This is a genomic window from Methylobacter sp. BBA5.1 (genome assembly GCF_000746145.1).
Classification (GTDB): Bacteria; Pseudomonadota; Gammaproteobacteria; order Methylococcales; family Methylomonadaceae; genus Methylobacter; species Methylobacter marinus.
The window spans coordinates 172,895-261,026 of the sequence record NZ_JQKS01000001.1 but is presented as its reverse complement, the minus strand read 5'-3'; the positions used below and the strand labels follow the sequence as shown (position 1 = coordinate 261,026).

Here is an 88,132-nt window from a genome sequence, read left to right as displayed (position 1 = left end):
ACGGTATTTAGTCGATGTCATCCATCCGCACGCCAAGCGGATTACCTTGGTCATGGATAACTTGAACACGCACACCGGGGCTTCGCTTTATAAGGCCTTTGAACCACAAGAGGCGCGGCGAATTTTGGATAAACTGGAAATCCATTACACGCCCAAGCACGGCAGTTGGCTTAATATGGCGGAAATCGAGTTGAGCATCTTATCAAGACAATGTTTGGATCGGCGCATTCCGAATCAAGAGGTCTTGAAAAACGAAGTCGCTGCCTGGCAAGACAAACGAAATTCGATTTCAAAACCCATGGAATGGCAATTTACCAATCAAGATGCTCGGGTAAAATTGAAAAAATTTTATCCGACAATACAACAATGACTAAGTACTAGGCTTCCAGCTAATTTAAGTCTGAATCATTAAGGATAAAGTTCAAGGACTAGTCAAAAGCAGCAGGTTTGATTTTATTTACTATGACTGGTGTTTAATTGTGTAACTGATGTTACGCGGCCAGCTGAAGTTAGATCGATTCAATTTACACGCAGCATCAGTCAATAACTCATCTTCGCCATGCCCCCTGAATAAGGGCCAGGCTGCATCAGCCCCGCGCTTTCAAGCGTCAAACTCCCGGTTGTTTGCTCAATGCCGGCAAGGTTTTGTTTTTTATGGATTACCTGCTACGCTTGTTGATTCAGTCATGTCATTTACAGAGCTCACTTTTGCCGGCCATGGATCGTTATCAAATCAAGGAATGCATACACGATAGAGGCTGGTACCGGCTCTATCGGGCTGTGTGCCGGCGGCACTGCCATGAAGTGGTGCTTAAATATCTGGCCGACAGCCATCCTGGGCCGGCCATGCTGGCCTGTTTCCGTTCGGAATATCAAATCTTGCGGCACTTGGCCCTGCCGACCGTGATCAATGCCCTGGCCCTGGAGGACCACGGCCGGCAGCTGATACTGGTGCGCGAATATTTTCCGGGACAATCCTTAAGGGAGTACGCGGGCGGGCAGGCATTGCCGATGGATGCCGTTTACCGCTTGATGGCGGCGCTCGCCGAAACGCTGGACGCGATCCATCGGCGCGGCATCGTCCACGGCAATCTCAATCCCGACAATCTGTTGCTCGATCCGGAGCAGATGCAGCTAAAGCTGATCGGCTTCAGCTGCGCGAAATTCATCGACCAGCTCGATGAGGAAACGAATCCGTCCGCGCTGCCGGTGCGATGCATCGATTATCTGGCGCCGGAACAAAGCGGACGCATGAACCGGCGCGTCGACGGCCGCGCCGACATTTATGCGCTGGGGATCATCCTGTTTGAATTGTTGACCGGTCGAACGCCGTTTGCATCGGACGATTCCATCGGCCTGATTCATCGCCACATTGCGCAAAGCATCCCCGACCCCCGCCAGTTCCGCCCGCAACTGCCGGAAAGCCTGGCGCGGGTCGTCATCACCATGCTGGCCAAGGATCCCAATGACCGTTATGCGACGGCGGCGGAGTTATTGGCGGATATTGCCGGCTGCCGGCAGGCGATGCTCGCCGGCGGGGCTGTCGACTCCGACCGGCCGGCGATCTTGAGGATTTCCGATCGTTTGTACGGGCGCGACGCCGAGCTTGCGCAATTGGCTGAAGCATTTGCCGGTTCGCGGCGCGGCCAGGCCGTGTTGTGCCTGGTCGCCGGCCGATCCGGCGTTGGCAAAACGCGGCTGTTCGAGGCCTTCGGCCGGCAGGTGCTGCCGACCGACAGCTATGTTGTCGCCGCCAAATGCGATCAATACCAAGCCAATCCCCCGGCGCGGATTTTTCCCGCGGCCTTCCGGGGATTGCTCCAGCAATTGCTGGGCGAGAACGAGGAAACGCTGGCTGACTGGCGGCGGCGACTGGTTGACGGATTAGGCGGGGAAGCCCAACCCGTCGTCGAACTGGTCCCGGAACTGGAACTGCTGCTGGGGCCGCAGCCGGTCCTGCCGGAGCTGCCGGCCGGCGAGGCCAATACCCGGCTGAAGCGGCTGTGGGTGCGGTTCGTGCAGACGTTTTGCCGGCCTGACCGGCCATTATGCCTGTTCCTGGACGATGTGCAGTGGGCCGAGCCGGCCTTGTTTGAGTGGCTGGAGCCCATGCTGTTCGACATCAGGCATTTGCTGCTGATAACGGCTTACAGGGACAATGAGGTAACGCCGGATGGCGCACTGGTGGCCCTGGCGGATAAATTGCGCAACAACGGCCGTCCGGTCGAGACTGTCGAGCTGGCGGAGCTGCCGGCCCCGGCGTTGGCGGAGATGATCGCCGATTCCATCCCGCTCGGCGAAGGCTCGGCCGCTGAACTCTGCAACGCGATATACGCCAAGACCCAGGGCAACCCGTTCTTTTTCGTCCAGTATCTGCGCGAGTTGCAGCAGGATGGCGTCTTGACCTGCCAGGCCGGGTCCGGCAGCTGGCGCTACGATAGCGACAGGATCAGCGCCATCGGCATCAGCGACAATGTCGCCGAATTCATGTTGATGCGTTTCGCTTCGCTGGACGAGTCGGTGCGTGAGCTGCTGAAAATAGCCGCCAGCATCGGCAGCGACTTTGACGCCGGGTTGATCGACGCCGTGTTCGGCGGACAAACCTCTCCGCGGGAGAATCTGGAGGCCGCCGAGGCATTGGGGTTGCTGGTGAAACTGCCCGGCGGCGGCAAAACAGGCAAGGAACGTTATGTTTTCTCGCACGATCGCGTGCAACAGGCTGCCCATTCATTGTTGGCCGGGCATGAGTTGTTGGCCAACCGGTTGAAATTAGGCCGCTATTGGGCCGGCAAGGCTTTAATCGGCCATGACCGGGAATTGCTGTTTCGGGCGGTCGAGCATCTCAATGCCGCGCAGGCGTTGATTGTCGAAAGCAAAGAGAGGCGCCGCCTGGGCGTCGGTAACTTCAAGCTGGGCCTGTGGACCAAGCGTCGAGGCGCGTTCGAGCAGGCGCTGCCCTTTCTGCGGCATGCCTCGGCGATACTGGCCGAGAATCCGCTGGGCTTCGGCGGTCTCGCGGCCGTGATGCGCCATCGCGCCGAATGCGAGCATCTTTGCGGTCATCATCAAACGGCCTTGCAGCTTTTCGGGCAGGCCGTCGAGTTGGCCCGGTCAGACCTGGAAAAGGCGCGCGTCTTTGAACTGATGATCCAGTTTCATGCGGATCTGGCGCAGTTCGACCAGGCCTATCAGGTCAGCCGGCAGGCGGCGGCCTTATTCGGTATCGATCTGCCGGCACGCTTCAATCGCCTGGCCTTTTTGGCCGACTTCCTGCGCCTGAAGTACCGCTTGCGGGCGTTCACTGTTGATGATTTGCTCGCGCTGCCGGCCGTGCACGACGCCAGAATGGACATCGCCATCCGCTTGCTGTCGGCCACTTTAAAGGTGGCCTATCAGTTGCAGCCGGAATTATGCGCGGCGATATCGGTGAAACAGGTCGGTCGCTGCCTGCAACACGGCAATAATGCCGAGGCGGTGATCGGCTACATGGTGTTCGGCGTGATTTTCCTCGGCGGCGTGCTGGGCAATCATCAGGCCGGCTACGACTACGGGCGTTTGTCGCTGGGCCTGTTGGACCGCTACGCCAATCAACGGCAAAAAGCCGAAGTCCATTTCGTCTACGGCTATTTCGCCCATTCCTGGACGCATCCGGCGGCGGATACCGAAACCTACTGGCGCGTCGCGCTCGAATCGGGATTGGAAAGCGGCGACTGGTTCCATAGCGGCTGCGCCTGTTGCGGACTGGCGCAAAGCCAGTTCATGCGCGGGGTGCCGCTGGATACGCTGTGCCATGACATTGACGGCATGCTGGCGACGCTGAAACGCATCGACAGCCGCGAGCATGCGGGCGTGCTCCGGGGCATACGCCAGGCGGTCCGGAACCTGCGCGGCCATACCGATGCGCCGGATTCGTTCGGCGATGCCGGTTTCGACGAAGCCGCGTTTGTCGAGTCCTTGGCCGAGTACGGCTCTCGGCATTTCGCGCATTATTATTTCGTCAATAAAATGCAGTGCCTGTATTTGTGGGGCGAATACGACCGCGCCCTCGAACTGAGTCGGATCTCCGCCGGTTATCTGAAGGATTCGGCGGGCATGCTGCATGCGGTCGAACATCATTTCTATACGGCATTGATCCTGGCCAGGCTGTATCCGGGCAAATCGCGCGACAGTCGCCGCAAAACCTTGCGGACTGTTCGCCGCACCGAAAAAAACCTGCGGCGCTGGGCGCGGCGCTGCCCGCAAAATTTCCTCAGCCGCTGGCATTTGCTCGGCGGCGAGATTCATCGCCTGCGGCAGCGTCCGGCCCTGGCGGTGGTGGCGTATCAGCAGGCCGCCATCGATGCGGAAGCGAACGGGCAATTGCATCTGGAAGCCCTGGCCAATGAACTGGCCGCCGGGGTATATGCGGAGTTGGGCCAGGACAGGCTGGCGCGCTTTCATTTTGAAGAGGCCGGGTATTGTTACCGGCGCTGGGGCGCGAGCGGTTATTTGCAGCGCTTCAATTCCGTCCACGGCCAGGCCCGGTCTTCGTCTCATGCCGCGCCGGCCCGGCAAGGCACCGCCCATGTTCTGGATACCGTGACATTGATCAAGGCCGCCGAAACCATTGCCGCGGAGCGGCGCATGCCGCTTTTGCTGCAAACCCTGATGCATATCGTGATCGAAAACGCCGGCGCCCAGCGCGGCGTTTTGCTGTTGCAGGAAGAGGGCGGGCTGATGGTCCAGGCCGAAGCGGAGATTGATGTGCGGGACGTGACGGTGCTGCAGCGGCTGCCACTGTCGGCTGCCGCCAGCCTGCCGCATAGCGTGATCAATTTCGTGGCGCGCAGCCGGGAAACCGTGGTGCTGGAAAATGCCGGGCAGAGCACCGTTTATGGTCGTGATCCGGCTATCGTCGAGCGCCGGGCACGCTCGCTGCTGTGCGCGCCGCTGCTGATGCGCGGCGAACTGCGAGGCGTGCTGTATCTGGAAAACAATGCCGCCGATGCGGTGTTTACCGGCGAGCGCGTGTTTCTGTTACAGCACTTGAGCGGCCAGATCGCCATTTCCATCGACAATGCGCAAGGCTACCAACTGCTGGAAGACAAGGTTGCGGAACGCACCGCGCATATCGAAACCCAGAAAGCGGCTCTGGAGGACACAAATCGCGAACTGCAGGCGCGTAATGCCACGATTTCGGCGCTTAACCAATGCTTGCAAAGCGAAAACCAGGAGCGCCGGTTGGCGGAACGGGAATTGCAGAAAGCCAATGAGGAGTTGCAGCGCCTGGCGACGGTGGACGGCCTGACCCAAATCGCCAATCGCCGCCGTTTCGACGCCTGCCTGGAAAGCGAATGTCTGCGTTTGCAGCGCGATAAAACGCCGCTGGCGCTGATTTTGTGCGATATCGACTATTTCAAGGTGTTTAACGACCGCTACGGGCATCAGGCCGGCGACGCGTGCTTGCAACGCGTCGCGCAGGCGATTGCCGACGCGTTGCGGCGTCCCGCCGATCTGGCGGCCCGTTACGGCGGCGAGGAGTTCGCGGTGATCCTGCCGCAGACCGATGCGCAGGGCGCGATCCAGATTGCCGATTCAATCCGCCAGGCGGTGACCGGTTTGCGCATCCCGCACCAAGGCTCGCAGGTGGCCGAATGCGTGACCGTCAGCATCGGTATCGCCAGCGCAATGCCCGCGTATCAAATTTCTCCGTCAGCGTTGATCAAGGCCGCCGATGATGCGCTTTACCAAGTCAAGAAAAGCGGCCGCAACGGCATCGTTCAGATAGCGCTCGCCTGACAGGCCGCGCGCTGCTTTCATGCGCAATGGCCAAATCATGACGCTTAACCTGCTATTTTCCCGATTGTTGCTAAGCTTAGGAACGTGAATGTTATAACGCTCGCGACCGACTTGTCTTTCCGGCCATCCTCAGCAATGGCGGGTTTTATTTCATTCTCGTTCCTTATCACCGGCAGATGCTAAGGATTTGGCTAAAAATGACTTCCTGAAACTGGAATCCTGCATAGGATGTGCCGGTCCAAAGCGGGCGCTCCAGGCGGCGCAGTGAAGCGCATCGTTCGCGAGCGATGCGCCTCCTGTCGTCGGCACATCCTATGTTTAAACAGGGAAATTATTTACGACCAAATTTTAAGTGCCTGCCGTCGTTCATTACATGCAATTATCGGGAGTTCAGCGATGCAGTTCAGAAACAACAGGCCATTGATCGTATTTTCGGCAGGATTGGCGTTACTGCTGGGGGCGGGAGCCGCCCAGGCCCTGCAGCAAAAAACGGCGGCAATGGTGGACCCGTTTGCGGTCAATAACGGTCAGATTCCGTCCAGGGTCGAATACGAGGGGCCGCTTTGGCGGTTCAATCACGCCTATCCGCAAACGCCGCCGAATGCCGAGCAGCCGTGGCAAAAAGTTTTGAATGGCAAGCCGCTGACCAAGGATAACGCCCATGCCTATATCGAGGCGCTGAAAGAAGCCGTCACCCGGGACATGCGGGTGATGGTGACGCGGCCAAAGGAATGGAACGCCACGACGCATGAATGGTACAGCATGCCGTGGGCCGGCGCTGCCGTGGATAAAACCGGCTGGGAGGGCAGGGAAGCGATTTACGGTACTTATACCGGGCAGATCCTGCCGGCTTCGACGTATGCAGAGTCCGGGCTGAAAGTCGATATCCGCAATTACGCCACCATTTATTACAACGATGTTGCCGCTTACACGCTGCACCGCGTCTGGCAAAAATGCCGGTCGGGGCAGGGACGTTGCGTGCCGACGCTGCACAACAATGCCGCGCAATTCGATGAAGGCTCGCTGGTGGTCAAATCCGCCGGCGTCAATGCTTCCGGCGAACAATGGCCGGTGATGCAGGGGGCGGCGAAGTGGCAAATCTATCGTCCGCCGTTCAACCTTGACGGCACCGTTCCCAACGAACCGCCGGTAGTGAGCGATATTTATGTCGGCATTTTCGACATCATCGTCAAGGATAGCGTCGCCGCGCCGGAAACCGGCTGGGTGTTTACCACACTGGTTTATGACAAGGACGCGCCGGGCAAGGATGCCTGGGATAAAATGGTGCCGCTCGGCGCGATGTGGGGCAATGATCCTGAGGTTAATTCCGCGCGGAATCCCGGGCAGCCATTGCTGGAAACCTATATCAATCCCGCGGCGCCGGCTTATGCCAAAGTCACCCTGGGGTATGGCGGCCGCATGTCGGGGCCGTTCGACATCGCCGTTAAAACCAATGTCAAAGTCGATGGCATGATCGTCGCCAAACTGCCCAGTTCCTCCTGCTTGAGCTGTCACGGAACCGCCAGTTTCCTTCCCGGATCATTTCTGCCGCTGACCTTCTTTTATCCGGTGAAAATGCCGGTGATCGAGGGCCAGCCCTGGAACATGTACACGCCCGGCTCGGACGAGTGGAACGAATGGTTCAAGAATCGGCCGGGGACCGTGCCGCAAAGCCAGAAGCCGGGCGCGGTGGCGCTGGATTACAGTACCTTCATGGAAGCAGTGCTGATGAACTATGCCGCCGTCGAATCCGAGAAAAAACCTCAGATGCTGAAAAGTATGGGAGAGGATTTCTGGGCGACCTGGCGTAACTGGCAGAAAGCGAGAAGGCATTGATACGATGACGGATGTTACGCGCGGGGTGGCGTAACATCCGTTCCATGGATATCTACGGCTTTTCCTCGAATGCGTCCGCCGTGGCCGGGTCGGGCTTATGGGGCCGATGCGTGAGGTTGGGGCAGAAGCGCCGTTTTTTGCCTTCAAACTCCCGGCTACAGTCGGTCAGCCGGTGCTGATAACATAAAACACAGCGGTTCAGCCGGCGCTGGTATCGGCAATAAGCCCACATGACCAGATGGTCAAGGCGGTCGAATTCGGCTTTATTGCCTATGGCAAGCACATATTGCTTGACGTGTAACACGGCATAAAGGCGCCGCGCTTGGTTTATCAGCGTGTCGTTATCCATGTTTAATCACTTCTCCAGTCGGGTTCGTCAAGTTGTCGCCAGCGCCCATCGGTTTCCACGCAAGCCGTTTCAGGCAGACGGATAAATGTCCTGCGTGAACAGGGTGTCGCCTTCGATGTCTTTCAAGGCGACTGTCATCACCCGGCTGTCGCCGTCGATATCGACCTGGCCGAAGAACTGGAGTCCCGACAAGGGCGACTGGTTGGGGCTGGGCGAGGCTTTTTGAAAGATCAGTTGCGGCCCGAACGTATCGTCAAGCGGATGCGGACAGAAACTGCCGGCATTCAGCGGGCCGGAAACAAACTCCCAAAACGGTTCGAAGTTTTTGAACCGGGCTTTGCCGGGATCGTAATAATGCGCGGCGCAATAGTGGACGTCGGCGGTAAACCAGACCGTATTGGCAATGCCTTCCTGTTTGATGAAGGCCAGCAACTCCGCGATTTCAAACTCGCGCCCCAAAACGGGTCCGTCACCATTGGCGAAGTTTTCAAACTGGTGCCGGTTTTGTTCATCGAGGCCGTCCGGCAACTGTAAGCCGATCGGCATGTCCGCGGCAATCACTTTCCATACGGCCGTCGAATTTTTCAGCCCGGCTTTCAGCCAGTCCAATTGCTCGCGGCCCAGATAGGCGGTATCGGCGCCGGGTTGCGTCTGGCGGTTATAGTTATTGGGTCCGCGATAGGAGCGCATATCCAGCACAAACAGTTCCAGCAGCGGGCCATACGGCAGTTTGCGGTAGATCCGCTGGCTTTGGCTTGCCGAATAGTAGCGAATGGGCGCATATTCCAGGGCCGCGACGGTGCCTTGCGTCTTGAGTTCGGCGATATTCTTTTCGACATAGCGGGCATCGCCCTGCAAGTTTTTCGAGGGCGACCAGTTGTTGGTGATCTCGTGATCGTCCCATAGCCAGACGCATGGGACTTCGGCATTAAAACGGCGCAGGTTATGGTCCAGCAGGTTGTATTTGTAACGGCCGCGAAACTCATCCAGCGTCTCGGCGACCTTGGTGACTTCCGGAATGACGATGTTGCGCCAGACGTCACCGGTCTCATGGACGGGCTGGGATTCCGAAATAGGGCAGTCGGCATAAATGCTGTCGCCGCAATGGATAAAAAAATCGGGGTCGGTCAGGCGCATGGTTTCATAGATTCTCATGCCGCCGATGTCGGGGTTGATGCCCCAGCCCTGGCCGCAGGTATCGCCGGACCACAGGAAGCGGATGCTTTTCATATGCGCCGGGGCGGTACGAAAATAACCGTGGCCGGCCTGGCTCAATGCCCGGTGATTATTGCTGTCATGAAACATGACCTGAACGAAGACATCCTGTCCGGCAGGCAGTCCGGTTAAATCGATGCGGGCGGTATAGTCGTTATGTACGGTGGCCAAGGGGCCTTGTATCAGCTTTGCATCGTTAAAGTCGGGGTTAAAACTGTAGCCGACAAGCATCCGGCCGGGGCGGTCGGCCCGGCTCCAGACGATCGCCCGGTCCGACAGCACGTCTCCAAATTGAACGCCGTGCGTCAATTGGGGTTGGACGGACAATGACGTCGGATTCAAGGCGGCGGCAATATTGCTTAATCCGGTGCATGAAGGGGCAACGCCGGCGCCCACGGCAAGACCTGCGTTTTTGATGAAGTTACGGCGGGATTTTTGATAGTCATTCAACATAACACAAGCTCTGAATTTGAAAATCAGGCTGTATTATTCAAGCGGGTTATGACAGGGTAATGACGGTTGAAAATAAAACCGGGACGTGGTGTGGTGTTTCGGGTCGAATGAATTCGCTCTCACAGAGAGCCGCAAAGGCCTCGGCATCAACCGATATTACCTGGGAATGCGCTCTGGAATAGCAGGTAGAAACGGTAATAAGGATTTGGCCGTCAATAATGTCCCTGTTTACATAGGATGCGCCGACGACAGGAGGCGCATCATTCGCGAGCGATGCGCTTCACTGCGCCGCCTGGAGCGCCCGCTTTGGACCGGCACACCCTACAAGATTCCAGTTTCAGGAAGTCATTTTTAGCCAAATTCTAACCTGCAGGTGCGGATTTCCTCGTCAAAGCACAATTGGCAGAGTAGTAGGCCAAGTCTACCCATAGGTCATAAAAGCGCGAGCATAACCCGATGCACCATCGGTATCAATCTTGCCGCAAAATGTCTTTCACCGCGCGCATGGCGGCATGGGTTGCGCCGTTGGAGTGGGTGTCCTCGGTGAAATCACCGGCAAAATAAATGCGGCCCTGGGGCTGTCTTAACGAATCGGAAAGGCTGTCGTAGCGCGAGCGGCCCACAGGCCAGGACGCGATGGCGCGGGGATGATAGCGGTAAAAGGTCATTTGCCTGAACGCTTGCCGGAAACCGGGCCACTGTTTCTCGAAGGCGTCCAGCAAGGTAGCCTGAATATCTTCCGGGCTGCTGAGCCGGGAATTGAACCGTTCGGCATAAGCGCCGGTGACCAGTAGGTTCAATAGCGCATCGTTGCCGTTTTCAAAGTTGCCTTCATAAATCACGCCCAGGGGGCCATCGGAAAGGATAGGCAGAACGCTCTCGCCGTCATGCGTCCAGAACCGGCTGGCCTGGCGGTCTACCCGCACATGGGCGGTAAAGTAGGCGCCGCCTGCCTGCGTTTGTATCGCCTGTTGCCGTTCCGCGGACAGCGACGGGCTGAACTGGATATCGTTGAGCCTGAATAAGGGCACCGCGACAATGACGTGACGGGCGCGGTAAACATATTGCTGAAAGCTGCCCTGGTCGGTCGCGGTGACTTCGACGCCGGAGTCGGTCGATCTGATGTGGGTAACGAGCTGATTAAGCCGTATAGTGTCCTTGCCGATAAAGTCGGCGATCGCTTCCGCGGCGCGCTGGTTGCCGCCTATGACGTGATAAGGCGCCTGTCCTTGCCCTGAAAAGATATGCCATTCGGCGATGCCGTCGAGCGCGCTGATTTGATCCCATGAGGTGGCATACTCGGGTTCGGTTTCGATGCGGACAAATTCCAGGGCCTTGGGGGACAGCCCGCTGGTGGCTTGCATCCAGTCGGCGAAAGATATGTCCTTGAGCGCCAGGATTTCATCGGGCAGAGGCCGGCTGTCGAGCTGCTTATAGAGCGAGGCCATTTTCCGGTCCCAGTGTTGGTAGGCGGCCATTTCCCCGGCGCCAATCACCGATTCAAGGAATGCCAGGTTGGAATCGTGCAGGAAAGGATACAGTTTGCCATGATAGTAAAAGCTTGAAAAACTGGTGTAGAAAGTCTCCAGCGGAATATTGAGCTCGCGCATGATGTCAACGGCCGGGTTGCTTTCCCAGAATTCCTCCAGCCCTATCTCCGCATGGGCATTGTCGGCGTATGTGGCGGTGCGGATGCGGCCGCCGATATGCGGACTCATCTCGAGTATGACAGCGGATTTGCCGGCTTTTTTCAGATAATAGGCCGAACTCAAGCCGGACAGGCCGGCCCCCACGATCAGCACGTCGGCGCTATTGTCCCCGGCCAGCGCCCAGCCGGGCCGGAAACCGAGCGTGAGAATCAAAACAGCTAATAATGTAAAGCGGTATACGCGGGAGGGGAATTTAACCATCATTTGCATCGCCATTTGGGTTGGAATTAAAAACAGTCTGTAATTATGCACTCAAATGACTGAATGTGTGACACAGCGGCTGCAAGACCGATTGAATAGTTGGCTTAAATGTGGCTGCCTGATTCGGGCGCCAAAAGACTTGTCAGGGACGGGGAAAATTCAATTTCGCGGGGGCGCGCTATTCAGGTTGTCACATTCGAGTCATATTGTTGTCATATGCTCGAGGTTTATCGAATGACAAGGTAAAGGTCAACAACCGGGCAAGACATGAACTATTCCACGACCGTGCACGCTAAGAATTTCAACTTCCGCAATCTGCGGACCTTGATGGCCAAGGCCTCGCCCCGGCGGGCGGCCGACGAACTGGCCGGCCTGGCCGCGGATTCCGATCTCGAGCGGGCGGTCGCCCAGCGGCTATTGGCCGAAGTGCCGCTAAAGACTTTTATTGAGGAGCCGCTGATCGCGCCGGAACACGACGAGGTTTCCCGGCTGATCCTGGACCGGCATGATGATGAGGCCTTTGCTCCCGTCGCGTCCTTGAGCGTCGGGGCATTTCGCGATTGGCTGCTGGCGGACCGTGGCAATTTGTCGGCGCTGGCGGCCGGGCTGACGCCGGAGATGGTCGCTGCGGTCAGCAAGATTATGCGCAATCAGGACCTGATCGCCGTGGCGCGCCGCTGCCGGGTGGTCACCCGCTTCCGCGACACGATCGGCCTGCCCGGGCGCCTTGCCACGCGCCTGCAGCCGAATCATCCCACGGACGATCCGCGCGGCATCGCCGCCAGCATCCTGGACGGCTTGCTCTACGGCAGCGGCGACGCCGTTATCGGCATCAACCCCGCGACCGATCATCTCGACAATGTCCATACGCTGCTGAACCTGCTCGACGAGATCATCAGCCGTCATGAAATCCCGACACAGTCCTGTGTGCTGTCCCATGTCACCACCAGCATGGAACTGATGCGGCGCGGTGCGCCGGTCGACCTGGTGTTCCAATCCATCGCCGGCACCGAAGCGGCCAATCGCGGTTTCGGCATCGATCTGGCTCTGTTGCGGGAAGCCCGGGCCATGGCCGAGTCGCTGGGGCGCGGCGGCCGCCATCTGATGTATTTCGAAACCGGCCAGGGCAGCGCGTTGTCCGCGAACGCTCATCACGGCGTCGATGCCCAGACTTGCGAAGCGCGGGCCTACGCCGTCGCCCGGGAATTTTCGCCGCTGCTGGTCAACACCGTCGTCGGCTTTATCGGCCCCGAGTATCTGTACGACGGCAAGCAGATCATTCGCGCCGGCCTGGAGGATCATTTCTGCGGCAAGCTGCTGGGGCTGCCGATGGGTTGCGATATTTGTTACACGAATCACGCCGAGGCGGACCAGAACGACATGGACAACCTGCTGACCCTGCTCGGCGTTGCCGGATGCAGTTACATCATGGGCGTTCCGGGCGCCGACGATATTATGCTGGCCTATCAGAGCACCTCGTTCCACGATGCCCTGTATCTGCGGCAAGTGCTGGGCCTGAGGCCCGCGCCGGAGTTCGAGGACTGGCTGGAGAGGATGGGCATTTTCGATGGCCGGAACCGCCTGGCGGATGGGCAGGCTGCCACGCCATTGTTGAGTCATTTCCCGGTGCTTTCGGAGGAGCCGACATGAATGATTCCTGGCACACGCTGCGTCGGTATACGCAGGCCAGGATCGCCCAGGGCCGGTCCGGCTGCGGCCTGCCGACCTCGTCCTTGCTCGATTTCCAGCTCGCCCATGCGGCGGCCCGGGATGCGGTGCGCCAGCCCTGGGCGATCGACCGCTGCGTGCGGGCGGTCGAAGCGCTGGGGCTGGAAGCGCTGAGCCTGGCGACGCCGGTCGCCGATCGGGTGCAGTATCTGCAACGGCCCGATCAGGGGCGCCGCCTTGACGAGGCGAGCCGGGAGCGGCTCGAGACCCGCAGTCGCGAGGCGATCGATGTGGCGCTGGTCATCAGTAACGGTCTGTCGTCGACCGCGGTCGACCGCCACGGCCCGGCGCTGCTGAACACGATCGTCGAGGCGTATCGGCGCAACGGTCTGCGGCTCGGTCCGGTCTGCCTGGTGCCCAACGGCCGGGTGGCGCTGGCGGATGAGATCGGCGCATTGCTTGGCGCGCGCCTGGCCGTGATCATCGTCGGCGAGCGCCCCGGACTCAGCGCCGCCGACAGCCTGGGCATCTATTTGACCTACGCACCCCGGATCGGCAATACCGATGCCGAACGCAACTGCATCTCCAATATTCATCCGCCCGAAGGCCTGTCCTGCCAAGATGCAGCGGCGAAACTGGCTCATCTGAGCCAGGAAGCCCTGCGGCGTGGTCTTTCCGGCGTAGGGCTCAAGGATGACATGCCGAAATGGCTGCCTGATTCAACATTCACCTGAGAGCCGGTCTCCCGGCTTCTGGCCGATGGTTTAAGATTCGAGCCCCTGACTTTTGCCGATTGATGAGCGGTGATTTTTCGTCGTGATGTTCAACTATAGCCGTGCCGCTTTCAATGAAGTTACTGGTATTTGTCTGCGGAAATCCTTCGATATTCCTGGTTTCGGCATGATTTTGCGTTTTTAAAAAATTGTAAGTAATCGCTTCCGGGTTCGACTGATGCATTAGAAAAGCGATTTGTCTCTCTATAGCGGTGCAGGGGCACGGTCTTAGGATTTAGCTAAAAATGACTTCCTGAAATTAGAACATAGGATGGGTTGAGCAAAACCAGGCGCTCCAGGCGGCGCAGTGAAGCGCATTGCTCGCGAACGATACCCTAAAGGGCACAAGTGCGCCTCCTGTCGTCGGCACATCCTATGCTTAAATTAGGGAAATGATTGACGACCAAATCCTTAGTGGCAGTTTTTTAGTAGCGCACTGGCTGAATCCAGTCCGTTTAGTATGCAAAATTAGCGGAACGCAAGTACCGGCTCAGGTCAATCAAAAAATGAACGAATGCGATATAGCGGTATGAAGGCGTCAATTGAATGGTTTCGCATCAATACTTTGGATTAGGAAGTGGATTTGGTTTTTCAACGAATATTTTTGTTATGGTGATCATTGAATCATTCATTGATAAAGATGTCTTTGATCTTAAAAATTGATCGTAAAAGTTATGTTGTTAACAACCGTTGCCTTCATGAAAAAAAGCGATGGCTGTGATTTTCGCTGGAAAAGTCGCCGTTGAGTACAGGTTATTGTGCTTAAATTATTAATTAATAAGCATTTTTACATGGATCATAATTATGAAAAAAGTCATGTCTTCTTTGCGTTCATCCGGGGTTACTGGTGCTGGACTAGGTTTTCGGCGAGAGTTCTTGAGTGATCTTGAAAACGAGGTTTCGCCTGTCATTGACTTTTTTGAGGTATCACTGGAAAACTGGATGGATGTCGATGGCAGGCTTGGTATGATTTTTCGGGATTTCACCGAACGGTATACTTTTGTAGCGCATGGTCTTTCGCTGTCTTTGGGCGGTTCGGCTCCGCTGGATGTCGATTTTTTGCGCCGGATGAAAAATTTTCTAGACCAACATCAGTTTGCGTTTTATACGGAACATCTGAGCTTTTGCAGTGATGAAGGTCATTTGTACGATCTTTATTCTATTCCCTTTACCGAAGAGTCCGTGCAATACGTGGCTAACCGGATTCGCTTGGCACAGGACATTCTCGAGCGGCCTATTGCGATTGAAAATGCGGCATATTATGTTAAGCCCCCGTTAGCGGATATGAATGAATTAACCTTCATCAACGCGGTTTTGGAGGAGGCCGACTGCGTTTTTCATCTGGATGTCAATAACGTTTATGTTAACAGCATCAATCATGGCTATGATCCCTACCTGTTTTTGCAAGGCTTGCCCGGCGCACGTATCGTTTATGGCCATATTGCCGGGCACGAAACAGATAGTTCCGGCGCTCTTGTTGATACGCATGGGCAAAAAGTGATCGATCCGGTTTGGAAACTATTGGCTCTGGCTTATGAGTCTTTTGGCGTATTTCCTACCTTATTGGAAAGAGACCTCAATATTCCGCCGCTTGCCGAATTATTGACCGAGGTTGAACAAATCGCCGCGCTACAGGATTTTTATAACAGGGACTTAATAGGCGGTTTGTTAAAAACTGATAACGGAGGATATGCGGCCGAACTTAAACTCCGGTTTCAAGCCTCGCAATGACGTTTTCAATACGTCCGCGCCGCTGGCCCCATTCCCTTGTCAAACGGCTTGTCGGCATGATACATGACGCGGCATGCCCGGTTACTCCGCAACTGATTCATCAACCGCTTGGCCGTCTGGTTAATAAATGCCAACCAGCGGATTGTCTTGCCTGGTTAAGCTGAGGCGCTTCGACGCGGCGACCACGCGAGCATAAAAAATGAATAAACCGAGCGGTATTCAGGCTTTAGGCGTTGAGCTAAGGTTCAGGCTGTTTTTGCAAGGTTGCCAACTTTGCTTGAATACGGTTGCGGACAGCATCCGGCATTAAAATATCCTGACAATGCCTATCGATGGCGCCTCGGCATTTGCCTTTACTCCTTATCAATCCAATGAGTTTCCAGTCAGGTTAATCCGTCTTGAACCGCCAGGTCCGGGTAACGTTTGATGCGAATGTTGATTCCTTGGCCAGCCTTTGCTCGGCAGCTAATAAATAGCGATCGGGCTCATGATAGTATAAGGCGTTTGTGCGTCCTTTATTTACGCAATCCATTCTGACTGACATTGATTCTTTAAGCTTGAGAATGTTCGGTTTAATCAGGTTGTAAGCAGTGTCAGTCAATGGTGCCGTATAAAGACCAATAATATTTTCTACATATTTTTGTAAGATTTTAATGATTGATGCGACCAATTAAACTGGATTAGCAAATTTTTATTAATGTTATCTTAAGTTCGTCCCAGGTCGATAAATATGCATGCTGATAATGATAGTATCACCCAAAAACAAGCTAAAACGGTCATGCTGGTTGATGATCAGACATTGTATAGGGAAGCCTTGGCCAGCCTGATCATCACATGCCCTCATCTGGATGTAATCTCTCAAGTTGGATTTAATGAACAAACCTTGGAGACAGCCCGCGATTTGAAACCTGATATCATTTTAGTGGATCCTTGTTACAACCACGAAGATAACATTCCATTCATTCATCGGTTAGTGTCAGGGTGTAAAGAGAGCCATATTTTGTTGATTTCATCGCCTTGCCGCAGCAATGTTTATTTTGATTTTATTCGGGCCGGTGTATCAGGCATTGTATTAAAAACCCAGAGCGCCGGAATTTTGCTCAAGGCAATAGATAGAGTTTTATCCAATGAGTTATGGTTTGATCGAACCTTATTAACTTCCGCCCTGCAAGAAATTGAAAAATCGAATCAGATTGCAGAGTTGCAAGAAAATGGCCTGGCTTGTTTATCGAAACGTGAACGGGAAATCGTTAACCTGGTTGTAAATGGGCTTAATACATTATCGATCGCGAAAACCCTGCATATCAGTGAAAAAACGGTTCGCAATCATATTTACTCGGTCTATGGAAAGCTTGAAGTCAGGGATCGACTGGAGTTGGCCCTTTTTGCAACCCGCAACGGAATCTCTCCGGCATCCTCTCAATAAATAGTTTTATTAAGGGCATGATGTTTGCGCTCTATCGATAATGCATCGCTTGATTCCTGCTATCGATTTCTCTGCTGAATCCTCCTCAATCTCGACTTTTGCTTGCCTGAATAAAACTCAAGTTGTTCTCCAAATCTTCAACTGGCGTTTGAAAAATAGGTGAATAGCACTCAGTACATTAGGTTATCTATCATGAAAATAATGGGTAATCTATCCTAAAAAAAATGAGCCAAATCCCTCAAGACAACGGCTAAACCAAAATGTTAGATTGCTAGTGACCGGAATCAGCTTCACGTTCCGGTCTTAAAAAATCAACAAGAAAAAGCGCTTTTCGGGAATTTGAAAAGCAAATAATTTTATTGAAAAGATTGTGGGGGGAATGTTTATGGCAACAAGACGCGATGTTTTAAAGTTTGGAGCGGCCGGCGCCGGTTATAGTCTTCTGGCGCCTAAAATGAGTAAGGCTGATCTGGTATTTCCCGACGGGTTTATCCCGAGTATCGTGGAAGCGCCCAGTCCACCGGTAAGGCCATTTGTCGTACCGTTGAATGTGATGCCGATAGCCAAAAGCGTGAGTAAGAATTTTTTATCGACCGCGGCGGGTGGCGGAATGGCGCCCGATCCCCAACGTCATCAACGGTATCATGAATTTGAGCCGAAGCAGTTTTACGTCAATTATCTCGAAGAATTCCTGTGGCAGTACCACACGGATTTTCCTTACAATCTGGGATCCTGGTCCTGGGGCTTCCGCGAGCCGGGTATGTCGAAAGGCATAACTCCCGGCATGACCTTTCATTGTAAGTATGGCGATCCGGTATTCGTGCGGCGCATCAATAATTTACCGACGGTAGGCGCGGGAAATGTGCGCTTTGCCCTGCCCAGTCCAACGATACATTTGCATAACGCCCATACGGCGTCGGAAAGCGACGGGATACCGCAGGATTACGTCAACCCCGGCGAATTTTGGGATCACCAATACTGCAATTTCCCGGCAGGTTTCGACAAGCGTGAAACCCTGTCTACCTTGTGGTACCACGATCATCGCCTGGATTTTACCGCTCCTAACGTGTATGCGGGTTTGAACGGTTTTTATCTGCTTTTCGATGAAAAGGACGCCAACGATGAGACAAAAAAGGGCACCTTCCGCTTGCCCAGCGGCAAATACGATGTGCCGCTGATTCTGCATGATGTCCAGTTCGATCAGAACGGGCAGGCCGTCTGGGACTTTTTCAATCCCGAGCCGACCGGTAATGACCTGCCCAGCGCGCTGTATACCACGCACGGCATGATAGGCGACCGCTTTACCGTCAACCGGATCATTCAGCCCTATTTCACCGTCGAGGCGCGGAAATACCGTTTCCGTGTTCTGAACGGCGGCCCGTCCAGATTGTATGACCTGTATCTGCAAAAAGAAGGCGGCCCGGACAAGGGGGAGCAATTCTTTGTGATTTCAACGGACGGCAACCTGCTTCCCCAACCGATAGAAACCGACAAAATCAGGCTCGGCGTTGCGGAGCGGCACGACATCATCATCGATTTCTCCAAATACAATCCCGGCGACTCTATCTATTTGGTCAATCGCATGGAAATACGCGAGGATGGCGCGGGTTGGACCGGAAGACAGCTGGACCAGGGCGATCAAATCATGCGTTTCGATGTCGTCGCGGCCACCGGCCCCGATCCCAGCCGCATACCCGACCACATGCGCACGCTTCCGCCCATCAAGATGGGTACAGTCAGAAGGGAACGCCTGTTCGTTTTCGATTACGACAACGGTTTGTGGACGATCAACGGCAAATTGATGGACCCTAACAGACCCGACGCCTTGATCGAACAGGACAGCGCCGAGATCTGGACATTCAGAAATGCCGGAAATACCTGGATGCATCCTATTCACAGCCACTTCGAAGAGTTCCAGATACTGGAAATAAACGGAAAACCGGTGGATCGCAATGATGTTCGGCATGCCAGAAAAGACGTGGTCATGCTGGGACCTAACGAGGAAGTGAAATTTTACTCGCGCTGGCGGGATTTTCTCGGCAAACACGTCATGCACTGCCACAACGTCGTGCATGAAGATCATGCGATGATGATCCGGTGGGACATTGTACCTCCGGGTGAGGGCGATTAACTATGCCTGTTGTAACTCACAGAATTTGACTCGCACGAGGTATTTATGAATAACAAAAAAGACCAGAAAGTTTCAGCCCATCCGATTTCCAAAATGGAACTCAGAGACCTGCTAGTAAAAGCCCTGTTGCCGCCTCCGACCCAGGGCAGGGGCGGTAATCAGTTTCCTGATGTGGGAGTGACTTCGCACACCGGCAAGGCTTACCGTTTTTACAGTGATTTAATACGCGACAAGGTTGTATTGGTGCAATTCATGTCCATCGACAGCCAAAAGCATTTTCCATCGCTCGAACATATTTCTCAGATAGCCCAGCGCTTGGGGGACAAACTGGGCAATGAGGTGAGCCTGTATTCGATTACCACCGATCCTGAAAAAGATACCGTGGAGAGGCTTGCCGCCTATGCCGGGGAACATGGTATACCGGCGGGATGGCATCTGCTTCGTCCCTCGGAAGATGATTCCAAAACAATCAGCGGCCGGTTTGCCAGGCACCTATCCAGACACCATCACCATGAGGGCATTAATATGCGCATGGTTCACTATGGAAACGGCAGCGTGGGCTTATGGGGCGCTTTTGCCACTGACGCGGACCCGGATATGGCGGTAACGCGCCTGGGCTGGCTGCAAAACGGCAGCCCGGCAGGCAGTGGGATTAAGCGCGCCGGGCCCGTGGACCTGACCCGGCTCAAAAAAGACAAACACAGCAACCGCGATGTTTAAATCATCTTCGTCTTATCAATCCGCGATTCCAGAAGTACTTTAAGGAACGGAGTTCAACTATGTCAGAACAAAAATTCAGTTACAGCCGTCTGCTGTTAGCCATGACGATTTCCTTAGGCAGTGTTGCCGCGGCGAGCGCCGCGGACTGTCTCATGCCTCAACCGATGCCTCCCGAAGCTCAGGAATCGTTAACGGTAACCGACGGCGTGAAAACAACCACCATTATCACTCCGGAAAATACTATTTTCCCGAGTCAGGACCCTTTCGCCGAGCCGCCGGGAAGCAATCATCTGCCCACCGTCTACAAGAACGTTTGCGATAGCAACGGCGTCGAAGTGCCCAATACCCTGCCGTCCACGCCGGAGCATCCCTATAACCTGCATCCCGATCCTGTCGTTTCCGAAATCGATAAAACCTCGCCTACGGACGACTTGGCCATGGCTTTCAAGAAGATTAAGGACTCGAATGGGTCAAATGCCGCTGCCGTGCAGAAGGCTATCGATGTGCTGGAGGGCAATCCGATTCCGGGCCGGAATTATAGCGGCATGCCGATGCTGCATTACAACGGCCCTGATAAAGTAAAGCATGTTCAGCCCATCTTTGAAAATGGCGTCAAAGTTGGCGGTATTGTCGAGATTCATCAAATCTGGTTCGACAGCCATATCGAATCCGACACTAACATGATCGATCCCAGCGATGTGTTGGATGTGCCCTGGACCATACACTATAAAATCGATACGCTGAACCGCGGACATGAGGATTTCGCGCCGATGGTGATGTATTTCGACGACCCCGCACTGAGTCCGCCGGGGATGCCGCCGATGCCCAATGTCTTGATGGACCAGACATTTTTTCCGATGGAGGACGGCACCCGGACCGAGTATGAAATAAAGATGGCGCCGGGCAAATATTATAATTTGAGCTATCACTGGGGCTGGCGCAGGCATCCGCCAAGGGTTCAGGTTGCCGAAAACGCCCGAAAAATGTTAGCAGGCAAGACATTGGTGCAATGGGAAACCTCTGTTTTCGGCGAACATCCGACGGCGAGCGAAGCGGACAAATTGGCGGCGATCGCTAAAATAGGCGATCTTGCGCCCGCCAAGCGCATGTGGAACACCTTGCGGTCAATTAAATCGAATGGCAGTGCTTCCTCAGAGGATGTCGCGGCGCTCAACCGTGCATTCTATCAGTGGCAGGACCGGAATAAACTGCCGGATGGCGTAACAGTCGATCCGGATAGCGACTGGACGCTGCTATTCGTCAACAATACTATCTATGGCCAAATGAAAGGTATTACCGATGACAGCGCTGTCATCTATCCCGATTGGAAACTCAGAGGCAAAACAGTAAAAATCAAATTGCTGAACGGGGACCATTTCGACCATGCCTACTTCAATGTCGATTTCGGCGGCAGGCGCGGTTGGGAAAATACCTTCCAGTCCACCGAAGCCATCGGAGGGGCTGGACAATGGTTCACTTTCGGACGCGCTCACTGGTGGGTTAATGCCGGCATGCCCACATCAGGCAAGCCGAGCCTGATAATAACGCCGCCCGCAATGGGTTCAGGCGACAACACTGTCGTCGGCGAGCATAATCTGGTCATGCAAATGAATTTCGAACCTTCGCGGCGTATACGCTGGTATCAATTCGACCCTTTGCATCACGATATTGCGGTGTGGTCGATTCATTAACCGTATGATTTAAAGCTATAACATAACCGTTGGAAATCGGCGGCGCTCTTGTATTGAACAAGGCGCCGCTTATCTGTTTTTATAGGGGGGATAATGCATTTACGATATCAATGGTTTCTTGGAATTGTCTTTTTATGGCTTTATGGGGAAAGCGCATTAGCCGGCGATATCATGCAGGGCTGGATGCTATCCGATCCCAAGCCCATGGCCAGCGAGAACCCGACTCGACAATCCAGCGAAGAGCATGCAAAACCTTCGGTTAAAAACTATACGCGTAGCGAGGCCAGATACGACATACCTGACTTGCAAATGGTTGATAAGGAAGGCAGCGCTGTCGACCTTCACCAATTGATCGATTACGGCGGGCCGGTCATGGTACAGTTCATCTTTGCAACCTGTTCCACCATTTGTCCGGTGCTAAGCGCTTCTTTCGCCAGCGCCCAGCCCGAACTGGACGCATTGGCCGGCGATGAATACCGCCTGATTTCCATATCGATCGATCCCGAACAGGATACGCCCGAGAGACTGTTCGAATACGCCAAACGCTTTAAAGCCGGAAAAAACTGGCATTTTCTGACCGGCAGCCGTGACGATGTCTCCAAGATATTGAAAGCCTTCGAAGCCTCTTATACCGGAAATAATAAAATGTACCACAAGTCGCTTACTTTCATGCGCTCCGGGCCCGGTGCCAACTGGATACGAATCGAGGGGCTCCTGGGCAGGAACGATATGGTCATGGAATATAAAAGCCTGATCGGGTTACCCGGCCCGTCTAAGGAACGGGAATTATAAAATTCACGTTCCTAAAGATTAATGGCCAGTTGTTTTTCGGCATTATTTCTCTATTCAGCAATAACTAAATTAATGGACGCCAGATTGACATCATCCTCGCTCATAAAAAAGGGCTTAAAACTTTTTTTTGTAATTTTATTGCCGCTCGGTGGCTTATGGATTGCGCACCATTATTTTAATGTCTTCCGATTCGATAATTCAGCGATCGGTGAACGGATTTATAATCAAGGCATCGACTCTTCCGGCAAGCCGCTGCAAGGCCAAACCGAGGGCGACATTGAATTTAAAGATGCCCATTTCAATTGTGCTCAATGCCATCGGCGCAGCGGTTACGGTTCCAGTGAAGGCGGCAACTATGTTTTGCCGGTAACCGGCGCCAGCCTTTTCAATCCCCGCCGTTTCGATCGTGCCGATCTGTTCAAAAAATTATTCAAGGAAAGCCAGTCCAAACTCTTTTGGGCAAGAATGCGTTCTTCTTACCAGCGGCCGGCCTATACGGATGAATCCTTAGCGCTTGCCATACGCGAGGGCATCGATCCTTCAGGAAGAAAATTAAGTTCCTTGATGCCGCGTTATAAAATCAACGATCACGATATGGCGGGCTTGACGGCCTATTTAAAGAATCTTTCTTCGCACAACGATCCCGGCGTGGACGAAAACACGATTTATTTCGCGACTGTGGTCAGTCAAAACGCCAATGCCGACAATAAGAATGCGATGCTATCGACCATCGAAAAATTCGTGGAATGGTTGAATCTGGAAACCAAAGGCAATCTGGATCATCCCAATTTTTCGCCGAGTTATCGTTCCGATTTCGCCAAGGCCTTCCGCATCTGGAATCATGAGGTTTGGGAGCTTTCCGATAACCCCGCGGAATGGCCGAAAGAATTGGCGGCGCACTATCAGAAAAAACCGGTATTTGCCTTAATCGGCGGCATGGCGGAAGGCAACTGGGCGCCGATACACGAGTTTTGCGAAAAAAACAGCGTGCCTTGCCTGTTTCCGTTAACCCAGTTACCGCCGGTTGAACAACCGGGCCATTATTCCATTTATTTCAATCAAGGGCTTTTATTGGAAGCCAAAGCGATCGCCAAGTATCTGCTGAAAGAAAAAAAACCGGATCCGGCAGCGCCTATTGCCGTGTTTCATGCGGACGATGTGGAAGGAAGCAAACCGGCGCGGGTTTTTATCCAAACGCTTAGTGCCGACAAGGCGCTCGCCGTTGAAAGCATTCCTGTAAAGGATATGGAAAGTTTTCGGCTTGAATGGACAAAATATATGGAGAGCCACCCCCGGATCGGCAAGATTGTCGTTTGGCCCGGCAAACTGGGAAGCGCGATTTTAAGCGAACTGGCAGCCCGGGCTCAGACGATAGAGCAAATTTTTCTGCCGTCGGAACTCTTGCAGGCAGATTTGACCAGCGTTTCAAAAGAGCTTGCGCCAAAACTCTATTTCAGCTATCCCTATGAACTGCCCACCGCCTATCATCCACGCGCATTCAGAGTCAGAGCGTGGATGAATACCCGAAGACTGCCAATTTCCAATGCCAGAGTTCAATTCAACACCTACTACGCATTAAATTTATTGCAGTATGGGCTCGAACATGTTGTCGATCATTTTTCGCGCGATTATCTGCTTGAATACATTGAACATGAAGCGGAAAACGCGCTAAATCCCGGCACATTTCCGAGATTAAGTCTTGGCCCCGAGCAACGGTTCGCTTCCAAAGGCGCTTACCTGGTGCAATTGGATGCTTCGGGAATGCAGCCGGTTAAACCTGTCAGCTCCTGGATCGTTCCATAGCAATCAAATGCTCCGAGAGCGCTTCTTGCATTACGCGATCAAAGTCATATTTTTGACGTCTTTAACGTTAAAAAAGGTGTCAAGCCGCCGCATAAATTCAGGGCAAAGGCGAAGACATATCGCTCAATTTTCTCGTCTTAATTTTTTCGTTCTGTAAGCAAATATCTTATTGATCGACTAACAGGCATCATTCATTGTTATGCAAAGGAATCCACGCTTGATTATTCAATTAGAGAGAGCCGGCCGGTTACAGACATCAGTATTAATAAAGCCGTCATTCGAACGGGCAGGGAGCGCATCTTGAAAGCATCAAGAATTGTGTTGCTCTTGGTCATCGCGGCTTTGATGGCGGCTTTTTTCATCTTCGATCTCGGGCAATACCTGACTTTGGAAGCCTTGAAATCGCGGCAGGCGGCCATTGAATCCTACCGCAGTGCCCATCCCGGTTTATCTGTCGTGATTTATGCCTTGCTCTATATCGCCGTTACCGGCCTGTCGCTGCCCGGTGCCACGGTATTGACCCTGGCGGGTGGGGCCGTTTTCGGTTTACTATGGGGCACGGTGATCGTGTCCTTTGCCTCGAGCATCGGCGCGACGCTGGCTTTTCTGGCCGCGCGGTTTTTGTTCCGGGATGCTGTTAAATCGCGTTTTGGCACCCGTCTGCAAGCGATCGATGAGGGCATTAGCCGCGACGGTCCTTTTTATCTGTTTACCCTGCGCCTGGTGCCGCTTTTCCCGTTCTTCATGATCAATCTGGCGATGGGGTTGACGGCGCTTCGTGCCTGGACATTCTACTGGGTTAGCCAGGTCGGCATGCTGGCCGGGACGCTCGTCTACGTCAATGCCGGTACCCAGTTGGCGAAAATCGAATCGCTGTCCGGTATATTGTCGCCAACCTTGCTGGGCTCATTCGCGTTATTGGGACTGTTTCCGTTGCTGGCCAAAAAAATCGTCGAAACCGTTAAAGCGCTTAAGGTTTACCGTCAATGGCATAAACCCGAACGTTTCGATAATAACCTTATCGTGATCGGTGCCGGTTCCGGCGGACTGGTGACAGCTTATATCGCGGCGGCCGTGAAAGCCAAAGTCACGCTGATCGAAAAGCATAAAATGGGCGGCGATTGCCTGAATACCGGTTGCGTGCCGTCGAAGGCGCTGATCCGTTCGGCCAAATGGCTGTCTCATCTGAAGCGCTCCGAAGAATTCGGCATCAAACAGGCCAGCGCGGAATTCGATTTCGCCGACATCATGGAACGGGTGCAGTCGGTCATTAAAACCGTCGAACCGCACGATTCGATCGAGCGTTACACGGAACTGGGTGTTAATGTCATCGAGGGCGAAGCCAAAATCATGTCGCCCTGGGAAGTCCGGATCAAAACCGCCGATGGCCTTCAAGTCCTGAGCACGCGATCGATTGTCATTGCCGCGGGCGCGCGCCCGTTTGTGCCGCCCATCCCCGGTATTGACACTATCGGCTATGTGACGTCGGATACCATCTGGCATTTGCGGACATTGCCGCAACGCCTGCTGATACTCGGCGGAGGTCCGATCGGCAGCGAACTGACCCAAAGCTTTGCCCGTTTCGGCAGCCAGGTCACCGTGGTCGAAATGGCGCCGCGCCTGCTGATGCGTGAAGACCCCGAAGTATCCGAAGCGGTCATGGCGCGTTTCAAACGGGAAGGCGTCGATTTACGCCTGGAACACACCGCGAGGGAATTTATTGTCGAAAACGGCGAAAAAATCCTGATCGCCGAGTACCAGGGTAAGCCGGTCAAAATTCCGTTCGACCAGGTGTTGGTCGCGATCGGCCGGGCAGCCAATATTAATGGCTACGGCGTCGAAGAATTGGGTATTACCTTGTCGCCTCGGAAAACCATCGCCACCAATGGCTTTCAGGCAACTAATTATCCGAATATCTACGCCGTCGGCGATGTGGCGGGACCTTACCAGTTCACCCATACGGCCGCGCATCAGGCCTGGTATGCCGCCGTCAACGCCTTGTTCGGCCAATTCAAAAAGTTCCGTACCGATTATTCGGTGATTCCCTGGTCGACCTTTACCGAACCTGAAGTGGCTCGGGTTGGCTTGAACGAACAAGATGCCAGAGAACAGGGCATTCCTTATGAGGTCGTGACTTACGGCATCGACGATCTCGACCGAGCCATTGCCGACGGCGAGGCGGACGGCTTTGTCAAAATCCTGACCCGGCCCGGCAAGGACAAGATTCTCGGCGTTACCATCGTCGGCGAACATGCGGGCGACCTGATCGCCGAGTTCGTCCTGGCGATGAAACATGGTATCGGACTGAACAAAATGTTGGGCACGATCCATATTTATCCGACCTTGGCCGAAGCCAACAAATACGCGGCAGGTGCCTGGAAACGCGCGCATGCGCCGCAAGGCGTGCTGCGCTTGCTGGAACGCTTACACGCGTGGCGGCGCGGGTAACTCAACCGGGAGGTATTGATATGACACTGTTATTGCTGATGATGGCTGTAGGTTTCCTCAGTTTCGCCAATGGCGCCAACGATAACTTTAAAGGCGTCGCGTCCTTGTACGGCAGCGGCGCGGCCACTTACCGCGTGGCTTTGTTCTGGGCCACGTTGACCACTCTGGCGGGTTCACTTTGTGCCTTGTATTTAGCACAAACGCTATTGATTAAGTTTTCCGGCAAAGGCCTGGTCATGGATAACCTGATCCAGTCGATTCCTTTCATTACCGCGGTGGCCGCGGGCGCCGGATTGACTGTGATTCTGGCGACTCGCGTCGGCTTTCCCGTATCCACGACGCATGCCTTGCTCGGGGCCATGGTCGGCAGCGGTTTGCTGGCATCATGGGGTGAAATGAATCTCACCGCGTTGCAGCATGATTTCGTGCTGCCGTTGCTGTTAAGCCCATTGGTTGCTGTAGTGCTGGCGATGTTTGTCTATCTGGCGTTAAAGCAGGTCCGGCAACGGTTGGGTATAGGCGAGCCGCTCTGTTTATGCGTGGAAAATGAAGCAGCTTTAAACAATGGCGTGGGAGCCATGACCATGGCGCAAAATCCGTCGATTAATCTCAGCATCGACACCGAAGCGGCCTGCGCCGACCGTTATTCGGGCAAGGTGCTGGGCATCAATGCGCAAAGCGTGGTGGATAAACTGCATTTTTTGACTGCGGGTTCCGTCTGTTTTGCCCGCGGCCTTAATGACACGCCCAAAATCGCGGCATTGTTATTGCTGGCGCCCTCGCTAAGCATGCACTGGGTCATCATTTTGGTCGCCGCTATGATGGCTTTAGGCGGTGTCATCAATGCGAGGCGCGTCGCCGAGACCATGAGCCACAAAATCACCGAAATCAGTCACGGGCAAGGTCTGGCCGCCAATTTGACGACCGCCTTGCTGGTGATTTTTGCCAGCCAATTCGGCATGCCCGTTTCCACCACGCATGTGTCGGTGGGCTCGCTGTTCGGTATCGGTCTGACCAACGGCAAGGCGCATCATCGAATGTTTGTATCCATTATATTGTCCTGGCTGTTGACCTTGCCCTGTGCCGCTTTGTGCGCCGCCGCTGTTTACGGCATGACCGGCGCGTTTGGCTGATCTATGAGCGGTCGGTTAATGGCGCGGAATGAGAAGTGCAATTATCCGCATGAGAATTGCTGTGGATAATTATTTAATTGTTTTGCCTTATACTTGGCATTCAATTTTCAACATTGTCTTCATTAGGAATGGATCAAATAATTTTAATAACAACGGGGTTAGTAAGATGACGCATAAATTGTCAACCCCTGATCAATGGTTGGATTTGCATGGGGATATTCTCTATCGCTATGCCTTTGCCCGGGTTCGTGTTCCCGAGATTGCTGAGGATTTGGTGCAGGAAACGCTGCTCGGTGCTCTAAAAGCCAATGCCGGCTACGCCGGAGAAGCATCCGAGCGGACCTGGCTGATCGGCATCCTGAAGCATAAGATAATCGACCATTTTCGAAAAGCCTCCAGGGAAAAGACGCAGGGATTTGCGGATCAATTTTCAGAGGATGCTAACAACGATTATTTTGACCGGCAAGGCGGTTGGCAAATCGATTTATCTTCCTGGTCCAAACCGGATGTCTCGTTGGAGCAGGAGCAATTCATCGACATTTTGCAGCACTGCATCGACCGGTTGCCGACCAAAATGGCTCAATTGTTTATGCTGCGTGAACTGGATGGCATGGCGAGCGAGGATATCTGCAAAATGATGTCCATTTCGACACTCAACAATTTTTGGGTGATTTTGTCGAGAGCGCGGCTTCAATTACGCCATTGTCTTGATCTGAAGTGGTTCAATTAAATAGAGGCTAATGAAATGCTAACCTGTAAAGAAGCCAGTTTCCTGGCTTCAAAAAAACTGGATGGTAAACTCGCTTGGCGTGAGCATTTAGGGCTTTACTTGCATATTTCGCTTTGCAGCCTGTGCCGACGTTATCTTCAGGATGTTAAAAAGCTGCGTTCAATCATGCGGGCAGCCGGAAAATACGATCAACTGCTATTGCCTGAATCGGTCAGGCTTTCCGCACAATCCCGAGAGCGCATTCAACAGGCTTTAAGAAACGTGTTGCAGAAAATGGAGCAATAATACTTACAGTTTTTGCGCTTTTTTATCATGATATTTAGAGTTAGCCGGGCCAGTGTAAAAAATATTTGCCCACGCTTGTAAGTAATCTTGCGTTTAAACGACTCAAAAAAACATGCGATACCCTGTGCCATTTACGGGTTATTGCAGAAATAACCCGATTTATATCCGGAGCCCATATGACCGATGCCGCCATCAGTGAATCTGTTCAAAATTATTACGGGGAGGTGCTTAAATCCAGTCAGGATTTGAAAACCAGCGCCTGTTGCACCGTCGACGCCATGCCCACGCATTTGCGTTCCTATCTCTCCGACCTGCATCCGGAAGTGGTTTCACGCTTTTACGGCTGCGGTTCGCCGCTGCCCCCGGCGCTTGAAGGCCGTACCGTATTGGACCTGGGATGCGGTTCAGGGCGCGATTGTTACTTGTTGTCCCGGTTGGTAGGCGAAACCGGTCGGGTGATCGGTGTCGATATGACACAAGCGCAGCTCGACGTTGCCAGGCGCCATTGCGACTGGCATGCCGAGCGTTATGGTTACGCGCGTTCCAATGTCGAATTCCTTCAGGGCCAGATCGAGGACCTCGCATCGATCGGCATTGCCGACAATGCCATCGATGTTGTCGTGTCGAACTGCGTTATCAATCTGTCGCCGGATAAAAAACAGGTGTTGGCGGAAATTTTCCGCGTGCTCAAACCCGGCGGCGAACTTTACTTTTCCGATGTCTATGCCGACCGGCGCATTCCGGCTGCGCTCAAACTGGACCCGGTTCTGCTGGGCGAATGCCTGGGCGGCGCTCTGTACTGGGAGGATTTTCGTCGCATCATGCAGGATCTGGGCTGTCCCGATGTCCGTATCGTCAAGGACAACCCGATCGCGCTCGACGATCCGGAAGTCTCGGCAAAAATCGGCATGGTCAATTTTCGTTCGATCACGGTCAGGGCTTTTAAAATGCCGTTGGAAGATCGTTGCGAGGACTTTGGGCAGGTCGCGGTCTATAAAGGCACTTTGCCTGAACAACCCCATTTTTTCGATCTGGATGACCATCATCATTTCGAAACCGGCCGGCCCTTGCGCGTCTGCGGCAATACCGCCGACATGCTCGGTGCCAGTCGCTATGCCGGGCACTTCGACATATGGGGCGATAAATCCACGCATTTCGGCCTGTTCGATTGCGCGCCGCCCAATAAAAGCCTGTCCGTCGAGTCTGGAGCAGCCTGTTGCTGAAGCCCGCGCACGCCCATGGTAGAACCGGTACGGACGGAGCGGTTCAACGGTGTCAACAAAGCCGGAAAAGAGGCTTTAAGTCATCAGGGATAGATTAAATTCTCGGTGGCGAAGCCCATCGATTGCGCCTGGTCGAGCAAGGATTGCAGGATGTCCGGGGCGAGGGTAGGTTCGCGCGCGAGGATCCACAAATAATCAAAACTGTTACCGGCAATCATGGCATAGCCGTAGTTGGCTTTGTCCAGGGCAATGATGTTGTAGCCGCCGTAGAACGGGCCGAAAAACGAGACTTTCAAGCGCCCGACATCCGTCGATTCGATAAAGTAGGCTTTGCCCTCGGCCGATTGGCGCTGCCCCGTGTCGGCGTTGTAACCGCTGTTCAGCACCCGCAACCCGCCATCGTCCCTGAGGCTGTATTCGGCCGTGACGTCGGTGAGACCGCGTTCAAAACTGTGGTCGAGGCGGGCAATTTCGTGCCATTTGCCGAGGTATCGGTTGACTTCGAAACCGGTGACGGGTTTGACGCCATGCGGCAGGCCGGTGCAACCGGAAATCAGGATCAGAAACAGCAATAGTAAATAAGGCATGGTTTAAGCTCCGGGTTTTTGAAGACTCTGAAACAGCGCTTTTGTCTGCCGGCTGCGCAGAGTGTGATCGATGATCGGCGCCGGGTAGTCGCCAGGCTGAGGTTGTCGGTGCCAGTCATGAATGACGGCGGCCGGGAAGGGCCGCAGTTCGGGCAGCCACTGCTTGATGTAAAGGCAGTCGGCATCGAATTTTCGCTGTTGCAGCCAGGGATTGAATAGGCGGAAATACGGTTGCGCATCGCAGCCGGTGGAGGCCGCCCATTGCCAGTTGCCGTTATTGATGCTTGGGTCGTAATCAAGCAGGTGCCGGGCAAAATAGCGCTCGCCCCATCGCCAGTCGACGAGCAGGTCCTTGGCCAGGAACGAGGCGGTCAGCATGCGCACGCGCGTGTGCATCCAGCCGGTTGCGTTCAACTGCCGCATGCCGGCGTCGATAATCGGAAAGCCGGTGCGTCCGCAGGTCCAGGCCTGAAAGTCATCGGGATTATTGCGCCAGGGCAGCGCGTCGTATTGCCGGTGGAAAGCCTGGCCGAAAACATGCGGAAAATGGAAGGCAATATGGGTAAAAAAGTCGCGCCAGTACAGTTGTCTGAGTAATGGGTGCTCCTCGCCCAAAGTTTCCATGATGCCGTAATAAGCCTCCCTGATCGAACAACAGCCGAATTTGAGGTAAGCCGATAAGCCGGTCGTGGCCGCCAGGGCCGGAAAGTCGCGCCGCCCGGCATAGTCGCGGTGTTGATCCATGTCGTCCAATAGCGCCAGGGCGGCTTGGCGTCCGCCGCGTTGCGCATTATGGTGCGGTTTTTTAAGCGTCTGGGCCCAATCGGCATTGCTGTCGATGGCGGTCGAGTTCGCCAGCCGTCCCGGACTCAAGGCGCGAGGCAAGGCGACGGGGAATTGTCGGGCCCGTTTATAAAACGGCGTGAATATCCGGTAGGGCTCTTGATTGTCTTTGCAGACCTGTTCCGGTTCGGTTAATAACAGATCGCTGGCGCTGTAAAAGTCAAGTTCAAGCTGTCGGCAACATTGCTGCAGTTGGGCGTCGCGCTGCAGGCTGAACGGGGTGTAATCGCGATTGACAAACACGGCCTCGATCGACTCCGCGATTTGCAGCCGGCTGATCACGTTTTCAGGCCGGTCATGGAAATAATACAAGGTGCCGGCCTGTTCGGCGATTTGCTCTTGCAAGTCGTCCAGCGCCTGCAGCATGAATTGCAAGGCCGGCTGGCTCTGGTACGGATGCGGTTCGATTTGCCGCGGATCGAAAACAAACGCCGGTATGACCCGTTCGGACTGCGCCAATGCAGCGCTCAGGCCGGTGTTATCGAACAGGCGTAAATCGCGGCGAAAAATGAACAGGGCTTTTTGATATCGTGCCATCTGGAGTCTACAGGTTTTTCAGGATACCAAGGTAGACAGTTTTCAGCTGCATTTCGTGAACTGCCGGAGAAAAATTGTTTTTTACCGGTGAAAATGCCTGTGAATGGATGAGCCACAGGCACGCTGGCATTCAGCCGGACCGGCTATGGACAGGGAGGATAGCTTCATGGCGCGGAACGCGCGTTGACGGGGGCCGGGTCCAGGCGGAGGCAGGCGCCTGGCCGTCCAGGCGTTTACCCGCGCCCGGACGGCCATTGAGGCGTGTTTAGCTTTCTACATAGCGGTCGAAAACCATTTGCAGCATATTCAATTCGCCTTGCTCCGGTTTGCACCAACCTTGAAATTGAAGGTCCTGCAATATTTGTTTGCCCTGCTCATCGTTCTCCATGTCTTGCAGGATAGGGCCTAAAACATCGCCTTCGGCCTGCAGGTAAGGGGCGATGCTGAATAAATGAAAGGTAAAGTTGGTGTCGCTGGCATCCAGTTGCCGTACGTTTTTGCGGCTTAGCGATGACAGGTTCTCGTAGGTTTTTTTCAGTACAAACAAAAGATCGGCCTGTTTCCTGATCAGCATTTGCAGCGCCTTGATTTCGTTGCCGGAAAAATGATAGTTGAATTTTGCCGAATCAACACCGCTTTCATCGCATAAAAACCGGCCCAACAGATAAACGAAACTGGCTTCCGTGGCGGTGACGACATTGGCGGCTTTCATATCGGACAAGGTCCGTTTATCGTCGGAACGGCTGAGTATGACGACTTCATCCGCCTCGGCGATCGGCCGCATCAACGGAATAAAGCCTTTTTTCATCATGGCGCAGGCTTCGAAGGGCTTGCTGAACAAGATATCAGGCGTAATATTTTTAACATCCTGGGCTTGTTCAAAATGGATGACTTTTTGCATGCGCCGTTGCAGATAGGTATTCAATAAATACCAGCCGCTCAATTGGCTGCCGGTCTGCAGACTGGCGACAAAATTCAGTTTTGATTTGTTTGCCGGCGTTTCGCTGTCGGCATCGGCCTTGTGAATATGCGCGGGCGGCGCCGGATCAATCATTTTGGTGCCGGAGGTCTCCTGACCTGTGGCACCTTCGACAAAGCGTCCCAGGCCGGTGATTTTAAACAGCATGCTGACCATTCGGTTGAGATTCTGCACTTGTACGCGCGTGCCGTTATTTTCCCATTCCTCGAAAAGCTTCAGTAATAACGACAAGCCCATGGAATTGACACGTTCAATATTGCTGAAGTCGAGCATGACAGAGGCGTCGGCAGGTATTTCGACGAACACGCTGAAGGCGGGCGTGGCATGCGCGTCGATGGAGCCCGCGCAATCAAAGCGGTATTGGTTGTCGTTCTTGGAAGTCTGTTTGATTGTTAGTGAAGATGAAATTGTCATTATTAGACTCCTACCTTGTTTTCAGCATCGTATTTGCTGTGGTATAGAAACTGAAATCCGGAACTGGTATCCATGTTAACCGGACTGCTCAGATCCCATAATGTGGTGACTTGTGTTTTTTGTTGTGGAAAGATGCGCACTTGAAAATAATCCGACAAACGCCACAGCATATACAGCCCGGCGCCGCCTATGCCGGCTTCAACGCCTGAATCCATGGCATGGGAGATGCTTTTCAGGAATACGGCGGGCGTCAGTGTGCCCCAGTTATCGGTCACCATCAGGCCGATATGTTTATCGGTCAGGACGACATCGATGCGCACTTCTTCATGTTCCGAGAGTTCGCGCGATACGCCTTTTTGATAATAGGGCACGCCTTTGCCGTCGCGTGGCGCCGCATACAGGCTGTTTTCAATCATCTCATCCATGGCCACGACCAGGCTTTCCAGGTGCTCTTCCTGAAGTATTTGCTGGTCGGCCAGCCAGGCCTGTATTTCCTCCATGATAAACAGCTTGTCTTCAGTATGCGTTAATTGAAAATGTTTTTTTAGTGGGGAGGTAGGCAACAAGGTATACAAGTCATCGTTAACCGAATAGTGATGCTGATTCAGCAATTTTTCCCAGCCTATATCCACGCAGATCTTGTTATGGCGCGGCAGGACGCGGCAAATGCCATCCTGGCTGAATCGGGACAGAAGGTCGGCATATTCCTGCTCGGCAAAAAACACCACAAATTCACGGGAAATGCGCGGGATGGGATGATCGCCGCGACGATAGAAGGTATCGGAGAGACGGATGATGTCGCTGGCTTCTTCCGACGAACTGGCTACCGGCATAATGCGGTCACTATGGCTGATCAGCATGATGGTGATGTCGTCGGTAAAGGCTTGTCCGACGCAATGCTGGTTCAATGCTCCCATCAGGCGGCTGCGTAAAACTTCCGGTTCGGCATCGCCGCACTGGTTAAGAATGTGCTCCAGCCTGTCGTATCCGAAGGCCTCGCCATCCGGCGATTCCTCTTCCACCAGACCGTCGGTAAACATGAAAATCCGGTCGCCCACTTCCATCTGCAATTCAAGGGAAGGCGTGAAATAATCGGAATCGATGCTTTTGCCCAGCGGCAGGCCCGACGCTTCCAGTATTTCCCAGCGTTGCTGCTGGTGCCGCCAGAGATAAGGCAATACATGCCCGGCATTGGCAAAAATCAGTTTGCCGGTAATAGCGTCGAGCGTGACACAGGCCATTGTCATCAATAATGATTGATGCGCCGTGGCCAGCATGGTTTCGTTTAACGATTGCAGAATTTCAGCCGGGTTGCTGACTCCCGTGTGTATCAGGGGATAAACACCGGCCTTCGCGGCACTCACCATGGTGCCGGCCGCAACCCCGTGGCCGCTGACATCACCGACCAGCAACACAGTCTTGTGTCCGTCGACGACATAATAGTCATAATAATCACCGCCTACTTCACTGGATGTCAGCAGGTTGGCTTCTCCCAGGATACCGGGCAATTGGATGGTGGGGCTTGGCAAAATGGAGCGTTGCAATGTCGCCGCAAGGTCGACTTCGCCTTTTAAACGGGCGCTCATCTGTTCCAGTTCGGCGTGTGTCTGATACAGCTGGAGTTCTGCCTGTTTACGCTCGGTAATATCCAGTCCCGTGGCCAGGAACATGATCGGCCGGCGGGATCTTGAGTCATGAACGACCGTCGCATGCCAAACAACATTGATGGTCTCGCCGCTACGAATCATCATCTGCGTTTCAACTTCATCCGCGAATTCGATGGAACCGTCCATCATGCCGTCAAACAGCTGCCTCAAAACCGCTTGTTCATGCTCTGGAATGAACTGCCCGAAGAAGTCCTTGCCCTTGATTTCCTCTTCTTCCCAGCCAACGCTTTGTTCAGCATGATGGTTGAACAAGGTTACTTTGCCTGCCGGATCAAGGCCGATAATCAGCGCTTCCGCCGTGTTGATCACGTTGTCGGCGAAGTTCTTTTCTTCCTGAATTTTAAACGTGGTTTCCTGCAGTTTTACAATCAGAGGCCTGAGTAATACGGAGCCCACCAGCGCCAGGGTACCTAATGCGATAATAAAGATGATGTTTTGCAGACTCATCGTGTTACGCAGTTTGTGTTCGCCCAGCTTTTGATAGGCCGTGGTTGCTTTTTCAATGCCGTCCAGTACGCGTGGCGACAATTCGTTGTGCAGTCTGAACAGGGTCGCCTGATTCAGTGGTTCTTTCCTGGTCGAGGCATTGACTATGGCTTTTGAAGCTTCGAGATAATTGTTAATCCGGCGGCTCAGTTCGATGGGTTCTTCAAAAAATATTGAATTCAGTTCCGCCGGTAATTCGCCTTTTTCACGCACCAGTTTGGCGCCCCTGCGCACAAAACGGTCGCCATTTTGCAACGTGGCAAGATTGTCTCTGAGTAGAACCTGATCATTGATAATCTGGCTGCGGATAGCGTTAATCTTGCCGGGATCGGTGACGTGGTTGAGTTGCAGGGTTAAAAAGTTGATGTCGCTGACTAAATGGTTTTGATCGCTGCTCAGCCTGACCAAAGCGATATTCCCTTCCTGTTCTAATAAATCCGTGGTCAGAATGAAGTAGGTCAAACAGTTAACTAGCGCCAGAACCGACAAAACGGTGATGTACTGGCTCAGCAAATAAGTGATTATTCGTCGAAAAGTTTGTTGCATAAGGGTTCCTCATTTTTTTTATTATTATTTCTTTATTTGTTTTTTTTGATGATTTCTAATTAATCCAGATAATGAGTGCCCGACCTCAAAAGACGAGGCAGGTAAATATCCCGGCACACTGGTTTTAACTGGCTATATGCATGTCTCGAGTAAAGGCGACATTCACAAGCCGGTATTTGGCAATAAATATAAGTTATTAATATCATTATATTTATTTTAAAAACATCTGGTTTTCATGCCGATTTGGAGAGGCATCCGGAAACGGCAAATTTGGATTCAAATTATTAAAAAACAATGTATGCGTGGACCCTTCAATACCACGGAGGCGTTTAAACGCTCATATCCAGACGCTTCCGCACTGATAAAAATCAGACTGTTTCCGGTCTTTAACACAGCGAATATGGATACTCGCCAAAAAATTCAGCTAAATTGGCATGGGATGCCAGTGATGACAAACCGATAGCGGCTAACTGCTTACCGATAGCATTTAATGCTTAGGGCAGTTTTACGAGCCTGTATCGTGTAAAAATGTAACCCTGCATGTCCTGGCGCTAGAGCGATTACCATGCAACGCGAATACACAACTCAGACTTCACCCCTCTGCCGGCAATATTGCCGAGCAAAGCAAGGACTTATGTCTGCGTACCCGATGGGGTCAGTCGGTTCGAAAAGCCTTTGAATCAAGTGCTGTTATCTGGCCATGCGGGAATTCCGGTTCCACTAGGCGCTCTGGCATTCTAGAGCCAAAGTTGGCGGTCTGATCCAGCTTGATGAAGACTTTTAAAAATTGTCGGAGTTTATCTCTCTTTTTATTTGAGGCTAATTTGTGAACAAAACCCTTCTTGTCGAAATGGTTGTGTTTTATTTCACTACTTTAAAGCGTTAGGCAAGCACTTCTGTATTTATCCGCATGCAGGTGGAAGCTTCTTATCAGCGCTTTTTCCGTGTATGGATTGGCTTCGCCTTAACTTTTTGACAGCCCTGTCGGCCCTTAAGCCCGGGACTTAAGACGCATGGATTTAACGGGCTGCGTTTCATGTTGTTGAAACAGAGCATAAACCCAAATGAAGATATTTTCTAAAATGGTTGTTGAGAAATGTGAACCGCATCACAAATTAAGAGTGGGCTCAGTCATTAATCCGGGTCGGAAACAGCGGCTGAACAGGCGAGGGAGGAACGGGGCAAACCCGTTTAATGGCAGGTTATTTTCTGGTAGTTCGGTCGGCGGAATAGGTGCTTGTTATTAACCTTACTTATTATAATGTTTTTATTGCGGTAAGTGTAGTAATAAATTTCTTGGCTTACACGATGCATACCTCGGTCTATGACGGATAATGTTGCTTGTCAATAATGACTGATAATGCTTAAAGATTCCTTAAATTTTTAAAACGCTTCGGTGTGGCTTTTAAATGGCGCGCAAACAATTCAGTCAATACCGTTACTCATAATCCTCTAAAGGCGGGCAGGTGCAGACTAGATGCCGGTCGCCATAAACGTTATCGATGCGTCCCACCGGCGGCCAGTATTTGTCGTCGTGTTGGTGGCCGGCCGGGAAGAAGGCCTGCTGTTTGGAATAAGGCCGCGTCCATTCCTCCAGCAACAAGCGATGGGTATGCGGAGCATTGCGCAGAATATTGTTTTCGGCGTCGGCCGTGCCGTCCTCGATGGCTTTGATTTCCTGACGGATCGTAATCAGCGCATCGCAAAAGCGGTCGATTTCGGCTTTATTCTCGCTCTCGGTCGGTTCGATCATCAGGGTTTCGGGCACCGGAAACGAGACGGTCGGCGCATGAAAGCCAAAATCGATCAGGCGCTTGGCGATATCATCGACGGTAATATGGCACGATTTCTTGAAAGCACGGCAGTCAATGATGCACTCATGCGCGACCCAGCCGTTTTTGCCGGTATACAGGATGGGGTAATAAGGTGTCAGGCGCCTGGCCATGTAATTGGCATTCAAAATGGCCGTCAACGTCGCCCGTTTCAGACCGGCCGCGCCCATCATGGCGATATAGGCCCAGGAAATGGTCAGGATGCTGGCCGATCCCCATGGCGCCGCCGATACTGTGCCGATCGTGCCGTGTTTGCCTTTGGCCGGATTGACGCCCTTGACCACCGGATGCTCGGGCAGGAAAGGCGCCAGGTGCGCGCGCACGCCGATCGGGCCGACGCCGGGACCGCCGCCGCCATGCGGAATGCTGAAGGTCTTGTGCAGATTGAGATGGGCGACATCGGCGCCGATTTTGCCGGGCCGGCTTAAACCCACCAGGGCATTGAAATTGGCGCCGTCCAGATAGACTTGACCACCATGCTGGTGGACCAGATCGCAGATAGCGCGGAACGATTGCTCATAGACGCCGTGCGTGGACGGATAAGTAACCATCAATGCGGCCAGCTTATCGGGATGCTCGGCGATTTTTGCCTGTAGATCGTCCAGACTGATATTGCCGTTTTCATCGCAGGCCACGACCTCGACTTTAAGCCCGGCCATGGTGGCGCTGGCGGGATTCGTGCCGTGCGCGGAAGCCGGTATCAGGCAGATGTTGCGCTGGCTTTCGCCGGTAATCTCATGGTATTTGCGGATGACCAGCAGGCCTGTGTATTCGCCCTGGGAGCCGGCATTCGGTTGCAGCGAAATCGCGTCGAAGCCGGTCAGATCGCAGAGCATATCCTCCAGTTCTGCGAACATCTGCTGATAACCGTGGGTTTGATACAGCGGCGCGAACGGGTGCAGGCTGTTGAATTCGTGATAGGAAATGGTCTGCATCGCGGTGGCCGCATTCAGCTTCATCGTGCAGGAGCCTAGCGGGATCATCGAACGATCCAGGGCGATGTCGCGGCGTGCCAATTTGCGCATGTAGCGCATCATTTCGGTTTCCGAATGATAGCGGTTGAACACAGGATGCTCGAGAATGGCGTCGGTGCGTAACAAGGTTTCGGGAATGCATTCGGTTATGGCCGCATCGAGCGCATTGATGTCGGGCAACGTGGAAACAGGCGATGCAAAAACCTGCCAGAGCGCTCTTAAATCATTGCGCGTGGTGGTTTCATCCAGCGCAATGCCGACATGGTCGGGATCGACGATGCGTATGTTGATATTGGCTTCGGCGGCATGCGCGGCGATGCGTTTGGCCCGATTCGGCGTATGCACCAGCAGCGTGTCGAAATAGCATTCGCTGATGACGTGGTGGCCGAGTTGCCTGATGCCGGCCGCCAGAATCTCCGCATAGCGGTGCACGCGTCCGGCGATCAGGCGCAGGCCGTCAGCGCCGTGGTAGATCGCATAAAAGCCTGCGATAACGGCCAGCAGCACCTGCGACGTACAGATGTTGCTGGTGGCTTTATCGCGGCGGATATGCTGTTCGCGCGTTTGCAGGGCCATGCGCAGCGCCGTCTGGCCGTGGCTGTCTTTGGATACGCCGATGATGCGGCCCGGCACGGAACGCTTATAGTCGTCCCGGGTGGCAAAAAACGCGGCATGCGGCCCGCCGTAACCCATCGGTACGCCAAAGCGCTGCGAATTGCCGACCACGATATCGGCGCCGAAGGCAGAAGGCGGCTTCAGCAGCACCAGGCTCAGTAGATCCGCCGCGACCGTGACCAGCGCCGATTTGCTGTGGGCGATCGAGGCCGCTTCGCCGAGATCATGGATTTCCCCATGCGAGCCCGGATATTGCACGATCAGCGCGAAGAAGTCGTGACTCGCCAGACCATGATGCGGGTCGCCGACGATAACGTCATAACCCAGGGAACGAGCACGGGTCTGAATGACGGCGATGGTCTGCGGATGGCAGTCCTGATCGACGAACACGCTGTTGGCCGCGCTTTTCGACAGGCGCCGGGACATGGTCATGGCTTCGGCCGCGGCGGTGGCTTCATCGAGCAGCGAAGCGTTGGCCAGTTCCATGCCGGTCAAATCGATCACCATTTGCTGAAAATTCAACAAGGCTTCCAAGCGACCCTGGCTGACTTCGGACTGATAGGGCGTATAGGCGGTGTACCAGCCGGGATTTTCCAGTACGTTGCGTTTGATCACGGCCGGCATGATGGTGCCGTAATAGCCCATGCCGATCATGGAAGTGCAGACCTTGTTGCGCGCGCGCATTCTACGCAGGTATTTGAGCACGGCGCGCTCGCTGATCGTTTCCGTCAGTTTCAGCGGTTCGTCGTTGAGAATATCGTCCGGAATGGCTTGCTCGATGATGTCATCCAGTTCGCTCAAGCCGAGTTCGGCGAGCATGTCCTGAATTTGCTGTTGATCGGGGCCGATATGGCGGTGGATGAAATTACCGCGCATTTCCAGTTTGTCCAGGCTAAGACGAGGTGAGGGCATGGTTTTATCTCTTGTAGCGATGAGGGATAAAAGGCAATTCTGTAAGCGTGACCGGAACCTGATGATCACGGACCCGTGCGTATAGTATGCTGCCGGCATCCGGCGCCGGATTGTGCAGCATCGCCATGGCGATCGGCCGGCCGAGGCTGGGGGAAAAACCGCCGCTGGTGACATGGCCGATGGCATCGCCGGTTTCATTGGTAATAATGCAGCCTTCGCGCACCGGTATTTTGCTTTCGACCAGTAGGCCGACACGGCTCTTTTCCGTGCCCTGGCGTAGTTGCGCCAGAATTCTGCCGGCACCTGGAAACGTGGTGTGGCCTTTTTTAACCAGCCAGCGCAAACCGGCTTCCACGGGCGTGATCGTTTCATCAAGCTCATGCCCGTACAGGCAAAGTCCTGCTTCTAGTCGTAAGCTGTCGCGTGCGCCGAGGCCGACGGCTTCCACCGTCTCTTGAGCTAGCAGCAAGCGGGCCAGACGTTCTGCCTGCTCGCTGGCCACCGAAATTTCAAAACCGTCTTCGCCGGTATAGCCGCTGCGGCTGATCGTACATTTGACATCATGGATTTCGGCTTCACAGGCGTGCATGAACGATAAGCCGGCCGCCGTCGTGGAAAATTTCTGTATGACTGCTATTGCGGCAGGTCCTTGCAGGGCAAACAGTGCCTGATCGTTCAACTCCTTAAAATGACAGCGGTCAGTTAAATGAACTTTAAAATGTTCAAAATCTTTGTCTTTACAGGCTGCATTGACAATGACCATGAGCCAGGAAGTTAGACGTGTTGCGACAATGTCGTCAATAATGCCGCCATTGTCGTTGGTCAAAACGGTATAGCGTTGCTGATAGGGGGCAAGCCCGGTGATGTCGCTGGGTGTCAGTTTTTCCAGTTCGCTGGCGGCTGAATCCCCCAGAATCAGATATTGGCCCATGTGGGAGATGTCGAAAAAACCGGCATAATTGCGGCAGTGCCGGTGTTCATGCAGGGTGCCTTTGCGGTAATGCACCGGCATTTGGTAGCCGGCAAATGGCACCATTCTGGCGCCCAGTTCAAGATGAAGATTGTAAAGCGGCGTTTGATTTAACGTGGTCACAATTATGTCTCCGCGTGTCGGCAATAACCTTAGTGTAACGCCGGGGGCAGGTGAAACCAAGATAATCAGCTAAACTTATAATTCCATGATGTCGATTCAGAGTTTTACGATTACAATAGCTCTAACCCATCAATTTGAGTTGACTCATAAATATATTGCCTTCTTCCGAGGCTTGGCTAAGGACGAGTTGATTCGCCTATGCATGTGTCAAATCGCCTGAGCATGATTAGAACAGTTCGCTACCTTATGGCAGCGAAAAAATAAACAATAATACGCAATCGTAATATACCTATGACCAACAAATCTGTACCTCCTGATCCGGCAAATGCAAATAATCCGCCGCGAGTCGAGCGCCGTAGGCAATTTCGTCGTGCTTCCGATTACCAGGCCGAACATTTTCAGAATATCTTCTCTTCGTTCGAAACTTTCGGCCGCCATGTCGTGTTGTTAGATAGTCAGGCGCGGGTGCTGTACCACTCGAAAAAAGTTGACGAGCTTCTTGAAGACGATGCGGTACCTCTGCGGCTAGAACCGAAATTCACTTTGCTAGACTCGCATAATGCGAATCAATTCAAGGCATTTCTCAAAGGGTTGGCGGAATCAGTTCCCGGCACTGTCAATTCCTCCCAGTCAGACAATCTTCGGCGGACCAGAAGTTGTATTCTGCTGTTGGAACGCAGCGACAGTTCGCCGTTGTTATTGAGTTGTTTTCCGATGCAGCCATCGCCAGTTGATGAAGACGGACTGAAGATCATGGCGATATTATGCGATCCCGGTTGTTATTCCGAGGAACAATGGCGGGCATTTCAGGATTTGTTCAGTTTGACGGCCGCTGAATTAAGGTTATGCCTGGCCTTGGCTGACGGTTTATCGCTGGCTGAATACAGTCAAAAATACGATGTCACCGACAATACCGCTCGCAGTCAGTTGAAAAAAGTTTTCGAGAAAACCAATACCCGCAGGCAAGGGGATTTAATGCGTTTGATATTTTTGCTGACAAGACTGTAAAAAGGATGGTTTTTACGGTTTGCCGCTTATTTTATAACTCCTGCAACTGACGGGTCTTTCCGTCCCTCTTCGGCGTTGCCTACAGGGATGTGGGTAAAGGGTGTGAGCACGACCGCATGAACAGAAATATTGTCTCGATTGCGGGGTATATTTCTTTCCCGTTTTTAACGCTAATAAAATAACCATTTTTTTCACTATCTGCTAATATTTTTCCAGGATCTGCCAATAATAAAACTAAAAACAAAATAGTTAACCGGCGGACTTTTAGGTGTTGTTTAATTGGGGGTTTTGTGAAAAAAACTTTGCGTTCCGTTCTGCTATGTTTAACCCTGCTCGGGGCTAATGCGGCGAGTGCTGCGTCGTTCAAATTCAGTTTCGATGGCAATTTTGAAAACCATAACGATATTGCAAGGATAAATTTCTCGCTCGTTAATGAAGCATATAACGTAAAGCTATGGACTGATTCGTTTCAGGATGGGGCTAACTTTGATCCAATAACAGCGTTATGGAACCAAGCTACGGGCGAGTTGATTGATGAGAATGATGACAATCCTGCAATTGCCCGGGATCAAACCAGATACGATTCAGGATTGGCGTTTTTCTCTCTTCCTGCGGGTGATTATTTTTTTACTGTCGCGGCATTCAGCAATTGGGCGCAAGGGGACAATATTTCAGCTGGTTTCCTGTTTGATGGAGAAACGCCAATTGCGTTAGCTGACTGGGACCAGCCAGCGAACTTTCAGAATATGGGAGCATTTTGGCGGGTTAATTTAACCTATGATGATAAAGTTGTTATCAGCGGAGTTCCTGTGCCAGCGGCTGTCTGGCTGTTTGGCTCGGGATTAATGGTATTGATGGGTTTCAATCGCAAACGCGCGCAGGCGTTAGCGGCATCGGTTTAACCTGTTATCTTCCCGCGCAAAACCGCCTTTCGGATAAGCCAGAAGGCGGTTTTTTATTGCCTTTTTTGTGGTCAGCCGGTGTAACTGACATAGGCCCTGTAGCCCGCAAGCACAGCCAGTATCAGAAAAATGGCACCACTGATTTTGTGCAGCAGCACTAATGGGATTTTTTGCAGAATGGTACGGCCGGCCAGAATGCCCAAGGCCGATGTAGAGGCCAGGGCGATGGTGGAACCCAGCCATACGGCAATCGGAGAAGCGGTGCTGCTTAAGGCGACAACGGCCAGTTGCGTTTTGTCGCCGAATTCAGCGAAGGTGATCAACAGGAACGTGGTGAAAAAAATGCTGTGACCGCTTTTTTCCTTGATTTCTTCATCGTCATCATCTTCGTCCACGCGCAGTGCATGGATGCCAAAGGCGGCAAACAGGAAGGCGACAGAAGCAGCGACGATATATTCAGGCAACCACTTGGCGATGGCTATACCGAAAACCACGGCCAGTGTGTTCAAAAAAGCGAAGGCGCCAATGGCGCCGAACAGAACCGGCATGGCTCTATGTCTTGATGCCAGGGTCATGCAGACCAGTTGGCTTTTGTCGCCGATTTCGGCCGCCACGATCAAGGCAAAGCTGGCAGTGGCTGTTGCCGAGATTTCAGCGAAATTGCTGGAAGCCAGTAAAGACAAAAAGTGCTGTAAATAGTTTTGAAGAAGGTTTTGCAGATTGTCCAATTTTTGTCTCTGTGGATAGCATAAAGGCGACCGGCGGATCGCCTTTATAGTTTATGGTGGATATGGAGTAGTTATTAGCCGAGTAAATTATCCAGCACCATCATGATGATGAAGCCGATCATTAAGGCAAAAGTCGCATAGCGTGAGCGGCCATTAGAATGCGTTTCCGGAATGATTTCCTCGCTGATGACAAACAGCATGGCGCCGGCGGCAAATCCCATGGCAATTGGCAATACCGGTTCAAACAGGGTGACCATGGTGATACCCAGCAGGCCGCCGACCGGCTCTACCAGGCCGGTGACTGTTGCGATGCCGATGGCTTTCCAACGGTTATAACCGAGGCCTACCAGCGGCAAGGCAACGGCCAGGCCTTCAGGAATATTTTGCAGGGCAATGGCGACAGCCAGAATCACGCCGTTTTTGATTTCCCCTGAACCAAAGCTGACGCCGACCGACATGCCTTCAGGAAAATTGTGAATTGTTATGGCGATAATAAACAGCCAGATTTTATTTAATGACGTCAGTTGCGCATCGGCAATGGTATCAAAATGAACATGAGGCAATTGACGGTCGGCATAATGCAGAAATAGCCCGCCGACCAGCATGCCGATGGATACAACGTAGATGCCGTTGCCGGGCCAGATCAAGTTGCCATAGTCCATGCCGGGAACCAGCAGGGAAAAGGCCGTTGCCGCGAGCATCACGCCGGCCGCCGCGCCAAGCATGGTATTGAACAGATTGGTTGAAATATTTTTGAAAAACAGGGCGGGAAGGGCGCCAAGGCCAGTTGCCAGACCAGCCAGAATGCTGGCGAAAAAGCCGATGACTACGATTTTGTCGAAAGCTAAATACAAAGCGCCGAATATAACTAACTGGGATAACAAAAACAGCCCGGCGATAATACCCCAGCGCTTTAATGGCGGCATGGCCTGCAGCTTTTGATAATTTTCGCTGGATTTTATACGAGCTATTTGATGTTCAAGAGAGCGTTGCAATTTTGTGACAGTATTAATAGTGATTGTCATAAGCTTTGCCTAGGGTAACTGGTCGGAATAATTGTAGTTATTGTGTTTGGCATTATATCTAAATACCTTAAGGTTGTGTGGTTGTTAAAAATCAATGGTTAATCCTACGGCTCGAGGTTAATTTTTATTAGCCGTTATTGACCTATTCATGCAACGATGTAGAGGCGTTATGAAGGCAATAAATTGATGCCTATAGATACTACGGCAAATCTTCACATAACGCATTGACTTAGGAATATTTCCTTTTTTTCAAGCCCCCCCTATAACTTATCCATTGGTTTGACTATCATTTCGCGCTCAACTAATTTGGGGGTGGAATGAAAAAAATTATTTACGGAGCGGTGGGGCTGTTTAGCTTGTCCTCACTGACTGCTGTTATGGCGGAAGAGCAACCGAAAATCAAGCTTGAAACCGTTGATGTAATAGGCGTTACGCCATTGCCGGGCAGTGGCGTCGATGCCGATAAGATACCGGCCAATATCCAGACAGTGACATCCGAGCAATTGGAAAAGGCGCAGAGTCTGTCACTGAATGAATACATCAGCCGCTATCTGGGCAGTGTGCATATCAATGAAGCGCAGAACAATCCGCTGCAGCCTGATGTTTATTACCGCGGCTTTGTTGCCTCACCTTTGCTGGGCTTGCCGCAAGGCTTGTCGACTTATTTGAACGGAGTCCGGTTTAATGAGCCTTTCGGCGATACGGTTAACTGGGACCTGATTCCTAAAGGTGCAATCGATACGATGACACTGGTGCCGGGTTCCAATCCAATATATGGTTTGAACACGCTGGGCGGCGCCATAGCGGTCAAAACCAAAACCGGCTTTACCGCGCCCGGCCATCAACTGGAAATCTATGGCGGGTCATGGGACCGGCATTCGGAAGAGTTAACCAGCGGCGGCAACAACGGTACCTGGGGCTATTTCCTCGACGTGCACAATTTCGGCGAACAAGGCTGGCGTGATTTCTCTCCCACGCGCGCCAAGCAGGTGCTGGGTACATTAAGCTGGCAGAATGATCGGGGAGAACTGGATCTGACGCTGTCCGCCAACGATAACGACATGAAGGGTAACGGCGCGGCGCCGGAGCAGTTGCTGGAGCAAGGCAGAAAAGCCGTGTTCACGCATCCCGATCAAACCATCACTCGCCTGTTTTTTTCCGAACTGGCCGGTAGCTATGATGTGACCGATGAAATCGAAGTGAGCGGCAACGCCTATTTTCGGCAGAACCGGATCAAAACCTTTAACGGCGATGACAGTGATTTTGATGGCTGTGAAGATGACAGCGGTTTTCTGTGCGATGAATCAGGCGAATTTCCGGTTATCGACATCAACGGCAACCTGGTGACCGAAGATGACAGCGTTGAAGGCGCCACCAACAATACCAGCGCCACCAATATGCGCAGCCGTGGCGGTACTCTGCAGTCGATGTTCAAGCATGATTGGTTTAATCATGAAAACAATTTGATTGTCGGCGCCAGCTATGATTACGCCGATGTGCATTTCAATTCCGACACGGAACTGGCGCGTCTGACCGATGACCGCGGTACGGTGGGCAGCGGTATTCTGGTTAAGGATGCCCGGGTGCGCTTGAACACCACTACCGAGACTTATGGCTTTTATCTGAGTGATACCTTCTCGGTAACTGACGATCTGGCCGTTACCCTGGCCGGACGTTATAATCATGTCGGCATCACTATGGCCAACCAGTTCATCGACGGCGAAGACAAATTGAGCGGCAAGCATAGCTTCGAGCGCTTTAATCCTTCAGCCGGCTTTACTTATCAGATTCTCGACAACGTCGGCATGTACGGCAGTTACAGTGAGTCTTCACGGGCACCGACGCCGATGGAATTAAGCTGCGCCGATGAGGACGATCCTTGCCGTCTGCCGAATGCGTTTGTAGCCGACCCTCCACTGGATCAGGTTGTCGCTAAAACCTGGGAAGGCGGTTTTCGTGGTAATTTCGATCAGTTTCTGGAAAGAGGCGATATGAAATGGAATCTGGGTTATTTCCATACCGTCAACCATGACGATATCATCTTTAACCGTGGCGGCGACAGTATCAGCGAGGGGTTCTTCAGCAATGTCGGACAAACGCGTCGTTACGGCATAGAAGCCGGCACTATGCTTAACTATGCGCAATTATTCAGTAATATTGATGACTGGCATTTTGCGACCAACTACACTTATCTGAATGCACGCTTTATGGACGGTTTCACTATTCAAAACCCGCTGGATAATGACGAGGCGGCTCAAGTGAAGCGCGGCAATCGGATTCCGGGCATGCCCGAGCATATCTTCAAAGCGTCGCTCGGAGTGGATTTATGGAAGCGCCTGTCGTTGGGTATCGATGGTCTGTATAGCGGCGATCAGTTCTTTAGAGGCGACGAGGCGAATACCACTGCCAAGTTGGCCGGCTACTGGCTGTTCAATGCCAAGGCGGAGTATAGGGTCAACAAACACCTGGCTTTGTTCGGCAGGGTCGACAATATTTTCGATAAGGACTATGCCTCTTTCGGTGTCTATGGGGAGGCTGACGAAGTATTGGGTGATGCTTTCGATAGCGGCCGCTTCGTCTCGCCTGGCGCACCAAGAGCCGGATGGATTGGCGTGCGTTTGAGCATATAAGGTTCCAGATTGAGCAGGGATGCTCGGAACTTATGGCAAGGATTTTTGTATAAGTTACAGGCAATAAAAAGCCCGCATGAAGCGGGCATATTTGAGCTTTATTATTTTTATTATCTTGTTGCGCGTGGCACAACTTTACTCAAGCAGAATTACTCATTTTATTATTGTTATCAATAGCCTGAAAGGCTAATCCTCCTCTTGGCCGGTGATTAAACCGGGCTCACTCCGTTAAGCTGGTGACGATTCTATATCAAAAAAAATAGTAGTGTCTATCAAAAATAATGATTTTTGCGGATAAATAGTATCGCCTCGAAAATACTTAATGAATACAGGAGGTTATACTATTTTAGAGATTGCTGATAGAGAAAATCACTGGCAAAGAGTGCTTTTTATTAAGCAGCCGTTAAGGATGTCTATGTTCGACCTTTATCGGCATGTCTCATTGAGTATTTCACTGGCGACGGGCTTCCTCTTCCTCGTTCATAAAAAAATTCAGCCGCTCGTTAAGAATAGAGGACAGATAAAAATTGAGTCCTTTTGATTTTTGGGCCAATTTGATATGCAGGATGGCGTCCCTCGTTTGTCCTGTCGTATAGTAATATTCCGCGAGGTATCGGTGTGACTCGGCCGGTTGATCCAAATCGCTATAGATTTGCGCCAGGAGTTGCAAATACATCGGTTTTTGCTGGGTTTTAGGCGTTAACGCCAGCAGGTTTTTCCGGGCCGACTCGGCTTTGCCGGCTTTCAACAGGGACGTTATATACTCAAGTTTGATGGCGTCGTTATTGGGGAATCGCTGAACCGCCTTTTGATAGAGGTCGAGTGCTTCGGGGTATTGCTTCGCCTCAAGCAGCGTGCGGGCCAGTGCCGCCGCGTATTGGGGCTGATTGGGGTGGTCATGGATCAGTTGTTGAAAAATGGCTTCAGCTTCATTGAATTTCTGCGCATGAAGCTGGGCTAAACCCATGCCATAACGGGCAACGGTACGTTGCTCTTCGGTACCTTGCGTTAGGCGCGATTGAAAATATTTGCCGGCAGCGGCAATATCGGTTGCTGTTATTACGCGCAGTTTGGCTTTGGTGAGCTGATAGCCGAGCGAATCCGGATATTGTTTATACGGATAAGTTTCCGCGCGGCCTCGGGTATCGGAGATACGCGAAGTGGTCACCGGGTGGGTTCTTAAAAATTCCGGAACATCATGGCCATAATAACGGCTTGACTGTTGTAAGCGCTCGAAGAACGTGGGCATGCTGCGAGGATCATAGTGCGAACTGGCCAGTGTCTGCATGCCGACCCGATCGGCTTCCGCCTCGTTTTCGCGGGTAAAATCAATTTGAAACTGAACGCTGCCGGCTTGAATGGCCATGAGCGCGGCTTGCCCGAGAGCCGGTGATTGCGTGCCTAATAAAATGGCGGCCAGTGTCGCGGCGGCGGTAGGAATCGATAAACGGCTGGCGGCCTCAAAGGCGCGGTATAGGTGGCGCTGGGTGACGTGAGCAACCTCATGCGCCATGACCGAGGCCAGTTCGCTTTCGGCTTCAGTCGTTAAAATAAGTCCGGAATTCACGCCGATGTAGCCCCCGGGACCGGCAAATGCGTTGATCTGATTTTCCATGACCACAAAGAAATGGAAAGGATAGCCCGGGGTATCGCTATTGGTGGCGAGCCGTTGGCCGATGGACTGAATATACTGCTGTATTTCAGGATCCTGGCTGATAGTGATCTGGCTGTGCAGACTTCTGAAAAAGGCCGCGCCGAGTTCTTGTTCCTGTGCCGGGGTAATCAGCGTGCCGGAAGAATCGCCCATGTCAGGCAGTTCAATTTTATCAATCTCAACAGCTTGCTGGGCTGCGGGAAACAGGGCAAGGCCCAAGGCTAGCGTTAAAGCAGATGGTTTAAATTTCATGGCGATGAGACTGAGTAAGGCAGGATTGGTTCCGGTAACAATGAAATGACGGCTTGTCAGCCAGCGATTGGTATTTTATAAGATTATAATAGGCGTGGGTTACCGCTATCAACAGCACTCTCTGATAGAACTCAGGACCTATTTGTTCCATGTTTAACCATTTCTTTAATCATGAAATTCGCCATTCAAATCAATAACAGCCCTTATCAGTCAAATACAGGTCATACGGCTTACCAATTTATCAAGGCCGTGCTGGCGCAAGGACACGAAGTATTTCGGGTGTTTTTTTACCAGGACGGTATTTATCACGCTTTTAAATATGCCACGCCACCCGATGACGAGCTTCAGTTTACGGCGCAGTGGAGCGAGCTGGCGCGGCAGTACCAACTGGATTTGGTCGTTTGTATCTCTGCCGCGCAACGGCGCGGATTATTATGTGCCGATGAGGCCAAAAGGCAGGGCAAGATGGATAACGATCTGGCCGAGGGCTTCCGCATTTCAGGATTGGGGCAGCTGGTTGAAGCCACGCTGGAAGCTGATCGCTTTATTGTCTTTGGTTGAGAAAAATGAAGAAATATTTGTTCGTATTGCGCAAGCCGGCGCACAGCGGCGCTCAGGTTCAGGAAATGCTGGATATTATCCTGACGACGGCGGCATTCGATCAGCAGGTCGGTATACTGCTACTCGATGATGGTGTTTTTCAGTTAAAAAACGGCCAGCAGCCCGATATCGCCGGCATGAAGGATATCGCGGCTATCTTTAAAGCGCTGGAGATCTATGAGGTGCATGATGTTTATACGGAAGTCGAATCTCTGCGGGAGAGAGGATTAAAACCAAAGGATTTGTGCTTGCCGGTTCGGGAGTTTTACAGAAAGGATATAGCCAGTTTGATGAAACGGTATGATGTTGTATTTTCGGGCTAGGCAATCAATCGAACACGGAGCGGGGTAGTGATCCCGCTCCGCGCTGTTAAGGGTTGATCGATCAGGCTAGCTTTTTGTATTTCAACCGGTGAGGGTTGTCGGCATCGCTTCCCAGGCGGCGATGGCGGTCGGCTTCGTAATCTTCATAGTTGCCTTCAAACCAGACCACATTACTGTCACCTTCAAATGCCAGCATGTGCGTGGCGATTCTGTCCAGGAACCAGCGGTCATGCGAGATAACCACGGCGCAGCCGGGGAAGGCGAGCAGGGCTTCTTCCAATGCGCGCAGGGTTTCAACATCGAGGTCGTTGGTCGGTTCGTCGAGTAGCAGCACGTTGCCGCCGGTTTTCAGCAGCTTGGCCAAATGCACGCGGTTGCGTTCGCCGCCGGACAGATCGCCGATGCGTTTTTGCTGATCGGCGCCTTTAAAGTTAAAGCGCCCGACATAAGAGCGCGAAGGAGTTTCATATTTGCCGACCGTGATCATGTCCAGTCCATCGGAAATTTCTTCAAAGACGGTTTTGTTCGGGTCCATGTCGTCGCGTAATTGGTCAACATAAGCCAGTTCCACGGTTTGGCCCATGGTCAGAGAGCCGGAGTCGGCTTGCTCCAGGCCTGCCATCATGCGAAACAGCGTGGTTTTACCGGCGCCGTTAGGTCCGATAATGCCGACGATGCCGCCCGGCGGCAGTCTGAAGTTCAAGTTGTTGAACAGCAATCGATCGCCGAAGCCTTTGCTGATGTTGTCGGCCTCGATTACGACATCACCCAGGCGCGGACCGGGCGGAATGTAAATTTCCTGGGTCTCATTGCGTTTCTGCACCTCTTGCGATGACAGTTCCTCGAAGCGTGCCAGACGGGCCTTGCTTTTGGCATGACGGCCTTTAGGGTTCGAGCGTACCCATTCAAGCTCGGCTTTCATGGCTTTTTGGCGGGAGGATTCCTGCTTTTCTTCCTGTTCCAGTCGCCGGCCTTTTTGTTCCAGCCAGCTGGAGTAATTGCCTTCCCATGGGATTCCCGAGCCTCTGTCCAGTTCCAGAATCCAGCCTGCGACATTATCTAGAAAATAACGGTCATGCGTCACCGCGACAACGGTGCCGGGATAGTCATGCAGAAAGCGTTCCAGCCAGGCGACCGATTCGGCGTCCAGATGGTTGGTCGGTTCATCCAGCAGCAGCATGTCAGGATTAGATAGCAGCAGCCGGCATAAAGCGACACGCCGTCTTTCTCCGCCGGATAATTTTGTCACATCCGCATCCCAGTCCGGCAAGCGTAGGGCATCGGCGGCGATTTCCAGTTTTCTGTCCAGTTCCCAAGCGCCTGCAGTCTCAATTTTTTCCTGCAGATCGGCCTGTTCCGCCAGTAAGGCATCGAAATCGGCATCGGGATCTGCAAAGGCATTGCTGACTTCGTTAAAACGATCCAGAATCGCTTTGATTTCGGCAACGGCTTCTTCAACATTGCCGCGTACGGTTTTATCAGGATCCAGTTGTGGTTCTTGCGGCAGATAGCCGATATTGATGCCTTTTTGCGGAATCGCCTCGCCTTCGATTTCCTTGTCGATACCCGCCATGATTCTCAGCAGCGTTGATTTACCGGAACCGTTTAAACCCAGCACGCCGATCTTCGCGCCGGGAAAGAAGGATAAGGAGATATCCTTGAGTATGTATTTTTTGGGCGGGACAATTTTGCCTACCCGATTCATTGAGTATATGTATTGCGCCATATTTTTGCGTATCAGTTGTAAATTGATAAAGGGTAACCTGATGCGGCCTATTATTCCATTTTATTTATGAATTTTTAACCGTTGCCAAATGCCGAATTAAACTTTCTTCCCCAGACTTCATCACGCGTGCATGGTTCCATTCAAAAATCGGCGCGGCTACTGCCGCAAGCCGGTTCATCCAGGGTTTGCAGGTTTGCACCTGCCATTTAAACTCGACTCTGGTCTGGCGGGTAACAGAATCCGAATATAATTGGCAGCGGCCACAACCTTGTAAATCTCCGCTTACGTTTACAGTGATAAGACGGAGAGGCTGTATTTCGGTAACACGTAAATTTACTAACAAGCTGTATGGCAGGCTGGTACGCCAGCAATACTGTCTGACATTATTGAGGCCGGTTGCATCCCCCGGTTCTATTTCTTCAACGGATGCCACGTATTTCCACCAGGACGGCCAGTTCTCGGTATCGATCAGGCGCGACCAGACCGCTTCAACGGAAGCGGGAATCAGCCAGGTTGTGTTTAAGGAAAACTCGGGCATGGCAAAGGCTCTGTAACTGGATATTGATATAGTATGATTTTTCAGTGATAACACAAATAGCCGCACGGTTTGGAAAAGCCGGTAATCGGAATGCGATTCGATCAGTTTGGATCAGCGATAACATAATATGGTAACGCTAAAAGATAAAGACGTGGCAGCCTTGCCGGGGCAAAAATGCCGGCTATGGCTTTGAAATATGCGGAGTACCCGTTAATAAACCTAAGTGATCTTTGGGGTTGTTGACGGATGACCGGTAGATTTTACCGAGAAAGGGGTTGCATTATTGCTATTCACTAAACTAAAGCCCAAAAGTCAGGCGACTCTTGGGCCGATTTAGATTTGTTACGCTGGGGTTACATTTTCAGCTTGCGGGCCTTTTTGGCCTTGGGTTACCTGCATGGTAACTTTTTGGCCTTCGCGCAAGGTTTTGCGGCCGGTGCCGTTAATTGCACTGTGATGAACAAAAACATCTTTGCCACCTTCTTGTTCAATAAATCCAAACCCTTTTTCATCATTGAACCACTTAACGGTACCTACGACTTGCTCTGACATATTACACTCTTAACTTAAAAAAATCGCCAATTTCAGTTGGCGTTATAAATCCCAGCCTTAACAATAAAGCCGGCTCAAACTTTTTACCGCAGCCAATAGTAGCACTAAAAATACTGGCAGAGCAAAACATAAAAAATTAATATTTTGATCAAATTGAAGACCGCTGTTATCCGGGCTGAAAAGCGGGATGCAGAAAAAATCCGGACCAGTAAAAAATGCGCATAAAAGCTGACTACAGTATAGATAAATTAGTATTTTTAGCAATGTATTTAATGCTCGAGGCATATATTTTTCAATATCAAATTTGCATTAAATAGCCTTCATGCGACTTTAAAACCAAGCGATGAATTAGCCGTATTTACAATTTTTAAAAATTAATAATCAACTTTCTAACTAAAAAGCTCGATTAAAGCCAAATCAGCTGTTAAGTATCTAACAGTTTTTCTATGTCTCTGTTCCCATCTCTTGTCATGGATGCTATAAACAAATTCGACTGATTTAAGGGCCGTTCGGGCTTGGTCGGCCGGATGAAAATATATCGCATCTGAATCATTTTCATGCGGATCCCGGTATGTTCGAACAGCTGAAGCTGATCTGCTGAAGGGCTTGGCTGAAGGAGATGTTAAGGGGTGGTGTTGTGATGGTTAACCATATTATTAGCCAGCCACATGATATACAATCTTGTCGGGGTTTATTATCTGTTTGTGCGAGTCAATCGCTAATAATATCGGGGCAATTGAAAAATGATTCCTATAAAAAAAATAACCACTTCCGCAGTCTGTGTTGCACGGACTGCAAAGCCCAAATATTTCTTTCTGTTTTTGTTTTTTACCGTGCTGATCGGTTGCCAGGCCGGTCCCGGCAGTGACCTTAACAGTTCGAAGGCAACAGAAGGCTTTTCGCCTAAGGACACCGACAAGCTTTTCATTGTCGATTGCTTGTTGCCGGGGCAGGTTCGCAAGCTCGGCACGCAGATGACCTACATTTCCAGCCGGCGCCCCATCAGAACGACAGCCGGCGAATGCGAAATTCGCGGCGGCGAATATGTGGCTTATGACCGCGCCAATTTCGCCTCGGCGTTGAAAGTGTGGTTGCCGCAGGCGCAACAGGGCGATGCCGAAGCTCAGGTGACGCTGGGGGAAATCTATGAAAAAGGCCTGGGCGGCGCGGCCGATCCTGCTATGGCGGCGCAATGGTATTTAAAAGCGGCCGAGCAAGGCAATTCCAGGGCTCAGGTTAACCTCGGCTATCTTTATGAGAAAGGCCTGGGCGTAAAGAAAGACATTCCGACCGCGTTGAACTGGTACCGCAAAGCCTCAGGACTGGAGAACTCGGACTTGCAGTTTGCATCGGTGACTGAAGCTGCCGTGGCCGACACTTATAAAGGACAATTGGAAGAATTACGCCAGGAATCGCAAAGTTATGCGCAAGAGGCCAAAAGCCTGCGCAAGCAGTTGGATGAGACCCGGCGGCAGTTGTCCGGGCAGCAGCGAAAATTGTCCGACCTTCGCAGACAACTCAACAACACGCGAAATAAACTGGAGCAGGAACGCGGAAAATCCAATCGCAATGATGCCCTGATCCGGTCGCTGGAAAAGGATTTACAAGAAAAACTATCCAGCGTGAGCGATCAGCAAACCAAAGTTTCCCAACTTGAAACAAAGCTCAGCACGGAACAGCAGCAGGCCAAGGCTGGGAAGAATGGCACCGTTTCGGCCCCCGATTCCGGGCATCAACAACAGGTGGCGCAATCCAGACAAAAACTGGAGCAGTTGCAAGAGCAGCTGAAATCGCTGGAAGCGGAATACTACAATACATCCGTCCGCATCAAAATGGATATGAATGCCATTGAAAACAAAACGCCGCAAACAGGCTCCACGCAGGAAAAACTTGCCTTCGAAAAATTACGTGGCAAACTCAAACAGGACAAAGGCGAATTGCTGGCTCAGGGGTTGCAAATCAAGGAACTGAAAAAGACGATCGGACAAGAGCGGCAGACCCTCGCAAGTCTTGAAAAGGCGCCGGACGAGATGTTAGCGAAAAACGGCCCGGTCATCGACATCATCGATCCGCCGATGACGCTGACCCGCGGCATCCCGAGCTATCAGCTTAGATCCATCGACCGTAGCAAAAAAATTGTCGGCAAAATCGCTGTTGCCGATAGCCTGGAAACGCTGCGCATCAATGACCAGGTAACACCGGTCGACGCCGACGGCATATTCCGTTCCGATATCGCTATTGACAATGCCTTGACGCCGGTCAAGATCGTGGCGGTCGATAAACAGGGTAAACGCAGCATCGTGACGTTCAACTTGCTGGCTAAAAGCCAGGCCGTGGCCGCCGATGAACAAGCCTTGCCGGTCAAGGCCAGTTCCAAAACTTATCCGTCCGTCGACTTTGGCCGGTTTTATGCGCTGATTATCGGCAATAATGATTATTCGCAGCTGCCGACGCTTAAAACATCAATTAATGACGCGAAAGCGGTCGACGACATGTTGCGGACGCGTTACGGCTATAAAACCACGCTATTGATTAATGCCAGCCGGCATCAGATCATGACAGCTTTCAATGATCTGAGAAAAGTGCTGACCGAAAAGGATAATCTGCTGATTTATTATGCCGGTCACGGTGAGATCGATAAGAGCGATCAAAGCGCCTACTGGCTGCCAGCCGATGCGGAAACGGACAATAGCGCCAACTGGCTGTCCAGTCATAATATCACCCGGTATTTGAGCATTCTTTCGGCCAAGCATATTCTGGTCATCGCTGATTCATGTTATTCCGGTGCCATGACCGAAACCTCGATCGTGCGCCTGCCCGATGAAATGGCTGAGGAGAAACGCGAGAAATGGCTGAAATTCATGAATAATCGAAAAGCCAGAACCGTCATGACCTCAGGGGGCGTCAAGCCGGTACTGGACTCGGGCAGCGACGGCCATTCGGTATTTGCCAATGCCTTTCTTAAGGCGCTGGGAAGCAATAACGGCTTGCTCGAGGACTATGAGCTGTACAGAATCGTCTCCGCTAAAGTCAAGCAGTCCGCATCACAGATCGGTTTTCAGCAAAGTCCGCAGTATTCCGCCATGCAGCATGCCGGGCACGAGGGCAGTCCGTTCTTTTTCGTGCCGCGCAGCTAAAAAGGATAGATTGTTTTATTTGATTTAGAGATATGTAACCATGAATCCAGATGATTTAGCCGATGACGCGACGCAAATCGCGCCGGCAAGAACGATGCGTCGGCCATCCGATGCGTTAGACACATTAAGGCATGCGCCCGAGCAAAATGATGATGCGACGGTTCTGGCCCAGCCGGCAAAAAAGCCGGTTCCGGCCGATGACGCCACTGTCCTGGCCACGGCCACTTTCAGAGAGACAAACAGGGAGGAAAAGTCCGAAGCCTTGACAGTAGGCGCGGTACTGAACAAGCGCTTCGTGCTCAAGGAGGTTCTCGGCAGCGGCGGCATGGGTACCGTGTTCAGGGCGACCGATCTGCGTCGTCAGGAAGCGCAGGACCAGCAGACCGATGTTGCGTTGAAAGTGTTGAACGAGGAATTCAGGGATGACCCCGAACTGTTCATTGCACTCCAGCGTGAAACGAAGAAATCGCAGATGCTGGCCCATCCGAATATTGTCAACGTTTACGATTTCGATCGCGACGGCCGCAATATTTTTATGGTCATGGAAATTCTGGAAGGAAAGTCGCTTTCTCAATATATACGCGAGATCGCCCCTCAGGGCGGCATTCCGTTCACCAAGGCCTGGCCTATCATTAAAGGACTGGCCTTGGCGTTGGGTTATGCGCATAAAAAGAACATCATCCATTCGGATTTCAAGCCCGGCAATATCTTCATCACCGACAGCGGCGAGGTCAAGGTGCTGGATTTCGGCATCGCCTGTGCAGCGGTAAGATCGGACCGGCAAGGCCATGACGAGACGGTTTTCAATGCCCGCGACTTGGGGGCGCTGACGCCGGCTTATGCCAGCCTGGAAATGTTTGAAAACCGCGCGCCCGATCCGCGCGATGATATTTACGCGCTGGCTTGCGTCAGCTATGAACTGCTGGCCGGTAAACACCCTTTCGGAAAACTGTCCGCCCAGAAGGCGATGGAAGTCAATCTGCAGCCGCCGGCGATTCCGGGGCTGAAACGCCGGCAGTGGAACGCCCTAACGCATGCCCTGGCGCTGAAAAGAGAGCAGAGAACCGTTTCCATCACGCAATTCTTTGATGAGATAGAGCCCAAATCGCCCTGGCCGCGTATCCTTGGGGCGGCATCGATTGTGGCGTTGATTGCGGCGGCCGGCGGTTATGTCTATGTTTATCAGAATCTGGATACCTTGCCGGAAGTGGTTGAACTGACACCGGAGCAGCAGCTCCAGGTCAAGGATCTGCTCGAACTGGCGGAAATCCATTTTGAAGTCGGTTACATTACCGCGCCTTCAGGCAGCAATGCCTTATGGGCGTATCGCCAAGCGCTGTCCATCGATCCTTATAATAAAGAAGCCAAGCAGGGACTGGAGAAGATTGCGAACTTGATCGAAGAACAGGCGAACGAATTATTCGATCAGCAAAAGTTCGATGAAAGTTTGGCAAAAATTGAAGAGGGGCTGGAGGCATTGCCTAAAAAACAAGGCCTGCTGGCATTGAAAGAGCAGATATTGCAGATGAAGCGATAACAATAAGGCTAAAGTTTGAGCATGATAAACCTTAGGGGCGACCGGTCGGGCCGCCCCTTGTGCTTTCCTAAAAAGGAATCCTGACCCCTAATTCCAACAGATGATAGGAAAGGTCGGATTGCCCTACGCGGGTTTCATAGCGGAAAAAGGCCGACCGGCCTTCAGGCAGGGTTGCCGCAATTGAAGCGCCGAGGTTGAAGTAATCGCGGTCGGGGCTGTCGGTCAGGGTCGTGAAATAACCCGTGCCGGCCGGCGCGCTGACAAACTGGGACTGGATGGCGCGCGCACTGTCTTCAAATTGATGCACCCATTCGAAGCGGGCGCCCGGCGCGAGAATGCCCCAGGGCATGCTGATCGACTGGCTGAACTGGCTGCCCAGCGTCGTCGTCAACGATGAAATCGATTGGTCCGCCACACTCAGGGCAAATCCCGCGCCGCCCTGTTCGTTATATTGATCGATCGTGGTTTCGATATATTCGCCGCGAATATAAGGGCTGATAAAGAAATTAGCTATATAGATATCCTTGCCGAAGCCCACGCTGCCACCGTACTGGTCGCCCTGCGGGTTGCTGGTCGCCGAACTGATCATGCCGGGATAAATGATGCGCCGGTCCATTTCGTAATCATGAATGGCATAACTCATGACCCAGTCGACATAAAAATCCTTGGGCAGAAAATAACTGCCATAGACGGCGAAGTCGCCGGATTGCGTGGTCATGTCGCCGCCATTGTTATCAAAATCCGTATTCGTATGACCGTAACCGGCCGCCATGCCCATGATCAATGCGTCGGTAAACCGATAATCGACCCCCAGCGTAATGCCTTTGGTTTCAAGTTCAAACCCCTTTTCGCGCCCGGTCTTGTTTTTATCGCCGACTTTGATCTGGCCTTTCAGAAAGAAACCTAGCGGGCTATCCCTGAACGGCTCGTCGCCGGCCGCGCCGCCCAATGCATTGTTGAAGGCATGCTGCGCCAATTTGCCTAGCGCCACGTTTTCGCCGTCGACATCCATGGAGAAGCCGAGCACGGAGATGCCGCTGCCATTTTGCCTGTTTCGCAGTTCAACGATGCGGCCATGAATAACCTGTAGCTGTTGCGACCCGAAATCGACGGCAGCCGATCCCTGGGAGGCTATTTGCTCGGGAGCGATGGCATCGAGAATTTGCCGTATTTCATCATTGCTCAGCCCGGACAGATACAGTTCGTCGCAACGCTGCCTGAATTCGCCGGTTGCCGCGGCGCATGACTGGTCCAATGCCGCGGCGATCGACCGTTGGTTGGGCGTGAGGTTGTCGAGCGCGCTCAGCTGCGGCGTGGTATTGGTTATCGTGACATTGATCGTGTCAATGGCGCCGAGCGCGGCGCCTGTCGGGTTGGACAGGCTGATCGAAAACAATTCGTCCTGTTCGGTCGTGTCGCTATCGGCGGCGGTATCGATCGTGATTGTTTTCGGACTGGCATCGCCATCATTCCATACCAGCGTGCCCGATTTCCCGGTATAGTCGCTGCCGGCAAGGGCAGAGCGGTCCGTGGTGGCGTAATCAACACGCACCTCGCCGTCGACGCCGCCTGATCTTTCCACCGTTACCGTGATCGCATTGCCTTCGGTTACCGTATCCTGCGCTACGTTGAATGCTACGGTGCCCGGCGCCGTTTCATCCATTATCGTAACGGTTGAACTGCTGGTGCCTAATGTCAGGGCATTGGTGGGATTGCTTAAATCAATGCTAAAGCTCTCGTTCGGCTCGGTTATGGAATCGGCGCTGATTGGAATGTCGATGGTTTTTGTGCCGGATTCGCCGTCGGCCCAGCTCAGGGTGCCGGAGACGGCATCGAAATCCTGGCCGGCAACCGCCGTGCCGTTATGAGTGTTATAGTCGACAGTGACGCTACCGCTCGAACCATTTGAGCGCGTGGCCGAGACGGTGACATGCCCGGATTTCTCATTGACGCTGTAGGTCGCACTGTCGAGATTGACGACACCGGCATTGTCGTCATCGAGGATCGTCACGGTCGTGCTGCTGGTGCCTAGACTGAGGCCAGTGCTGGGATTGCTGAGATTCAAGGTAAATGTCTCGTCCGGTTCTTTGGTTGAATCGGATGTTATAGGGATCACGATGGTCTTTGTGCCGGATTCACCGTCCTCCCAGTTCAGGGTGCCGGATACGGCGTCAAAATCCTGACCGGCAACCGCCGTGCCATCCGTTGTGGAGAAATCAACGGAGATGGCCGAATCGGCGCCATCCGAGCGCGTGGCGGAAATAGTGATGCTGCCGCCGCTTTCACTGACACTGTACGAAGCGCTGTCCAGGCTTACCGTGCCGGCTGTGTCATTATCGGTGATGTTGACGGTGGCTGTCGCATTACTAGTGATGAGCTCCTCGCCACAGCTTAGACTTTGGAGGCTCAATTGAATGTCTTTGGAATTTTCTGGCTGGGAATCATCGTTAATACTAATGTCTACAGTCGTTGAGTAGGTGGTTTGAACCTCATTGAAGTTAAAGTCGGTTTGAACAGAAAACCCGCCATCCAATGTATAATCGCTACCTTCAATTGCCGATCCGCTAGTAGGCGTGACGGTACCTGAAAAATTACAGCCACCATAATCGTTCGGTTCCTGAGTGACGGTAATGCCCAACTGTCTTGTCCCCGCAGCCTCATCGAAAGTATAGGGATCCTGGGCAAATGCCAGCGTCCAAGCCTCCACGGACAGCGGCGTCAGCGCCATCATACTCCAGGCGGCCAATATTAATGGCTTGGAACCATACAAACGTAGCGGTTGATAGACAGCATTTTTCGAGTCCGGTTTCTCAGGATAAACGGACGGGTGCTTAGGGTATGCCAAGGGCAATTGCATAATAAGGGGAGCTCCTCTATAACAGGCGGAACGTCATCCGCCGACAGCGTTATTTTTTTATTCATCGCTGACGAATATAATGAATCTTAGCAGAATACTGACAGCTGAGCATGACTTATATATGATGCCGGCAATTGCAAAAATCCCATTGATAAATTTTCGTTAACGAAGATTGGCTGTCTGCAAAGGATCATTGCCTGGATCTTTCTCACGGTTGGAAAAAATAAAAGAATGTCACTAAAAACAAGCTCTTTTTCGCCGCCATTGTTGTTCCGGGCTGTCAGGACATGAGCAAAATTCTCTATGCCTGGGAATTGGGCGCGGGGTACGGCCATATCGGAGCTTTTCTTTCCGTGGCAAAACAATTCCAGGAACGCGGGCATGAGGTCATTTTTGTCCTGAAGGATCTTGCGCATGCCCATACGCTGCTCGGTAAGTACGATTTTTCCTATGTTCAGGCCCCCATGCGCTGGCCGGGGGGCGCCGCCGTGCCGCCGGCGATAAACTATGCCGGTATCTTGCGCAACACGGGTTTTCATGAGCCGGCAGGGCTTTTGGCCAGAACGCAAGCCTGGAAAACGTTGATAGCGTGTCTGAAACCGGACATTTTGCTGTTTGACCACGCACCGACGGCGCTGCTGGCTGCCCGCGGCCTGGCGATTCCGCGTGCCTTGTTCGGCACCGGCTTTTATTCGCCGCCCCGGCTCAGCCCGATGCCCACGATGCAGCCCTGGCTGCACGTGCCGGAACAAGAACTGGTCAACAGTGAAGCGCTGATCGTAACGATGATAAATTCGGTGATGGAGCAGGTCGGTGGGCGGAGGCTGACGGTTCTGGCGGATTTGTTCGAAGTCGAGGAGAATTTTCTCTGTACCTTGCCGGAACTTGATCATTATCAGGGGCGCAAGCAAGGCGGATATTGGGGGCCGTTCTTTACTGGGTCGGAAGGCATTGAGCCGGTATGGCCTGGCGTGGGTGATAAACGCCTGTTTGCCTATCTGAACAGGGACTATGCAGGCCTGGAGCCGTTGCTGCGGCAATTGCGGACTTCGTCCTGGTCGGTGCTGGCCCATATACCGGGTACGACCCCAGCGTTTATACAAAAAAACAGCAGCGCCAATCTGCATATCTCGGCGCAACCGGTGAACATGCGGCAAGCGGCGTCACAATGCGAAACGGTTATTTGTCATGCCGGCGCCGGCATTGTCGCGGCCATGCTGCTGGCCGGCAGGCCGTTGCTGATGTTGCCGATGCATCTGGAACAAGCGTTGACGGCAAGAAATGTGGCCTCGCTCGGCGCCGGCGTGTGTATTCCGGCCGAGACGAAAAAGCCGAATTATCGTTCAGCGGTTATGGAAATTTTATCGAACGGCAAATATACGAAAACGGCGGAAAAATTCGCCGGTAAATATGCGGGGCTGGTTCCCGAGACCCAGGCGCTTCGTATTGTCGAACGCTGCGAGGCGCTGATAATGGGTACGAGGCTGTGAAAGTATTCAATTTAAAGAATTTAACCACGAAGGACACGAACGCCTCCAAGGATGGAGGCGGTAGAATTGCGTCTGGAACAGCAATCGAGAGCACGAAGTTTTAAACTTTTGATTAACCTAATTTTTTCTTCGTGTCCTTCGTGATCTTCGTGGTGAATAAGGCTTTTTATGACGTTTTTCACTAATTCTTTCACACTCTCGTACCCAGGCTATCGGGCAATGCTGACGCTGGTTTTGTCGAGATTGACAGTGAACACTTCATTCTGGTCGGCCTTCATTTCGATAAAGGCTTTCCATTGCGCCTGATCGAGATCGCGGAAGGCCGCAAGCACGGCTATATAACGAGCGCCGGGTTGTCGCTCCTGTTTGTCGCTGATTTTTTGTCCGGGCCTGATTTCCAGTTCTTCGCGGTATTTGATATCCTTGCCAACCTGAGCCTGATCATTTTCATATAAAGCGAAAAAATCGCTATTATTAAAGGCAGCAATGCTTTCAAACTGATAAATGCGCACGACCAGCGGTGATGCTCGGCCTTCAATATCCGGATTCAGCTCGTTAGTGGCGGCAAGATTAAGCTCAACCATGAAGGGCTCCGGCGTTGCCGTACTCGAGACATCTTCCTGGAATAAACTGCATCCGCTTAGAATGAGTAGACAACAAATAACCAGACAGGGCAGCGAACCGCTGCGTATAAAACTGTTAATGCCAAGCACGATTTAGCCTCGAGTTCATCAATGAACGGTCAGGGTGAAGTCCGCTTCTGATCACAAATTAGATGAATTTGTAATGCTTAGGAACGGAAAAACAAGGGATTTTGAATGCGTTCGATTCTAGCGTTAAAGCAGCCAGCCTGCAAGGTTTTGCTGGCGGACCTCCTGGTCGAGGCCCCTGCGTTCAGGGTTTTTTTCCGGTATCGATGGCGGATAATTTGATTTAAGGCGGCTTGGAAAAATTATAATAATCACGGTTCAGGTTGTATATTAGCTTTCCCGGAAGGTTTTTGATTATCTACGGTTAGAGTTTGTTAAACGGATAAGCATCATAAATTCAGGAGTAGGGTAGGTATGTCGTTATCGCTAAAAATAATATCATTCAAAGGGCAGCCCTTCGGCGCCGGTACGGAGGTTGTTTTCGACAGCAACGGGGGAACGATCGGGCGTGCCGACGAAAATACATTGGCGCTGCCGGATCCTGAAAAGTTTGTGTCCAGGCGACATGCGTCCATCCTGTTTGAGAATGGTCAATATCTGTTCAAGGACTCCAGTTTAAGCGGCACCTATATCGACAATCAGGAATCGCCGCTCAATAACGCGACCCAGGTGCTGGCCGACGGCATGCGCCTGAGGATAGGCGAATATGAAATTCTGGTTTCCATGACGCAGGAACAGCAAGCGGACGACTTGGCTTTCGAGCCGGACGTATTCGCTTCGTCGTTTACGGACTCGCCTGTCGCCGAAAATCCATCCTACGAGCCCGCCCCTTTCGCACCGGTAGACGATATTTTTAACGCTACATCCCAAGACGATCCGCATCTGGACGCGTTTCTTGGCAACACGGCCGACACGCCTTTCCCGATATCCGATAACCTGTTGCAGCCGGACCCTGATGACCAGGGGCAACCGAAATTCGACAGCCTGATGCAGGCTAATATAGCGACAATCCATGACAGCTATATTCCGCCCGCCCCGTTCGCGGCTCCGCAAAGCGCTAATGAAATCCCCGACGACTTTAATTTCGAGGAATTATTTAATTCCGAGCCAGGTGCGCCAGCCGATGAGCACAGCTGGTTTCAAGGGTTTGAGCCGGAAACAGCCGAGCAATTGCCGCCGGAGACAGCGGAAATCGAACCCGTGTCCGAGGATCTGCTCGGCAAGATGCTGGAGCCGGAAGTGCCGGTGTCCGGGGCCCCGGTCCCGGACCGGGATTTTACTCAGGACAGGCCGGCAGTTCCTGAGCAGGCCCCGGTTATGCAAACCTCGGCAGCCGTTCAGCCCGCTGGCTCGGATGAGTTGTTCAAGGTATTTTTGCAGGGCGCCGGAGTAGAGAAAAAAGACTTGCTGGAGCAGGCGGCGCCGGAAACCATGCGCCGGATCGGCTTGATGTTCAGAAAACTGGTCGAGGGTACCGTGGCGGTGCTCAGGAGCCGCGCGGAATTCAAAAGCCAGTTCCGCGTCAGTATGACGACCATAAGGACAACCAATAACAATCCGCTTAAATTCGCCGTGACCACCGAGGATGCCTTAACGCATCTGGTTAAAAACGGGCAGGGCGGATTCAAGGATTCGGTCGAGGCGATCGATGAGGGCATCAACGATATCATGAGCCATCAGATGGCCATGCAGGCCGGCATCCAGGCGTCCCTGGCGCAAATTTTAAGACAGTTCGATCCGAAACTGATCGAAAAACAGTTTGAGGAAGGGCTGGTTTTGCAAAAAAAATCAAAATGTTGGGATAAATATACTAGTCTTTATCCACGGGTGGTCGAACAGGCGATGGAAGATTTTTTCGGTGATGCCTTTGCCGAAGCCTATGAAAAACAAATGAAGCAGTTGAGCAATCTACGGACGGAAAAATAAAAATAACAATATTCCAAATTCAGGGTTTTTGGATATGATATTTGCAGTATAAGTGCGGGGGGCACGAAAAATAATGTCAGAGAATAACAGAGTAATCTGGTCGCAGGGGATGTTCTTGCGCCCGCAACATTTTCAGCAGCATGACCGCTATATCGAAGCCTTGGTGCGGGGGCGGTGCGGTGTGGGCCGGGTCTATGACTGGGGCATTGCCCGACTGAAAATCGACCAGCGGCAATTGGCGATGGGCAAGTTTGCGCTGGCCGAATGCAGCGGCATTTTTCCGGACGGCACGCCTTTTAACCTGCCGGCCGATGACGAATTGCCCCAGCCTATCGACATACCGGTCGATGTGCAAAACAGCATTATCTATCTGTCCCTGCCGGCGCGCCTTGAAGGATCCATCGAAGTCGACAGCGCTGAAAAGCCCAATAATCTGGCGCGCTATCACGCCGTGGAAACGGAAGTCAGGGATCACAATACCAACAGCAACGAAGTTTCCGAGGTCATGATTGGCCGGTTGCATACCAGCCTGATGCTGGAAAAACAGGAACGTGCCGGCCATATCTGCATAGGCGTGGCCCGGGTCATCGAATCGCGCGCCGACAAGAACGTGATTCTCGACGAAGAATTTATCCCTCCCAGCCTTGATTGCCTTGCCAATCCGAAAATCATCGGCTTTATTAAGGAGATCTGCGGTTTGCTGCATACCCGGGGCGAGGCGCTGGCCGGCAGGGCGTCGGAAGCGGGGCGCGGAGGCGTTTCGGAAATTTCCGATTTTTTATTGCTGCAGGTCATCAACCGGCTGGAACCGCTTTTCGAGCACCTGCAGCATCTGCCCGGCATGCATCCGGAGGATTTCTACCGCATTGCGCTGCAAGTGGCCGGCGAGCTGTCGACTTTCTCCAAACCCAAAAAGCGTCCCGTCAGTCTGCCTGTTTACAAGCACGACAACCTGCAACTCACCTTCAGCTATGTCATCGAGGAAATACGCGACTGCCTGAGCCTGGTGCTGGAGCAAAACGCCATACCGATCCCGCTGACGCCGCCAAAATACGGCACACGCGCGGCGAAAATACCCGATTACAATTTACTGAAAGACGCCTTCTTCGTATTGGCCGTGAACGCACAGGTGCCAGTTGAATTGTTGCGCAGCCAGTTTCCGACTCAGGTTAAAATCGGCCCGGTCGAACAAATTCAGCAACTGGTCAGGTCGGCGCTGCCCGGCATCACCGTGCATCCGTTACCGGTCGCGCCCCGGCAGATTCCCTATCATGCGGGCTTTTCCTATTTTGAATTGAACAAGCAGAGCGAGTTTTGGCAGCAAATGCGCAAGTCCGGCGGCTTTGCCATCCATATAGCCGGCGAATTTCCGGGTCTTGAACTTGAATTTTGGGCAATTAAAAACGGGTAACACAGCGTGAATAATGGTGATCCTTTCGGCAACTTTCTAGACGACGACAAAACTGTTCTGAAACCTTCGCCGGGTCTGCGACGAAAACCCGCTTCGGAGCCCCCGCATCCGGAACAGACGGCACCGGCCTTTGGCCCCGGTGCTGCCGAGGTACTGACCCAGCGGATCAATCTGCAATCGGGCGACAATCCGCTGGTCGGCAGCGCCATGGCGCTATTGTCGCTGGTGACGCAGCTGCGTAACTCCGCATCGCATGCCGACATACCGGGGCTTAGAAATAAGCTGATCAGCGAGGTAAGAAACTTCGAGACCCAGGCCCTGCAGGCTGGCTGCCAGCCTGAGCACGTGCAGGCCGCGCGTTATGCGCTGTGCTCGCTGCTGGACGAATCGATACTCAATACGCCGTGGGGCTGCAATAGTCTCTGGACCACACAGAACCTGCTGGTCACCTTTCATAAGGAATCCTGGGGCGGCGAGAAGTTTTTTCAGATACTGAAGAATTTGATCGCGCAACCCGGCACTTACCTGCATTTGCTGGAGTTGTTTTATTTTTGCCTGAGTCTGGGTTTCGAGGGCAAGTACCGGGTGCTGGAGCACGGCTCGACACGGCTTGAAGAAGTGCGCGAAAACCTGTACCTGGTTATTCGCCGGCAAAGAGGCGACTTTGAAAAGGAATTGTCCGCGCACTGGCGCGGTATTACCGACAAGCGCAATGTGCTGGCCAAATATGTGCCTTTGTGGGTTGTGGCCTCGCTGACCGGCTTAATCCTGATGCTGGTATTCCTGGGGTTTCTGTATGCTGTCAATCAGGCTTCCAATCCGTTGCTGAGCCAGTTGTATAAGATTAAGGACGATCTCGAAGCCAGGGTGGCCGTCAACAAACCCCGGCCGCAAGCACAGCCGGAAGTCGTGCCGGTCAGAAATATTATCGACGATATCAGCGCGTTTCTGGCGCCTGAAATTCAGCAGAATAAAGTCACTGTAGACTCGGTTAACGGCAAAACCGTAATCAGAATCATGGCCAAGAGCTTTTTTGCCTCCGGCAGCGACCAGGTTCAGACCATGTATTATCCGTTGCTGGAAAAAATTGCCCAGGCGCTGGCTACCGTCACCGATCCTATCACCGTGGTCGGGCATACCGATAATGTGCCCATTTTCACGGCCCGCTTTCCTTCCAATTGGGATTTGTCCAGTGCCAGAGCCCAGACCGTGGCGGCGTTTTTAAACAGCCGGGCCCGGTTTAGCCATCCGATTGCCTCGGAAGGGCGCGCGGATACGCAAAGTTTGGTTCCTAACGACAGTCCGGAGCACCGGGCCATGAATCGGCGTATAGAAATCAATTTTTAAGAATTTTAAGGTCAATCGTGAAAAAAATTATCGATTTCTTCAAGAAAAAATGGGTGATACAGCTCATTGGCATTATCGCGCTGAGTCTGGTGTTATGGTTTTTCGGTCCATTGATCGCGATAGGCGGCAAGGTTCCGTTTGAATCCGAGGTGTCGCGGTTAATCGCCATTCTGGTTATCGTGGTGCTGTGGGGCGCCAATAACCTGCGTATTCAGGTCAAAGCCAACCGCGCCAACACGCAGATGGTCAATGAACTGGTGGAGACAAAAGGAGCCGATCCGTTGCTGGTCGATCATGAGTCGGCCGAAGAAATCGGCGTGCTCGGGCAAAACTTCGATGCCGCCTTGCAAACCCTGAAGCAGACCAAAAACAAGTCGTCGCAAGGCAGGCAGTATCTCTATGAGCTGCCCTGGTACATCATTATCGGTCCGCCGGGTTCCGGCAAAACCACGGCCTTGATCAATTCCGGCCTGGAGTTTCCATTGTCGGACCGCTTCGGTAAAAGCGCCATCCAGGGGGTCGGCGGCACGCGCAACTGCGACTGGTGGTTTACCGATCAGGCGGTATTGCTCGATACGGCCGGCCGTTATACCACCCAGGACAGTCATGAATCCGTCGACAAAGCGGCCTGGCTGGGCTTTTTGGATCTGTTGAAAAAACACCGGCCGCGCCGGCCCGTCAACGGCGTGCTGGTCGCGATGAGTCTGTCCGATCTGCTTCGCCAGACCGAGGAAGAGCGCACGCTGCATGCACAGGCTATCCGGCAGCGCATCCAGGAATTGAATGAGCAACTCGGCATTCGCATCCCGATCTATATGCTGTTCACTAAAACGGACCTGATCGCGGGCTTCACCGATTTTTTCGCCGATTTCGGCCATGACGAGCGCACCCAGGTGTGGGGCGTCACCTTTCCGGAAGAGAATGAACAACAGCCGGCCGATGTTATCGCCCGTGTGGGGCAGGACTATGACGAGCTGTTGGCGCGATTGAATGACCGCATGCAGAAGCGCTTGCAGGAAGAGCGGGATCTTCAGCGCCGCAATCTGATTTTTGGTTTTCCGCAGCGCATGTCGTTGCTGAAGGAGCCGATGACCAGCTTCCTGCAGCAATGCTTCGGCGTTAACCGCTATCAGGCGCCTGCCTTGCTGCGCGGCGTTTATTTCACCAGCGGCACGCAGGAAGGTACGCCGATTGACCGGCTGATGGGCATACTGGCCAGTACTTTCAAGCTCGACCGTTTTTCGGCGCCGGTGTTCAGCGGCAAGGGCAAAAGCTATTTTCTGACGCGTCTGCTTAAGGAAGTGATCTTTGGCGAGGCGGAAATCGTCGGTTTGAACCAGCGCGTGGAACAGCGCCGCACGCTGATGCAAAGATTGGCATACGGAGCGGCCATGGCACTGACGATCGGCATGGCTGCCTTATGGTCGACCAGTTTCACGCGCAATCAATTGGCGATTGCCGACGTGCAGGATAAAAACGGACAGTACGAAAAAATAGTTGCCGATACGCCCGAATGGAAAAGCGATTTCGCCGCCTTGTTAAAACAGATGGATGCGCTTTACGCCGTGCGGGACGTTTTTCCGGAAGACGCGCCCTGGTCCATGCAGTTCGGGCTTTACCAGGGCGACAAAGTCAGGCCCCTGGTCGAAAGCGCCTACGGCAAGCAATTGGCGAACCGTTTTCTGCCGCTCATCAAAGCCAGGCTGGAACAGCGCCTGGTCGGCGAGGAATCCAGGAATCCGGAGATTTTATATGAACTGCTGCGTGTGTATTTGATGCTCGGCAATCGGGATAAAATGGACGCCCGGATTTTCCGGCCCTGGATCGCGCTGGACTGGGAAAACAACTATCCGCAGGCTGTGCAGGAAGGGTTGCTGGTGCATCTGGACAATCTGTTGAAGTTGCCGCCGGAAGCCCAGCAGCTGGACGATCAGCTGATTGCCGACACCCGGCGGATATTGACGCAAATACCGGTGGCGCAACAGGTTTACATGCGTATCAAGCGCGAGGCCCTGCAGCGCCATGACTATGATTTCAAACTGATCGATGCCTTGGGTTTGGGCGGAAGCCGTGTGTTCTCGGCCGTCAACGGCACGCTGGAAGAACAGCTGATCCCCGGCTTTTTTACTTACGACGGCTTTTATCAGGTTTTTTTGAAGGAAAGCAAGGATCTGGCCAAGCAGACGGTCGAGCAGCGGTGGGTGCTGGGCGAGGATAACATGGCCGGCGTACAGGATTCAGCTGAACTGGAAGCCAAGCTGCGCAGTTATTATTTCATCGAATTCATCAAGCGCTGGGATGACTTGCTGAACAATCTGAAGATCAGGTCAACGGCCAACCTGCAGCAATCCATCGAAGTGCTGGAGGTGGTTTCCGGCAGCGATTCGCCCTTGCGCAAACTGTTGCAGGCGCTGGATCAGCAGACGACGCTGACGCGTGTTTCGGCCGAAGCGGGCGCCCTGGATAAATTGAAGCAGGGCGTCGAGGCGGCCGGCGGCGATGCGCGCATGCAAAAACTGTTGAATACGGCCAAAGTGGCCGGCGTCACGACCGAGGCCGCGGGCGATTCAGGAAAGGAAGTCGAGCGTCATTTCGAAAGGCTGACCGCTCAAATCAGGAATATCGGCGGCGCCGTCGCTATCGATCAGATTATTGCCGATCTGGGTCAGCTCTATGGATACATGGCCGATCTGGGCAGTACTTCCGATGCCTCGGCAGCGGTCAATCTGGCGATGCAGCGCAGTTCGGGCGGCAACGATATCATTGCCCAGATTCAACTGCACTCGGCACGCTTGCCGGATCCTTTGCAGGATTGGGTCAGAACGCTGGCTTCGGGTAACTGGGGCATTATTCTGGGAGGAGCCAAGAGTCAATTGAATCGCAGCCTGAAAAGCGAAGTGACCACGATCTGCAAAAGCGCGCTGGAAGGCCGCTATCCATTGTCAAAAGCCAGTCGCACCGATATTACCCTGCAGGATTTCGGCAGATTTTTTGCGCCGAACGGGGTTTTGGACCAGTTTTTCAATACCCATCTGAAGCCGTTTGTCGATACCAGCGGTGTGCGCTGGAGGTTGATTGCCCAGGACAATCAATCGATCGGCATATCGCAGGGCGTTTTGAGCCAGTTCCAAAATGCGGCTAAAATACGCGACGTGTTTTTTCAGGGGGGCGGCCAGTTGCCGGCTATCTCGTTTGAACTTAAGCCGTTGCTGCTTGATTCGAATGCCTCGCGTTTCTGGCTCGACATGGGCGGACAGCAGATCAGCTACCGCCATGGCCCGGCGCGGGCCACGCAGTTCCAATGGCCGGGCACGGGCGGCGGACTGGTCCGGTACGGTTTCGAGCGGCTGGACGGCAGGCAGGTCAGCCGTTCGGAAGAGGGCGCCTGGGCTTTGTTCCGGGTACTGGACAAAGCTGACATACAAAAATCCACTCAGGATAGCTATGCCGTGACTTTCGACATCGAGGGGCTGAAGGCGAAATACGAGTTAAGAGCCAACAGCGTATTCAATCCGTTTGCATTCGATGCATTGAAAAATTTTCGCTGCATAGCCGGGATTTGATTATGGAAAACCTGTCCGCTCCGGGGTTTTATGGAAAATTACCGGTACTTGGTGATTTTGTTTCCCGTCGCCTTACGCGCGAGTTTATCCAGCCGTGGGATAAATGGCTGCAAAGTGCCATCGCCGTGAGTCAGCAGCATCTTGGTCAGCACTGGTTGAAGGCCTATCTCTCCAGTCCGGTCTGGCGTTTCGCATTGAGCCCGGGATTATGCGGCAATACCGGCTGGATCGGCGTGCTGATGCCCAGCGTTGACCGGGTCGGGCGTTATTTCCCGTTGACCGTTGCATTGCCTGCGCCGACTGGCGCCAATTTGTCCGATCTGTTCATGGCCAATAACGATTGGTACGGGGCCGTCGAGTCAGTCGCGCTGACGGCGTTGGAGGAAAATCTCGACCTGAACGATTTCGATGGTTTGCTCAACAGTATGCCTTTAGTGGTGAAACCGGATATGCGAACCGTCGACAGAACGTTGCAGCGCAATACCGATTCGGAGAAAAAGGCCCTATGTATCGGCATTGATCATACCGGCCCTGCTGAAGAGGCGCTGGCGGATTTCAAAACCGATCTGCTCGATGTTTTTACCTCCGGCTACAGTTTGTGGGCGACACTCGGCTGCGAGCACATCAAGCCGTTTCTGTTTGGCTGCGATGGTCTGCCGCCGGTAAATGCGTTCGTCGGCCTGCTGTCCGGCGATATGTCGTCCCGCGGCTGGCAGCTTGACACGACCACCTTGTCAAGCAGCGCCGAAGACGCTGACCCGGACAAGACGCTGCCGCCCCGGCGCAGCACCGGCCACACGAATAGCGGAAGTGCCGGTTTAATATATGGCGGACCGGGACTCAAATGGCGGTCTTGTGCCGGAACCGATGTCGGGCTGCGCCGAAAATGCAATGAAGATGCGATACTGGATCGCCCCCAGGCCGGCATATGGGCGGTAGCGGACGGCATGGGCGGTCATCAGGCCGGCGATGTGGCGAGCCGGATGATTGTCGAGGCCCTGGGCAATCTGGAATATTCAGACGATCTGGATGCCTCGATAAAAACAGCCGACACCTGCCTGAAGCAAGTCAATGAAGATCTGCGTGATCTGGCGGAAAGCCAGTTTAACAAACAAATCATCGGCAGTACGGTTGTGGCGCTGATAGCGGGCGTTAAGCATTTTGCCTGTCTGTGGGCCGGCGATAGCCGCCTTTACCGGCTTAGGAGCCGGCAGCTGGCACAGCTGACCGTGGACCACTGTGCCGAGGAATATCCTGTTAATGGACTGATACCTGCAGATAGACCGCTGAAACAGTCCAATATCATTACCCGCGCTATCGGCGCTGACGATGATTTGGTGCTGGACTGCGAGATCGTTGAAGTGCTGCCGGGCGATATTTACCTGCTTAGCAGCGACGGATTGGATAAAGAGGTCGGCTTTCACGAAATTGAGTCTATACTTAATGACTCTACCTGTGAGTCCGGTGTAAAGGCCTTGATTGATCTGACGCTGGAACGTGGCGCCCGCGATAACGTCTCGGTGGTGGTCGTGGAAATTATATAGACGCTAAGAACTATAGGGTTTTAGCATCTTTGATGATGTGATAGAGTTTGCATCAATAATAAAAAAATAAAAAAAATCAGGGGGAGCCATTGGCTGTCGATTTAGAAAGTTATTTGGAAGCGATAGATCCGGAAAACGTCTGCGGCGATGATCTGGAATACGATGCCGATTTTATTGCGCTTGAGCAGGCGATTAAGGGCAAGCCGGAGCAACAGGTCGGGGATACCATTCAGGATGCGGAACCGCCCAACTGGCGTGAAATAAGAAAAAGCGCGGAACAGCTATTGACCCGTACCCGGGACCTGCGGGTACTGATCAGTTTGCTGCGGGCCCTGATCGCAACCGAAGGCTTCGCAGGCTTTAACGACGGCATATCCCTGATCAAGGCGCTGGTCGAACAGCGCTGGGACAGTATTTACCCTCAACTCGATCCGGACGATGACAACGACCCGACCGAACGGGTCAATATTCTGATGTCCTTGTGCGACCATGAGACCATTCTGCGTCCGCTTCAGCAAACGCCACTCATTGAATCAAAAGGCCTGGGCCGGTTCAATCTGCGCGATGTTTCTATTGCCACGGGAAAAATAACCGTGGCCAACAACGACAGCGGCATCAGCTCATCGACAATAGACGCCGCCGTTCAGGACAGCGATCCGGAAAACCTTCAGCATACATTCGAGGCAATCAGCGCCGGCCTTGACAGCCTTAATGGCCTGGAGCGCTTTGTCACCGAGCAGGTCGGCATCAATGACGCGCCTAACTTTGGCGACTTGAGAAATCTGCTAAAGGAAAGCAGAGCGCTGTTGACGGACTGGCTGGCAACACGAGGCGGCGTAGAAACGGTCGTTACCGACGAGGCTGAAAGCGCCAATGACGACGATGCCGGCAAAGCCGTGCCTGTTGCCGCTGAAAAAAAATCAGCGCCGGGCGCCATCAACGATACACGCGATGTACTTAACGCACTGAACCTGGTCTGCGAGTACTACAAGAAAAATGAACCGTCCAGTCCGGTGCCTATTTTCATAGAGCGCGGTATGAGGCTGGTTGGCAAAAGCTTTATGGAAGCACTAAAGGATATCGCGCCTGACGGCCTGGATCAGGCCAATGTCATCAGGGGCATTCGTGATGAAGATGAATACTGAAATCAAGTAAGGTTTGGCAATTTAAACGTTAAATTTAAGGGGCATTATTAAATGGCACAAAGTAGTCAAAAGTTTATCGCACGCAATCGTGCGCCAAGAGTCCAGATCGAATACGACGTCGAATTATACGGAGCGGAAAAGAAAATTCAGTTGCCGTTTGTGATGGGCGTGCTAGCCGATCTATCAGGAAATCCCGCCGAGCCTCTGGCTCCGGTCGCCGAGCGCAAGCTGCTGGAAATCGACGTCGACAATTTCGATGAACGCTTGAAATCCATGAAGCCGAGAGTGGCATTCAATGTGCCGAATACCATTACGGGCGAAGGCAATCTGAACGTGGATATCACTTTTCAGAGCATGGACGATTTTTCTCCCGCAGCTGTAGCCAGAAAAGTGGAGGGACTCAATAAACTGCTGGATGCCAGAACGCAACTGGCCAATCTGGTGACCTATATGGACGGCAAGGGCGGCGCGGAAGAATTGATCGCCAAAGCCATCAACGATCCCGCCTTGTTGCAATCGCTGGTCGCGGCGCCTAAGCCGGATGCCGAACCTGCATCAGAAAACCAGGACGCAGGAGAATAAGCCATGACTGAAGTAGCAAGCGCACCAGAAGCTCAGGCGGGAACGCAGGTACAGGAAACCAGCGATTTTTCATCCTTGCTGAACAAGGAGTTCAAGCCCAAGTCGGACCGCGCCAAGGCAGAGGTTGAGAACGCGGTTCAGACCCTGGCCGAATACGTCTTGAAAGATGCGTCCATCGTTTCGGAAGACGCCATCAATTCGATAGAAGCCATCATCGCGCAAATCGACAAAAAGCTGACCGAACAGGTTAACCTGATCCTGCACCATGAAGATTTTCAGAAGCTGGAAGGTTCATGGCGCGGCCTGCATTATATGGTTAACAATACCGAAACCGATGAGCAGCTGAAAATCAGGGTCATGAACATCACGAAAAAGGAGCTGGGCAAGACGCTGAAGAAATTCAAAGGCACGGCCTGGGACCAAAGTCCGCTGTTCAAGAAGCTTTATGAAGAAGAATACGGCCAGTTCGGCGGCGAACCGTTCGGCTGCCTGATGGGCGATTATTACTTTGACCATTCGCCGCAGGATGTCGAATTGTTGTCCCAGATAGCACAGATTTCCGCCGCTTCGCATGCGCCGTTCATTGCCGGTGTCTCGCCTTCGACGCTGCAGATGGATTCATGGGGCGAACTGGCCAATCCGCGCGACCTGACGAAAATATTCTCGACGCCCGATTATGCGGCGTGGCGCTCATTGCGCGAATCGGACGATTCCAAGTACATCGGCCTGGCCATGCCGCGTTTCCTGTCCCGTCTGCCGTACGGGTCCAAAACCGACCCGGTCGATGAGTTCGATTTCGAAGAAGATACCGAGTCGGCCAACAGCAGCAATTACGCCTGGTCGAATGCCGCCTATGCCATGGCGACCAATATCAACCGGTCGTTCAAGCTGTACGGCTGGTGCTCCAGAATCCGCGGCATTGAATCGGGCGGCGCGGTGGAAAATCTGCCCGTGCATTCTTTCCCGACCGATGACGGCGGCGTGGACATGAAATGCCCAACCGAAATCGCTATCAGCGACCGCCGCGAAGCGGAACTGGCCAAATCGGGCTTTATGCCGCTGGTGCATAAAAAGAACTCCGACTTCGCCGCATTCATCGGTGCGCAATCTTTGAATAAGCCGGCTGAATATGATGATCCGGATGCCACGGCGAATGCCAACCTTGCGGCCCGCCTGCCTTATCTGTTCGCGACCTGCCGTTTTGCGCATTACCTGAAATGCATTGTGCGGGATAAGGTCGGCTCTTTCAAGGAAAGAGAAGATATGGAGCGCTGGCTTAATGACTGGATCTTGAAATATGTGGATGGCGATCCGGCAAACTCCAGCGAAACAACTAAAGCGCAAAAGCCGCTGGCGGCCGCCGAGGTTGTTGTCGAGGAGATAGAGGGAAATCCCGGGTATTACTCGTCCAAGTTTTTTCTTCGCCCGCACTATCAGTTGGAAGGTCTGACAGTGTCGTTGCGATTGGTTTCCAAACTGCCCTCCGCGAAAGGCGGATAGTATTTTGGTGCTTACGAGTCATGGAGCCTAGCACTTATTAAGGACGACGCTTCTGGCTTTTTTTTGATGTCTTAAAGTAAATAAAAGGAGAGACAAATGGCTGTAGATATGTTTATTAAAATCGGCGATATCAAAGGTGAATCGCGCGACAAAACTCATAAGGATGAGATTGACGTTTTGGCCTGGAGCTGGGGGATGTCGCAATCGGGCACCACACATACAGGCGGAGGCGGAGGCGCGGGCAAAGTCAGCGTACAGGATATATCGTTTACCAAATATGTTGATAAATCCTCCTCGCCTTTAATGATGGCTTGCTGCAACGGCAAGCATTATCCGGAAGCGACGCTGGTTGTTCGTAAAGCCGGAGAAACGCCTTTGGAATATATCGTTATTAAATTGAAGGAAGTGCTTGTTACTTCCGTCAGCACTGGCGGCAGCGGCGGCGAGGACCGATTGACAGAAAACGTCACGCTGAACTTCGCTCAGTTCGAATACGCCTATCAGCCGCAAAAAGCGGACGGTTCGAAAGACGGCGGTGCAATCGAAACGAAATGGAATATCGCCGAAAACGTTAAAATCTAAAGCGATGGAATGCGAAGAAGGTGCAATGCCTTCTTCGCGTCTTTCATGGCTCAAATAATAAAAATCCAAAGCGTTTTTTTAAAAGCAGAGCAAATTTATGAAGCTTGCGGAACAGCATTTACAGGAAGGCCAGCTTCAGGAAGCGCTGGTTGAACTCCAGAACCAGGTTCGTAAAGATCCTGCCAATCCTAAACTCAGAACATTTCTATTCCAACTTTTGGTTATTCTCGGCGAATGGGATCGCGCACTGACGCAGTTGACTGTGGCGGGCGATCTTGATGCCGCGAATCTTCCCATGGTACAGACCTATAGAGAGGCGATTCGTTGCGAGGTCTTGCGCAAGGATATCTTCGCCGGCCGTAAAACGCCGGTGGTTTTTGGCGAGCCCGCGCAGTGGATCGCACTATTGCAGGAAGCGCTCAAGCTGATCGCGGATAATCGTTTCGCTGAAGCGCGAAATCTGCGCGATCAGGCTTTCGAACTGGCTCCCGCTACACCCGGAACAATCGACGGCACGGCCTTTAACTGGATCGCGGACGCCGATACCCGACTAGGCCCTATGCTGGAAACGGTGGTCAACGGCCGTTACTACTGGGTTCCCTTTAACCAGATTCGCGAGATTCACATTGAGGCACCTGCCGATCTGCGTGATTTTGCCTGGATGCCGGCGCATTTTATCTGGGCCAACGGCGGCGAAGCCTTCGGCTTGATTCCCACGCGTTATCCGGGCTCGGAAACCGCCGATGACTCGGCAATACGCCTGGCACGCAAGACTCAATGGCAGGAACAGGCGGAAGAGACTTTCATCGGCCTGGGTCAGCGCCTGCTGAGCACGGATGAAAACGACTATGCGGTGATGGATATTCGCGAAATCAAGTTCAATGCCGATTGATGCCGGTTTGAGTCATTGAGAAAAATAGCGTGAAAAAATTTTCCGAAGCATACGAAAAAGCGCTGCATGTGATAACGGCACAAAAGTTTGCCGACGATTGGCAGGGGTTTCTGCAAAATCAGGCTCGGGTCAAGGAATTGCTTAAGCCGGACGGCCCGGATTCAACACAGGCGGACGGTCTGGATAAAATACGCAAGAAAATCAATGACGCCAGCCATCACACCCTGGTGGCATTCTTTGTCGGCGGCGGAGGCGAAAAATTTGTCGAGGCGAGCAAAAATACGGCCTCGGCGGGAAAGCTGGAGGACCGGGCGGCGACATTGAAGATGCTGTATCATTTTTATCTGGCCAAGCAAAGAGGCGCGCAGGATGTGTGGGTGTATTCGCCACCCAAGGCGTTTGCACAGTGGATCTATGACGAGATCAAACCGCCTGAAAAAACCATGGTTGCCCGGTTGGGCAAGGCTAAGGAAGTCTACTCGGCGGGCGAAAGGAAAATCATGGGCGAGGCGCTGCTGTTGGCATTGAACTGGTCTTTGAACGTGGTCGCCAAGTTGGGCGATGCGAAAGACGATAGCAAAAAAATCATTCGCAAATGGTTCGCGGATGAAAACACGACCGATCAGCAAATTAATGAAGCCACTGAGAAACTGAAAACCGGCTTCCAGAAAATAGCCAACGTTGCCAATTCCAATAAGCTGATTTTCTCGGATGAACCGCTAGACCGCAACAAGGGCGGCTGGAAGGATTGGGCTTTTGTCTATAAAACCGAACCGCTGGAAGTCATTTACCTGCAAGGCGCTTTCTTGAAATCGGGCAACAGCGGCAAGCTATGGATGTGCGCATTGACCATCATTCATGAATTATCGCATCGCGCGGTCAACACCCGGGACCATCGTTACGATAGCGATGGCTTGAAGCCTTCGATGGGCGGGCTGCCGTATAGTAAAGCCCTGGAAAACGCCGACACCTGGGCTTACTTTGCCACTGATCTGGCTGGCAAACTATCGAATTCCGATTCCGGCAGGGTTCTGGCCTGACCGGTGTCTCACTTTTATGGGTAACGAGGGCGCGATGGAAAAAAAAAGGAAGGGACCGGAGCCTGTCAAACCGGTCAGCCATAACGGTGTGCGTTATGAAGCCGTGCATTGGGGAAAAGCCAGGGGGCTGGAACAGAACGGCGGCTATATTGCCGCCTACGACGACAACAGCGGCCAGGAGTTGTGGTTGTTGAAAGTGTACGACGTACCTTATGACGATGACATGGAAGACGACAAGCAGGATGTCTTTATCACCGATATGCGGCTCGGCTGGTTCAGGAAGCAGCGTTTATCGGTTAAAAACGAACGCAATCAGAAATATTATGTTGATCTGACCGATAAAAGCGTCAGTCCGGCCTGATGGGGAGAGTCGGTATGTTCAGATATTTGGCGCTAGGCGGTTTATTGCTGTTACTGCTCAATGACAGCGCCGTGCTGGCCGGGGAAATATCGAAAAAACGTGCAGGGCCTGCCGCTGCCGCGCCGGTCACCATCGGGCAGGTGCGTTATGAAGCGGTACCCTGGGGCAGAATACGCGAGCTTGATCAAAACGGTGGTTACATCGCCGCGATTGACGAAAACAGCGGCCAGGAGTTGTGGGTATTGAAGATTTACGATGTGCGGTATGACGGCGATATGGAAGATGACAAGCAGGACCTGTTTATTACGCGCATCGAGTCCAAAGACAACCGCACCCTGCTGATTGAAAACGAGAATGGCGAACGCTTCATCGTCGATTTACCGACACGCACCGTTAAGCCGGAATGACCGCCGCATTTGCACGGGACGACAAATAAAAACCATGGCCGAACTTACCCAGAAAGAACGTTTACAGCCCTCGCTCCTTGACCGGTTAACCGACGATGCGCCCGATAAAACGCAGGAATCGCGCGACCAGCGCGTCCTGTCGCTGAGCCGCCTGCGGCAGGGGGTATTGCGGGACATGGGCTGGCTGCTGAATACCGGTAGTCTCGATGCGGTCGAGGATTTTGCCGGCTTGCCTCTGGTCGCGGGCTCGGTAATCAATTACGGCATTCCGGATCTGGCCGGCACGACGTTATCGGGCGCCGATGTGCTGGAAATTGAGCGCCGCGTCCGTCAGGCCATTTGGGATTTTGAACCGCGCATCCTGCGCGATTCGGTCAAGGTCACGGTAACCGCGTCGGAAGACCAGATGAATCATAACGCCATGTCCTTCGACATAGAAGGCGACCTTTGGGCGCAACCCCTGCCGTTGCGACTCTACCTTAGAACAGAACTCGATCTTGAGACGGGCAACATGGAAATTATGGATAGAGGCGGCTAGTTATGGACCCTCGATTACTGAAATACTATCACCGCGAACTGCAGCACATCCGTGAAATGGGCGGCGAGTTTGCGCGTGAATTCCCTAAAATTGCCGGCAGACTGGGCCTGGACGAATTCGAATGCGCGGACCCTTACGTCGAACGTCTGCTGGAAGGGTTCGCTTTCATGGCGGCGCGCGTCCAGCTCAAGGTCGATGCGGAGTTTCCCCGTTTCACCCAGCATTTGCTGGACATAGTCTATCCGCATTATCTGGCGCCCACGCCCTCCATGACGGTCGTGCAGTTTCAGCCGGATTTGTCGGAAGGGGCGCTCAATGAAGGCTTTCCGATTCCCAGGAACACTTCTTTGCGCAGCCAGATCGGCAAGGGCGAGCAGACCGCTTGCGAATACCGTACCGCGCACGATTTGACTCTGTGGCCCCTGGAACTGGTGGAAGCCGAGTATCTGGCCGGCGCCGGTGCCGTCGCCAATATCGGCGCACCCAGCCTGCCCGGGCTGAAAGCCGGCATTCGGTTGCGCCTGAGAACGACGGCGGGACTGAAATTCAACCAGATCGCACTGGATCATCTGCCGCTTTACCTGCGCGGCGTGGGTGAATTGCCCATGCGGATTTACGAGCAGATGCTGGCCAATGCCATTGGCGTGGTGGTGCAGCCCACGCAACGGCCGGTCGCCTGGCAACAAGTGATCAGGCACGCCGGTGTCCGGCCCTTGGGCTTTGAAGACAATCAGGCGCTGTTGCCGTATGTCTCGCGTTCCTTCCAGGGCTACCGGTTATTGCAGGAATATTTTGCCTTTCCCGAGCGTTTCATGTTCGTCGAATTGACGCAGTTGCAGGAGGCGGTTCGGCAATGCCCCGACAGCGAGCTGGATATCATCATCCTGCTCAACCGCAGCAACCCTCAGTTGATCAATTCGATTGATGCCTCACGCTTTGCCTTGTTCTGCTCGCCGGCCATCAATGTCTTTCCCAAACGAACCGACCGAATCCATTTGACCAACCAGAACGCCGAATACCATGTCGTTCCCGACCGGACCCGGCCATTGGATTACGAGGTTTATCAAGTGACCGAAGTCACGGGCTATGGCAGCACGGCCGATGACAAGCAGGAATTTTTGCCCTTTTATCAGGCCAGCGCCGATGCCAGTCACAAGCGTAAACGGGCTTACTATACCCTGATCCGGTCGCCGCGCGTCGTTTCGTCCAAGCAGCGACAATACGGGCCGCGCTCCAGCTACACCGGCAATGAAATATATATTTCCCTGGTGGATGCCAATGAGGCGCCGTTTAAAAGCGATCTGAGGCAGCTCGGTCTTGCCACGCTGTGCACGAATCGCGACTTGCCGCTGCAATTGCCGATTGGCGTCGGAACGACCGATTTTACCATTCAGACCGGCGCGCCGGTTCAGTCGATACGCTGCCTGTCAGGTCCGACCCGGCCGCGTCCGTCCAACGCCCATAAGGATACGGCATGGAAACTGATCAGCCATCTGTCGCTGAACTATCTGACGATCGTCGATAACAACGACAAAGAAGGCGCCATGGCGTTCCGGAATCTGCTGTCATTATATGGCGAAAACAGCGATGCGGGTTTTCGCAAGCAAATAGAAGGGGTGTTGTCGATTCAATCCAAATCCATCGTCCGGCGCATCAATACCAAGGGGCCGATCGTGTTCGGGCGCGGCCTGGAAGTATCGGTCAATGTCGATGAAGCCGCCTTTGAAGGCAGCGGTGTGTTTTTGCTGGGGACGGTGCTGGAGCGGTTTTTTGCGCAATATGTGTCTATTAATTCATTTACGGAAATGGTGTTGAAAACCAGTGACCGGGGCGAGGTAATGCGATGGCCGACGAGAATCGGGCAGCGTCATCTGATCTAGAAGCATCGCTAGGCAGGGAGCCGTATAAATACGGCTTTTTCCAGTTGCTGCGCCTTATGGAATGCGCCTACAAGGATAAACCGCGGCTGGGCCGTTCGGCCAGGCCCGCCGATGATCCGGTCAGGCTGGGGCAGGAAGTTTCGCTGACCTTCGAGTCCTCCACGCTCAGCGCGTACACGCCGGGCAAGGACGGGCGTCCGCCGCGCCTGACGGGGCGCTTTTTGGGCCTGTTCGGCACCAACGGACCGTTGCCCCTGCACCTGACCGAATACGTTCGCGAAAGAATTTATCATTACCGCGACCATACCTTGGCGCGTTTTGCCGACATATTCCATCATCGCATGATGTGCCTGTTCTATCGCGCCTGGGCCGATACCGAGCCGGCCGTCAGTTTCGACCGGCCCGAGTCTGACCGGTTTTCCGGCTATGTCGGCTCGCTGGCGGGCCTGGGCCTGGAATCCCTGCGTGAGCGTGATGCCATGCCCGACCTGGCCAAGTTCTACTATGCCGGTTATTTGTCCAGTCAGGCCAAGAATGCCGAAGGGCTGCGGGCGCTGCTGGCGGACTATTTCAGATTGCCCGTCACCATCGAGGAATTTGTCGGCGAATGGCTGGATATTCAGGATTCCGATCTGACGCGGCTGGGCGAGACGCCGCGCACGGGCGAGCTGGGCGTATCGGCGATTCTGGGTTCACGGGTCTGGGCGTGCCAGCATAAATTCCGCATCCGCTTCGGCCCGCTGAGCTTGCCGGAATACCAGAGTCTGTTGCCGACCGGTAACCGTATCGGGCAACTGATCGCGGTAGTCCGCAATTACATAGGCGATGAACTGGTCTGGGATGTCAATCTGGTCCTGAAAAAAGAACAAGTGCCCGGCACCTGTCTGGATGGGCAGACAGGCCTGGGCTGGACCAGTTGGCTGGGCGACCGGCACGAGAATACGGACGCTGACGATTTGATGCTGAATCCTTTATAAAACAGCCGAACGCAGCGCAAAGCACAATAAAAAACAAAATTTACTAGGGGGGAAAAATGACCGACATCAGTCGTGTGGCACTGTTCGGGAAGCTGAACAGCGTATGTTACAAAGCGATAGAAGGCGCAACGGTATTTTGCAAGATGCGCGGCAATCCTTATGTGGAGCTGGTGCATTGGCTGCATCAGATTCTGCAGCTGCAGGATTCCGATCTGCATAAGATCATCCGCCAGTTCAATCTCGACCCATCCCGGCTGGCCAAGGACTTCACCGATGCGCTCGACCGGCTGCCCCGAGGCTCCACGTCCATTTCCGACCTGTCCTCGCACGTCGAGGAAGCGGTCGAGCGCGGCTGGGTTTTCGGCACGCTGATGTTCGGCGAATCGCAAGTCCGCTCGGGCCATCTGGTCGTCGGCATCCTGAAAACCAAGGGCCTGACGCATGCCCTGCAAAGCATCTCCAGGGAATTCGACAAGATCAAGCCCGATACCCTGACCGAGCGTTTCGCTGAAATCGTCAGCGGTTCGCCGGAAGAAGGCCTGCACGCCAGCGACGGCTTTCAGGTCGGCGGCGGCGCCGTGCCGGGCGAAGCCAGCGGCGCCATGTCGCCGGCGCAGATGGGCAAGCAGGAAGCGCTGAAGCAGTTTACCGTCGACCTGACCGAGCAGGCGCGGCAGGGCAAAATGGACCCGATCGTCGGGCGTGACGAGGAAATCCGCCAGGTTATCGACATCCTGATGCGCCGACGCCAGAACAACCCGATCCTGACCGGCGAGGCCGGTGTCGGCAAGACGGCCGTGGTCGAAGGCTTCGCCCAGAAAATCGTCGCCGGCGACGTACCGCCGTCCTTGCGCGATGTATCGCTGCGCACGCTTGATGTCGGTTTGCTGCAGGCCGGCGCCAGCATGAAGGGCGAGTTCGAAAACCGCCTGCGCCAGGTCATAGAAGAAGTTCAGTCATCGGAAAAGCCGATCATCCTGTTCATCGATGAAGCCCATACGCTGGTCGGCGCCGGCGGCGCGGCCGGCACCGGCGACGCGGCCAACCTGCTGAAACCGGCTCTGGCGCGCGGCACCTTGCGCACGGTGGCGGCGACGACCTGGGCCGAATACAAGAAACATATCGAAAAGGACCCGGCCTTGACGCGCCGGTTCCAAGTTGTGCAGGTCCACGAGCCCAGCGAGGAAAAAGCCATTCTGATGATGCGCGGCGTGGCGTCGGTCATGGAAAAACACCATCAGGTGCAGGTGCTCGACGAGGCGCTGGAAGCGGCGGTCAGGTTGTCGCATCGCTACATTCCGGCCCGCCAGTTGCCCGATAAATCGGTCAGCCTGCTCGATACGGCTTCGGCTCGCGTCGCGATCAGCCAGCATGCCGTGCCGGCCGAGGTGGACGATTGCCGCAAACGCATCGCCGCGCTGGAAACCGAGCTGGCCATTATCGGCCGCGAAAAAGCGGTCGGGGTCGATATCAAGGACCGCGAAAAACTCGCGGCCGAAAAACTCGGCATGGAAAAAGGCCGTTTGAGCAAACTGGAAGCGCGCTGGAATGCCGAGCGCGAGCTGGTCAAGAGCATACTCGATATCCGCAGTCAGCTGCGCGATCAGACCGGCAAGGTGGAAGGCACGGACAGTCCGCTGGAAAAAGCCGCCGACCGGATCGCCGAAACCGAAACCGCCCCGGCAACGGCCGATGTGCCGCGCGCGCAGCTGCTGGAGGAACTAACAGCCTTGCAGGCCAAGCTGCATGAACTGCAAGGCGAGACGCCGCTGATTCTGCCCAGCGTCGATGCGCAAGCCGTCGCGTCCGTGGTCGGCGACTGGACCGGCATCCCGGTCGGCCGCATGGTCAAGAACGAAATCGAAACCATCCTGAACCTGGCCGATAACCTCGAACAGCGCATCATCGGTCAACGCCATGCGCTGGACATGATCGCCAGGCGCATCCAGACCTCGCGCGCCGGCCTCGACAATCCCAACAAGCCCATAGGCGTGTTCATGCTGGCCGGCACTTCCGGCGTCGGCAAGACCGAAACGGCGCTGGCCCTGGCCGAAGCGTTGTACGGCGGCGAGCAGAACGTCATCACCATCAACATGAGCGAATACCAGGAAGCGCATACCGTCTCGACCCTGAAAGGCGCGCCTCCGGGTTATGTCGGCTACGGCGAAGGCGGCGTCCTGACCGAAGCGGTCCGGCGCCGTCCCTACAGCGTCGTGCTGCTGGACGAAGTGGAAAAAGCCCATCCCGACGTGCACGAGATCTTCTTCCAGGTCTTCGACAAGGGCTGGATGGAAGACGGCGAGGGCCGGGTCATCGATTTCAAGAATACTTTGATTCTGCTGACCACGAACGCGGGCACGGACATGATCATGAACCTGTGCAAGGACCCTGATTTGATGCCCGAGCCCGAAGGCATCGCCAAAGCCCTGCGCGAACCCTTGCTGAAAGTGTTCCCGCCGGCCTTGCTCGGACGCGTCGTCGTCATTCCTTATTATCCGCTCAGCGACGAGATGATCGCGGCGATTGCCCGGTTGCAACTGGGCCGTATCGGAAAGCGCATCGCCGAAAGCCATAAAGTGCCGTTTACTTATGATGACGAGGTGGTCAAGCTCATCGCCGAACGCTGCACGGAACTGGAAAGCGGCGGCCGCATGATCGACGCGATTCTGACCAATACCGTGTTGCCGAAAATCAGCCAGGAATTTCTGCATCGGATGATGGAAGGCAAGCCGATCGAGCGCGTGCATGTCAGCGTGCAGGACGGGGAGTTTGGCTATGGGTTTGAGTGAAACCGGGGTTAGTGGATGGAAAATGTTCTCCTGCCAGACCTGTTATGTCAGGGGCATGGAATTTTCCAGACGCTTTCAGGCTTCGTCCTATTTACGGCATAAATGAATCCGGCAGGCATAAAACATGAAAATTTTTACTGAAGCATATAAAAAAGCGAAAGATGTCATTGAAAAGAAGGAGTTTACAGGCCCGGAATGGCAAAAATTTTTAAAAGAGGACGCGAAAATCAAATGCTTGTTTGGATCGGACGGGTTTAGCTCCGCCCATTTCAAAACGCCCGATAAGATAAGAAAAAAAATAAAATCCGAGACAACCAATGCCTTGATCAGATTTGTCATTGGCGGCAAAAAAAGCGGTGACGTTGTTTATGAGGCGGCCAACAACACGAATGATCTTGCCGGATTGAATGACAGAGCTGCCGCCTTGAAATTCGTCAAGCATTTATATCGAGCTCAAAAACGGGGTGGGCAGGATGTCTGGATTTATTCGCCTCCGAAACAACACGCAGGATGGATTTTTGATGAGATCACGGGAGGCAAGGAATCGGTTATAGCCAAGCTAAGCATGGAAGAGGAACTGTTTTCGGAAACCGACATGAAGAATATGTGTTCAGCGCTTTCCCTGGCCTTGAAGATATGCGAAGACAGCAAAATAAAGCTCGCGGATAAAAATGACAACACAAAAAAAATCATCCGGCGCTGGTTTATGGATCAGGATTGCGGGGAAACAGAACTCAACGGCGCCATCGCGAAATTGAGTGACGGCTTCAAAAAGATAACCGACTGCTGTAACTCAAACACGCTGGTTTTTACCGATTATCCTGATTGGCGTACCCGCAGAAACACGCTTATGGGCGGCGCGATACCAGGCGGCGAGGGAGGCGGATTTCCGATTATTTATATAGAAGGGGCATTTACCGAACTGGCCAACCGGAGTGGAAATCTTTGGACCTGCGCCCGAACCATTATCCATGAGTTTTCTCATCACGAGATCAAAACCAAGGATCATAAGTACAGGCATCAAGGATTAAAGCCGGACAAAGCGAAATTGCCTTATGCAAAAGCCATCGATAATGCCGATAGTTGGGCCTGTTTTGCCGTGGATCTGGCCGGCTACATGCCGGAGTCCGACCGAAACAGTTTTCTTAAATAACTGATGTTACGCAGTCAGTTGAATCTGGATCGGTTTAGTGCAACCGGCGATCCGGCCGATTCAACGCACCCGAGGGCGAGTGACTTACTTTTAACGCCAGCACAGGATGAAATTACCCGTGCATAACATCAGTTAAGTGATTTACATGGAAATTTTTTTGTTTTTTTATCGACATTTTTTAGTGCGCGCTCTGTTTGCGGCAGTAACGCTTTTTATTTTCCTGTACGGGCAGGTGAAATATTCGTACGCGCAACCCGATGTGGAAACAAGCCTGAATAATTCAGAAGAGGTTAAGGTTATGATGCAAGCTGATAGACTTCCACCCGCGGAAGTAGCGCCTGTTGTAATAGACGACACGCGCTACGAAGTTGTCCATTGGGGGAAAGAACGGGGGTTGGAGCAAAATGGCGGCTATATCGCTGCAATTGACGTTGCCAGCGGACAGGAGCGTTGGCTGTTAAAAATCTACGATGTCCAATACGATCCCGTGATGGAAGAGGATGTACAGGATATTTTCATTAAATCCATGAGCAAGTCTTTTTTCGGCAAAAAGCTGAAAATCGTTGATGAGCTTGGCCGAAAGTATATTGTGGATATCACCGATCGATCGATAAAACCGGAGTGACAGGCTGGCGCGAGCCGCGGCGGACAGTGCTCCCGCCGCCTGCCAGGATGCGGGGTCATGATTTTTTGCTGTTCGCCCAGCGTCGGTATGATCGCTGCGCTTGCCCGACTGCTGCCGAGCCGGATCGGAAGACAAGCCGGTCGAGCACCTGCCTCGGCGTGCGGGATGAGGGGGGTGGACATGAGTTTGAATGGGGTTGGAGGATAAACCCGATGAAAACGTGAGGCATTCCATGTTCATGGTTAAGAAACGTGAATGATATGCCGCTCGCAACCCTTGTCTTTCCGTCCTACGGCACTGCGCAAACAGAGACATAGCCTGCCAGGCACCTGTCAGCACGCCAGGAGCATGAACGGAAATCCTGCCACAATCGCGGGTCTTGTTTCATTCCCGTTCCTGAGGATGTGCTGGTGCAGGGCCTGACTGTTTATGCTTTTTGACCTTATTTTTTTCTAATTTTGTATGGAGTATTGTTATGCCGAACAGCCCAATTCTCGATGGCCTTGATAGACCGGATTCTCCGAACCATTGGACTCGAACCGATTGGAAAATCCAGGACGCGCGGGCAGCCGGATTATTCCCGCCTCCCGCCCCGGTCAATCCGACCAACGGTAACCTCGCGTATGACTTCACATGGCATCACAACATTCCATGGAAAACGCTCAGAGATTCTTTCAAGGT

Annotated in this window: 62 protein-coding genes (1 of these 62 only partly in view); 45 read left to right on the top strand and 17 right to left on the bottom strand. The window is 53.1% G+C overall.

Annotated features, from left to right (window positions below; all coding sequences use genetic code 11):
• The 3 genes from EK22_RS01075 to EK22_RS01065 form a co-directional block, all read left to right on the top strand.
• A partial coding sequence (locus EK22_RS01075) for a transposase (RefSeq protein WP_036247126.1) occupies positions 1-370 on the top strand: 370 nt, incomplete at its 5' end.
• A gap of 284 nt (positions 371-654) precedes the next feature.
• Complete coding sequence (locus EK22_RS01070; RefSeq protein WP_152564972.1) at positions 655-5,778, top strand: diguanylate cyclase domain-containing protein; 5,124 nt, start codon at positions 655-657, stop codon at positions 5,776-5,778.
• A 396-nt stretch (positions 5,779-6,174) separates the two neighbouring features.
• Complete coding sequence (locus EK22_RS01065; protein ID WP_036247122.1) at positions 6,175-7,614, top strand: hypothetical protein; 1,440 nt, start codon at positions 6,175-6,177, stop codon at positions 7,612-7,614.
• Positions 7,615-7,666: 52 nt separating this feature from the next.
• On the opposite strand, the gene EK22_RS01060 is transcribed toward EK22_RS01065, so the two are convergent.
• The 3 genes from EK22_RS01060 to EK22_RS01050 form a co-directional block, all read right to left on the bottom strand.
• A complete protein-coding gene (locus EK22_RS01060) occupies positions 7,667-7,963 on the bottom strand; it encodes a hypothetical protein (RefSeq protein WP_020157212.1) in 297 nt (98 codons plus the stop codon).
• Between the two features lie 69 nt (positions 7,964-8,032).
• Positions 8,033-9,631, bottom strand: coding sequence for an alkaline phosphatase D family protein (locus EK22_RS01055; protein WP_036247120.1), 1,599 nt, complete (start codon positions 9,629-9,631; stop codon positions 8,033-8,035).
• 470 nt (positions 9,632-10,101) lie between these two features.
• The gene (locus tag EK22_RS01050) at positions 10,102-11,544 is read right to left on the bottom strand and encodes a flavin monoamine oxidase family protein (RefSeq protein WP_020157209.1); all 1,443 of its coding nucleotides are present in this window, start codon (positions 11,542-11,544) and stop codon (positions 10,102-10,104) included.
• 264 nt (positions 11,545-11,808) lie between these two features.
• On the opposite strand from EK22_RS01050, the gene EK22_RS01045 reads away from it, so the two are divergent.
• The 14 genes from EK22_RS01045 to EK22_RS00970 all read left to right on the top strand — a co-directional run bounded on the left by EK22_RS01045 (position 11,809) and on the right by EK22_RS00970 (position 30,095).
• Complete coding sequence (locus tag EK22_RS01045; RefSeq protein ID WP_036247118.1) at positions 11,809-13,191, top strand: ethanolamine ammonia-lyase subunit EutB; 1,383 nt, start codon at positions 11,809-11,811, stop codon at positions 13,189-13,191.
• Positions 13,188-13,943 carry an ethanolamine ammonia-lyase subunit EutC gene (eutC, locus tag EK22_RS01040; RefSeq protein WP_020157207.1) on the top strand — a complete coding sequence of 252 codons (756 nt, stop codon included), beginning with the start codon at positions 13,188-13,190 and terminating at the stop codon, positions 13,941-13,943. Before EK22_RS01045 ends, eutC begins: the two co-directional genes overlap by 4 nt.
• Before the next feature lie 843 nt (positions 13,944-14,786).
• A complete protein-coding gene (locus EK22_RS01030) occupies positions 14,787-15,713 on the top strand; it encodes an HvfB family MNIO-type RiPP peptide maturase (protein WP_232216302.1) in 927 nt (308 codons plus the stop codon).
• 730 nt (positions 15,714-16,443) lie between these two features.
• Positions 16,444-17,139, top strand: a complete 696-nt coding sequence (locus EK22_RS01020; protein WP_036247114.1) for a response regulator transcription factor — start codon at positions 16,444-16,446, stop codon at positions 17,137-17,139.
• Positions 17,140-17,524: 385 nt separating this feature from the next.
• Complete coding sequence (locus EK22_RS01015) at positions 17,525-19,270, top strand: multicopper oxidase family protein (RefSeq protein ID WP_235209191.1); 1,746 nt, start codon at positions 17,525-17,527, stop codon at positions 19,268-19,270.
• A gap of 45 nt (positions 19,271-19,315) precedes the next feature.
• Positions 19,316-19,990 (top strand): SCO family protein, encoded by a 675-nt coding sequence (locus tag EK22_RS22965; protein ID WP_051961576.1) that lies wholly within the window; start codon positions 19,316-19,318, stop codon positions 19,988-19,990.
• Between the two features lie 59 nt (positions 19,991-20,049).
• Positions 20,050-21,681, top strand: a complete 1,632-nt coding sequence (locus EK22_RS01005) for a hypothetical protein (protein WP_036247110.1) — start codon at positions 20,050-20,052, stop codon at positions 21,679-21,681.
• A 93-nt stretch (positions 21,682-21,774) separates the two neighbouring features.
• Positions 21,775-22,473 (top strand): SCO family protein, encoded by a 699-nt coding sequence (locus tag EK22_RS01000; protein WP_036247108.1) that lies wholly within the window; start codon positions 21,775-21,777, stop codon positions 22,471-22,473.
• A gap of 138 nt (positions 22,474-22,611) precedes the next feature.
• A complete protein-coding gene (locus EK22_RS00995) occupies positions 22,612-24,276 on the top strand; it encodes a type 1 periplasmic-binding domain-containing protein (protein WP_235209190.1) in 1,665 nt (554 codons plus the stop codon).
• Positions 24,277-24,576: 300 nt separating this feature from the next.
• Positions 24,577-26,724: an FAD-dependent oxidoreductase gene (locus EK22_RS00990; RefSeq protein ID WP_036247104.1), complete on the top strand. Its 2,148-nt coding sequence runs from the start codon at positions 24,577-24,579 to the stop codon at positions 26,722-26,724.
• Between the two features lie 20 nt (positions 26,725-26,744).
• Entirely contained in the window at positions 26,745-27,857 is a 1,113-nt protein-coding gene (locus EK22_RS00985; RefSeq protein WP_020157198.1) for an inorganic phosphate transporter, read from the top strand.
• A 166-nt stretch (positions 27,858-28,023) separates the two neighbouring features.
• Complete coding sequence (locus EK22_RS00980; protein WP_020157197.1) at positions 28,024-28,587, top strand: sigma-70 family RNA polymerase sigma factor; 564 nt, start codon at positions 28,024-28,026, stop codon at positions 28,585-28,587.
• A gap of 15 nt (positions 28,588-28,602) precedes the next feature.
• Positions 28,603-28,872: an anti-sigma factor family protein gene (locus EK22_RS24830; RefSeq protein WP_020157196.1), complete on the top strand. Its 270-nt coding sequence runs from the start codon at positions 28,603-28,605 to the stop codon at positions 28,870-28,872.
• A gap of 176 nt (positions 28,873-29,048) precedes the next feature.
• Positions 29,049-30,095 (top strand): methyltransferase domain-containing protein, encoded by a 1,047-nt coding sequence (locus EK22_RS00970; protein ID WP_036247103.1) that lies wholly within the window; start codon positions 29,049-29,051, stop codon positions 30,093-30,095.
• An 83-nt stretch (positions 30,096-30,178) separates the two neighbouring features.
• On the opposite strand, the gene EK22_RS00965 is transcribed toward EK22_RS00970, so the two are convergent.
• The 6 genes from EK22_RS00965 to gcvT form a co-directional block, all read right to left on the bottom strand.
• Entirely contained in the window at positions 30,179-30,682 is a 504-nt protein-coding gene (locus EK22_RS00965) for a lipocalin family protein (protein WP_020157194.1), read from the bottom strand.
• A gap of 3 nt (positions 30,683-30,685) precedes the next feature.
• On the bottom strand, positions 30,686-32,062 hold the full coding sequence (locus EK22_RS00960) for a cryptochrome/photolyase family protein (RefSeq protein ID WP_020157193.1): 1,377 nt from the start codon (positions 32,060-32,062) through the stop codon (positions 30,686-30,688).
• 265 nt (positions 32,063-32,327) lie between these two features.
• On the bottom strand, positions 32,328-33,455 hold the full coding sequence (locus EK22_RS00955; RefSeq protein ID WP_020157192.1) for a PhnD/SsuA/transferrin family substrate-binding protein: 1,128 nt from the start codon (positions 33,453-33,455) through the stop codon (positions 32,328-32,330).
• 2 nt (positions 33,456-33,457) lie between these two features.
• The gene (locus tag EK22_RS00950) at positions 33,458-36,154 is read right to left on the bottom strand and encodes a SpoIIE family protein phosphatase (protein WP_036247100.1); all 2,697 of its coding nucleotides are present in this window, start codon (positions 36,152-36,154) and stop codon (positions 33,458-33,460) included.
• Between the two features lie 1,438 nt (positions 36,155-37,592).
• Positions 37,593-40,487 (bottom strand): aminomethyl-transferring glycine dehydrogenase, encoded by a 2,895-nt coding sequence (gcvP, locus tag EK22_RS00945; protein ID WP_036247098.1) that lies wholly within the window; start codon positions 40,485-40,487, stop codon positions 37,593-37,595.
• Between the two features lie 4 nt (positions 40,488-40,491).
• Positions 40,492-41,580, bottom strand: a complete 1,089-nt coding sequence (gcvT, locus tag EK22_RS00940; protein WP_036247096.1) for a glycine cleavage system aminomethyltransferase GcvT — start codon at positions 41,578-41,580, stop codon at positions 40,492-40,494.
• Between the two features lie 291 nt (positions 41,581-41,871).
• On the opposite strand from gcvT, the gene EK22_RS00935 reads away from it, so the two are divergent.
• Positions 41,872-42,588: a helix-turn-helix transcriptional regulator gene (locus tag EK22_RS00935; protein ID WP_020157188.1), complete on the top strand. Its 717-nt coding sequence runs from the start codon at positions 41,872-41,874 to the stop codon at positions 42,586-42,588.
• A 290-nt stretch (positions 42,589-42,878) separates the two neighbouring features.
• Positions 42,879-43,490, top strand: a complete 612-nt coding sequence (locus EK22_RS00930) for a DVUA0089 family protein (protein WP_020157187.1) — start codon at positions 42,879-42,881, stop codon at positions 43,488-43,490.
• 71 nt (positions 43,491-43,561) lie between these two features.
• Here EK22_RS00930 and EK22_RS00925 read toward each other — a convergent pair whose 3' ends face one another.
• Entirely contained in the window at positions 43,562-44,209 is a 648-nt protein-coding gene (locus EK22_RS00925; protein ID WP_369798170.1) for a TMEM165/GDT1 family protein, read from the bottom strand.
• A gap of 83 nt (positions 44,210-44,292) precedes the next feature.
• Positions 44,293-45,243, bottom strand: a complete 951-nt coding sequence (locus EK22_RS00920) for a ZIP family metal transporter (RefSeq protein ID WP_036247094.1) — start codon at positions 45,241-45,243, stop codon at positions 44,293-44,295.
• Positions 45,244-45,560: 317 nt separating this feature from the next.
• Here EK22_RS00920 and EK22_RS00915 point away from each other — a divergent pair, with 317 nt between their 5' ends.
• Entirely contained in the window at positions 45,561-47,873 is a 2,313-nt protein-coding gene (locus tag EK22_RS00915) for a TonB-dependent receptor (RefSeq protein ID WP_036247092.1), read from the top strand.
• 451 nt (positions 47,874-48,324) lie between these two features.
• Here EK22_RS00915 and EK22_RS00910 read toward each other — a convergent pair whose 3' ends face one another.
• Positions 48,325-49,779 (bottom strand): beta-barrel assembly-enhancing protease, encoded by a 1,455-nt coding sequence (locus tag EK22_RS00910; protein WP_020157182.1) that lies wholly within the window; start codon positions 49,777-49,779, stop codon positions 48,325-48,327.
• Positions 49,780-49,950: 171 nt separating this feature from the next.
• Between EK22_RS00910 and tusD the strand changes: the two genes are divergently transcribed.
• Together tusD and tusC are read left to right on the top strand one after the other, a co-directional pair.
• Complete coding sequence (gene tusD / locus EK22_RS00905) at positions 49,951-50,340, top strand: sulfurtransferase complex subunit TusD (RefSeq protein WP_020157181.1); 390 nt, start codon at positions 49,951-49,953, stop codon at positions 50,338-50,340.
• A 5-nt stretch (positions 50,341-50,345) separates the two neighbouring features.
• The gene (tusC, locus tag EK22_RS00900) at positions 50,346-50,702 is read left to right on the top strand and encodes a sulfurtransferase complex subunit TusC (protein WP_020157180.1); all 357 of its coding nucleotides are present in this window, start codon (positions 50,346-50,348) and stop codon (positions 50,700-50,702) included.
• Between the two features lie 61 nt (positions 50,703-50,763).
• On the opposite strand, the gene ettA is transcribed toward tusC, so the two are convergent.
• The 3 genes from ettA to EK22_RS00885 form a co-directional block, all read right to left on the bottom strand.
• Positions 50,764-52,428, bottom strand: coding sequence for an energy-dependent translational throttle protein EttA (gene ettA, locus EK22_RS00895; protein WP_027146932.1), 1,665 nt, complete (start codon positions 52,426-52,428; stop codon positions 50,764-50,766).
• Between the two features lie 64 nt (positions 52,429-52,492).
• Positions 52,493-52,966: an SRPBCC family protein gene (locus tag EK22_RS00890; RefSeq protein ID WP_036247088.1), complete on the bottom strand. Its 474-nt coding sequence runs from the start codon at positions 52,964-52,966 to the stop codon at positions 52,493-52,495.
• A 342-nt stretch (positions 52,967-53,308) separates the two neighbouring features.
• Positions 53,309-53,518 (bottom strand): cold-shock protein, encoded by a 210-nt coding sequence (locus EK22_RS00885; RefSeq protein WP_020157177.1) that lies wholly within the window; start codon positions 53,516-53,518, stop codon positions 53,309-53,311.
• Positions 53,519-54,261: 743 nt separating this feature from the next.
• On the opposite strand from EK22_RS00885, the gene EK22_RS00880 reads away from it, so the two are divergent.
• Together EK22_RS00880 and EK22_RS00875 are read left to right on the top strand one after the other, a co-directional pair.
• Positions 54,262-56,655, top strand: a complete 2,394-nt coding sequence (locus EK22_RS00880; RefSeq protein ID WP_036247086.1) for a caspase family protein — start codon at positions 54,262-54,264, stop codon at positions 56,653-56,655.
• 40 nt (positions 56,656-56,695) lie between these two features.
• Positions 56,696-58,192, top strand: coding sequence for a serine/threonine-protein kinase (locus EK22_RS00875; RefSeq protein WP_036247084.1), 1,497 nt, complete (start codon positions 56,696-56,698; stop codon positions 58,190-58,192).
• A 67-nt stretch (positions 58,193-58,259) separates the two neighbouring features.
• Here EK22_RS00875 and EK22_RS00870 read toward each other — a convergent pair whose 3' ends face one another.
• Positions 58,260-61,049 (bottom strand): autotransporter family protein, encoded by a 2,790-nt coding sequence (locus tag EK22_RS00870; RefSeq protein ID WP_081917711.1) that lies wholly within the window; start codon positions 61,047-61,049, stop codon positions 58,260-58,262.
• Positions 61,050-61,336: 287 nt separating this feature from the next.
• On the opposite strand from EK22_RS00870, the gene EK22_RS00865 reads away from it, so the two are divergent.
• Entirely contained in the window at positions 61,337-62,539 is a 1,203-nt protein-coding gene (locus tag EK22_RS00865; RefSeq protein ID WP_036247080.1) for a glycosyltransferase, read from the top strand.
• A 209-nt stretch (positions 62,540-62,748) separates the two neighbouring features.
• Here EK22_RS00865 and tssJ read toward each other — a convergent pair whose 3' ends face one another.
• On the bottom strand, positions 62,749-63,252 hold the full coding sequence (gene tssJ, locus EK22_RS00860) for a type VI secretion system lipoprotein TssJ (RefSeq protein ID WP_161786365.1): 504 nt from the start codon (positions 63,250-63,252) through the stop codon (positions 62,749-62,751).
• Positions 63,253-63,603: 351 nt separating this feature from the next.
• Here tssJ and tagH point away from each other — a divergent pair, with 351 nt between their 5' ends.
• From tagH to EK22_RS00755, 20 genes are all read left to right on the top strand, one after another.
• Positions 63,604-65,115 carry a type VI secretion system-associated FHA domain protein TagH gene (gene tagH / locus EK22_RS00855; protein ID WP_036247077.1) on the top strand — a complete coding sequence of 504 codons (1,512 nt, stop codon included), beginning with the start codon at positions 63,604-63,606 and terminating at the stop codon, positions 65,113-65,115.
• A gap of 73 nt (positions 65,116-65,188) precedes the next feature.
• Positions 65,189-66,526, top strand: a complete 1,338-nt coding sequence (gene tssK, locus EK22_RS00850) for a type VI secretion system baseplate subunit TssK (RefSeq protein WP_027146930.1) — start codon at positions 65,189-65,191, stop codon at positions 66,524-66,526.
• Positions 66,527-66,532: 6 nt separating this feature from the next.
• Positions 66,533-67,873 (top strand): type IVB secretion system protein IcmH/DotU, encoded by a 1,341-nt coding sequence (gene icmH / locus EK22_RS00845; protein ID WP_036247075.1) that lies wholly within the window; start codon positions 66,533-66,535, stop codon positions 67,871-67,873.
• A 17-nt stretch (positions 67,874-67,890) separates the two neighbouring features.
• Positions 67,891-71,436: a type VI secretion system membrane subunit TssM gene (gene tssM, locus EK22_RS00840; RefSeq protein ID WP_036247073.1), complete on the top strand. Its 3,546-nt coding sequence runs from the start codon at positions 67,891-67,893 to the stop codon at positions 71,434-71,436.
• A gap of 2 nt (positions 71,437-71,438) precedes the next feature.
• Positions 71,439-72,980: a type VI secretion system-associated protein TagF gene (gene tagF / locus EK22_RS23435; protein WP_081917709.1), complete on the top strand. Its 1,542-nt coding sequence runs from the start codon at positions 71,439-71,441 to the stop codon at positions 72,978-72,980.
• Between the two features lie 89 nt (positions 72,981-73,069).
• Entirely contained in the window at positions 73,070-74,125 is a 1,056-nt protein-coding gene (gene tssA / locus EK22_RS00825; protein WP_036247072.1) for a type VI secretion system protein TssA, read from the top strand.
• Positions 74,126-74,176: 51 nt separating this feature from the next.
• Positions 74,177-74,707: a type VI secretion system contractile sheath small subunit gene (gene tssB, locus EK22_RS00820; protein ID WP_020157165.1), complete on the top strand. Its 531-nt coding sequence runs from the start codon at positions 74,177-74,179 to the stop codon at positions 74,705-74,707.
• 3 nt (positions 74,708-74,710) lie between these two features.
• Positions 74,711-76,207 carry a type VI secretion system contractile sheath large subunit gene (gene tssC / locus EK22_RS00815; RefSeq protein ID WP_020157164.1) on the top strand — a complete coding sequence of 499 codons (1,497 nt, stop codon included), beginning with the start codon at positions 74,711-74,713 and terminating at the stop codon, positions 76,205-76,207.
• Between the two features lie 96 nt (positions 76,208-76,303).
• On the top strand, positions 76,304-76,789 hold the full coding sequence (locus EK22_RS00810; RefSeq protein WP_020157163.1) for an Hcp family type VI secretion system effector: 486 nt from the start codon (positions 76,304-76,306) through the stop codon (positions 76,787-76,789).
• Positions 76,790-76,886: 97 nt separating this feature from the next.
• Positions 76,887-77,681 (top strand): type VI secretion system accessory protein TagJ, encoded by a 795-nt coding sequence (locus tag EK22_RS00805; protein WP_020157162.1) that lies wholly within the window; start codon positions 76,887-76,889, stop codon positions 77,679-77,681.
• Between the two features lie 29 nt (positions 77,682-77,710).
• The gene (locus EK22_RS00800; RefSeq protein ID WP_036247071.1) at positions 77,711-78,721 is read left to right on the top strand and encodes a M35 family metallo-endopeptidase; all 1,011 of its coding nucleotides are present in this window, start codon (positions 77,711-77,713) and stop codon (positions 78,719-78,721) included.
• A 34-nt stretch (positions 78,722-78,755) separates the two neighbouring features.
• On the top strand, positions 78,756-79,082 hold the full coding sequence (locus EK22_RS00795; protein ID WP_152564971.1) for a hypothetical protein: 327 nt from the start codon (positions 78,756-78,758) through the stop codon (positions 79,080-79,082).
• A gap of 14 nt (positions 79,083-79,096) precedes the next feature.
• Positions 79,097-79,489 carry a hypothetical protein gene (locus EK22_RS00790; protein WP_036247070.1) on the top strand — a complete coding sequence of 131 codons (393 nt, stop codon included), beginning with the start codon at positions 79,097-79,099 and terminating at the stop codon, positions 79,487-79,489.
• Positions 79,490-79,523: 34 nt separating this feature from the next.
• The gene (gene tssE, locus EK22_RS00785) at positions 79,524-80,027 is read left to right on the top strand and encodes a type VI secretion system baseplate subunit TssE (RefSeq protein ID WP_020157158.1); all 504 of its coding nucleotides are present in this window, start codon (positions 79,524-79,526) and stop codon (positions 80,025-80,027) included.
• A gap of 2 nt (positions 80,028-80,029) precedes the next feature.
• Entirely contained in the window at positions 80,030-81,907 is a 1,878-nt protein-coding gene (tssF, locus tag EK22_RS00780) for a type VI secretion system baseplate subunit TssF (protein ID WP_036247069.1), read from the top strand.
• Positions 81,871-82,884 carry a type VI secretion system baseplate subunit TssG gene (gene tssG, locus EK22_RS00775; protein ID WP_027146928.1) on the top strand — a complete coding sequence of 338 codons (1,014 nt, stop codon included), beginning with the start codon at positions 81,871-81,873 and terminating at the stop codon, positions 82,882-82,884. Before tssF ends, tssG begins: the two co-directional genes overlap by 37 nt.
• A 56-nt stretch (positions 82,885-82,940) precedes the next feature.
• Positions 82,941-85,673 carry a type VI secretion system ATPase TssH gene (gene tssH, locus EK22_RS00770; protein ID WP_036247068.1) on the top strand — a complete coding sequence of 911 codons (2,733 nt, stop codon included), beginning with the start codon at positions 82,941-82,943 and terminating at the stop codon, positions 85,671-85,673.
• A gap of 124 nt (positions 85,674-85,797) precedes the next feature.
• Positions 85,798-86,826, top strand: a complete 1,029-nt coding sequence (locus tag EK22_RS00765) for a M35 family metallo-endopeptidase (protein ID WP_036247066.1) — start codon at positions 85,798-85,800, stop codon at positions 86,824-86,826.
• A 145-nt stretch (positions 86,827-86,971) separates the two neighbouring features.
• The gene (locus tag EK22_RS00760; RefSeq protein ID WP_235209189.1) at positions 86,972-87,451 is read left to right on the top strand and encodes a hypothetical protein; all 480 of its coding nucleotides are present in this window, start codon (positions 86,972-86,974) and stop codon (positions 87,449-87,451) included.
• Positions 87,452-87,926: 475 nt separating this feature from the next.
• A protein-coding gene (locus EK22_RS00755) for a hypothetical protein (RefSeq protein ID WP_020157152.1) crosses the window boundary here: on the top strand, positions 87,927-88,132 show its start. The gene runs 646 nt beyond the window's last position; only the first 206 of its 852 coding nucleotides appear in the window; its start codon is at positions 87,927-87,929; the stop codon falls past the right edge of the window.

Excerpts from the sequence above, each read along its gene's own strand:
- EK22_RS01005 (WP_036247110.1), top strand. The coding sequence starts at position 20,050 with ATGTCAGAACAAAAATTCAGTTACAGCCGTCTGCTGTTAGCCATGACG.
- EK22_RS01000 (WP_036247108.1), top strand. The coding sequence starts at position 21,775 with ATGCATTTACGATATCAATGGTTTCTTGGAATTGTCTTTTTATGGCTT.
- EK22_RS00885 (WP_020157177.1), bottom strand. The coding sequence starts at position 53,518 with ATGTCAGAGCAAGTCGTAGGTACCGTTAAGTGGTTCAATGATGAAAAA.
- EK22_RS01020 (WP_036247114.1), top strand. The coding sequence starts at position 16,444 with ATGCATGCTGATAATGATAGTATCACCCAAAAACAAGCTAAAACGGTC.
- EK22_RS24830 (WP_020157196.1), top strand. The coding sequence starts at position 28,603 with ATGCTAACCTGTAAAGAAGCCAGTTTCCTGGCTTCAAAAAAACTGGAT.
- EK22_RS00920 (WP_036247094.1), bottom strand. The coding sequence starts at position 45,243 with ATGACAATCACTATTAATACTGTCACAAAATTGCAACGCTCTCTTGAA.
- tssC (WP_020157164.1), top strand. The coding sequence starts at position 74,711 with ATGACTGAAGTAGCAAGCGCACCAGAAGCTCAGGCGGGAACGCAGGTA.
- tagH (WP_036247077.1), top strand. The coding sequence starts at position 63,604 with ATGTCGTTATCGCTAAAAATAATATCATTCAAAGGGCAGCCCTTCGGC.
- EK22_RS01065 (WP_036247122.1), top strand. The coding sequence starts at position 6,175 with ATGCAGTTCAGAAACAACAGGCCATTGATCGTATTTTCGGCAGGATTG.
- tssE (WP_020157158.1), top strand. The coding sequence starts at position 79,524 with ATGGCCGAACTTACCCAGAAAGAACGTTTACAGCCCTCGCTCCTTGAC.
- ettA (WP_027146932.1), bottom strand. The coding sequence starts at position 52,428 with ATGGCGCAATACATATACTCAATGAATCGGGTAGGCAAAATTGTCCCG.
- tagF (WP_081917709.1), top strand. The coding sequence starts at position 71,439 with ATGGAAAACCTGTCCGCTCCGGGGTTTTATGGAAAATTACCGGTACTT.
- tusD (WP_020157181.1), top strand. The coding sequence starts at position 49,951 with ATGAAATTCGCCATTCAAATCAATAACAGCCCTTATCAGTCAAATACA.
- EK22_RS00985 (WP_020157198.1), top strand. The coding sequence starts at position 26,745 with ATGACACTGTTATTGCTGATGATGGCTGTAGGTTTCCTCAGTTTCGCC.
- EK22_RS01050 (WP_020157209.1), bottom strand. The coding sequence starts at position 11,544 with ATGATGGTTAAATTCCCCTCCCGCGTATACCGCTTTACATTATTAGCT.
- EK22_RS22965 (WP_051961576.1), top strand. The coding sequence starts at position 19,316 with ATGAATAACAAAAAAGACCAGAAAGTTTCAGCCCATCCGATTTCCAAA.
- EK22_RS00935 (WP_020157188.1), top strand. The coding sequence starts at position 41,872 with ATGACCAACAAATCTGTACCTCCTGATCCGGCAAATGCAAATAATCCG.
- EK22_RS00890 (WP_036247088.1), bottom strand. The coding sequence starts at position 52,966 with ATGCCCGAGTTTTCCTTAAACACAACCTGGCTGATTCCCGCTTCCGTT.
- EK22_RS00870 (WP_081917711.1), bottom strand. The coding sequence starts at position 61,049 with ATGCAATTGCCCTTGGCATACCCTAAGCACCCGTCCGTTTATCCTGAG.
- EK22_RS01015 (WP_235209191.1), top strand. The coding sequence starts at position 17,525 with ATGGCAACAAGACGCGATGTTTTAAAGTTTGGAGCGGCCGGCGCCGGT.
- tssF (WP_036247069.1), top strand. The coding sequence starts at position 80,030 with ATGGACCCTCGATTACTGAAATACTATCACCGCGAACTGCAGCACATC.
- EK22_RS00950 (WP_036247100.1), bottom strand. The coding sequence starts at position 36,154 with ATGCAACAAACTTTTCGACGAATAATCACTTATTTGCTGAGCCAGTAC.
- EK22_RS00875 (WP_036247084.1), top strand. The coding sequence starts at position 56,696 with ATGAATCCAGATGATTTAGCCGATGACGCGACGCAAATCGCGCCGGCA.
- eutC (WP_020157207.1), top strand. The coding sequence starts at position 13,188 with ATGAATGATTCCTGGCACACGCTGCGTCGGTATACGCAGGCCAGGATC.
- tssG (WP_027146928.1), top strand. The coding sequence starts at position 81,871 with ATGGCCGACGAGAATCGGGCAGCGTCATCTGATCTAGAAGCATCGCTA.
- EK22_RS00810 (WP_020157163.1), top strand. The coding sequence starts at position 76,304 with ATGGCTGTAGATATGTTTATTAAAATCGGCGATATCAAAGGTGAATCG.
- EK22_RS01055 (WP_036247120.1), bottom strand. The coding sequence starts at position 9,631 with ATGTTGAATGACTATCAAAAATCCCGCCGTAACTTCATCAAAAACGCA.
- EK22_RS00970 (WP_036247103.1), top strand. The coding sequence starts at position 29,049 with ATGACCGATGCCGCCATCAGTGAATCTGTTCAAAATTATTACGGGGAG.
- EK22_RS01045 (WP_036247118.1), top strand. The coding sequence starts at position 11,809 with ATGAACTATTCCACGACCGTGCACGCTAAGAATTTCAACTTCCGCAAT.
- EK22_RS00795 (WP_152564971.1), top strand. The coding sequence starts at position 78,756 with ATGGAAAAAAAAAGGAAGGGACCGGAGCCTGTCAAACCGGTCAGCCAT.
- EK22_RS00805 (WP_020157162.1), top strand. The coding sequence starts at position 76,887 with ATGAAGCTTGCGGAACAGCATTTACAGGAAGGCCAGCTTCAGGAAGCG.
- EK22_RS01030 (WP_232216302.1), top strand. The coding sequence starts at position 14,787 with ATGAAAAAAGTCATGTCTTCTTTGCGTTCATCCGGGGTTACTGGTGCT.
- tusC (WP_020157180.1), top strand. The coding sequence starts at position 50,346 with ATGAAGAAATATTTGTTCGTATTGCGCAAGCCGGCGCACAGCGGCGCT.
- tssB (WP_020157165.1), top strand. The coding sequence starts at position 74,177 with ATGGCACAAAGTAGTCAAAAGTTTATCGCACGCAATCGTGCGCCAAGA.
- EK22_RS00980 (WP_020157197.1), top strand. The coding sequence starts at position 28,024 with ATGACGCATAAATTGTCAACCCCTGATCAATGGTTGGATTTGCATGGG.
- EK22_RS00955 (WP_020157192.1), bottom strand. The coding sequence starts at position 33,455 with ATGACAATTTCATCTTCACTAACAATCAAACAGACTTCCAAGAACGAC.
- tssK (WP_027146930.1), top strand. The coding sequence starts at position 65,189 with ATGTCAGAGAATAACAGAGTAATCTGGTCGCAGGGGATGTTCTTGCGC.
- tssH (WP_036247068.1), top strand. The coding sequence starts at position 82,941 with ATGACCGACATCAGTCGTGTGGCACTGTTCGGGAAGCTGAACAGCGTA.
- EK22_RS00960 (WP_020157193.1), bottom strand. The coding sequence starts at position 32,062 with ATGGCACGATATCAAAAAGCCCTGTTCATTTTTCGCCGCGATTTACGC.
- EK22_RS00910 (WP_020157182.1), bottom strand. The coding sequence starts at position 49,779 with ATGAAATTTAAACCATCTGCTTTAACGCTAGCCTTGGGCCTTGCCCTG.
- EK22_RS00790 (WP_036247070.1), top strand. The coding sequence starts at position 79,097 with ATGTTCAGATATTTGGCGCTAGGCGGTTTATTGCTGTTACTGCTCAAT.
- EK22_RS00915 (WP_036247092.1), top strand. The coding sequence starts at position 45,561 with ATGAAAAAAATTATTTACGGAGCGGTGGGGCTGTTTAGCTTGTCCTCA.
- EK22_RS00965 (WP_020157194.1), bottom strand. The coding sequence starts at position 30,682 with ATGCCTTATTTACTATTGCTGTTTCTGATCCTGATTTCCGGTTGCACC.
- EK22_RS00865 (WP_036247080.1), top strand. The coding sequence starts at position 61,337 with ATGAGCAAAATTCTCTATGCCTGGGAATTGGGCGCGGGGTACGGCCAT.
- EK22_RS00760 (WP_235209189.1), top strand. The coding sequence starts at position 86,972 with ATGGAAATTTTTTTGTTTTTTTATCGACATTTTTTAGTGCGCGCTCTG.
- gcvP (WP_036247098.1), bottom strand. The coding sequence starts at position 40,487 with ATGCCCTCACCTCGTCTTAGCCTGGACAAACTGGAAATGCGCGGTAAT.
- EK22_RS01060 (WP_020157212.1), bottom strand. The coding sequence starts at position 7,963 with ATGGATAACGACACGCTGATAAACCAAGCGCGGCGCCTTTATGCCGTG.
- EK22_RS00765 (WP_036247066.1), top strand. The coding sequence starts at position 85,798 with ATGAAAATTTTTACTGAAGCATATAAAAAAGCGAAAGATGTCATTGAA.
- EK22_RS01070 (WP_152564972.1), top strand. The coding sequence starts at position 655 with ATGGATTACCTGCTACGCTTGTTGATTCAGTCATGTCATTTACAGAGC.
- EK22_RS00880 (WP_036247086.1), top strand. The coding sequence starts at position 54,262 with ATGATTCCTATAAAAAAAATAACCACTTCCGCAGTCTGTGTTGCACGG.